We start from the raw sequence: 115343 nt of genomic DNA on the forward strand, positions 1-115343 counted from the left end.
GTCATGCCAAGAACAAAAAAGAACTTCTGATGATATGGTTGTGAGTGTGAATTCTCTTTCAGGAAGTGCACAGGAGCTTGCCATCAGTTCCGAAGACTTAAATCGAGTGAGTCTTACAATAAGTGATGTCGCAAAAACAATTTCTAACATCGCCAATTCGTTTCAGACATCTGAACATTAAATTCCCTAAATTTCTTTCTTGCCCTTCCAGAAATAAATTGCAAAAATGAAATCACATAGAAATGAATTCCACTACAAAAAAAGATTATTGGGTGATCGGCTCATTATTGTTTTTAAGCTTAGTTCCAAGCATCGCTGGAGCTGTTCGAATTTTCCAAATTGCAACTGGTTCTGGTTATACGGTTGAGAACCAACGATTTTTTAATGATCCCATACCTGTTTTCGTTCATATCATATCAGTTCTCGTTTACAGTATCTTAGGTGCCTTTCAATTTGCCCCTGGATTTCGGAGTCGGCATCTTATGTGGCATCGAGTTTCGGGAAGATTCTTGGTTCTGTTTGGGTTAACTTCTGCTATTTCAGGAGTTTGGTTGACCTTGGTTTACCCAAAGGTCCCAACCGATGGAGACTGGTTATTTGGGATCCGAATGATTGTAGGTGTTTGGATGTTTCTATGCGTTAGTCTGGGTTTTTTCTTTGTTTGGAAACGGAAATTCCAAACTCATAGCAATTGGATGTTACGAGGGTATGCCATTGGGCTTGGTGCTGGTACACAAGTTTTCACACATCTGCCTTGGTTTGTGATTGTCGGTGGAGATCCGTCGGGTGTTCCTAGGGATTTGATGATGGGGGCAGGTTGGCTCATCAATTTAATTTTTGCTGAGTGGCTCATCCGCAGAAAAAAATAATTTCCGTCCAAAGATTTTTATTACAAGGTTGCCAAAAATTCTCCTCATGTTATGCCTTTGTCAGTTTCGACTAACAATGCGATAAATTGGTGAGAAGTACTTAGTGTTACCAGATCAAAAACAATATCGAAACTTTCTTTTTACCTTTCTGTTTTTGATTTCTTTCCAACCGATCGTAAGCAAAGACCACATTGACTTACATTTAAAATGGTACCATCAATTTCAATTTGCTGGTTATTATACCGCACTTGCAAAAGGTTATTACCAAGACGCAGGACTAGATGTATCCATCCATGAGAGTAAAAATGGATTGGAGGGCTTACACAAATTGGTTTCTGAAAAGGAAGCTCGTTATGGTGTTGGTACAAACGAAGTTTTATTACAATGGCATTCTGGCACACCTATTGTTGTGATTGCTGTGATTTTCCAACATTCACCAACAGTATTATTCACTAAAAAAACGCATTCGGAACAGAGTCTGCAAAATTTAGTTGGGAAAAAGATCATGTTATCCCCGCATGTGTATGAAATACTTGCGTATCTAAAGAAGGAAAAATTAGATCCAACTAACTTTATCGCGTTAGATCATAGTTTTCGATTTTTGGATTTAGTTGAGGGAAAAGTAGATGCCTTAGACGGATATTCTACAACTCAAATATATGAAATTCAAAAAACTGGATTTCCGCTCATGGTTTTTTCTCCAAGGACATCAGGGATTGATTTTTATGGAGATAATTTATTCACAAGTCAAATCGAAATTCAAAATCATCCAAAACGTGTAAAACTCTTTCGGGAAGCAAGCCTTCGTGGTTGGGAATATGCCATGGAAAACCAAGAAGAGATTGTAGAATTAATTTCCAAACAATATTCAAATCAAATTTCGAGGGAACAACTTTTATTCGAAGCAAAACAAATGGAACCTCTGATCCAACCATCGTTAGTCGAATTGGGTATTTCAAAGGTATCGTTGGAACAAACGATATTCCGAAAATTTAAAAATAGAAGTTCTAGAGCGAACGGAAGAAATTAGGTTAAGTAATGAAACATTAAACAAAATGAATCAACTCCTGGAGTTTAAACTCAATGAACTTACTGATGCCCAAGAAAAAATTTTAATATCAGAAAAATTAGCAACCATCGGAAATTTAACAGCGGGTATGGCTCATGAGCTAAATACTCCTTTAACCGCCATAATTTCATCCAATGCCACGATTGAGGAATTTCTGAAAATTAATTTCCAGAAAATTGTAAATAAGGTATTTGCATTTTCTGAAGAAGATAGGGAAAGATTCCATACATTACAAAAAGTTTATACCCAAATAAAAAATGAATATTTAAATGAGAATCAGGAAAACGATTTAAAAAAAGAAATTCAAGTTAAATATGCTAAATCTCTGCAATCGATAGATCCGAATGAAACTGAAGAAATTGTTAGCTTAATCATAGATTCATTTGCATATTTATTGGGAGAAAATCTTAATTCAATACTTGGAACAAAAAAACAAAAGGAAATTTTGTCCCTCAGTGTAAACGTTGCCAATTTATTTGAATCAAGTTATGTGATTTCAATCGCTTCTGAAAGATTTACGAATGTAGTAAAGTCACTCAAGAAATATTTAATATCAGATGATGGGCCCATGGATCAAAGTGACCTTTTTGGACGAAGGTAGTGGTATACCAGAAGAAATCCAATCTTCAATCTTCGAACCATTCTTTACGACGAAGGAAGAAGGAGAGGGAGTTGGATTAGGCCTAAATATTTGTCAAAAAATAGTAAACAAAATGAACGATCGAATCGAGTTTGAAACCCAACCAGGCAAAACAAAATTTATGATTTTTTTGTTAGCTGCTTACGATTCCGTTCCTTAGATTCAAGTATCGATTTCCATTTTAAGAATGGAAACTCAATCATTATATATAAAACTGTGCTCACCAAAAATGTAAGAAGAAAAAAATGTAATGTTGCGATCCCAAATTGACCCGGAGTGATATAACCATTTTTTTGAAAAGGTTTTACCAAAGTTTGGAAAGCAAAAGGTGCCAGTAAAAGATTCCAAAGATACATCGTGTAACTTAATCTTGCTATGGGACGAAATAAAAAGAAACTGAGAAATGATTGAAAATGATTGTTTCCTAAAATTGCGACTAACAAAAAAAGAGCAAAAGATATATTATAAAAATTGTATGAAAAAATTGTTGTATAGGTTCCAATTTGATTCGTGATAAAATAGAAGTTTGTGGCATAAATTACAAAGGCAATGAGTAGAATATACTGCCAATACTTTTGCAATTTTTTCATTAAATCTAGATGAGATGAGATTTCCATTATGAGGATGCCAGCCATAAGGTCATCAAAACGGATATGGAACGCATGAAAAGCTTCCGTATAGGAACCATATTGATTATAATAAATGATTCTGAAAAGCATTGGAATGGAATATAAGATACTTAATAAAACAAACCTCTGTTTGAAATTGAAACGAAATAAAAAAATCCCTGCAACAAATGGAAAGAGTAAATAAAATTTTTCTTCAATGGATAAAGACCACGTATGGATGTTGTAACTTGGAAAATAATCTGATAAATAAAGTAAGTCAAATTTGAAGTTTTTATATGATTCGATTAATGATAGCGCGGAACTTTGTGCGGTAGGGTTTAATGAAAGGTTGGAACCACCTTTTTTTAAGATCGCTGTAACAAGTAAATATGTAATGATTAGATAAAAATAATAAGCTGGAAAAATACGGAGACTTCTTTTGATAAAGAAAAGTTTAAAATTGATTTCTGAATTTTGGTTCCATTCTTTTTTGAGGCCTCCGGAAATCAAATATCCACTGAGAACAAAAAATAAAGCAACTCCAGAATCTAGTGTATCGAAGAATTTTGTAATTCCTAGTTCTCCCCAGCCTATCATTTGTAAGCTTGGAACAGTGTGAAATAATAATACACTAATGATTGCCAATGCTCTCAGTCCATTTAGAGATTCGTTTTCTCCAGTTTTTTGAACCCAAATGGATTGAACTATTTTCCAAATTCTCATAACAGATTGTAACCTTTATCAATGAAGAAATAAAAGATACCACTTCACGTCGAGTTTATTTTCGTTGGAAATACATAGGGTTAGATTTAAAAAAATATCTTTTTTACTTTACTTTTTCGAAACAAATCATCTTATTTTGCCTGATTCAAGAATAGAAAAAGATAAGGTAGGTAAATTTATATGGCTTTCCAAGATGCGATCAAAGTTTGTTTTCAAAAGTATATTGAGTTTAATGGCAAAGCGAAACGACCCGAGTTTTGGTATTGGGTAGCGTTTACATTTGTTGTCAGTTTTTTATTCAGTATGTTCCTTCCCATCATTGGAATGGTCTTCTCTCTGGCCGTTTTCCTTCCAAGTATCAGCGTAGCAGTGAGAAGATTACACGATGTAGGAATGAGTGGCTGGTGGCTACTCATTGGACTTACGGGAATTGGTTTACTTGTTCTCATTTTCTTTTGGGCTCAAAAAGGAAAATAATTTCGATTTAAAGTTCTGTTTGGTATTTTCAATGTACAAATGTTTGTGCGTTAGGGACAAGTAGGGCTTGGTCACCTGCCATTGTTAAATGGTGGGTGACGGGAGCGAAAGCGCACCCCGGATTGGCCCGACCCGTATCCAAATCATTTATAATTTGAATCGAATTGGGAACGCCCCGATATTACTTTTTTGGTTTATATATGGTTAGATCAATTTCGATCGCATTTTGTAGGAAGGGGATCAAAATGAATTCGTTAACATCATCTACTGAATGATAAGTGATGCAATATACTTGTTTTCTGTTTTCACGTTCTAAAATTTGTTTTGGATCGTTTAACAAATAACCATTACAAAAACCAAATTGTACACCTGATTTTGGACCTGGTTTGATGGATGCCGGCCATATGAAACACACCCTACTGTTTTGAAAATAATAGAGTACCGAATAGGAGATTTTTTCTTCTAAACTTGTATACGGTTTCAGAATTTCCTTTAATTTGGTTACGATCTCTAGTTCAGTTTTTGTGATACTCGAGTAAAAAACTTCGATACCATTTTTTGGGTTTGAAGTTGAAGATTTCATTTTATTTTTCTTTTTCCAAGATACTTTGGTAGATGTTCTTTTGATTTTTGGTATGTTTTACTTGGTTGGAGGCGAACGTAAATAAATAAGATTTTTCTTCTTCAGATGCCAATCGACTGATTTCAGATCCAGTTGGATAACCTCCACAACCATCGTGTGACCATTCGAAGTAAATATCAGTTTCGGTTTCTTTGATGATGTGGAAGTATAAATCATTACAATCTTTTGAAAGTTCTGTTTTGACAGCCTTCATGAATTCGTGTCTGTTAGAAGTTCCAATCTGTTTTAAGAGTGTGAATCGGTAAAGTTCAGACCAAACAGGATTGTTTGTGCCTTCTGGAAACAATTCTAACATCGTTATGATCTCATCGTCTTCGGAATGTCCAATGATCCATTTCCTACCATCAAAATTTCGATGGAAAGGTATTTTGACCAAATCTTTTTTGATGCCAAAGTTTTTTTCCATAAACAATCGTAGGCTTACCTTGGTATCTTCAGAAAAATTAATGGGAATGTTTAGAAATTTTGTTTCACCTTTATGATTGGTGACTTCGATTGTAAAAAATTTACTAGTGTTACCAGATTCAAAAATCCAATTGTATTCTTCTTCGATTAATGCCTTACTTTCAATTGAGAAATTCCCTTTTTTGAGATTTTGAATCTCGGAAAAATATTCCTTTTTTTCCTTCCCATTCAATTCGAAGCCACGAATTGATTTCAGTTGATCTATCTTTATTTCTGCAGAAAAATTCCAACGAATCGATGTTCCATCAATGATGGGTCCTAAACTTTTGGATACGATCCATTCATTTTCCAGTTGTGGTTTGACTTGTGCATAAAGGTAAAAATGGAAAAAAACAATGGTGAAAAATGAGACAAATAGAATGCGTTTCATTGGTAACCTATAAAAGAAGTTTGATGCGAATTAAAATTTAGGAACATTAATTGGAATCGTCAATCAAATCATAAGAATGACTTGGAAATTCAGTGGGATGTGTAGTGAAAATGGTGATATTGGGATCGAAAGTGAATGTGCTTAGGGAAGGTTTTGAAAAAAATTTGTTCGAATGGAAATGAATTAGGTTTTAGATTGAGGTTCTGTTTTTGTCATTTGGTCAAGTGGACTTTTGATATTTTCCAATCGGCTTCTTGCCACCTTAGTATAAATTTGAGTTGTTCGGACACTTGAGTGTCCGAGAAGGGTTTGAATCATTCTTAAATCAGTTCCAAGTTCTAACAAATGTGTGGCGAACGCATGCCTTAGGCTATGGAATGTTACTTTTTTTGTGATTTTTGCTTTCGCGGCTGCTTGGTTAAATATTGTTTCTGCTGTTCTGATATGAAGAGGTTTTGTTCCAGCTCCGGGAAATAACCAAGGGATGTTTTTCACTTCGTTATAACTATATTTCAACAATAAATTATATTCTCTGATTTTTAAATATTCTTGGAGTTCAAAGACTAATGAATTGGCAAGTATTGTGTAACGATCTTTTTTTCCTTTGCCTTGTGTGATTCGGATCATATTTCTCTCGAGATCTATGTCTTTGGTTTTTAAGTGAATGACTTCGCTGACTCGTAAACCAGCTGAATAACTGATCAGTAACAACATTTTGTGTTTTATGTTTGGCAAGGAATTAAAAATTGCCCGTGTTTCTTCCGCAGAAAGAACCTCTGGTAACTTGACATCAGACTTGATTTTTGGAAATTTGAGATGTTTCATTTGTTGTCTGACATCTCTAAAATAAAATATAAATGCTTGTCTTGCTCCCCTTATGGTTGCTGACTTAACTGTCTTTTCTTTCACTTGAAAATCTAAATAATTTTCAAGATCCCTTGAGTTGATATTGATCGGTAATTTTTCCGTAAATAGTAACAAACGATAAAGGTGAGAGTAATAGGTTTTGGTTGTACAAAAGGAAAAATTTCGCTCTCGGGCTGCTCGAAAAAAATCTTCCAATATTCCACATTGTTTTGGAATTTCATTCAATAAGTATCTGATATCATAGTGCGAAAAGTCAGCTAATACACGTTTAATGGAGGATAGATCACTTGGGAAAGACCAAGTTTTATCTTCTGGATGGTACATCGCTTTGGGAATGGATTTTACAATTTTGATATACAATTCCGAATAAGGAAACTGTAAATGGAAACGTTTATCATTCATAACATATCTGAGTTTGATCATAAAACACCTAACCTCTATTGATTCATAGAGATAGGTGGTCTGTGCCTTCTTTGGTTCTGGATATGGTGTGATTTTTTGCGAAATCGCGGGAAAATGTTGGTGAATGGAGATTTGGTGATCGGTTTGAGGTGCGAATCTAGTCTCCCCGCCCTGAATTGGGTGGGGTTCTAGACCCGCCACCCAATACGCTCCCTCTATCACAGTATTTCCCAACTTCCAAACCAAAACCGAGCTCAAAGGTTTTTTTTCTTGGAAAGTTCATCCTTTTGCACAGTATGAAATCTAGAAGGAGTTTTATGAATTTAGTCACAGTCGGATTAGGCATTTTTTTTATCATTTATGGAATCACAACCTATGTTTTGCGTCTTTATAAACCCAGTTTTTTTTGGAAACTAGAACCAATGAAACAAAAATGGGGAGAAAAAAGAGGATACTTCATTCACGTTTTTAGTTATTCCATTTTGCCCGTGATTTTGGGAATTGTGTACACAATTTTAGGAATTCGTGGTTAATCAATAATTCATATAAGATTTGTTATGTGGGCGCCTCCAATTTTTACTTGAAAAAATAATTTTTACAATAGGGACCGGGCCCTTCGCTACAATCTTTCTCATAACGAGAAAGGATTTCCGCTTCGGTCCCTGGCGCAGGACTTTTTATAATTTATGAGATAGGATTGTATCTTGTCTGGATGGGGTGCGATCTTCTGGGTAATCCGTGCTAAAATGAAGCCCTCGGCTTTCCTTCCGTAAAAGTGCCGATCTCACAATCAACTCAGCAACCTTTACTAAATTACGAAGTTCTAATAAACCTAGTGAAACAGTGGTTCGATTGTAGTAGTCTTTCACTTCTTCTGAGATCAGTTTCAAGCGGCGAAGTGCCCGTTCCAATCGCATGTCTGAACGAACGATTCCAACATAATTACTCATGATGGTTTTGATTTCGATTAGGTCATGTGAGATGAGAACCCATTCTTCCGTATTGGTAGTTCCTTCTTTATTCCAATCTGGAATCAAATCAGTTTCCGAAGAATAGTTTAGTTTCCCTTGGGACCGAATGTCTTCTGCAATTCGATGGGAAAAAACCAAACACTCCAATAAACTATTCGAAGCCAATCGGTTCCCACCATGCACTCCCGTACATGTAGTTTCACCACAAGCATACAAATCGGCTATGTTAGTTCGTCCAAGAAGGTCGGTGGCAACACCACCGCACATATAATGCGCTGCAGGAACCACAGGAATAGGATCCGTTGTGATATCAATACCTAACTTTTTACATCGTTCGTAAATCGAAGGGAAATGGCTGATGATGTCGTTTGCGGGTCTGTGTGTGATATCAAGCAGAACATGAGGTTCTCCTCTTTTTTTCATCGTGTCGTCGATGGCTCGTGCCACGATATCTCTTGGTGCCAATTCTCCCAAAGTATGATAATCTTTCATAAATGGCCGACCACCTATTTCGCGTAAGATGCCACCATGGCCACGAACGGCTTCTGAGATTAAAAAACTATTCCCTTGTTCGTGGAATAAGGATGTGGGATGGAACTGGTAAAATTCCATGTTTTTGACAATGGCTCCAGCTCGATAGGCACTTGCAACTCCGTCACCAGTTGCGATATTCGGATTGGTTGTATGAAGATAGACTTGGCCTGCTCCACCGGTTGCTAAAATAGTTTTTTTAGCAAGGACTGGAAAAACTTCCCCAGTTTCAGTATCAACAATATAGGCACCATAACATCGTAATGGTAGGTTGTCTTTGTCTTTTAAATGATGTTTGGTGATTAAATCTACACAGGCATGGTTTTCTAAAATTCGGATATTTGGATTTGAATGGACGTTGTCGAGTAATGATTGTTCAACAGCACTTCCTGTTCGGTCAAGTGAATGGATGATCCTATTTTTACTATGACCACCTTCACGAGCCAAATCCAATTCACCAGTTTGGTTTCTGGTAAATGGTACCCCTAATTCTAAAAGTTCTTTGACTCGAGTGGGTCCTTCTTCTACCAAAACACGAACTGCTTCGAGATCACATAATCCAGCACCTGATTCCAAGGTGTCCTTGATGTGTTCTTCAAATTTGTCCTGATCGTCAAAAACAGAAGCAATACCACCTTGTGCATAGTTGGTATTGGATTCATAGTCAGCTTTTTTGGTGACAACAACGACCGAACCAAGCGGAGCCAATTTTAATGCGGTAAAGAGTCCACTCACTCCGCTTCCAATGATCAGGAAATCTGATTTAATTCGTGTCACATTCTATCCAATTGTATTCAAAATACTTTCAATAAAATCCCAATTAGGAATCTATGATTTTGTATTGATCATCCCTTCGATATAATCCAAACTTCGAATCAACATATAATCCGGTTTGATGGCATCATTGGAATGTTCTTTCAAATACGTATCTGCCTTTCCATTCTTTTTGGCATAGTCTTTGATCGCATTGATATTGAATCGAGACTTAACAACTCCTTCGTGAGGGATGAGTGGTAAGTGGTTCCACATATCTTCTTCACGGTATCGGAAAGGGAAGGTTCCATCTGCTTCTTCTGAAACTTCGATGTCTGGTGAGACTCCTACCACTTGGATGGTTTTTCCAGATGGAGAATAGTATCTCGCATTGGTAATTTTTAAGAGATAATTTGGATTATTATCTAATTTTTTGAGTGTTTGAACTGTTGCTTTTCCAAAGGTTCTTTCCCCAAGTAAAATTCCTCTTCCATGGTGTTGGATGGCACTGGCAACAATTTCAGATGCGGAGGCAGATTTAGAATTCATAAGAATTGCTAACGGTAGTTTTGTGATATCTTTGATTTTTGCAGGTTTTTCTTCATCACTTCTTCCAGGAGTTCTTGTAGAAACAATGATTCCTTTTTCGATAAACATATCTGCGATATCGACTGCTAAATCTAAATACCCACCAGAGTTACCACGTAAATCCAAAATAACGGCCTTAAGTGGTTTTCCATTCTCTTTTGCCGTTCTTTCCATTTCAGCAAGTGCATCTGCAATTTGAGTATCAATTGGTGGTTCCCCATTTCCAGGTTTTACAAATCCTGTCAGTTTGATATAAGCCACTTGTGGATTTTCTTTTACGAGATGGTAGGTAACATTTTTGATTGTGATTTTATCACGAATCACTTCGATATCAATTTTTCCTGTATTCCCTTTTCGAGAGATGGTTAACACAACTTTGGTGGCTTTAGGTCCTTTGATTTTTTTAACCACTTTATCAAGGGATAAATTTTTGATGAGTTTACCATCTACAGCCACAATGTTATCTCCACTGCGGATTCCGGCTTTGAGGGCCGGGCTACCTTCTAATGGATTTTCAACGATGACTTCTCGGCTTCCTCCACCAGAAAGGATAGCTCCGATTCCTTCAAAGGAACCATCGCTGATTTTGGACATGGATTCTTCCCAAACTTCCTCTAAAAATACATTGGAGTGTGGATCGAGAGAATTGAGATAACCATTTGCCGCCGCAACAAACACTTGTTCCATGCGGAACTCTTTTTTGTCTTCTTCCTCGTCATCGGGAAGTTCCCCATCAAGTTCTACTAATCCTTTTAAAACTGGAGTTTTGTATTTTTCTAAATTGTCTTGGATGTATGTAACGACTCGGTCAAAATCTTTTCTGGAAAAATTGATTTCTTCCCAACGTGCAGAGATGACTGATTTTTTTAATTTTTCTTTTTCGATCAGTTTTTTGAGCTCTGCATCTGATAACTTACGGTTTTCATTTTTTTTCCGTTTTTCTTTTTGGATTTTTTCCACCTGGGCATAATCAGGATCAAAAACTACAAATTTATCAGAAGGAGAGATTTTGAACGTAGTTCCTGGCCAAAGGTCCTCTTTATCGTCGTATTTTTCTCTCTCTTTAAAATAACTTTCCGGATAAATATAAAGCGGATGGGGTAAACTTAAAAAAGCAAAACTGGCTGCATCCGTGTAAGCTCGGTTGACATTGATGTGTTTGTCAATATACAGTTTGTCCACTGTTCGAATGACTGTTTCGAAGTCTACGTATGTGAAATTGGTCTCGCGGTTTTGCGCTTTTTTCGCTTCTGGTTCGCAGGAAATAAACCCAACTGGGAGGGCAAAACTTAGAAGGGTGAAAAAGGAAAGTAGATAAACAAATCGTTTCAATGGATCTCTCGTTTCGTGAATAGATTATCCTAAGAATTTCCGAATTTCCAGCGTAGGCAACACAAAAAAAATCGGGACAAATCTAGGACTCATGTATAACATAGACGGTGACATGCGCGCATTCGTTGTCCTGATTTTTGCCCTTTCCCTTGGGTTTTGTACCTCAGAGCCGGAAAAGAACCCAAACCGTGATCCTTACAGTTTGGAGACTCTTCTTTTTTTGGAGGAGGTTTTGCTTGATGTTTGGGAAAATCCTTCCGCAAAAGACGAAGCTATGTCCCGACTAAGATACGTTTGCCGAACAAAAGATACAGACGATGGGTATTTGTGTTATATGTGGGGTCTTCTCGAATACCATCGTGGCAACTACGCGGATAGTTATACTGGATTTCGGAAAGCATTGGAAAAAAATCCAAACGACACCCTCTATAAAAATATGTTGCGTATTTCCGCAGAAAAGTCCGGAAATTTGGGTGATTTAAAGGCACATTCTTACGATGGTGAGGTCCTTGCCACCATTTCGGAATTGCAAAAACAGTGTAGGGAAAACCAATCTCCATCGCTTCCAACCTTTCAGTTTTTAATCGAACGAGGAGTATTTACCAAAGACTCGTTACGACACGGGAGTTTTGCCATTTGTTTTCAAAAATTAGCCCCTGACGAACAAATCGTACTCCAAAAACTGATCAAAAATCCGAATCTATCTTACAAAGAAAGATTGTTTGCGGACCAAATGAAATCAGATCCCTTTACCAAAATTTGGGATACTTCCAGTTACTATCGAGGTGAGTTGGGGAAAGAAATGGTGGGGGCTACCCCTGGGGCCGTTACGGCAACTGTCTCCTCAAATGCAGAGACAAATCCCAAAAATACGGGCAGTCACAATCGTTCCGAGACCCAAATCACACAAGCTTGGAGAAAAGTCAAACTGGCAATCCTCTCGGGGAATGAAGCCCAAGCCAAAGAAGCCCTGAGACAATTTTTAGCGGAAGTGCAGATTGTGAAACGGAAAGGCAAAACAGAAGCATTCATGGCAACGGCTCTAGAACGAGCCGCCAAATTACTCATCGAACAAGACCCTCAGTTCACTCAGTTTCGTTCCCTAGCGAAAGAACTTTGAGATAGGATTTGACTGTCGTTTCTAAACCATCCACTAAACTTTGGGCCATCAAACGATGCCCAATGGAAACTTCTTTTAAGTAAGGAAGTTTTGCAAACACTCGTAGATTATTGGTATCCAAATCGTGTCCCGCATTCACAGCTAACCCTAGTTTGTTTGCCTCAATGGCGGCTCTTTGGTAATCAGTGAAAATTTCTTTTCCTTTTTCTTCCGAAAGATCGAAAGCATGTGCAAAAGGACCTGTATAGAGTTCAATTCGTTCGGCACCAAGGGCAACCACTTGGTCATAAAACGTAAAATCGGTTTCCATAAACAAAGAAACACGGATCCCTTCCTTTCGAATTGCCTCTACAATGGGTTTTAAGGTCGAAAACGTTTTTTGATCGGCAAATTGAAATCCATGATCCGAGGTGATTTCGCCTGGTTTCACGGGAACGAGAGTGGCTTGGTCTGGTTTTGCTTTGAGTACTAGGTCTAAAAAACGTTCACTTGGTTCGCCTTCTATATTGTACTCTTTTTTAGAAATTCCTAATTTAGTAATTTTTTCGTTGTAAGTTCGTAAAAACTCCTGTAATTCGAATACATCTTGTTTGGTGATATGCCTTTCGTCCGAACGAGGGTGAACAGTGATCCCATGAGCACCTGAATCCAAGATGAGTTCTGACAGTTTCAGGACACTAGGAAGGGATCCTCCACGAGAATTGCGGAGAGTGGCGATCTTATTGACATTGACACTTAATTGGGTCATAGGAAAAAAAAAACTTTTCATTAATTTTCATCCAGGAGAAAACCGTCCAATTTCAAAAAGGTTGTCCCGTAACGGGGATTTCCAAAACTGTCAAAAGTACGTTTATGGTCGCAAAAAAAGCAGCAAAGAAGCAGGCTCCTCCCAAAAAAAAGGTCGTAGCCAAGGAAAAACCGAGTAAGGACGCCAAGTCCTCTTCCCCGAAGGAAGATAAAAAAAAGACCGTAGTTGGGTCGAAAGTCCCTGCTACCAAGGGGAAGGCTGTACCAGCTCCAAAAACTGCTACAGCTACCAAGGAGAAACCGACCCCACAAACCAAAGCGCCTGCTGTAAAAATTGATCCGAACAATCCATTAGGAAAGAAGTTCAATTGTTACTCTTGCGGAACGAAGTTTTATGATTTGAATAAACCAGAAAAAAAATGCCCTAAATGTGGATCAGACCAGTTGGCAAAACCAGCAATCAAATCCCGCATGGCAGCCATCCGTAGTTCGGAATACGAAGTGGAAGAAGAGGAAGAACCAGTCATTGAAGATGATGAACTCTTAGAAGAAACGGAAGAATTGGAAGAGGCCGAAGAAGAGGAGGTCGTTGCCGAGGAAGAGGAGTGATCCTTCCCATCCTTGGTGGACCCACCGGTTCTGGAAAAACTTCCCTCACACAAGTCCTAGACCCAAAACGTTTCGAAATTGTTTCTTTTGACTCACGCCAAGTCTACCGGGACCTTCCGGTAGGCACAACGGCACCCACTCCCGAAGAGTGTTCTACGATTCGACATTGGCTCATTGGTTTTTTAAATGCCAACGAGTCCATCAATGCCAACCAGTTTTCCCTTTTAGCCCGCAATGCCATTGCTGACATCCAAAGTCGTGGAAAAATTCCTTTTCTCTTAGGAGGGACTGGTTTTTACCTACGAGCTTTTTTACTCGGAATGTATCCCGTACCAACTGTACCCAAAGAAACAAAAGACTATGTATTCACACTTCCTTTGGAAGAGGCAAGGTCTCAACTCCTGGCCAAAGATCCAAAGGCCATGGAATCTCTTTCCGACCAAGATGGATACCGCATCAAACGTGCTTTGGAAGTTGTACTCACAGGAGTTTTGTGGTCAGATGTTTCCAAAGAAACTGTGGGAGGGTTTTGGAAAGACAATCCAGAAGTGAAAATCGTTGGTCATTGGTTGGATTGGCCCAGGGAAATTCTGTACCAACGCATCAACACTCGAGTGGAAACGATCATCAGAGGTATGTTAGAGGAAACGAAAGAAGTTTTATCCAAGTATGGTCCTGACTGTCCAGGGTTACGAACCTTAGGTTACAATTTTGCGCTTGCATTCCTAAATGGAATGATAGACAGTAATACATTCATTGAACAGCTGGCGCAAAGTCACAGAAATTATGCAAAAAGGCAAATCACTTGGTTCAAAAAAGAATCATTCCTTTCGCCCATTTCTTATGATGCCGCTGTCCAATTGTATACAAATATAGAACAAAGATAGAGAGAACACTCGGGATTTCCAATGTCGGCAAAAAATAACATCCAAGACCAACTTTTAAATACAGCAAGAAAAGAGAAAATTGATCTCACCATCTACCTGTTAAATGGAGTGCCCTTAAAAGGAAAGGTTGTCAGTTTTGACAATTTCACCATCATTTTAGAAAACGAAAACAAACAGAATTTGGTCTATAAACATGCCATTTCGACTATCATCCCAGCAAAACCAATCAAACTTCATAGCGAGGAAACTCCAAAGGAAGCGGGTGGAGTATAATTCTTTTCTAGTTTTCCTCTTTTTCCCTTTCTAAATTCTGGTTCCAAACCCTATGGCGAAATTACCAAAAGAAACCCCTGTGGTTCTGATTATGGCGGGAGGAAAGGGGGAGAGGTTCTGGCCTCGTTCCCGCACCAACTCCCCAAAACAGCTCCAAAAAGTATATTCCAACAAAACTCTCTTACGTGAGACCATTGACCGGGCCCTTACTATCACGTCACTTGATCGCATTTACATTGGGACCAATGCCACACTTAAGGCTGAGATTCTAAAAAAAGACCCTAAGTTTCCCTCGGGAAATTTTATCATCGAACCAGAAGGGAAAAACACAGCTCCCATCATTGCCCTCTCTGCTCTTTATTTCCAAAAAAAATATGGGAACCCCAATCTTATTGTCCTTTCTGCGGATGCCTTCATTGATCCCGTCAAAGAATTTACAAAAACCATCGAACAAGCATTGTATGAAACTGAAAATGGGATGGTTTTACTTGGCGTCAAACCTAACCGGCCAGAAGTAGGGTATGGTTATATCAGTACTGGCAAACCAACTGATGTTGGTTATACGGTAAAAGCATTCTTTGAAAAACCAGATTTCAAAACGGCACTCAAATACATCAAAAAAAAGAATTTTTATTGGAACCCTGGGATCTTTCTTTTCCGAACCGAAACGATTTTATCCGAACTGGAACGACATGCGCCACATATTTTGGGACCCCTCAAAAATGGATTTCCATTTAAGAGTTTTGGAGACTTGAAGTCGGCCTTCCAAATGTTACCTTCGGAAGCCATCGACACTGCCATTATGGAAAAATCGAATCGCATTCGGATGGTGGAAGCCACATTCAATTGGGATGATGTGGGATCTTGGATGTCCCTTGAACGTATTTTACCTGGTGACAAAGAAAAAAACCACCACCAAGGAAAAGAAGTTCTCTACCATAAAGCTTCGGGCAATATTTCTTCCGTGCAAAAAGAGCTCATTGCTTTCCTTGGTGTGAAAGATCTCATCGTAGTAGAAGAACCTGATGTCCTCCTTGTGACTTCAAGAGAGGGTGTGAGTGAGATCAAAGCGATGTTATCCAATATGCGGAAAAATAAAGTTTTACAAAAGTACCTCGACTAGAAATTTGACAGAACAGGCTTGATATAAGGAGGAAGGAATGCCTTCCGGAAAAAAGAGAAAGCGTAGAAAAATCGCAACACACAAACGTAAGAAAAAACGCAGAGCCAACAGACACAAAAAGAAGAAATAATCTTTCTTCAGTGACTTACTGTTTCCTCCGATAGATTTGTTATGAAACAAGTCTGGAGGAAACAGAAACCCCGCACCCCCGGTTTCATCCGAGCATTTACCATGGAAACACCTCTCGGGGATGTCCTGGAGGCTGAGTTTAATTTTCACGAACGACTCGTTCGTTTATCTGTCGAGATCAAAGAAGAGAAAGGACGTATGTACGGAGCCACCGTGAAAAACGGAACTGTACAATCCGAGAAGGATATCACTTCTGGACGTGCCTACCCAGTCTTTCGAAAGATTTGGCCATTCCGCGAATACTTCAGTTCCCTCCCTGACAAAGACATGTTGGTTAGTATTGGCGGAGCGTATGAAATTTACCCTCCGTTCCAACCAGAAGTATCCGAAAAAAAACGAAACGCACGTGGACCAATGGAGTCAGCACTCTTTCCCTCCACGCGGTATGATTCCATCTTTGGGATTGTCCGTGAGACAAGGTTCCAACGTTGGAGAAGGGAACGAAGAGAGGCTAGAGAAGCGCGAGGATCGCTCTGGACACGTTTCAAACGTAGGGTCTGGGGAGATTTGCAAGATATCTGTCTCGGCGTCGGATTTGGATGTTTGGTCTATTATGTATATTATGATTATGTCGTATTAGGTCTCAGTCTGGGAATCTTAGGGATGGTCGCAGGACTTCTGGATTTTCTTGTGAGAAAACGATCTGTCTTAATGACAAAAGTGTTGTCATTTCTCAGTTTCGGTTCATATTTTTTCTACAACGGCTACGTCTATTTCTAGACGTAGTAGTAGAAATTGATATGGCAAAAGAAACATCCCAAGCAAACCAATTCATTCATGAACAATACATCATTTTCAATTTGGGCGATGAAGAATATGCCATCCCCATCACAATTGTAGAAGAAATTGTCAAAATCACAAACCTAATCCGTGTTCCACAATCAAAGAGTTACTTTGCAGGGATCATGGACATCCGAGGCAAAGTGGTTCGGATGATAGACCTTGCCAAACGTTTGAATATCAAAAATGTAAACGAAGCGGCAGACCGTGCGATTGTGATCAATGTCTCTGGCAAATCGATTGGAGTGATCGTGGACAAAGTGTCCCATGTCGTTCATTTCCCTGCCAACCAAGTCGACCCACCACCACCTTCGGTGAAAGGGATTTCTTCTCGTTACATCACAGGAGTCGGGAAAAAAGACAACCGCTTCATTATCCTCATTGATATTGAAAAAATCCTGACAGTAGAAGAAATTACGGAACTGGCCACCGTTTAACTTTGGCAGATGAAATTTGTTTGAAGAAATACAATGATCATCTCTAAATTTTATTACCTACGAAAAAACTTATACTCGATGGCAGAACTTGTTTTGGAACAAGTGATCCTCCTCAGTGAAGCATTAGAAGCAGATGATTATGAACAAGCTCTCAATATTGTGGAACGTGATGACCTCATTGATGATTTGGAAAAGGAAAATGATAACCTATCCCAAAATGCCATTTTAGAAGCCGTGAGTAACCGCAACATCTTAGGGATGGGGGATGTGGACAATGGCATCGTATTAAAAAAAGACCCCCTTCGTTTTGCCCTCTCGGCGATCCGGATCACAAGGAATATGGAACGTATGGGTGACCAGGTGGTGAACTGTGCGGATGTGTTCCGGCATCAAACCATTCGCAAAGGCCTATTCAAAAACGAAGAACCAATGACTTTAATTTTATCTCGAGTCACCACTCTTGCGGGTATGGCGATAGAATCCCTCGTCGAAGAAAAAGAACGTTTCATGGGAAGTGTGAATTCTTTAGAAGATGAGTTGAACGAACTTTGTGACCAAGCATTCAAAAAGTATCGGTCGGTTCCCGATATGGAGAAACAAGAATTTGCAGACGTATACCGAATCATTCTCGCATTAGAAAGGTTAGGTGACTATGCCGTGAATGTTGCGGAAGAACTTGTTCGTCTGAATACCGGAAAAGACATCCGCCATTTGGAAAACGTAAAGTCGAAACCTACTTTATATCCATAAACTAGATTCTAAAAAATTGTTTAAATCGTTCCAAGGATGGTTTGATATCCCCCATCGATTACCGATTAGATGAAAAATTGATCTTTTTTAAAAACAATTTCAGCCTAAAATAGAAATCAAATACAGTCCTTGAAATTTTTGCTTAGCAAGCCGGTTGAGAAACAAATGTCCGATGTTTGAAAAGATTGTATTTAAGTTTGGATGTATTGGTCTTATGGTATCTACTCATATCATAAGATCAAGGAATTCGAATCAAAAGATTAAATTCATTTGACAGAGGAATTAGAATCCTTTTAAAATTCCTCTGTCAATGAAACCAAAAGAAATTATTTCCAAACCAAAATCAAAAAGTTTTTTCCTAGTTTATACACTCTTTACCAATTTGGATCCATTTTTATTCTTTGTAGGGATATTTCTTATTTTTGGTTGGGCAAATTTTGCATCCTTTATTAAAATTTTACTCTACTTAGCACCCCCCATTATAGGATTTCACTCGCTTCTGTTTTTTCTGAAACATAAAGAGTTTAAAAAACTATTATATCGTCCAGAAGAGATCCCCTATACTGAAAAAGAACTCAATATCATTCGCAAACTTTCCAAAAATGGAGCACTCAATATTCTTTCTACGAATGTGGGGGGACCTATTCTCACAATGGTCCTTGCTTACCATTTTGGTATGGTAAGATCTTATGGTGAAGTCGTGTTTCTTTCTTTGTTAGGTGTATTACTTGCGATGGCAATTTCTTCTTTTTTCTACGTTTATGTTGAGCAAAGAATGTATGATGTTTACAATCAATTGAAACTCAAACCTCTCAGTTTGTTTGCTAATTTATTTTTCCCTATTTTTTCTACATTTGTGATCGAATACTTTTTGTTTTCATTTTACATCTATTCACAATTTCGAAGTCATGTTGATGTCAACCAATTACAATTGATCTGTATTGGATTGAGTTTTTTCATAATATTGATCATTTCTTTATTGTTTTTTGTTCTATGGAAATTGACAGGTAATACATCAGCAACCATCCGAGATGTATCCGATATCTTGAAATCTTTCGCCGAAGGTGATTTACGTTCTGATGTTCGAATCAATGAAACTCGAAATGAAATTGGTGTAATCTCTCTCTATTTAGAAGAAGCAAAAACAAAACTCAATCGCCTATTGACTTCAATTATAAACCATTCTTCCAAAATCCAATTAGAAGCAAAAACGTTAGAAGGTTTATCAAGTGAGTCAGCAGAACATTCACAAGTTCAAGCTGCTTCTTTAGAAGAGGTTGCTGCAGCATTAGAAGAAAATGGGTCATCCATCAATGGAATTTATTCGGATGCTTTAGAACAAAAAAAATTAACGGCCGCTACAAATGAATCCATTGAACATTTATTTACAATATCATCCAGTGTGAAAGATATTTCGCTTCATGCCAAAGAGAAGGCAGACTCGGTAGAATCTGAAGTAATCAAAAGTGGAAAATCAATTACAAGTGCAATCCAATCCATAGAAGAAGTAGACAAAAATGCAGTTGAAATTGGAAAAATTTTGGAGATCATAAAAGATATTTCGGAACAAGTCAACTTACTTGCGTTAAATGCTTCAATTGAGGCAGCTCGTGCTGGTGATATGGGAAGAGGATTTGCTGTGGTTGCTTCCGAAGTGGGAAAACTCGCCGAAAGAACCGCATCTTCTACAAAAACCATATCAGATCTTATCAAACGAGTTTCCATTTCAACTCATATGTCGGTTGATTCTGTAAAATCTGCGAGCGAGACATTCCGTTATCTATCAGAAAGTGTCATCGAGATCATCAATAATATAGATAAGGTAAACCAAGCCAATTTAGAACAAATCACAGAAGTGGAAGAAATTAGAAAACAATCGGAAAATATAGTCAATAGGTCCTCTTCTGTTTCGTTTGCAACGGAAGAACAAAAAAAAGTAAATGAAGAGATGGGAACGTCCGTCCATCATTTGGCAAATGATACAGCAAAATTATCGATGATGTCTGAAAAAACAGCTAAATCATCGGCTGAATTAAATTCTCTCATTGTCGAATTGAACAAAGAATTATCTTTGTTTAAATTATGATCTCTGCAACATTTCTATTCAAACAATTTGCTTCTGATCCAGTATTTGAGTCCTTAGACCAATCTATCGAGAATTTTGTAACCAACCATCCTGAATATTTAGGAAGAGACCAATGGTCTAACCAGGAAAAAGGAATTTTAGCCGTTGTGTACTACTTCAAATCCGAAAAAGGATTGGAAGCCTTAAAAGATTTTTCTGATCATAAGACTGCCAAATTGAATCATGCTCAGTGGTATGAGGGTTACCAAGTGATTATCTCACAAGTTATAAAATCATATGGGAATGGTAAGTTAGAACATGTAACCAATCGCAAATTGTAAAAAAATCCGTCGATATCATTTCGAAATTGTATGAATAACTTATTGGTTTCGTTTGTATAAAATTTCTCGATACGTTTGTAACAAGTTTTCAATGTAAAATGGTTTGCTTACGAATCCATCCATACCCACTTCCAAACATCTTTCTTTGTGTTCATTTAAGACATGGGCTGTCACTGCAATGATGATGGAAGGAGTTTGATTCGGATTGGATCTTTTGTTTTTTGAGTAACCCACCAATCACTTTTTGGTTTAATACATTGTCTTCTACGACTAAAACTCGTTTCCCATCAAATGGAACCACATTTGGTTTTTTGTTCATTTCCAATGAATCTGAAATTGGAATTTGTTTGGATACAGGCGACGAAATTTCAATTTGGTAGGAATTGGTTTCTTCCTCTATGCTAAGTGGAAACGAACACCAAAATGTACTTCCTACTCCTTTCACACTTTCCACACCAATTTTTCCCTCTAAAAGACCAACCAATCTTTCGGAAATGGCAAGGCCGAGCCCAGTTCCACCATACTTACGTGAGGTGGAAGTATCAACTTGCGAAAATTTTTGGAATAAAGAAGTGAGTTTTTCATAGGAAATTCCAATTCCTGAATCTTTGATTTGAAATAAGATCGAATGTTCTTCTTTTTTGATCGAAAGAATCACGAATCCAGTTTCCGTAAATTTAATCGCATTTCCAATTAAGTTGAATAAAATTTGTCGAATTCGACTTGGATCTGAAACAATCACCTCAGGCACATCGGGATTAATTTCGAATTTAAATTCTAATTGTTTGGTATTTGCTTCGATGGCAAATAAATCAAAAATTTCCCTGACTAAATTTGCTAAGTGAAATGGAGTTTTTTGAATTGTTAATTTTCCCGCATCGATTTTTGAGAAATCTAGAATATCGTTTAGAATATTTAAGAGTGCTTTTCCTGCATCAGCGATCGTTTTTAAATAGGACTTTTGTTCTGCATCTAAATCTGTTTCGAATAAAATCTGTGTGATTCCAATCACTCCGTTCAGAGGAGTTCGTATCTCATGACTCATCGATGCTAAAAATTCAGATTTGGCACGACTTGCCATTTCTGTCTTTTCGTATAACTCCTGTAACCTTTTTTGTGTCGTATTTAAACTATTTAAGATTGTTTTGTTATCATTTAAGATTTGGATATCACCTGTAAATTTTCCTTCACCAAGTAAAGAAATGAGTCGAAAGACTTCGTCGACACTCCCTCCCATAATGGACACCAACGATCGATGTGTGAAATACAAACTAATTCCAAAAACAATTCCAGATAAGATAAGAACTGTTCGTAGGAAAAAAACTTTTTCTTTTGCATCCAATATTGCCTGAGTTGTCCGGTCATCCAATTGGTGGTATAAATCATTGATTGGTTTCATAATCTCTGCTTTGAATTTCAGATACTGATCATCAAATAAAATTGCTACTGCTTTGGGATTGGATTTTCCAGTTTTTAATTCCCTGTCGATCATCGACATGGATTCAAATTCGATTTTGGTGAGTTGGTCTGATTTTTCTTTAGATAAGGATAGTAATAAAAAATCTGACTCTAAAAAACCAGCTTGTTTCATGGCATCCAAAATGCTGATCTTTTCCCCCTCTTCGGAAGGTGGAGGTAATTGATCGGCAATGACCAAATCCCAATAAGCATAGTCATACTCATTAGGTCGTGGCCTAACACCATTTCGGATCTCTAAAATGCGTTGGAAGTAAGCTTTGAATTTTGGTTCTTTTTGAATTGCATACAAACGGACAAGGTTTGTTAGTTGGTCTGATGACTGGCGGAGTTCATTGGCAATTTGTAACGACCGATGCCGGCTTTCCTCCGCCGCATCAATGTTTCGTTCACTAGCAGTGTAAAAAGCAAAGGCTATGGATACAAAAATAAATAAAATGAAATTGGTGAGTAGATAGGGAAACAATCTTCCTTTTGGTTTCCAAGTTCTATCCAACATGGCGATACTTTACAGGAAATGAAAAAGGAGTAAAGGATTATATTCGTTTGGAGAGTTGATCTGGGAATGAATTACGAGATAGGGTGGACTTTCAAAAAGAAACAATGTCCTTAGAAACAAATTTCTGGACTGAATTTTATCAGTTCATTGATAAATCCATAGATCAATCATTTTTGAAACACAATTTTGATTGTTTTCAAAATCTAAGGCTGTTACCACGAAGACTTCTTTTTCATTATGACTTTCCTTCCATGTATGCTTGTAATTCTTGTTGTAATCCTTCAGGTAAACTTAAACCCCGCGCTCGGATCCTTTCATTGTATTTATTAAATGACATCCGATGTTGGTTGGTGTTTAAGTATCCTTCTAATGCTTCGGATGCCCAAGGAATGATTTCTTTTACGAAATCATGATTTTCTTCTAACTGATCACAAAACGGAATGAAAAGTGGACGGTTGACTGGTCTACCTATATTACGATAGAATAATAAACAAAAAAGTGTTTCATCACCTAAAACGGATTCGGTTCGAATTTTTTCTTCAACATATTTTAGATTGATACAATCTAAATAATCTATGTTAAACGATTCTGGTGCTAATCGTTTTGTAACAAATTTAGAGATTTCGGTTTTTACGAATGTTAGATTGTTACAATGATGAGGGCAATTGCCTTGGTCTTTGTGAAGATCACATTCTAATAACAAAATACAGTCTACATCCGATGTTGGGTCTACGATTCCAAAATTGATGGAACCGAGTAGTTCTAACGCTACTTCGTACCCTTTTCGGGAAAGTTCTTGTGTTGCCAGTCGGAACGCTTGCATTCGTTTGAGGGCATACTTCGTATCATAATTCCTATATTTATTTTTGAGAACGAGATACCTTTCTACTATATTTTTGGACATATGTTTTTATATAATGGCGTTTGGATTTGAATTGTAGTGAACGCCATTTGCCCAAAGAATACAACACCTTTTGTATTGGGAAAATTGAAATTTCGCCGATAATTGAGAATAGGTAGGAATGGAATTTGGAGTCACTGAACTTAGGCAATCTGGTTTCAAAACGTAAGTTCCATTTGGCCATTGGATCTCTACTCATCCTGATCCAAACCTCCGTTTGGGGAGGAGAGGAAGACCGTAGGAATCCACTTTCTGGTTTGTATCTCTCTCCCTTGCAGGTGATTTCCATCGAGGAAATCAAATCTCTCGATACAGAAAAACGCATCACAATCGATGAAGATTCAGGGATTGCGCTTCGTGACGAACCCAAACCTACAGACCCCAATGCTCCCGATGTACCGGTCGCGCCTGGTGCTGACCTCCCTGTTGATCCTGGCCAAGAAACGGGACCAAAAAACATAGAAACTAAGATCCGTGAGGCGGAAGGACTCCTCAAACGATATTATAGCCAATTCATCGAAGAAAAGCGGATTTGGGAAGATCGCGAAAAGGGAAATGTTTATAATTCTCGTACCGAGATGAATGACATTCGATTATTACTTTGGCAAAGTACCCATAAACATTCGGAAACGTTTATTGTCCGAGATTCTCCTCTTCTCTATTACCTTCATACCAAACTTGCGAAACTATATGTGGAAGCAGAAAAATTTGCTCCAGCACTCAGACATTACCTCGCTGCGTTTCGGTATCATCCTTTGGAGATGACAGAAGAAGGGTATCGTAATGGAGAGTGGCAAAAAGAAGATGTTCTTGGATATGATGAAAGTGCAGCAAAAGAACATGATAGATTGTACAAGGAATGGATCCAAGCGGAACAAAAATGGAAAAAAGCTAAAGATGATATCCATCTCAAAGAAAGTGCTTGGGTCCGTGATGGGAAAAAACTCTCGGAATTGGCACCTCAATCAAAACTTTGGAATGACGAAGTGCGTATGTTAGATGAATCAAGAAAAAAAGCTAAATCAAATTATGATGAATCATATAATAAAAGATATTTGGCTTATTTAAATAAACGAAAACAAATTGAATCGAATGAACTTTATGCTTTTGCCAATGTTGTCAAAAAACTGGAAGATGATAACAAAGAACGTTTAAAAATTGTCAATAAACTCGGAACAGCAGGAAAAGGGATTTATGTTTTGTTCGATTATAAAAGAAATACTGATTTTTTTGCATATGAATTGATCCTTGAACGAGCCTATCGGATTTGGAATGAAAACCCAAATGTTCTGAGTGATATTGCCGAACAATTCCGTCAAGATGGGAAAAAAGAAAAGGCCGCAGATTTTTACGAAAAGGCACTTACTGAATACTTAAAAAATCAAAATCCATCAGATGATGAAAAAGAAAAAATCATCAAAGCTAATTTGCGTTTAGCAACGATTAATGCTGACTTAAAACGAAATATCCTAGCGGGAAATTATTACGAAACCTTCTTTCGATTGAGTCCAGATACTCCTGAAAAAACAAGGGTTTCTTATGAAATTGGAGTCTTTTTCAATCATAAGATTGGTGATCCTGAAAGGGGTTCCAACTTTTTAGAGTATTGGTTGGATAAAAATAGTAAGGATTGGAATCCATCGCTTGCGGAGGACACAGGGGTTCCGGAAATGGAATCGATTGCATATTATTATCTCAGCAAAAAAGATAAAAAACAAAAAAAATATGAGTTAGAACAAAACAAACTGAATATCTCCCTCATGCAGTGGAAAAAAATTGATGAAAAACTCATCCTTGCAGAAAAAGAAAGACTAGATTTGATAGAAAAAAAACAATCTCTCAAAAAAGACTTAATGGTCACAACGCTTGATGATATTTTATCTCAATACCGATTGATGGATTTAAAAATTGAAGACCAAGAAGCTGTGATTCGTGTTTTGGAAACTAAACGGAATAAAATCCCTCTCATTAAAATTTTATTCCGACTTGGAGTACTATCCGAAGAAAATAGGGATTTTAAAAAAGCACAAGAATATTATGAAACGGTCATCAAAGAAGGTGGCGAAACCGAAGTGCGAGTGGCATTAAAAGAATTAGAAAGGATTAAAAGGATTTTAGAAACAGGAAATATTCAACCTCCCATCAACGAGAGTATTTAATGATTTCGTCTGTTTGATCTCCAGCTAACTCCTGCTCAAGGTTTTCTCTCGTATAACCTTCATCAGGTAAAACACGAAACTTTACCTCATCCACTGTATCACCTTCGTAAACGATTTTAATCAAATACTCGCCAGTTCGTAATAGAGAAAATTCATCCCGAATCGCAAGGGTATCTGGCTCCGCACGTTTCTTTTTGATATCAATTTCCACAAAGTCCAATTCATACCGATTGAGAGAAATATGGAAATCAGTTTCGAGACCAGGATTTCTTGAGAATTGGTAAACATAATGGATTGTATCTGTTGGTGAAAATATTAGATCATCACGCATCATTTTATAATCAGTGATGGTTTGGATGTGTTGTTCCAGGATGTCCATCTCTTCCATTTTGGTTGTTGTCCAACCAAACTCACCTTTTGGTACACCACATTGAATCAAAAGAAAGAAAGGTAAAATGTATGAAATTTGTTTCAGCGAAATCTGAGAAAATTTAAGAAGTTTGAATGGAAAGAGTTTGGACGAATTCTGTCTCATCTTACTTAGAGTTTCGTCCAAACTTGCGAAATTCCTCTTGCGAAATTGGGGATTATTCGATTATTTTTCCTCGGTCAGAGATGTCTTTTTCTTTGGATTTGGTTTGGTATCTTAGGTTTGTGAATTCGTCTCTTTGTTTTTTGCCTAACTCTTCTGCAATTTTTGCGGGTAAAATCAGAATGCGACTCACCCAGCGGAGTAACAAAAAAAGTAAGATGGATAAAACGATGATTTTGGCCATTGTAGTTTACCTAGAACGTAAGGTCTTTGGGAGATAACGATCTTCTTCGTTTTCACCCCAACCGAGTCTCGTGACACCATACAATCCAATGAGCAAAAATAGGAAAACAGAAACATAAAGGTAAGGGTTGTATTCTTCTGAATAAAATACCTTTCCTTCGCCAGGTTTTGGAATTTTTTTGGGAGCCTGAGGGAGACCAAACTTTCTTGCCAATGATTCAATTTGGATGAAGTTGATGACTGGTGTTTCTCGTTCCAAAAACGATTTGATCACGGAATTTGGGATGTGCACTTCTTCTGGCAAATCGGTGATGAGTCCATTTTTGAATACTTGTTTGCCTAAACTGGTTCCAAGTATGGTGGTTCCACCTCCGACATTGATGAAAAGTTTGATTGGTTTTCCTTGAGACAGTTCATCATAGTATTTCAATCGTTTTTCTATGGAGTCTTCAAAGTGGATTGGATCTAAGAGTTTTACTTGGTTCCGTTGTAAGGCACGTACCAAAAGTTCTTTCCCTTCTTTGGATGTTCCGGCGGCTTTGTCTTGGATGCCTCCTAAAGATGCGTAACTCGATCGAAAGGAAAAAATGCCAGAGGATTCCAAATCTTTCTCCATATCGAGCCATAACATTTGTGGATGGTTTGCTCCAAATTGTGAAGCAGAGGCACTTGAGATGATGATAGGTTTTAGTTTGAGTGTATCTAACGCTGCAAACAAACAAATGTTTAATGCTGGAAACGAACCAGAAATGGCAACAGCAACAGTATCTCCTTCTTCTACTTTTGCTTTTTTTAAAAATTGTACCATCACTGCCGCAAAATTTGGATTGATGGAAGTTTGTTTAGCAGGTAATGAACCACTATTGCTTGTAACAGGTGTTAAGAATTCTCCGATGAGACCTGAGTTGGTAGGATCAAACTCTTTATAATCAGGTTTTTTATGTTTTAAAAGTTCTGGTTTTAAGATTTGGAACGCACGTTCTGCAAGTTTTGCAGCATGTAATTTTTTTTTGAAGTAGGGTTGTTCTTTTTTTACCTTACAAGATTCGATGAGAAGTAAACCCAAAATACCAAGGATTGCAAGTAAAAACAATGCAATTCGAGAGTGTTTCCAAGGTGACCAATAAATTTTTGTCATCATAGGCTTTCTAACTCATTACCTAAAAGAAAAATCAAAAGGATTTTCACAAAAATCGCGGCTAAGATAAGTACCGAAGTTGTTTCTAAAACACCTTGTCTTTCATACCAAACTGCTATGAGACCTGGAATGATAAATCCAATCCCTCTCACTTCCGATAAGTAAGCCAAATCTATTTCAGGTAAAATTTGATAGTTGAGTAAGTATCCGAAAAAATAACCGAATAACAGAATAAAGACGATTTTTCTCTTTCCAAAGATCAATAGAAATTTTGAAAGAATCTCAACACAAATAAAGGATAAAAAAGCAATGAAAAATGTTAGTGCCATGTTTTTGGGATGATTGAGTGATAAAGCAAGATAACCTGGCACAACGAGACCTGTACCTAAAATACCAAACAATTCAGAAAATACCAAACTGATGACTAAACTCAGTCCAATCGACAACGGGAGAATTTCATTCATACGTTTGTTCTGACCTATTTTTTAGATATAAAGACAATTCCATTCCAAGTCCAACAATATTCCCTATACCAAATACCAAAGATTGTTTCGGAAGGATAGAAAGTAAAGATTCAAAGATTCCGTCTAAACTTAAGTGTTCCCAAAGATAAATTGGAACATCTGCTTGCGAGAAGGATTTTAAATATTGGAAAGCTAATGATGTAGAGGTACCAATTAAAATCACGGCATCATAATCACCCCAATTGGCAATTTCTTTCGTCAATTGTTTGGTTCGTTCTGGTCGATCCTCGCGAGTATGGAATAAAATGAATCGTTTTTGAATCTGAGGGTATCGATTGAGTGTGGATGTCCAAATGAATTTTGTACTACTTGGGTCATTTGCCGCCATTGCATTCACGTATATGAAATCCTTACCAAAAAAATGAATGGGTAAAACCGAAAGAGCTCCCGGATCCGGTGTGACTTTCCACATTGCCTCTAATGCTTTGTTTCGTTCGACTCCGAGTAAGGAACAAACTTTGAGAGCAAGATATACATTTTCTTTGTGTTCCCAATACGGGAACTTTAAAATTTCCTCATCAGTGATGGATTCAATCTCAGCTTCTTTGATAAGGATTGATTTTGTTTTACGATCCAAACATACATTTTCGATTTTATCCTCAAATTCACTTGGTCCAACAACCAAAGTCCCATTGACGGGACATGCAGATAACAATGTTTTGGCGACATCAATTAGATTTGGTCCCATCACTTCCAGATGGTCTTCCCTTATGTTTGTGATGACTCCGATATCAGATTGTAGAATTTGGCCCTCACTTGCCCATTGGTAACGCGGTTCCAAGGCCATACATTCCAAAATCACAATGCTTGCCCCAGATTCATTTGCCTTTTTTAGGATTTTGATTTGTTCTAAGATAGTTGGTTTTCCAAATCGAGAGATTGATTTTTCAGATCCATCAGGAAAAATCATGCGAGCCAAAGTTCCAGTTGTTTTTGCAAAAACCAAACTTCCAGAAGAGGCAAGTCCTGCTCGTATTAACCTTGTTACACTCGATTTTCCTCTTGTCCCATTGACATGGATTCTATGTTTGAATTTTTTTAACGTGCGTTTGTGTAAAATCACTTCGATGGTGTAATAAAGGATCAAAACCAAAATGATGAGAAAAAATAAAGTGGCATTTGGTTTCATTTGAAAATTTCCAGATGATACATTTCCTTCAAAGGAATGTCATTTGATTGTAACGTAAATTTGAGAAGATTCACGTAGTTTTCTATGAGCATACGTTACAAATTCTTATTAATATTGAGTGTGAGTCAAATTCTTCTTGTAATTGCTCTCACGACTAGTTTTGCCTATTTACTGCAATCGGTAAAAAACATCCCACAAACCCAAAGGGCAGAAGACTTATCTCGGAATTTTCAAAGAGAACTAGAGTTTAAAGAGGAAAAACTCAGATTATTATTAGAAGAAATTACGTTCAATGCGAGAACTAGAGAAATTTTAGAAAGAGGACTGAGCGATCGTTCCGTATTACAAAGAGAACTACCTTATTTACAACAGATTTTAAGACGTTATGGTCTTTCCATTTTTGAACTGGGAGACAACCAAGGAAAGGTGGTCTTTCGGGTCCACAGGCCAAAAGATTTTGGGGATGATAAAAAAAACCAACCCATCATTCAAAATGCATTAAACGGCCAAGCAACAGCAGCATTGGAAGATGGACATAGTGGACTTGGGTTTCGTTTGGCAGCACCACTTTTTGGCCGAGGGACACTTCTCATTGGACAAGTTGTGGATGATAGTTTCACCAAAACCATCTCCAAAGACAATCGGATCCACTTAGCTATTTTCCAAGAAGGGAAAGTGAAAACAATTGGATCGGATATGATTCGGATGGTGATGAATGAAAATCCAAACTTACTGACCGAGGAACAAAGGTTTCATTTCCAAGATAAACCTTATTACTTAGTGAAAATTCCTTATTCAGGCAGTTCACAAACAGTCAAACAACTTGTATTTCATGTGATGATTGATGAAAACGAAGTAGAATCAAAAACATGGAAAATTTGGTCCTTTTTTGTTGTCGCATCACTCGTATTATGTGGTATTATATTTTTAATTTCCTTTTTGTTTTCAAGAGACATGGTGGAAGCAATCAAACTTTTAACGACGGCAATGGTAGATTTAGACCAATGGAAACCTGAAACCTTACCCACTCATCGAAGTGATGAGATCGGACAAATGGGTAGAGTTTTTGTCGAAATGAAAGAAGAGTTGGCGGAACACCAAAATCATTTGGAAGAGATGGTACATCAAAGGACAAGAGAGTTAAATGAAACTCTCTCTGAAATGCAAAAATTGAAAGAAAAACAAGATGGTGATTATTTTCTCACATCTTTACTCATCAAACCCTTAAAAGGTTCTTTTGCAAAATCCGAAACAGTTTCCATTCAAATCTTTGAAAGACAAATGAAGCAGTTCCAGTTTCGAAATAAACAATCGGAGATTGGCGGAGATTTATCTGTCTCAGATTCCATTTATCTTATGGGTAAAAAATATACTGTATTTCTAAATGCAGATGCTATGGGTAAATCCATCCAAGGAGCAGGTGGTGCCTTGGTGATGGGGACAGTTTTTAAATCTATCATCACTCGTACACAAAAACTGAGGTACATGCAAGACAGACACCCTGAACGATGGTTAAAGGAATGTTTCCAAGAAGTACATAATGTATTTATCAGTTTCGATGGGCACATGTTATTATCAGCTATTTTAGGTTTGGTGGATGAGGAAACAGGTACTTTATATTACATCAATGCAGAACACCCTTGGATTGTTTTGTACCGCGATGGAGTAGCCAGTTTCTTAGAAAACGAACATTCTTTACGTAAGATTGGATTTACGGAAATGAGTGGTGATGAAGTGGTCATTCAAATTTATCCACTGCGGCCTGGGGATGTGTTGGTTTTAGGATCAGATGGTCGGGACGATTTATTTGTTGGTCAATCTGGTGGAAATCGGATGATCAATGACGATGAAACTGTATTTTTAAAGCATGTATCGGAAGGGAATGGAGATTTAACAGAGATTTGTCGTGTGATGATGCTTTTTGGTGAACTGACGGATGATTTGAGTTTGATGCGTATTTCTTTCTTAGAAGAAGTAGCGCATGCTGCCAAGGAATCTACAAAAAATAATACATATTATAAAATGTTGGGTGAAGGAATTCAATCATATCGTGATGGAGAATGGAATCATGCGATTTATGCATTAGAAATTGCTTTGGAATCTGAACCTGATGATTTGTATTGTTTAAGAGAATTGTCGAAACTTTATATGAAATCGAAAGATTATGAGAAGGCAATAGGCCTTGCCAATCGTTATTTACAACTAAATCCAGGTGATACAGATTTTTTATTTTACATTGCGTATGCTCATAAACAAAAACGAGATTTTGTACTCGCAACGGATTATGCAGAAAGACTGAGATATAGAGATCCTAAAAATTTTAACAACTTACTTTTACTTGCAGAAATTTTAATGCATAGAAGGGATATCGAACGCTCCAAAGAAGTATTACTTGCACTGCAAGAAATGTCACCAGAAAATCCCAAATTATTGAAACTAAAAAACTTTTGGAAAAAAATGGTCACAACATCGGTCACCTAATGCAAATGAGATGATTGTTGGTTAAGGACCTTTTTAAGATTTAAGGTAAAAAGGACTGGATGGCTTCTTCCGTTGATTCAAAAATTTGAATGACGGAAGAAATTTTAGAGATGCGGAAGATCTGGCGGATGGTTTTGGATACATTCACAATCCTGAGTCCACCACCTAATTCTGTTAGTTTGTCGTTGAGGGACATGATGAGCCCAAATCCAGAAGAGTCGATGAAACTGACTCCTTCTAAGTCAAAAATAAATCGATGTTCGGATTGGGACGCAGATTCTTTGATCCTTTCTTTCAAAATGCCGGCATTTAACATATCTAAGTTGCCAAACAATTTAAGGACTACAATTCCGTTAGATTTAGATTCTGTATATTCCATCGAATCGCTTAGAGAATAGCCAATTTAAAAATTTGGTCAATAGATTAATTCACAAACTTATCCCATTTTTCATCTACAGAAATGGTCCGGAGGATCCTCCAAATCAGTTTCGACCCATTCTCTGAATTGGTCATAATGACCACTCCGTACCCTTTTTCCGCATTGAAGATGGCAAGAGACTTATGTCCCTTTGTATGGCCTCCATGGAAGAAATATTCTGTTTTTCCGGTTCGATTCAAAAAGAATCCGTGAGCGACTAAGGCATGGACGGTCAAACTGGCAGCACTCATTTTGGGAGACAGAAGGTATTCGGCAGATTCCTTACTGAGAAATTGGGAACGACCTTGTTTTGCCTTTGCCACTTCGCTAAAAACGGTTCCAATCTCCTCTGGAGTAGTCCAAAGACCTCCTGAAGACAATTCAGGTGTTACGAATTTTTTTTCAGGTAAAAGTTTTCCTGTTTCATCAAAACCATCACAACGATCATCTGCTTCCGTTAGGTTCTGTTTGAAGGTACTACGTTTCATATGTAAAGGTTGGAATACAATTTCTTCCATAAGTGTGGGGAAAGGTTTTCCCGTACGATCCGTCAAGATCTCTTGGACGATGCTAAATCCTCCTCCCGAGTATCTAGATTTGGTGCCTGGTTTGTAATACAATTTTAAACCATTCCCTTTGGTGGCATTGGTATCTTTTAGGTCTTTTAAGTGTTTTTTATCTGAATTGATAGGGTCGTCCCAATTTCCTTTTTCTGTTAATCCACTGGTATGAGATAAAAGTAAGTCTAAGTTCACCAAACTTCTTTTTTTTCCTTTTGGAACGGACACTTTGTACTGTTTTAGTTTTCCAATCCAGTTAGAATATAAATCCAATTGTCCCGTTTCAACCAAACGTAATGTTGCCGTTGCTGTCATCGTTTTAGATAAGGAACCCGCTCGAAAAAGAGTCTGTTGTATTTTTGTACCATACATTTTTTTCCAATGTAAGTTATAATTTTTATAAATGGCGATTCCAAGAGATGGCACATGTTCTTGTTTCATTAGGTCTTCAATATATACTTCGTTTGGTGACCCAGTTCTTTTTTTGAAATTTAATTTTTTTGCTTCAAAGATGATTTCGGTTAAAGTGGATTTGATAGAGGATAAATCTCCTTTGCTTCCACCATAAGGACTTACGATGGTTATCAAAATTCTACTTTTAAGGTCATGGTAGATAAAGTTTGAGATTCCTTTCTTTTTCCCGTATGTCCAATAAAAATAATCACCAACATATACCCCTTCTCCAAAAGAGATTGGATCTTCTGCTATCGCATCAGCTAACACTGTTTTTTTGATGATTGAATCTTTTCCTTCCTTTGAAATATATTTTGTTTTTGAAATTGTTTCTGCAAAGAGTAGTAAATCTTCTGGTGTGCTGAGAATCCCACTATTTCCTAATAAAATGTCGTTTGAGTCTACTTGAGAATGTTTCATTCCTAAAGGTTCGAAAATTTCCTGTTTCACAACAGTGGGAAATGATTTTGACGTGATGGATTCGATGAGATAAGCCAAAAAAAAATAATCCAACCGGCTGTACTTCCAGTATTCTCCCGGACTAAAGTTTGGTTTTAAATTTGATTCTAAGTATGATTTTTTAATATCTTCGCGGTTGAACTTGGATCCTTCCGTATCCAAATTTGGTAAAAATTCAATGATTTTTGGTAATCCTGATGTATGTCTTAACAGATGTTCAATGGTGATTTTAGAATGGGGAAACCATTTTAAATGTTTTTGAACAGGATCTTTGAGGGATAATTTTTGATCTTTCTCCAATCGATGGATTAAAAAAGTTGTGAATAGTTTGCTAGATTCTCCCAACGGAAAATTATTTTTTTTAAAGAGTTGCGATCGTTTTCTACGTTTCCCTGTTGAAATCGTTTCGCGAAACAAAACGGTATCATCTTGGGAGATCAGGACAACTCCTTGGAATCCTTCTTGTTTGATTTTTTTACGTATTTTTTCTTTGGTTTCTTCTGAGAAAGATCCAATTCCATCTTCTGAACAGTTGAGAAAAGTAAAACTGAACAGAAGAAAGGTGAATATCCATTTGGTCATAGGACTGGAGAAATTTAATTTCTATTGATTAGACTCGGGTGGTACCCATCTGGAGCAATAAAACCCAACAAATCCATCATCGTCGCCGCCACGTTCGCAAGACCTTTTTCGGTGATTGTTGAATTGAGTTGGATCTTCCCTTGTGGGTCATAAAGTACAAATTGTACGGGATTGAGTGTGTGACTTGTTTTGGGAACGGGTTTACCGTCTTTGGCAGTTTGTGCATTTCCCTTTTTATCCAGTTGGTACATTTCATCCGCATTCCCATGATCGGCTGTGATACACAAAACAGTATTGGTTTCATCACAGATTTTTTTGATTCGATCCAAACAAAGGTCTAAGTATTCTAAACCTTTGACTGTGGCATCCATGTTTCCAGTATGGCCCACCATATCTCCGTTAGCATAGTTGACACGAAGGAAAGGGAATTTATGAGACGTGAGAGCAAGTACTAAGTTATCGGTAATTTCTTTTGCCTTCATTTCTGGTTTTTGATCAAAAGGAATGATATCAGACTTAATTTCTTCGTAAGTTTCAAGGTTTTGATTGAAGTAACCTGATTTGTTTCCATTCCAAAAAAAAGTAACATGGCCAAATTTTTGAGTTTCTGAAAGGGCATATTGAGCAATCCCTTCGTTGGCAAAATATTCTCCCATGGTTCGGTCGATAGCTGGAGGAGCAACTAAGTATTGTTTGGGGATAAAAAGATCTCCATCATATTGCATCATACCAGCAAATTCAACTTTTGGAAAACGTTTGCGGTTCAATTGAGTTAAGTTTTCTTCTGTAAAGGCTCTTGAGATTTCAATTGACCTGTCCCCTCTAAAGTTAAAAAACACGACAGAGTCATTGTCTAAAATTTTTCCAATTGGATCTCCAATTGAATCACCAATCACAAAACCGGGAAGGTATTGGTCAATGACAGATGGGTTTTCTGTACGAAAGGTTTCGATGGCTTCTTTTGCAGAGGCAAATATTCTTCCTTCTCCTTCCACATGGTGGTTCCAACCACGTTCAACCATAGACCAATCCGCATCATAACGGTCCATGGTTAACTCCATACGACCACCGCCAGAAGCGATGCATATATCGATGCCAGCTTTTCTGTATGTTTCCAAATATGTTTCGAATGGAATGAGATAGTCTAACGCTGATTTTTCGGGGACATCTCTTCCATCTAAGAGAATGTGAAGCCTGATTTTTTTGATATTTTCTTTAATTGCTTGGTCGATGAGTGCTTTTAGGTGGTGAATGTGGCTATGCACATTCCCATCTGAAAATAAACCAAGGAAGTGAAAATTGGACTCGTTTTGGATACAATTGGAAACCATTTTTTTCCAAATGGGGCCTTGGAACAAACTGCCGTTCTCTATGGATTGTGATACAAGTTTTGCACCTTGGTCAAAGATACGTCCTGAGCCCAAAACATTATGGCCCACTTCTGAGTTTCCCATGTCTTCGTCACTTGGCATACCCACGGCAGTTCCATGTGCTTTTAATAAAACAGTAGGATGGTTTTCCCATAACCCCTTTAAAACAGGCATATTGGCTTTTGCCACTGCATTCCCATTTTGATATCCTTGTTCTGTATAACCCACACCATCTAAAACGATGAGTAAAACTTGTTTGGTAAGCGGACCGTTTGGATGTTTTTTAAGAGTTAACATAAATTAGATTCCCCTGTCTTTTTCCATTTTGAAATTTACGGAAGATTTTGCAACTGGAAGATGTCAAAAGGTGTCAACTCCACAGAACTGGGAATGGGGTTGAGTAAAACGTTTCCGATGTTCGTATCATAGACATAAATTCCAGGCCTTGTGAAATCTGTTGAACCAACGAGTAATTTCCCTTCACTTGTGAGTAACATTCCTGATAAACTGATTCCAATATTGCCTGGGATTTGCAAAAGTGTAGCTAGTTTTTCGCCTGTCCTTGGGCGAAAGACTTGGATGGTTTTATTAAAACCTGCATCCAAAACGGAGGCGTATCCAAAATCTTCATTTTTGATTTGAAAGGAGAGTATATCCCCACCAGCGACACTTTCTTCATACAAACGGTTGGGATGAAACTGCCTTGTACTCAAACGAAATGCAATGATCCCTGCATCAATTTGAGAGATAAACCCAACCCGACCGACACATGAAAAAACCAAATGTGGTTCTCCAAATAAAAATACTTTTTGGATTTTGGAGCTTGGGTTTCTATAGGGCAGTGTATAAATGTTTCGGATTTGATTCAGATCCATATCCACTTCCACCAAATAAGAATCAGAATTAGGTGGTAAATACCCTGAGGCATCATTACGGTCTAACCTTTGCAGTAAAACAAACAAACTCGATCCGTCTTGTATCATATAGGATGATTCCACTGACGAGTCAGGAATTCCAGAAGTTGAAAAGGTTTCCCGAAGAGAAGAAAAGGAGACAGCACCAATTTTGATACCAGAACTCCTGCTATAAATCACTAACTCATCTGCATTGTACAAACTAATAAAGTATTTATCATTCCAAACGGCAATGTCTTGCGGATTTTTTCCTTGACCAACACTAAACTCTTGTTCGGTGAGAAATCCGAACTGAGGGTTCAATACTTGGATAGAATCACGATTCAATCGGTTTACGATAAAAACTCGATCATTCGAATACCTTCCCACTGCATCGGAATGGATGGGGATGGAGGTGGGAAATGCTGTAAAGGAATTGGGTTCGAAGGTTTTAAATCTTCCTCCGCTTGCAAAATCAGATGTGACAACGCCAACAGACGTGGGTGATGCTGATAAAAATAAAAATTGGAATAAACTTGGTTTTTTTATTTCCAATTGGCTACATTGGAAAACAAGAAACATAGAAAGAAGGAGTATCCAATGGGGGCCTTTGTTTGTAGGAATTGTATCCATTAGAATCGATAACTCCCAGTCAGATAATAACTACGGCCCGGTAACGGGTAACCCACCAAATCTTCTACACGTTTGTCTGTTACGTTTCGCACTTCAAATCCAAAAATCAATTCATTTCCTGTTTCTTTGTTTTTATATGCAGAATATTGGATGTACAAATTCCAAAATTGTCTGGCTGGTAAAAATCCCAAATACTCATTGGTTCGATCTCTAAAATTGGCTCCAATGTATTGGTATTCAATTCCAATTTCGGATGTTTCATTAAAAAAGGCAAGTAAGGCGCTTCCTTGGCTTTTGGAACGAAGTGGTAAGTATTTTCCATTTAACGCAGGTGAGTCGGAGTAATTTCTGGCATCTTGGTAGGTATAATTGAAGTTAAACTTAAGTCCTTTGTTCCAAATGATATTGTGACTAGTTTCGGCACCCCGGATGAATGCTTGGTCTACGTTTTCTGGCCTCAGAGTAAACTGAGAATTTGGCAAAAACAAAATCATATCATATATTCGTTTTTGAAAGTAGGAAACATCCGATTGGATTTTCCATCCCGATCCAATTTTGGTATGGAGATAAAAACCAAAATCCCCGTTTCTACTTTGTTCTGGCCTTAATTTTGTATTCCCGACGATACTTCCTCTTTCACCGAATAATTCAATAAAGCTGGGAATTCGAAAATCTTTACTGATGTTGGCTAATGTTCCCCATTCCCAATTTTCTTTTTTGATCCAGATGATTTTTAAGCCAAAACTAGGATTGGTGAAATTTTGCCTTACAGTAAAAACATCGGTGAGTGGATCTAAGAGTTGGTTACGAATGCTTGTTTCATCTTTCCCGAATCGATCCGTATACCGTTCAAAACGTACTTGTGGGACAAGAAAGAGACGATTGGAAAATAATCGTATTTCATCTTGGAAGGTAAAACTCTGAGTATCCCTTCTTTTTTTTGGTTCTTTTCTTTCCGTTTCATGATTGGCACGTTTTTCATACCGTGTGAAAAATTCTTGTTCCGTTAAGACGGAGGCACGTAAAACCTGATAATAGTCTAACAAGTACAAAGTGGGAGATAATTGAAACCCGTATTGGTTTGTTTTGGTATACGCATTGGGTGTTCCAAAACTAAATTCTGATTTTGGATCAAACAAATCATCTTTTGAAAAGTTCCCATAGGTTTTTGTTTCCAATGTCAAATTGGTGAATATAAACTCATTGGTTTCTGTTGTGATCGCCGATGAAAGTTTACTAAACACTCGCCCCACCGAAGTGGTTTGCCGATTCCCTGGACCTGGTAGACCTTGTTTTCTATGTATATAATCATTTAATAAATTGATTTTGGTTTTGCCTATGTCAAAGGATAGATTCCCAGTAAACCCAGTTTTACGAAACTGTGCATTCTTTCTTTCATCAATCGTATCATCATATGTATTGAATAATACTGTCCCTTTATTATTGAGATAGGTAAAATTTTGGTCGGAAGTTTCGTGGAGAGCCTGCACAAAATAAGAACCATTGGTGAATTGGTCCATATGAGTTACCGTTGTTTTTGCTGTTTTGAAACTTCCACCCATCAAATTGACTCGTGTGATTGGTTTTTCAAATTTTGTTTTGGAAACCAAGTTGATCGAACCTCCAATGGCCGATCCAGAAAAACCAGCAGGAGTCCCAGATTTGTAAATTTCAATCTTTTCTAAATTATCAAACGGTAAATCTGCTAAGTTAATTTCACCACCAAACGAATTATTGATGGGAACTCCATTCCAATAAATTTTGGATTGGTTGGGATTGGTTCCTCGAAGGGAAAGTGTGGAATAGGATCCAAGACCTCCATATTGGCGAATCCTGACTCCCGCTTCTCGGTTGAGGATATCGGGAAGACTCGTATATCTCGTGTTAGCTGAATCTAAATGAATTTCCTTTTGAAAACCAGTTGGGTTTTTGCTAAAGTTACTATTTTGAGAAGAGGATTGCACATTGGCTTTGATTTCGATGGTTTCTGGTTCTTTTTTTGGAGTCTCTTGCCCATATAGAAGAATTGGTCCGAGTAAGAATCCCATGCATAAAAATAAATTGAATTTGGAAACCATGAAGTCCTTTTTTTCTCGGTACCTTGCCAAACTGGAATAGGAAAATTGAGTGTCAATTCCCTAAAGGAAAAAAGCATTGTCCCATGAGACATTACGACGTATTCGGCGTAGGGAACGCCCTGGTAGATATCATTGCCTTCATAGATCCAAAATTTTTAGAAAAACAAAATATCACCAAAGGTGTGATGACCTTAGTTGATGAATCCAGGCAAGGTCAAATTCTTGCAGATCTTCATGATGAGAAGAAGGAACTTAGGTCAGGTGGAAGTGCCGCAAACACGATGATTGCCATTGCCAATTCTGGTGGTACTTGCTGTTATACGGGAAAAGTCACTCATGATACATATGGTGAATTTTATAAAAAAGATATGGAAGATGCGGGAGTTTTATTTGAGACCACTCCTGACAAATTAGGACATACGGGAACTTGTGTAGTTCTCACAACACCTGACGCCGAAAGGACAATGCTTACCAATCTTGCGATTTCTACTTCACTTGGCCCTGACGATATCGATATTGAAAACTTAAAAAAAAGTAAGTATGTCTATGTGGAAGGGTATTTATGGGATGGTGATTCCACAAAAAAAGCAAGTGAACTTACGATGAAAATTGCAAAAGAAAACAAGGTAAAGGTATCCTTTACATACAGCGATCCTTTTTGTGTGAATCGTTCTAGAGATGAGTTCATCCATTTAACAAAAGAATACGTTGATGTCGTTTTTTGTAATACAGAAGAAGGGCTTGCCTTAAGTGGTGCCAAAACAGCTGAAGAAGCAGTACAATTTATATCTAAACTTTGTTCTTTGGTATTTATGACTGCAGGAAAAGAGGGAGCTTATGTTGCTGAAAACGGCAAAATCACTTTGGTTCCTGGATTTCCTGTGAAGCCGATTGATACGACAGGAGCAGGAGATGCTTTTGCGGCTGGGGTATTGTATGGCCTCACCCAAGGTTATTCTGCACAAAAGTCGGCAAGATGGGGCAATTATGTTGCTTCGCGTATCGTTTGTGAGGTGGGACCAAGGTTATCTGTAAAACTTATGGGCCGCCAAGAAGAAATTTTAACCGGTTTCCAAGATCAGTAATTTAAAAAAGAAATTACTGATGATGAAAATCCTCCCATAGGGTTTGGATTTTTTCTGAGATTTCAAGAGGGGCAAAGGGTTTTTCAATCACACCAATGCCCCCTCTTTTTTGGTATTCCAGAATTTCATTCTTTAACACGCGTGACGTGATAAATGCAACAGGGATGTTTTTTGTCTCTGGGAAAATTTTTAATTCTTCAATGAGTTCCATCCCATTCATACCTGGCATAAGTACATCCAAGAGGATCAAATCAGGTTGCAGGATGATGGCTTTTTGTAATCCTTCCGGACCAGTTTTTGCAAAACTCACTTCATAACTTGAGTTAAATGCAAGTGCGATCCTAAGGATTTCGACAATGTCTTCTTCATCTTCCACGATTAACACGTGTTTTAAGGCCTGTATGCTCATTGGTTCATCCCAACAGGAATTTGTCCTGGTATTACAATTGGTAGTTCAATGGTAAAAACAGTTCCCGAATCATCAGAAAAAAAGTAAATTTTCCCATTCATGGCTTCGACAAATCCTTTCGTGATGGAAAGTCCAAGCCCAGATCCACCTACCAATTTGTCCTTCGGTGGTGCCCCTTGGGCAAATCTGTGGAAAAGTCTTGGAGCAAAGTTCGGATCAATGCCAGGTCCATTATCCCTGATTTGGATTTTTGCCTTTGTTGCATCTGTTTGGACAGAGATGGTCACTTCCGAAAACTTGGGGGTGTATTTCACCGCATTGGAAATCAAATTGGTGATACAATGGTTCAATCGGTCTTCATCTACATAAACACTTGTTTGTGGGAAATTAGAATCAAAATTCAAAAGCACATGATATTGTTCTGCAAACGTGCGCATTCCATCCACTGAAGTTTGTAGAATTTCTTTCAGTTGGTAGGTTCTAAATTTAAAATTGATATTACCAGAATCCAATGCTTCGATATCGAGAAGGTCAGTCACAAACCGAACGAGTCTTTGTGTATTTTTACGACAAATATTGAGTAAGGATTTTGTTTGGTTGGATACTTCTCCCGCCACTCCCGCAAGCAGTAAATCAATGGAACCTTTAATCGATGTGAGTGGGGTTCGCAATTCATGACTCACCAAACTGATGAATTCGTTTTTTAAAGCCTCTGCTTTTTTTCGTTCTGTGATATTCCGAATGATGGCAAGTGCATCCACTTCCCCCGTTTTGGTGAATCTTGCTTCGAAACATTTTTCACCGTCTGCGTCGTGGATCGAATATTCAACTGCTTTGCTAACACCCAAATCAATCACTTGCCGAAGTATGGTTTGGATTTCTTCTAATTTATTTTCCGGAAAAATTTCTTTTATGTCAGAATAACAAAGATTTGTTTCTTTGTTTTTACAATCCCATCCTGTGAAATGAGGGAATTCTTTGTGATTGATGGCCTGACCATTCCTATGGATTCCATAGAGTAAATCAGGTAAAGCATTCAGAATGGTTTTGTTTTTGGTGATGATTTGGCTATATTCATCTTTTGCATTTTTTGTGTGTGTGACTTCTGTTGCAATGATGATGGTAAAATTTTCCTGAGGGAAAACTTGCATATCGTACCAACCCAAAGTTTCAAAGTAGGTTTCTTCTGATCGAAATGTTTTTTTCTCTTTGATGGCTTCCGATAGTTGGTTTCCAAATTCAATTGTTTGTAAAACAGGAAATAAATTCCAAATATTTTGCCCTAACAATTCTTCTGCGGATTTTCCCGCCATTTCGACGGCTTTTGCGTTGACATAGGTGTAGTTTCCATCCTTGTCTAATACATACACTGCATTCGTACGAGTTTCTAGGATTTTGTCAAAGTATTGTGGGACAAAATTGTGCCAATTTTGGCCAAGAAGTTGCTTTGCATCAAAAAAGCTCGCTTCATCCTTGAAAAAGCTTTTGATTTTTTCCAGAAATTCATTCATAGGTGCAGGTATACGAAAACTAAACCAAAGTTATGATACAAGTCAGCAATTTATCCAAATTTTACGGCGAAAAACGAGCCATTTCAGGGCTCAATTTTAAATTAGAGAAAGGTGAGATCGTGGGTCTTCTGGGACTCAATGGCGCGGGAAAAACCACCACCATTCGGATCCTCACAGGGTATTTGATTCCGAGCGCAGGGGATGCCTCCATCGATGGAAAGTCCATCTTTGATTATCCCTTAGAAGCAAAACAGAAAATCGGGTATTTACCAGAAACACCACCTCTTTATGAAGATATGACAATATCCGAATACCTTCAATTTGTGGGTAGGATCAAAAAAATTGAAGAACCAAAACTCACATCAGAAATGGAGAAGGTGATTGAAAAAACAAACCTCGGTCATGTAAAGGATAAACTCATTGGCACCTTGTCACTCGGGTATCGCAAACGAGTGGGAATTGCACAAGCCATTCTAGGTGATCCGGAAATTGTGATCATGGACGAACCTATCTCTGGTCTTGATCCAAAACAAATTGTTGAGATCAGAAGTCTGATCCGCAGTTTGGCTGGCAATCATACCGTGCTCATTTCAAGCCATATCCTCACAGAGATTTATAAAACATGTGATAAATTTTTATTCATTCACAAAGGAAGTTTGAAACAGGAACTTTCACTTTCTCGATTGGAAGAGGAGATGAATCGACTTGCTGGTTGGGAAGTGGGTTTGTCTGGTAAACCAAAAGAAGACTTAAGTCAATTTATGAAAACAGTCATTTCTGAAAATGATACTGTTTCCGATATGGGTTCTGGTAAAGAAGAAGAAATGTTTTTAGTGAGAACAACAAATCCAAAACAATTCAAAGAATCTTTGTTTTCCAAAGCATTGTCTTCTGGAATTCAAATTGAATCATTAAAAAAACAAGAAGTGTCACTCGAACAAATTTTTATGGAGAAAATATGAACTGGCAAACGGCTGTTTGGATCTATAAAAAAGAATTACGATTATTTTTTGGAACCTATATGGGACCTCTTGTATTAGGTGGAACTGCGTTTTTAAATGCTCTCTTCGTAATGATCCTCAATTTTAATGGGACTGCCAATTACGAAATAGCAACTTACATCACCTTCATCTCGTTTATGACAACCATCCTCATTGCGATGGTCATCATATCCATGGGTTCGATTGTGGAAGAACGTAATAAAGGTACTTTGGAACTTCTATTCACCTCTCCCATCACCGATTTGGAAATTGTCTTCGGCAAATTTATGTTTGGTGTGACAGTTTGTGCCATCATCACTGTATTTATCAACGGACTTTTCCCACTTCTATTGTATGCATTTTGGAAAGCTCCGTTTTATATGGTGGCATCGGGAAGTGTTGGTGTATTTTTACTTGGAATTTTTACCTTCACCATTGGCATGTTTGGTTCCAGTCTTGGGAAAAATCAAATGATATCACTTTTAATTTCTGTGCTTATCATTTTGACACTTTGGGTGGTTGGATATTTTTCTCATTTATTCCAAGCAACTACAAGAAAGGTATTATTCCACTTACATATCTTTTCCCACTTTGCAGCCTTTGCCAAAGGTGTATTACCATTAACAGGCATTGTATTTTTCCTAAGTGGAACTTTCCTATTTTTGTACTTAACCGTGAAGGTCTTGGAATCCAGGAGATGGAGAGGGTAAATCATGTTATTATCAGCTGATCGAGTTTTACCGTTTGTTAGTTTAGTTTCACTTTTCGCCTATTTCTTGTTTGATGGAATGGTCGTAGATCCGAAACGAAAAATCCTTTTTTTAGGTGTTGTGTTTTTGTTTTTGGCATCGGATACGATTGTCCGAGCGTTTTCGAAAGGAATTCGAAAAGAGGACCAAAATCGTTACATTGCGGCTGTTTTTGGGATCGCAGCATTTTTACTCTCCGTCTTACGAGATTTTTTGGATTTAAAACCAGTGGCAGGTTTTAATGAAGAGGTAAGTTCTATCCCCAAAATCAGAGAATTCCTGCTTTTATGTGTGGTTCTTTTTTCTTTGGTATTCCTTTTACAAATCATTCTGTTAGAAATTGGAAAGTCCTCTCTCGAAGCACAAAGTAATTTAGCAAAATCCAAAAGTTCCTTATTACAAAATGCGGTGCTTGGGTTTTTGTTTGTATTACCCATACTTGTGGCTGTAAATTACTTTGCGATCAAACGAAACTATAACTTCGATTTGAGTAGCCAAGGTAAGTTCTCTTTATCACAAATTTCTCGTAACCTTATTAAACCCATCACAGAAGATGTGACCATCACAGCGTTTTACCCACGCCCACTGGAAGCTGACGGGCCTGCTAATGGTGACAAACTTGCTGCATTTGCCTTAACACGCGTAAGGCCTGATATTGAAATTTTACTCGACCAAATCAAATCAGAAAATGCACATATTACTGTTCAATTCATCAATGCCGATGTCGAAATGGATTTGTTAAGAGATTTTGGACAAGTTTCCAATGGAACCATTTTTGTTCGTTCTAAAAAACAATCTTCTCTCACGTCTACAACACCATTTGCAGAAGAACGTGTCATCGCAAAAGAACCAAAAGATTTGGAGGACTTAGAACGTAAGTTAGTTGGTGCACTTTTAAATGTGACAACCGTGCAGAAAAAAGTTTACTTTACGGTTGCCAATGGAGAACGGTATGGAGCTTCCTTTCGAGCGCTTCCCAATGAACAAGTGAACCGTTTTGTATCTTCTTTGCAGTTTTTAAACTTTAAAGTGGCAGAACTTGGATTTGCGCAAGGTTGGCCTTCTAAATTACCAGAAGATGCCGATATGCTTGTGATCCTTGGTCCCACTGTTCCCTTTTCCAAAGAAGCCAAAGAAGAACTCACCAAATTTGTGTTAGAGAAAAATGGGAAAGTTCTCATCACTATGGAACCAAAAGGGAGTGAAGACTTTACTTGGTTATTACAATCGGCTGGATTAAAATTTAAATCCACTCCTCTCGTCGAACGAGAAGAAAAACCAGGTTTTGTTGTTGCCAAACGATTTCCAGACAACCGTCTCACCGATCTTTTACAAAAAAAGGATATGGGAATTTTATTTCCTTACAGTGGATTTTTAGAATCAGAACCCAATGCACCCACTCCTTATGTTTGGAAATCGGAAACCTTACTTGAGTCTGGTTTTGACGCATACCAAGATGAAAACAAAAATGGAAAACTGGATCCAAACGAAAAAAAAGAGAGTAAAATCCTTTCAGTCGTTTTATCTCCAATGTCACTCACTGGAGATAAGTTAGGAAAAATCATATTACACACAGGAACCACTTGGATCACAGACCAATTCATTCCGTATGTGATGAACTCTCAATTTTCCACTGTTTCGATCACGGGATTATTCCAAGACAATATCGTTGCAGAAATTCCATTAAAAAAAGAAGAAGTGGATACCATTTCATTGTCCGACAATCAAAAGTTAGTTGCTTGGGTCATCGGAGTCTTTTTATTCCCAGGATTTATTTTGGCAGTTGGTTCTTACTTTGTATATACCCGACGCAAACATTCCATGTTAGAAGTATGAAACAAAAAATCAGTTTAGTTCTTGTTGCCTTTTTGGGATTGTTTCTTCTATTTTATTTAATGGAGGATCATCCAGAAAATATTTCCGAAACTAATTTTTGGAAAGAAGATTGGAAATCCATTCGTTACCAACCTCCAAAATCGGATTGGTGTGGGAATATGAATCCAAGTTTTGCAGAATATCCTATGGTGTTTCGAAAGATCCCTCGCGGATGGAATGAACCTGCTTTGTATACCGTCACCACGATCAGTGAAAAAGGTTCTGTTTCCTATGAAGGAAATTACAATGTCAAAAATAGTTTTTCAGAACTAAGTGTTCTCAAAACAAAACTCATCGAAACTTCGACAGATGAAATTCAAAAAAACTATTGTTTGGGTGAAAATTCGCCTTCTTTAACTCTATCAGAGGAGAATGGGGAGGAAATAGTTTTTGACACAAGCAAGCAGTTGTTATTTGGCAAAAAAATTGGATCAGATGAAGGGCGTATCTCTGTCCTCATAAACAATCAGATCATTGCACCTTACCAGTATATCATTGAAAAATTCAGAACACCCGTGTCGAATTTCAGAGAAAAGATGTATGTAACAGTGAGTGAAGGTTTCATCAAGGAAATCAAATTTATGGGACAAGGCATCACAGTTCAGGCCGAAAACAGAGCCAAAAAAAACCAATACAATGTATTTGTGAACGATTGGAGTCGGACAACGGGGGAAAGGATTGTTTTGCCACCTGATGTAGGGAACCAATGGGAAACAATCGTCAAAGGTTTAAAGGTAGAATTTTATCCTGATGAAGTTGGGGCTCCCCAGTTTCCAACACTCACAGAAAAGGTGAGTCCAGAAGCCATCCTTGATGCCAACCTTTCGAATGGAAACAAAGTCCGATTATCATTCTATCCGATTTGGGAATCTGAATCGGGAAAATGGCGTCCTGTTTTAAGGCAATTCCCACCTCAATTTGAGGAGTCAGTCACTTGGATGAAAGAAGAATCCTTCCAAAATTTAGTGAATGCCGTCATGAAAGTGAAAAATGCTTCCCGATACGAGCGCCCCAACCAGAAAATCCAATAAGGTGCAAAAAGTTTCAACCATCGTTCAACGGACAGAGCTCATCCGTGACTTGTTTTATTCTCCCATGTCTGCCTTTGAATCCTACTTTCATAAAGCAGATTTGGGTGGTCGTGATTTGTGGCTTTCTCATTTACAACTGGCCTTATTGGCTCCACTCGCCAAACTCATTGGCAATTGCATTCAGATTTTGATTTTCAAAGTTTCCTTTGTCGAAGAAGAAACAAAACTCACATACACGCAAGGTGTAGGTACTGTTTTTGTATTTTATGTGGGTTTCTATTTTGTGGTTCGGCTTGTGGATAGTTTTCGAATGTACCACCAAATGCGAGACCGTACGAAAGATTGGGAAGGACCAGAGCCCCATGTTTTTATCATTTCCTTTTTGGCTTTCACGGCAACTTCTGTATTTTGGATTTTTCCTGCACCAATCCCCTTATTCATGTTAGCTGTTGGTTTTTTGTATTCTTTACATTTATCTTATTTTTATTTATCAGTTCGCAGGGAATGGAGTTCGTTCGATTTTTTATTCTTTTTGATGAAAGTTGTCTTGTTCTTTTTGGTTCTGCTGTCGATTCCATTATTCCTTTATAACCTCGTTAGGACGGTACTCTTTTGAAGATCTTTTTGGTAGGAATTGGTGGGATTGCCATGGGCAATTTAGCCTATATGTTGAAACAACAAGGTCATGAAGTATCTGGTTCAGACCAAAACCTATACCCACCGATGTCTGATAAATTGTTAGAGTGGGGTCTTTCACCTAAGTCTGGTTATCGTAAAGAAAATGTGAAAGGTGCAGACCTTGTCATCATTGGAAATGCGATCTCACGTGGGAATCCTGAAGTCGAAGAAGTTTTGAATACGGGAATTGAATACATGAGTATGGCAGAAGCGATTGGACATTTTTTCCTCAAAGGGAAAAAACCAATCGTGATCTCAGGAACCCATGGCAAAACCACCACTACCTTTCTGACTCATTGGATTTTGGAATCGATTGGACTGAGACCAGGTCTTTTTGTAGGTGGAATCCGTAAGGATGGATTTCCTGGATTTGCTCTAGGTGAAGGGGATTATTTTGTGATTGAAGGGGATGAATATGATTCTGCTTTCTTTGATAAAAGTTCCAAGTTTTTACATTACAGACCCTATTACCTGGTGATGAATGCACTTGACTTTGACCATGCTGACATCTTTGCCAATTTGGATGCGATTAAAGTCATGTTCAAACGGCTGTTAAATTTAGTTCCGAGTCGTGGAAAGGTATTTTATTGGAAAGGCTCCAAAAATTTAAACGATATCACAAAAGACTACCAGCACGCTCCCTTGGAAACCTTTGAACTAGGTGATAAAAATTCCATTTTTAAATATGAAAAAGGAATTTTAACGGAGATCCGCACAAAGGCGAAACTCAAACCATCTCTCATCGGGTCACATAACTATCGTAATGTGGAAGTCGCCGTGCGAGTGTGCCTAGAAATTGCTCCCCAAAAACGAAAAGAAATTTTGGAAGCCGTGGAATCCTTTCCTGGTGTGAAACGGAGACAAGAAAACCTTTATGTTTCCGAAACCAGTTTACTTGTGGAAGACTTTGCCCACCACCCAGTAGCCATCCAAGAAACGATCAAAGCCCACAAAGAAGCTTACCCTGGTTACAAAATCATCGCTTTATTCGAACCGAGGAGTGCCACCTCACATAGAAATGTCTTCCAAGATGATTTTGCAAAGTGTTTCAAAGGAAGTGATGTCAGCATCGTCACCGAAGTGTACCAGGTGGATAAAGTGAGTAAGTCACTTCGTCTCAATGTCAAAAAATTGGTAAAAGACATCAAAACCAATACCAAAAAAGAATCGATCTATGCTTCCACACCAAAAGAGATTCCTTCCCTTTTAAAAAAGATATTACCCAAATACAAAAAAGAAAAGCTCATCATCCTTGCCATGTCCAATGGTGCCTTTGGTGGGATTTATTCTGAATTAAAATCCTTAATGGAAACACGAGAATCACTATGAGCCTATCCCAAGAAATTGTATCTTTAGTCAAAGAGGCAGAAACTGTATTAAGTTCTGCAACCACTGAACAAGAATTAGATGCTCTAAAAAACCAGTTCCTTGGTAAAAAAGGAAAACTTACCTCTGTCCTGAAGGGCCTTGCTTCCCTCACAGTCGAAGAAAAAAAGACGGTTGGGAAAGAGGCAAATGAAGCCCAAACAAAACTGGAACAATTTGTCGAAGCCAAACGGACGATTCTCAAAGAAAGTTTTTATGAAAACCAATTGGGAAAAGAATCCTTCGATACCCTTCGTCCACTTCCCAAAAAAGAAAGAGGAAGTTTGCATCCCATTTCCCAAATCCAATACGAGATTGAAGATATTTTTACCTCTATGGGTTTTTCTGTGATGGATGGCCCGGAAGTGGAAACCGATGAAAACAATTTTGGTGCCTTAAACTTTACCGAAGACCATCCCGCACGGGACATGCAAGATACGTTTTATACGGTGGATGGCAATTTACTTAGGACTCACACATCCGCCATCCAAGTGCGCGCTTTACGAAAACTAAAACCACCGTTTCGTATCATTGCTCCAGGCCGTGTGTTCCGGTATGAAGAAGTGGACGCCTCGCATGAAAATACTTTCTACCAAGTGGAAGGCATGGTTGTGGGCGAAAACATTTCTGTTGCCCATTTGATATACACAATGGAGACACTTTTATCACGAGTGTTCCGAAAAGAAATCAAAACAAGACTGCGTCCAGGATACTTTCCGTTTGTGGAACCAGGCTTTGAGCTGGATATCAATTGTCTTGTTTGCAGTGGAGACGGGTGTAGTGTTTGCAAACAATCAGGATGGCTCGAACTCCTTCCTTGTGGACTCGTCCATCCCAATGTCTTAGAAGCCGCTGGCCTCGACTCCAAAAAGTGGACAGGTTTTGCCTTTGGACTTGGCCTTGACCGTTTGGTGATGATGCGTTACGGCATCCACGACATCCGTTATTTCCAATCTGGGAATTTACGTTTTTTGAAACAGTTTTAATTGAGAAGCCAAACAAGGAACCCTTGTTTGGCTGGCTTGTATCTTAACCCAATACAACTGCTTGGATTTTTCCATCGATGATTTGGAATTCGACTTTGGTTTTTCCCAGTTCCAAACCATCCTTCGTTACAATTTCCTTTCCTTCTTTGTCGTAGAGGTTCGTGAGAGCCATCTCGCCATTCTCTTTCGTGGAACAAATGATGAGGTAAGGTGGTTTTTTTTCACCCCCAGGATTGAAATAAATCGTCGTTGCGGAAAGAATCGTGGCATGTTCCTTCTCTTTTGGACTGGGAACATTCACTTCCAATGGTTTTAATTCCATTGTTTCTTTCGAGTCCCTTTCTGTTTTGTCTTTGGCAAACAGGATCACGGAATTGATGCTATCAATCCCACCATTACCTCCAAGCAAACTCACCTTAGGTGGTTCACTCAATACTTTGGGAATGGGATGGACCGAAAGTCCATATTGGCTCGCGATGTCCACAAGGCCAGTTGCCCCAGAGATGGCCATGGCCGCTTGGTAATTCAAAATCCCACCACCTAAATTGATGGGGATCTCTTTCGTTCCATTGGAGATCTTTCCTTTGCGAAGTGCATTCGCTGTTTCTTTTGGTGACACCCCAAAATAAAGTGAGGCTTCATGGATGACCATCCCTGTAAAACAATCGTAAATCCAAGCATAGTCAATTTCTGACCGATTGATCCCACTCGAAGCGACGGCCCTTTCACAAGCAAGACCTGCAGGACTTTTTAAATCCTTTTTTTGGATGAGGTATTCGGCATGGGCACTGTGACCCGAACCAATTACATAGATGTGTTTGGCATCAGCCTTAATCACTTTTTTATCGATTAACTTCTGTTTCATGAACTCTGATGTGATGAGGGTGGCAAAGCCATGGTCAGTGACAATGGCAATCATGGGAGTGCTATACACACCAGATAAAGGTTTTTGTAATTGTTTCTCCACCATTGGTTTTTGGTATTGGAAGGCACGCGGATTGGTTTCGGCAAGGGTTCGGAAGTGTTTTGTAATCACTTCTAAGTCATCACTTGTCACACCTGTATCAAACATCATTCGTTCACATAACAAGGAGTAGAGGCCAATGAGGGTTGCCCCATACGGCATCTCCCAGTCTTTATGGCAAACAGTGGCAGTGAGTCGTTTTAGATCTGAGACTTGTCTGAATACGGATTTGGGAATGTCAGCCGCGGCCACAAGCACGACCGCATAGGGATTGGCTTTTACAATGGTATAGGCTTGTTGAATGGCACCACCGACACTGGCTCCACCCAAATCTACGGTATGGCAGGCAAGACCACCAAATCCCATATCATTTGCATCTTTAATGGTAAACCCATAGCCTTCTCTGCCAAGTGACTGTGCTTCCACGGATACAAAATCAGTGAGGTAAGGTTTGATCTTTTCCCGATCGGTTCCGAGGAATCCAAATAGTTTGTCTACGGATGAAAAAAGTAAGGAATGGTATTTCTCAAGAGGGGAGAGGTTTTTGTAAACTTCCGCATCAAATTCTGATTCAATGGTGTCGCAAACACCAAGTAAAATAGGGTCCATGATGCCACATTTGAATCAACCTTCGATATTCATCAACGCATTCATTCGAAAATCTTGTATGATTTGTTTGCAGCGTTCAGTGATCCGATTCAAACTTTCACCAAACTTTTTCCCGTTGTAAGCATTAAACGAATTGGGATATTCTTTTTCGTTTACTTGGACAATCATATCTGGGTTAATTCTATTTTTAGCTGTAAGATCTTGGACTGCCACAATGATGTTTTTTAAAGCAATACAACCATCTTTTAATAGATTTTGTGAAGCCTTTTCAATCACGATGGCATTACCATTGGCGTCTAACAAGGTTTTCATGAACTCTTGCATTTTCATAGACGGAAGGCCACGCCGAGTGAGTCCAATTCGTTCCACTTGTAAAACAGCATCTTGAAGATAGGAATATTCTGGAGTTCCCTTAAAAACATAAATGAGAACGGGAAGTTCCATTTCCGTAAAATCCAACATGGCACCGTAAAAGTAACGAGTTTCTAGTTTTGCCAATGGGTGGAAATCAACCTTTTTGTAATTGGCCAATCTTTCAATCGACTCATCCATAATTCGGTTAAGGGTTTGGGCTTTTGCTGCTTCTTTTTTCGCAGCAAGTTCTTGGAACTTCGATTTGAGTTGTTCTAAAAATGTCACTTCTTCTGTGAGAAACTTTGTGATGTTCCCACGAAGTTTTAAAACTTGGATGTAACGTTGTTCGAACCCAGTTTGGTCAAATGCCTTTGGATTGAGTTTCCCGTGTTCTTTGTATTCCGATCGTATTTTTTCTAAGATTGCTTTTGTTTCTGCTTCCGACAGTTCTTTCATTTCGATTGTTTCCAGTGTTCAATTTCCAAAATGGTTTTATCTAAGTCCTGTGCAAAATAGAGTGAGGCATTTTTCGCATCCACAAACATCAGTTGGTTTGCATATTGTAATTGTTTGACTTGAATTTCATTTTTGAGATTCAAAATATTCAATAGTTGCAAACTCAATTTTTTTAGATCTTTGATGATCACATCTGTATGTCTTTGCATCTCAAACAAATGTAAATGATTCAACTTTTCTTTGTCTGATTCAATTAGCTTCATCTCTTCGCGTTTTTCCACAGGCGATTTGGAAATGTAATAAGTGATTGGACGAGGATATGACGTCATTTCTTTATGAAGATCGATCATTTTATCGATGGCTTCAAAAACTGTTGCATCAATTTCTCTCGAAAAATTCCCCACTATGTTTTTGTTTTCAGAAGGGTCCCCTGTGAGTTCAAAAATCCGTGAGGATTGTAGATTACGAATGATGGCCGTGATCCTTTCTCTATATGTGGCAATGATCTTTAAAAAATCATCGATCCTTTGTTGGGCCGTTTTTTCGCCTGTCCCTTCTTCGAGTCGTGTATTGGCTGTGATTTGAGACGGGTCTTCTTCTTCCTCAGGTTTTGTTGGTTCTGGAGTGTTCAAAAGACCATCATGGGAAATACGTACTTCTGCTTTAGGAGGAGTTTCCCCGTCAAAAATATCTAGATCCACATCTTCTCGCATGAGATTTTCTTCCTCAACGGAAGAATGAGTTTCATTGAGAATCTCCAATGGAGTTGCCGATTTTTCAGGCGAGGTCGTTAGCTTCGGATCTGGGGCAGAAATTAATTTCCCGAGTATGGGATTGGACCTAAGGTCTTCTGAGATGATGGGTGGAGGGAGAGGAGTCTCTCTGGTACTAGAATCCTTGGAATTCAATTCTTCCTTGGAAATGATTGTTTGGTGGTGAGGGACAAGTTCAAAATGATTGCCCACTAGTTTTAAAATTTCAATTCTACGGATTTCTTTATTGAATCTTAGGGCATAACGGTTGTTATCCTTGTCGATATACCGTTGTTGGATTTGCGAGATGGATAATTTGATGGGGTCAATCTCTTCGATCGAATCAATTTTGATATAATGATATTTTGATTTATCCGGGGTCACAGTCGCAAAATTTCCAACAAAGCTTCTGTGAAAGCATATGAGAGTAATACGTTCGGGTCAACTTCCTTCTCCCTTGAAATCAAACTTAATGTAAAAAAATCATAACGAGAGAGTTCTAACCTTTCATAATGGCCAGACTCTCCTTTTGGATAGGTTCCAGGGTCCATTCCCTCTAGTTTTAGCGATAAGATAGCCATTTTTATGACAAGACCCAGGTCTAGGTGTCGCTCCTTCAAAATTTCATAGAGCTCGGAATCAATCCAAATGAGTGCAGAAAACATAAAACCCTCTCACAGAAGGGGTCAAAGACTCAGGTTTTGGTTCTCATTTTTTTCTCTTTCGCCTTGACCGGCAGAGTGGTACTCAAAAGATAAGTAAAAATTCCTCATAGGGGACATTCCTTGGCTAATTTAAAATCATCTAAAAAAGACATCCGTAGAACCGCTCGTAGAAAAGAGCGAAATGGGGAAGACCGTACTGAATTACGCACATACGCACGTCTTCTCATCAAAGCCATCAAATCTGGCGACAAAACGGAAGCATTGACTGTTTTTTCTAAACTATCTTCTAAATTGGACAGAGCTGCGAAAACAAAACTCATCCACAAAAAAAATGCAGATCGTAAAAAATCCCGCATGGCACTTCGCATCAACTCAATTGAGGCAAAAGCCGCCTAACATTTGCTTTTAGCACCTTGGAATGAGGCCACCATCGTGTGGCCTTTTTTATTTCTAATTCTCATTTACAGATTTCAGAGCTCCCCTACATTGGTCATAACAACGGGCGATTAGCTCAGCTGGGAGAGCAGCTGCCTTACAAGCAGCGGGTCGGCAGTTCAATCCTGTCATCGCCCAAACCGTTTTACTTCAAATCTATTTTTTATTTCCTCCTCTCTGATACTTCACATAAAGTAAAAAGATAGACTTACAGTGCGAATCCAAGAACCTTGATCGTATTGTATGCATTTCACTAAAGAGTATGATTTATCCTCTCTCATGATTTCCATCTCCGGGGTACGGGGAAAAATAGGACAAGGATTTGGATTAGAAGAGGCGCTCAGCTTTTCTAAATCTTTTGCCACCATGATGAATGGTGGAACTGTAGTGATTGGTCGCGACTCAAGACCAAGTGGCCCATATTTAGAATCGCTTCTCACCTCAGCTTTGTTAGCTTCTGGAAGTTCTGTTTTAACTTTGGGACTTGTTCCCACTCCCACAACAAAAGCAGTGGTTAACTTAGCCAAAGCAAATGGTGGGATTATGATTTCTGCATCTCATAATCCTATGGAATGGAATGCATTTAAATTTATTTCCAAAAAAGGGTTTTTCTTTTCTGCAAATGAAAACCAAACTTTACTTTCTATACTTCAGTCAGGAAAATTTTTTAAAGAACAAATTTCTCCAAAAGGGTACATTGACTCTGGAGAAGATTATATCGACTTACATTTATCCTCAGTTCTCAAACGTGTGAATGTAACAAAAATCAAAAAGAAAAAATTTACAGTATTTGTGGACGCAGTCGGTGGTGCAGGTTCTTATGTTGTACCAAAATTTTTACAGATGTTAGGTTGTAAGGTAATCTCACATAACTGTAATCCCGATGGAACATTCCCTCGTCCTCCAGAACCAACTGCAAAGGCTTTAAAAACGGTAGAACCTTATTTCAAAAAATCCAAAGCGAATATTGGATTTGCTCTAGATCCGGATGCGGATCGATTGGTTTTGTTCACTCCAAAACGTGGTGCCATTTCAGAAGAATATACATTGCCACTTGCGCTGATGAATGTACTTTCGGAATCCAAAAAAAAATCCAAAGTCGTGGTGAATCTCTCAACGAGTTTTCTAAATGAAGAAGTGGCTTCTCGATTTGGTGGTGAAGTAATTCGAAGTAAAGTCGGTGAAGCAAACGTCGTAGAAGAAATGATCAGAACCAAATCCGTATTTGGTGGCGAAGGGAACGGTGGTGTGATTGATCCAAATATTCCATCTTTTGGCCGAGACACTTTATCAGGGATTGCTCATATTCTCAATCTAATGGCAGAAACAGGAAACACCATCGATGAATTGATGGATGGTTTGCCGAATTTATTTATGGACAAACAGTCCTTTCCTTTGGCAAAAGGAATCTCCTTAGAAAGTTTATACAACAAATTTCAAACAGAGTTTTCGCCAAAACTCATTTCAGAAAAAGATGGGTTGTGGATGTATATGTCTGATTCATGGATCCACATCAGACCTTCCAATACGGAACCTATATTTCGTGTCATTACAGAAACAAAATCCCAATCGGATTTGGAATCTACCTTAAAGAGAGTAAAACAATGTGTGGAATCGTAGGTTATTTAGGTAAAAGACAGGCACTCCCTGTTATCATTAAAGGTTTAAAAAGATTAGAATACCGAGGGTATGACAGTGCCGGTGTGGCTCTGTTAAACGGTGGTTTGGAGATTGTCAAAAAAAAAGGGAAGGTCGCTGATTTAGAATCTGAAATTGGAAACCGGAAATTGGAAGCAAGTCTCGGAATTGGTCACACACGTTGGGCCACACACGGTGAACCTAATGATCGTAATGCGCACCCTCACACAAGTTCGGATGGAAAACTTGCCATCATCCATAACGGTATCATTGAAAACTATAGTTCTATCAAAAAGGAACTTGAGAGTAATGGACATGTATTCAAATCTGATACAGATTCTGAAGTACTCATCCATCTGATCGAAGAGATCAAAAAACAAAATAATTGTACGATCGAAGAAGCTGTTCGTCTTGCATTGAATGAAGTGGTAGGAGCTTACGCCATCGTTGTACTTTCGAAAGACAATGAACGCAGTATGATTGCCGCAAGGAAAGGTTCTCCACTCGTGATTGGAATTGGTGAGGATGAATACTTTGTGGCATCAGATGCAACTCCGATCATCGAATATACAAATAATGTAACCTATCTCAATGACCAAGAAATGGCGATCATCAAAGACGGAAGCCTCGTTGTCAAAAATTTAGAGAACGTAACCAAAACTCCATTCATTCAAAAATTAGAATTGGATTTGGAAGACATAGAGAAAGGTGGATACCCACACTTTATGTTGAAGGAAATTTTTGAACAGCCAAAGTCCATTCGGGATGCGATGCGTGGTCGTTTGGTTTCGCGCGAACACCATTTGTTCTTAAGTGGGATAGACCAATATTTAAATCGATTTTTAAATGCTGATCGACTGATATTGGTTGGGTGCGGAACCTCTTGGCATGCAGGGCTCATTGGTGAATATTTATTTGAAGATATTGCTCGTATCCCAACAGAAGTTGAATATGCATCCGAATTTCGTTATCGTAATCCGATTGTTACGGAAAGAGATGTGGTGATCGCCGTTTCGCAGTCAGGTGAAACAGCTGATACGCTGGCTGCCATCGAACTTGCGAAGTCTAAAGGTGCTTTGATTTTTGGTGTATGTAATGTCGTGGGTTCATCAATTGCGCGTGCCTCTCACGCAGGTGCTTATTTGCATGCTGGTCCTGAGATTGGTGTGGCTTCCACAAAAGCGTTTACATCACAAGTCACCATCTTAACCATGATGGCTCTTTATTTAGGATTAAAAAAAGGAACGATCTCGTTATCGGATTACCAAACTTTACTCTTAGAGCTTGACTCCATTCCTGATAAAGTCGCAAAAATTTTAACCAAAGACGAAGAGATTCGAAATATATCTGAAAATTTTTATAGAGCATCTAACTTCCTTTATTTGGGACGAGGTTTTAATTTCCCTGTTGCATTGGAAGGAGCCTTAAAGTTAAAGGAAATCTCTTATATCCATGCGGAAGGATACCCTGCTGCTGAAATGAAACATGGACCAATTGCTCTCATTGATGAAGATATGCCGGTTGTTTTCATTGCGACTAAAGATAGCTCGTATGAAAAGGTGATTTCAAATATCCAAGAAGTGAAAGCAAGAAAAGGTAAGGTAATTGCCATTGTGACGGACGGAGATACTGAAATCCAAAGTATGGCAGATTTTACATTCCAGATTCCAAAAACTGCGGACGCCCTCGTTCCTTTACTTGCAGTCATTCCTTTACAGTTGTTATCGTATCACATAGCAATCCTTAGAGGGTGCAATGTGGACCAACCTAGGAACTTAGCAAAATCTGTTACAGTGGAGTGATTTGTGAATCTCTTATTCGACGATTCTAAACGTAATCCCTCTCTTGAACCACTTTCGAGGTTCCATTCATTTTTTGAATGGAACTTAGGAGGAATGAATCTACTCGAAAAATTAGATAGAAAATACCCAGGTTCAAAATTTTTTTATAAAGGACCAAATCCGGATTTTGAAACATTAATCTTCAATCGTTACCCACATGTTTTTCCAGCAACTTTAGAAAACTATGATTCTATTTATAGTTCTAATTCCTTTTTACCTTGGGAGTTACTTGGAACTGTAACATCGATTATAGAAGACACTTTGAACATTGATAAAGAATGGAAACGGTTTCGCCAAAAGTACAAATCAAAACAATCAGGTTTTCATATTGTTGGCAAAGACAAACACCTTTACATCCATTCAGGGGCAACCATTTATCCTGGAGTTGTTTTTGATACTACTCATGGTCCCATTCTCATTGAAGATGGAGTCAAAATTTCATCTTTTAGTTTTTTGGAAGGACCTTTATTTATAGGTAAAAATTGCCAGATCGACAATGCAAGGATCACTGGTGGAACGTTGATTGGAAACCAATGTCGGATAGGTGGTGAAGTTGAAAATTCCATCATTTTGGATTATACCAACAAACACCATGAAGGTTTTTTGGGTCATAGTTTTGTTTCTAGTTGGGTCAATTTAGGTGCTCTGTCCACAACAAGTGATCTAAAAAATAATTATGGAATCGTGAAACTCAAAGTAGGTGATGCCATCGTCAATACAGGCACCATTAAATTTGGGTCCATCATTGGTCCATTTACAAAACTTGCGATTGGTGTGATGTCAAACACAGGAACCGTATTTGATATTGCAAGTAACATAGTGGAATCAAGGATCCAAGGGTATGTGCCTGCATTTACTTGGATCAAACCTGGAGAACGTTACCGACTGGAAGAATTTTTATTTGATACCAAAAAGATCATGGCACGTAGAGGGATGAATTTGTTTGAATTTGAGGATCTTTATTTGAGAAAACTGTATGGAAAGTGTACGGAGTAAAACATGACACCTAGTTTACAGGCACATATTAATTCCGGTAAAACTGTTGAAATCGATGGTTTGAGTTTTTTTTATATTGAAGAAGGAAAGGGTGACGAAATCATTTTTTTGTTACCAGGTTTTTTAACAACATCATATAACTATCGTAAATTAGTGGAGTTGTTATCAACTCACTACCGTGTGATTGCTCTCGATTTTTTAGGAACTGGTTTTAGTGGAAGACCTGATGGGCCATTGTCGCATCGATTGCAGGCACATTATTTATCACCTTTTTTGGAAAAAGTAGTCGGCGACAAAAAAGTGCATGTAGTGGCATTTGATTACGCTTTGCCTATTTTATGTTTTGCATTCAAAGAACATTCAAATCAATACAAATCCCTTTCGATTTTAGGTGGGTTCATGAACTTGCCCAAATTTCGATACTATTTCCCATTACATTTTTTACGTCTTCCGATCATCGGTGAAATTTTTAGTTTTTTATTCCGTCCACCACTACTTCGTTTTTTTTATAAATGGTTTCTTGTGAAAAAAACCCATCACTTTACAAGCGAGTGGGAAAAGACCATGTATCATTTGTTATTCGAGGGAAAGAATAAAAAAAACACATTGGAATTCATTCGAAATGTAGATCGCTCCACACATGCACTTCGTGAAATTGAAGAAGGAGCAAAACATTTTGTAGGCCTTAGGCAAATTTATTTAGGAGAAGAGGATTTTCGAATTTCTCCGAAACAAACTGAATACATGAAAGAAACGTTAAGGACAAGTAGTCTCGTGTTTTTGCCATGTAAACATTTAGCGATGGAAGAGTGCCCAACCGTTGTTTATGAAAAACTACATTATTTTGTAGATAGTTTTTCTCACAAAAAAACCAAAACATTCCACTTTAACAAACAAAATAAGGACTAGTATGGAAAGGCTGATCTCAAAAATAAACCCGTTATCATCTGATTTTATTTCAAATCGAACTACATACTTAGAAACTCTTGTTCCCATACGAAAAACCATCGAAAAAGTTAAGTTAGGTGGTGGCAAAAAGGCCTTGGAAAAACATAAGTCGCGAGGCAAACTCACTGCAAGGGAACGAATTGCAGAACTCATCGATTCCAATACAGAATTTATGGAAATCTGTGGACTTGCCGCAGAAGGTGTGTACAACGATCCAGTGCCATCCGCCGGTATCATCACAGGAATTGGAAAAGTGGAAGGTGTTGACTGTATGATTGTTGCCAATGATGCAACAGTCAAAGGTGGAACGTATTATCCATTGACCGTCAAAAAACATGTTCGTGCTCAAGAGATCGCCGAAAACAATTCACTCCCTTGTGTTTATTTAGTGGATTCTGGTGGAGCATTTTTGCCCATGCAAGACGAAGTTTTTCCTGACAAAGATCATTTTGGTAGGATCTTTTTTAACCAAGCTCGGATGAGTGCAAAAGGAATTTCTCAAATAGCGGTTGTTATGGGTTCTTGCACTGCGGGTGGTGCTTATATCCCTGCTATGTCTGACGAATCCGTGATTGTAAAGGGGAATGGGACAATTTTTCTTGGAGGACCACCTCTAGTCAAAGCGGCTACAGGAGAAGTTGTCACTGGTGAAGAGTTAGGTGGCGCAGATGTTCATTGCCGTATTTCGGGTGTCACTGATCATTATGCAGAAGACGATTACCATGCTTTGGAAATTACAAGATCCATTATCAAAAATTTAAATGTAAAAAATTTCACAACTCCAAAAGAAACTGAAGATCCTTTATATCCAACAGAAGAAATTTATGGAATCATCGAAAGAGATTCTCGTAAATCCTATGATCCAAGAGAGATCATCGCAAGGTTAGTGGATGGTTCTAGGTTTCATGAATTTAAAAAACTATATGCCACGACGATCGTAACGGGGTTTGCCGAAATTTATGGTCACCCCGTCGGCATTATCGCCAATCATGGGGTTTTGTTTTCAGAGTCGGCTCTGAAAGCTTCACACTTTATAGAACTCTGTGACCAAAGGCGAATCCCTTTGCTTTTCCTCCAAAACATCACTGGTTTTATGGTTGGGAAAAAATATGAAAACAATGGGATTGCCCGTGATGGTGCCAAAATGGTCAATGCGGTCTCAACAACGACTGTCCCCAAACTAACCATTGTTACGGGAGGATCTTATGGGGCTGGTAATTATGGAATGTGTGGTCGTGCCTTTGCTCCCGAATTTTTATGGATGTGGCCAAATGCTCGGATCTCTGTTATGGGTGGAGAACAAGCTGCCAATGTTTTATGGACGGTAAAAAAAGACCAAAAAGAAGCCCAAGGGGAAACCATTTTACCTGATGAAGAAACAACTTTCAAAAAACCAATTTTAGATGATTATGAAAAAAAATCCTCTGCTGTGTATAGCTCCGCTCGGCTTTGGGATGATGGAATCATAGACCCGGCAGACACTCGCAATATTTTAGGAAGGGCATTGTCCATCCTCAGTAGAAGGAAAGAAGAAAGAAAACCGTTCGGTGTCTTTCGAATGTAATTTTTTTCCTTTTCATTTCTTTTTATGGTGCAAACTTAAATCAAATGGTCATTCGCGAAACGTCTTCGAATCAGGTAGTTGTCATCACCATTGAAGGTGAAGTTGATTTGTACAATGCAAAAGAATTGAAAGACATTTTGGATGACAAAATGCGCAAACACCAATACGAGATCGTTGTGAATTTAGAAAAGGTTCCCTTTATGGATAGTTCTGGAATTGGAACTCTTGTGACCGCCATGTACAAACTTAAAAAATACCATGGCAATCTAAAGGTATGTAGTGTACATGGTTCCGTCGCCAAAGTGTTTAAAATGACTGGGATGGAAAGTCACTTAGAAGTGTTTGATACCGAAGAGATGGCAGTCCAGTCTCTCATCAGCGAACGAAATTCTCACTCCGATTGAGGCAGTTGGAGTCCTTGTTTGACTCTCTCCATCACTTCCTTCCCTTCGAACAATTCCAACAAATACAAAGCAAATGCAAATGCTGATCCAGGTCCAACACTCGTATGGATATGGTGAAAGGACTCAATCCGATTTCCCGTATACCTTCCCCCTTTTCCTTTCGCCAAATCGTCTGTGGAGGGAAAGGCCGTGTATGGGTCATTCCCAGAGATGATATCCCATTTTCGTAAGACGGCAGGCGCGGCACAGATAGCACCAATGTGTTTTTTGGAGGAATGGAAGATAGAGAGGATCTTTTGGATTTCTGTATCGGCCATCAAATTTTTTGTTCCATTCATCCCACCGGGCAAAACAATCGCATCAAATTCATCAACATTGATCTCTGAAAAGGTTGTGTCACTGATATGGATTGTATTCCGAGAAGCCACGACTGGTTCTTTTGTTTTGCTGGCTGAAACCACTTCCACATTCCCGCGACGAAGGACATCAATGAGAATGATGGCTTCCATTTCTTCAAAACCAGGACAGAGGGGAATCAAAACCTTTTTGGCCATACTAAGACTTGGTTGACGTGTTACAAATTGTTCAAGTTTTTTTGTAAAAAAACGATCCCAAGAAATGGGAACTTTCCCGCCCTTCTTTGGGTCTGATACTATAGGAGAGAGTATTCATTGTCTATGACTGAGAAAAAAACGAATCCTTTACGATACATTGCCGTCGCGTTTAGCTTTTTATTACTCGGGACATTTTTGTCTCCCATCTTAACATGCGGAAATTCTTCTGAAAACCCATTGCAACTCAAGGCAGATGGTGGCGAAAAATTATCACCAGCCCAAACCCAAGCCGTTGCCTTAGAAGATGCCTTCCAAGAAGTTTTTGATAAAGTTTCCCCAAGTGTTGTTTCGATTGCCACGGAAGGAACGGTGAATGTGCCCTTACACCCGTTTGAGTATTTTTTTGGGAATCCCCAAAACCAAAGAAAAGGGTCTCGCCAACAAAAACTTTCAGGGCTTGGTTCAGGCATCGTCCTCAATGAAGATGGTTACGTTATGACAAACCACCATGTTGTCCAAAACATGGATAAGTTTACGGTGAAGTTAAAAAACAAAAGTGAATACGAAGCAAAACTCATTGGTTCGGATCCCACTGCCGACATTGCCTTATTAAAAATCAGCGCTCCCAAAGGAACACTTGTGCCCAGTTTGATTGGCGACTCGAGTAAAGTCAGAGTGGGGAATTGGGCGATCGCCATTGGTGCGCCCCTTGGCCTCGAACAATCGTTTACTGTAGGAGTGGTATCGGCCATCCAAAGGGGGGGGCTTGATAAATCAGGTCTTGCCTACATCCAAACGGATGCTGCCATCAACCAAGGGAATAGTGGAGGGCCACTCCTCAATATCCGAGGCGAAGTGATTGGGATCAACCGAATGATTGTGAGCCAATCTGGTGGGTCTGATGGAATTGGTTTTGCCATTCCGATCAATGAAGCTCGTCGTGTTGTGGAAGAATTGAAGTTGAATGGAGTTGTCGCACGTGCATGGATTGGAGCTGGGGTAGATTATATTACGGAACGTGACATCGCACAATTTGGTTTGAAAAACAACCAAGGGGCCATTGTCCACCAAATCTACAAGGGATCGCCTGCCAACAAAGCGGGATTACAACTGATGGATGTGATCATTGAATTTGATGGCAAACCAGTGCGCACTCCAGATGAGCTCGTGGGAATGATTGTGAATTCCAAAATTGGCAAACGAGTCGAACTAAAAATCATCCGAAATAAAAATGAAATCTTGACGTCCATCACTCCAGAGAAGAAACCCAATTGAGGTGAGTTTACGAGAAGATTGGATGCAAGCGGGCGAAGAAGAACCAAACCTTCGCCCCACAAAACTGTCTGAGTTCATTGGACAAAAAGAGGTCTTAGCCAATCTATCGGTGTATGTCGAGGCGGCTCGGAAACGAAAGAGCCCTCTTGACCACGTGCTCATTTCAGGCCCACCGGGCCTTGGAAAAACCACTCTCGCCAATATCATCGCCAACGAACTGGCCGTTGCCTTCACTCCTACATCAGCTCCCGCCATTTCCAAGGGAGCCGATTTGGTACGGTTTCTCACTCTACTCAAAACCAACGAAGTCCTCTTCATCGATGAAATCCATGGTTTCATCAAAAAACAGGAAGAACTGTTATACCCAGCCATGGAGAATTTTTTTGTGGATCTCGTTGTGGGAGAAGGTGTCACCGCAAACGCATTACAAATCCAACTCCAACCCTTCACCTTAGTCGGTGCCACCACAAGGTCAGGTCTTGTGAGTGATCCACTCAAATCTCGATTTGGCATCCATCTCAAGTTGGATTTTTATACGGATGAAGAGATGCAAATCATCGTGGACCGATCGGCAAAACTTCTGGGAGTGGAACTCGGGCAAGGTGTGGCTATGGAAGTTGGCAAACGAAGTCGCAAAACGCCAAGGATTGCCAACCACTTACTCAAACGGGTGCGTGATTTTGCGGAGGTAAATAACGAAACCTCTGTGAGTTTAAAGACTTGTCGTTATGCCTTTGACCGCATGGGAGTCGACCATCTGGGCCTTGATGCCGTGGACCGCCAAATTTTAGATATCCTCATCTCTCGATATGGTGGAGGGCCTGTGGGGATCAAACCGATTGCCGTTGTACTTGGTGAGGAAGAACGCACCATTGAAGACACCTACGAACCTTTCCTTGTTCGGGTAGGGCTCATTGACCGCACTCCGCAAGGCCGAGTGGCTACGAAAAAGGCTTACGAACATTTAGGACTTCCGTACATTGGAAATACGGGAGAAAATCGTGAAAATGGCCCCACTCTCTTTTGATTTCCGATTGCCTGAAAAAGAAGAAGGGGAAAAACGCCTCTTCTTTGCCTTCACATTTGTGATCCTTCTTTCTTCCTTTTTTTTGGCTCACCTCATCACGCGGAATATGTTATGGAAGATGTGGGCGGAAGAACAAACGACTGAAACTCTGGGACCCAAAGAACAAGAAAAAATTTATGAAGTCCTTGTGGAACAACAGTTCATCAATCCCGACAAAAAGGATGAATACAAAGCATTATCTAACAAGGATTCGGCGGGCGGAGGTGGGATCACTGAAAAACAAGGATTCCATACCCTAACACAGTTTCGCGAATTCATTATGGGAAGTGCCGCTTCTACTCCAAGTAAAGTACAACCCAAATCAGAACAAACCAAAGACGATGATATCTTTGAATTTGGAATTTTTAAAGCAGATCCAAAAACCAATTCCAATGCACAGGAAAGTCCAAACCAATCCGCTAGTGCGGGCCAGATGACAAAAATTCCATTCAATTTTCGATTCCAACAGGATTTTTTGTTTCGTTGGGACGGAGCGAAGGCTTTGACAATTCCCACCAAACAACTAGCAGGTTATTATTATTTTAAGAGTATGTTGAAACGAATTGAGGAATCCTTTGCACCACCAGGTGGTGGAAACTATGCCTACCGTGATATGGCAGGAATCGTGGCAAGGGAAGGGATCAAAGAAGGCGAAACCAAAGTCCTTTTTATGCTGAGTGAACAAGGCCAAGTATTGGATGTTCGTTTGGTTTCTTCCCAAGGACAAGTGGTTGTCGACCAGGCTTGTCTTGATTCCATACGTGGCCAAAACTTTGGCCCTGTACCAGAAGAGGTAAAAGCCAAAGGGTTAATCTTTGGCATCAACTTTATCTTTCCTGGTATGCGATACTATCGCTAATTGAATTCAATCATTTAACAGAGTACATCCATATTCTTTAGATTGGAATTGGGCGGTATTGGATCGACCTAATCCTTTTACAGTCACGGACTTATTTTCTTTGTCTAGTTTGAACTCACTGATGGGAACCCATTGCCTTGCAAAATCATGGCACTGATCCTCAGACAACTCCACGACAAAATAACAACTGCAATATTCTTTCGAATAAAAACTAGAAATGATGGAGGGAAAACTGGATAAATGTTTCCAATTCCACTGTGCCCAAAACAAAAGAAATAAAAATAACAATGCGAGTATAACCGAGATTTTACGTTTCATATGATTACCGAATCACCGATTCCTTAATTAGTTTTAAAAAATCATTTTTGATAAATGCTTTTTCACGATCATCACCAAACCGAACTACTACGAGATCTAAACTGGGGATGACATACAACATCTGACCCCAATGGCCAATGGCGGCGAATGTATCATTTGGTGCATCAGGCCAAGGTTCATGGATCCCTCGATTCGGAATTCCTGTGTTCGCATACCAATGGGCCGTGTAATTGTCTTGGGACAAATCATCTGAATAGGGAGTGGTTTTGTAACCAGGAGCAGGAGTCCGAGTGAATGTCACCCAACCTTCAGGTAATAATCTCTCTCCATTCCAAACACCATCATTTAAATACAAATACCCAATTTTAGCAAGGTCCCTTGCGGTCATATAAAGATAAGAAGAACCCACATACGTCCCGGAACCATCTCGTTCAAATGTAACATTTGTGATTCCTAAAGGTTTGAAGATTTTTTCAAAAGGTAGTTTGTCATATTCTTCCGCACCATACACTTTTTTCAAAATCGCAGATAAGATATTGGTATCACAACTTGAATAGTATACTTGTGTTCCTGGTTCTGCGCGCAGGGGAAGACTTGCACAAAAACTTCCCATATCTTTTCTCCCACGTGTGTATAACATCGCAATCACGGAAGATTTTAGAGGTCCACTTTCATACCCTTCTTCCGCAGCAAGTCCAGATGACATGTTTAACAAATGGCGAATGGTGATTTTTTTATGTGCCTCATCTCGGCTAAGTGGTTCGTAATGGTAATAACCTGGGTCATCTAATTTGATGAGTCCTTGTTTGACGGCGATCCCATACATGGTTTGTAAAACACTTTTGGAAACAGACCAAGTTAAGTGGACTTTATCTTCTGTAAAATTACGAGCATATTTTTCGTAAATGAGTTTTCCATTGCGAAGGATGACAACTGCATCGGTCCTTCTACCTTTCCGATCCGTCTCATCTCCAGTACGAGTGAAAGCATACTCTTCAACTAATTTGAGTTTTGCTGAGGTTACTCCAACAGATTCGGGTTTTACGATTTTCCAATCAGGACTTGGCCACTCTGGTTTTAAACGTTTTGGTAAAGCGGAGACATTTGGTTCTCCACCAAAGGGAGATAGATCCTTTCCACATTGTAGTGTAAAAAGAACAATAAGTAAGATTAGAATTTTTTTCATAGAATTCCTAACAGTGATTCGAATGAGAATTCTATGCTGATTCAATCGCTTTGCAAAGGAAAAAAGTGGATTGTTATACTTTTTCTGCGTAACCCTTTAGTTTTTGTACCATAGAAAAGAGTCCGTTTCGTCTGGAGATGGATAAAAACTTTGCGAGCCCAACTTCTTCGATGAAACCGAGTGAGGCATTCGCTATATCTTCTGGACTTTGTCCTGAAAATACTCGTATGAGAATTGCAATTAATCCTTTTGTGAGAGCAGTATCACTATCGGCATCAAATTCTAATCTGCCTTCCGTTAACTTAGGAGCAACCCAAACTCGAGATTGGCAACCTGGTACCAAATACTCTTCTGTTCTTTTTTCATCTGGAAACTTCGGTAATTCCTCACCTAACTCAATTAAGTATTGGAATTTTTCTTCCCAATCAGTAAGTTCCGAAAATTCAGAAACAATTTCTTTTTGGATTTCTTCAATGTTTTGTTTCATCGTTAGAATTTCCTTTCTGTATCTCGGTGAACTTCTCTTTTTTTCTCATATAAAACTGGTTGAAGTTAGACTGAGATAAATTTTTGATTTCCACTCGATTCACAGTTGAAACTGTTAATTCGTATAAATCTTCGTTTTTATGAAAAAAATAATCCATTCGAAGTCTTTCGTCTAAGGAATATTCAACACTTTCCCAAACTAATTTTTTTGATTCGAAATCAACATACAAACATTCGGGAGGTTTTGCTAGCACATAACAAAACTCACCTGGTTTGGGAACACCCTTATAAAAAAGACCACAACCAAAATTCAATAGGAAACAAATTCCAAGACTTATGATGGATTTCATTCTTTTGGATCCAAACTTAAATCCAATTTGGTTTTCAGACCTGGTTTTTCTTTGATGAAACTTGCGATTAGAATTGGGATCGCCGTATTTTTTTTCCCATTGGATACATAAAAATCTTCTAACAAATCAATCCCTTTCTGTGATAAATTTTGTAAGTGAAATATAGTCGCTTCTGTGATGATGGAAGTTTCCGTGATACGATCAGGATTATTGGTTTTGGCTTGCCTGAGTAATGATAAAGCACCCACATAATCTTTTTTATAATATTTACCCAAACCACGAAGGAAGTTTTCTTCTCGCGGAGAAAAATGAATTCCAATTTTGTAATTTGGATCTTTTGTGATGGTGATCAAATGATCGAGTCCCGCCGCATCCCCCGCAAGCATGGTATTAAACGTAAGTAGCCACACATAAACGGATTGGAGTTCTGATGATAATTTAGAACGATCTAAATTCCCATACTCTCCCACGAGCACCTGTGGCCTTTTGACACCTCGGTGTGTTTCTCCTAAGAATAATAGGACACGATTATTTTCCCAATCAGAAAAGGGAGAAGAGGAGAAGGCCTCTGCAGTCCTAGCATTCCAAAAGATGGAATCTAAGGTGGACGCAGCAAGAACAGAACTTCCGATGAATTCACGAAAGGAGGAACCTAAATGCAAAATCAGACTATCATGTTCAAATTGAATCCCCAATCGATTTAAATTCCAAAACAAACTACGTGCAATCAAGTGGAAGGCAACTGGATCTGTTGGGTCTTTTTCCGAATAGGTTGTCGCAATGGATTGGAAATCTTCGATGTCTTTTTCTTTTAGGTTCCCAGATTTCCAGAGTTCGATCGTTTTTTCTTTGGTTTTTTCGGCCCTGACACTTTGGTCTTTGGCAAAAAGAAAATAAATTTCTTTTCTATAGGTAAACCCTAAAGCGGAAAGGCCTAGCGCTAAAACCAATAAAAATAGCGGTGCCTTTGATTTCTTCTTTCTATGTGGTTCGTACCGGGAGTAAATCGCCATCGTTTGTTCCCATTTTTTTTTGCCCTCCCCACTTGACACGGCTTTTTCTTTGTGATTTAGTGAGAAGGGTATGGAAGATGACTTTTTAGAAGATGACGAATTCGATGCCGAGAGCCTAAACGAAGACGTTGTAACGTATGCATGTGAGGACTGTGACCATCGGTGGGAAGCGGAAGGTGAGGACGAATACCTCGACTCATGGGAATTGATCTGCCCAATGTGCGGATCTGCCAATATAACCGAACTATAATTTGACTTTAACCCATTCTCTTTTTTGTCTTTTGTTCGTTCCAAGCCTACTGTGGAGCGAAGCTTCAGGATTTACTAGTTTGTATGCAGAATTCAAAAAAGGAAATTATTCTCTAGTTTCTAAACAATCGCTCCAATACTTAAATGGAGCGGAACCTGAAAAGGATCCTCGGATTTTTTTTCTTTATGTTTCAACGGAAGAAAACTGGTCAAATCTCAAATCCAAAGTTGGGAAAGAAAAATCACCTAACTTTAGATTGTCGCCCCATTATTGGAATGGCATATATTTGTTTATGGAAAGAGCTCTCGTTTTTGGAGAGTCAGATCTGCTAGTGGAATGGGGAAAAGATTTCCAAAAAAATGGAAAACAAAGTCCTAAATACAATGATGCCCTATTATTGTATGGGTTAGGTCTTTTGGATTTAAAAAATGAATCCGAGGCAAAAAAGATTTTTTCTGAAATTGAATCCAATTCACCTTCTAAACATATATTGTCTCAATTGGAAGAGATCAAATCGGTGGGAAAATAAATGAAAGGCCTTCGCGTTTCTTTTGGAAAGTGGAAAGGAAAAGAAATTCCATCCCCTCCCGATGTATCAGGTCATCTAAACTTTACCAATAGCCTGGTGAAAAAAGCCATCTTCTCACTGATGGATTCTCGTTTATTGTCGTGGGGACTTAGCTTTGATTCTGTTTTGTTTTGCGATTATTTTGCAGGCAGTGGTCAAATTTCTGCCGAAGCATACAGTTTGTCCGCAAAGCGCCTACTGACTTATGAATTGGACCAAACGAGATTTCGAAATTTACATACTTTGTTTCGCGGTTTACCCAATGTTCAGTTGTTTCGAAAAGATGCCACCAAACATGCATTAAAATGGGAATTGGGTGATGAATCTGCGTTTATATTTTATTTAGATCCGCCTTACACATATTGGTCGGAAACACCAACTCGAATGAAAGAAATGTTGGAAGTTTTATACCAATTTTGTCTCTCTACCGAAAAACCGTTTTTGATTCTCTGCCAAATCCCTGAACACCAAAGTACAAAACATATTTGGGTGAATGTACCCTATAAAATAAGAGAGTATGGAAGCCATTTGATTATCGAAACAGGTTATGAGTCAAAAGAAATTTTGCCAGAATGAGACCATTCATTCTTCCCTACACATAGAATTTGTTTCGTTCGTATTGATTCCAATCCAAAATCGATTTTCTATCGTTTTCGATTGGAAACGTTTACTTTGTTTATTTTACGTATTTCTTTTTCCAACAATCCTTTTTGCTTTTCCCACTTACAAGGAAGTGAAATCAAACTACTTACCTTCCGATATTCGTTTTTATGATCGAGAGGGGGAACTCATCCAAAGGCTTCGGGTACGAAAAGAGTATCGGTCGGAAGAATGGGTTGAGTACAAAGAGTTTCCCAAATTTCTAATTGATGCTGTTGTGCATGCGGAAGACAAACGGTTCTTTGAACACAACGGTGTGGATGGCAATGCCATCGTCGCCTCTTTTTGGAACAGTTTGAAAGGTTCTGCTCTTCGTGGTGGATCGACGATCACCATGCAACTGGTCACAATCCTTGATCCCGAGTTACAACCAAAACCAAAGGAGCGAAAGTCAATCTTCCAGAAGATCAAACAAATACATCGGGCCACTGAGTTAGAATCGTCATGGTCGAAGGAAGAAATTTTTACAGCTTATCTGAACTTAATTTATTTTCGAGGGGAACTGAGAGGGATCGCTTCCGCCACAAAAGGATTATTCCATAAATCCGTGAGTTCCATCACACCCAATGAAGCCTATTTACTTGCCGCCCTCATTCGTTCTCCCCAGAGCTCCATTCAAAAAATATCGAAACGCGTGTGTTTACTCAAATTCGACAAGGATGGCGATTCGTTTGATTGTGAAGACATCTCTCGTTTTGTGCGAGAGGTTTTGTTACGGAATTTGAATTACCCACAGCAACCGTCAATCGTGCCTTTATTTGCAAAATCAATTTTAGAATTAGGTGAGTATGGTCCTAACTATCATTTAACAATTGATACATCTATTTCCATTTCATATCAAAAAAAAGTAGAGGAAATATTAAAACGAAATATCAAAACGTTAGAAAATCGAAACGTGAAAGACGGAGCCGTTGTGGTATTGGAAAACAAAACCGGACATGTACTCGTTTATGTTTCCAATATCGGAAAAGAGAGTTCCGTTTCACAATTAGATCTGATTCGAACCAAACGACAAGTAGGGTCCACTCTCAAACCATTCGTGTATGCGATGAATTTCCAACAAAAGAAACTCACACCGAGTTCGATCCTTTCCGATTCACCAATTGGTATTTCTGTTTACCAAGGCATCTATCGACCCTTAAATTATGATAAATCTTACAAGGGTAATGTCACCGTTCGGGAAAGTTTAGCATCCTCACTCAATATCCCTGCTATCAGGGCTTTATCATTTTTAGATGTGAACGAATTTGTATCCTTATTAGAAGATCTAGGAATCCAAGGTCTGTTGTATCCCGAATATTATGGACCTTCATTGGCACTTGGGGCCGCGGACATTAGTTTATTAGAACTTACCAATGCATATCGCATGTTTGCCAATGGTGGAATCTACTCAAAAATCCAATGGAGGAAAGACAAAGGAAACCAGATCCAGACTGTCATTTTTTCTCCCGAGGTCAGTTATATGATTTCAGATATACTATCAGACCGCGAAGCAAGGTCATTGGGATTTGGTTGGGATAATTTTTTATCCACTTCGTATTATACAGCAGTCAAAACAGGGACAAGCCAAGACATGAGAGACAATTGGTGTATTGGTTATTCCGAACATTATACAGTGGGAGTGTGGGTAGGCAATCCGACTGGAAGTCCTATGTTAGATGTCTCAGGGATCACTGGTGCTGCGCCTGTTTGGCGAGAAACCATGGATTTGTTGCATGAATCGCTTGGTTCCAAGTTGAAACCTTTGGAGAAGGGGGCTTTCAAGGATGAGGAAGTACCAAATCTTGAAGTGGAAACTTCGAATCAAAACAGTTTCGAAAAAACCAAATCGTTTCGAATTTTGACTCCCGTGAGTGGAAGTATTTTCGCATTGGATCCAGATATTCCGAATGGTAGACAAAAAATCCTCTTTACAATCAGTTCCTACGATGTTTCGTATTCTTATCATTTAAACGATTTATTTTTAGCGAGAGCAAGTGAACCGTATCTCTGGGAACCAAAAAAAGGGGAATATCGTTTGGAAATCAAAGACAAAGACAACAAAGTAGTTTCTTTCTCTTTATTCGAAGTTCGATAATACAAATGTCAAAACCATCTAAATACAAACACAAATTCATCCAACAAGTTGTCTGGGGAGAGATGGATGCTTTTGGTCATGTCAATAATGTAACATATGTTCGTTATTTTGAATCCGCCAGGGCTGATTATTTTACAAAAGAAGGACTTTGGGACTCACCTTTAAAACCTGTCAAAGCCGGTCCCGTTTTGACCCACTTGGATATGGACTACCGTAAACAAGTTGTATTCCCCGCAACTTTAGAGATCACTCTGGAAGTCGACACCATCTCATCCAGAGCGTTTTCTGTGATTTGTTCTATGTGGAATGAAGAAAATGAATGTGTACTGACAGGCAATGCATCGTTTGTTTGGTTTGATTTTGAGATACAAAAACCCTCTGCTTTACCTGGACTTTTTAAAACTAAATTCGGAAACACAAATTTGGTATGAAGTTACAATCATTACAAGATCGATTCAAACTAGATGATGAGGTTTTAAAAATCTCAAGGATTTGTCTTGTAGTGTTTTCCAGTTTCATTGGTTTCGGAATTTTTGCACCGGTAGATGAACTTGGTCTTTACGATCCGAGATGGATTCGGATCATCCATGCTTCCATCACGATTAGTTTTTTTATCGCTACCTATTTTGTTGATTGGGTTCGAAAAAACATCCAATCCATCATGCTGGTGTTCTTTTACACGATGAGTGCGCATTCATTGATTTTGTTGTATTGGAATTCATTATACATTGGTTATCTGGTAGGGATGATTTTGGTGCTTTCTTGTATCGGAGTCAGTTTTGTTGATAGACGATCCATGGTATCTTATTTAGCAAGTGTGACTTCTGCTGGAATATTAGTGGGAATTTATACAAAAGAACACCAAGTGGATTTGTCTCTTTATCTTTCTGCCATCATCACACCTTCTTTGGTTTCCTACCTAACGCTCAATATACGACTAAGTTCGGTTGAAAAACTTCGTATCTCGGAATCACAACTGAAAAAATTCCAAGATCGAATGTTAAATGAATTGGAATTGGCAAATGAAACCCAATCAAACTTGGTCACTACAGATTGGCCCAAAACAAAAGGGATCAAGTTTTATTCATTTTTTCAGTCCTTTGACCAAGTTGGTGGAGATGCCATCAGTTATTTACAAAGAGAAGATGGCAAAATGGCATTGTTTTTCGCCGATGTCTCAGGTCATGGAATTGCATCTGCAATGGTTTCTGCTATGGCAGTCCTTGCATTTAAAATCCATGGAAATACAAACGAGCCCTCTGAATGTTTAAAAGCCATTCATGATGAATTACAATCTCTTGTTCCCAATAATCATATAAGCGCCTGTGTTTTATTTGTGGATTTAGAAACAAAAGAAATCAAATATTCCATCGCCGGTCATCCTCCCATCATTCTCATTCAAAAAGAATCTGGACCTAAATTTTTAGAGGGACTTGGGACGCTGATTGTATCGTTTTTGAAGCCGAGTTTAAAAAACTATCAGATCACACCCGAATCAGGGGATCGTATTTTATTGTATTCGGATGGAATTTTAGAAGTTTTCGACGAATCTGGTGAAATTTATGGAGAGGAACATTTGTTTTCTTCGATCAAAAATCATTCTGACAAAAAAGGTGATGATTTTTTAAATGTTATTTATGAAGACTCAATGTCCTTTTCTGCCAAACGGATTTCGGATGATATGAGTATGCTGTTATTGGAAATACAATGAACCTTATTTTAGCTCCTTTTCTCTGGTTCAAAAAAGAGTTTATCCCATTTAGAACTCTGGATCGATATTTATTTTTTGATTTTTTTAAAACATTTATTGGCACACTCATCATGTTAACCTCGATGATTGTGATTTATAAATTCACAGATGTGATGAAATACTTAGTTTCCTCAAAGGTAAATCAATCACATGTGTATTTGCACGTATTGTATTCTTTGCCTTCGATGGTCGACCAGGTAGTAGCACCTGCATTGATGTTTTCTGTTTGTTTTGTAATCGGACAGTTTAGCGTTAACAAGGAACTTGTGGCAATGATGGTGGCTGGTGTTTCCTTTATGCGGATCATCACACCCATTTTGTTTTTTGGAATTGTTATCTGGCTCGTTATGACCTTGTTTGGCCAAATCGTTGTGATCCCTGCGAACAAAAATGCACAAATACAATTTAGCATCATGGCTAAGGGTTCCAATCGACTCATCGATTTTGTTTACCAATTGCATATCAAAGGTAAAAAGGGATTTTATTACGTTTATTGGATTGATGAAAAAGAAAATACGATTAAGGGTGGGTTCAATTATTTTGAAATCACTCCTGACGGTTATCCAACTTATACCGTTTCATCCCAAAAAGCAAAATTCATTCCAAGTCCACATAGTTGGGTCTTATATGATGCAGAGGAAGTTCGATTCAATGAAAATTTGGAACTGGTATCGAGGACAAAATATGCTGAAAAAACATATGACTTCCCTGAAGATTTAGCTTATTTCTCAAAACCAATTCGAAATCCAGAAGAGATGAATTTTTTTGAACTAGCAGATGAAATCCAATCGCGTATCACGAAAGGCATTCCGTTTCGTAATGTAATTGTACAACAACACATGGCTTTTTCCATGCCTCTTATGTCATTTGTGGTGGTTACTCTGGGAGCATTGGCAGGAGCCATCACCAAACGATCGGCAGGTGTGGCAAGTCTTGGATTGACCATTGCAGTCGTTTTATTGTATTATATTTTAAATTCCACCGCTAAAACCTTAGCCGAAAATGGTGCCTTACCAATATGGATTGGAATGTGGATCACACCTGTGATTTTCACAACAGCCGCATACTACCTATATAGAAAGATGAATATCTAATCTTTCCAATGTTTTGTTTTTAATAGTAGAAATTTGATCTAAGTGGATTGGAACCTCCCCATCTTAAAAAAGATAGGAAGGTTAGATTGTGATTTAAAGTTTAAAAAGTTTCATCAGACTGACTGTAAAAATACGCGTTTATACAAATCGGTTTGTAAAATTCCTTTCGGATCGTATTTTTTCTTTAAAGTATAAAACTTCTTTAAGTTATCCTTTGGAAAATAAGATTCCATTACACGTTTACGAAGAGTTGAATCCTTTGCAAAATAAAACCTTCCTTTGTGTTTTAAAACAATTTCATCCAACTCATAACAGAGTGACCAAAGTTTTTCTCGATTCCTTTTTGTGACAGGGAAGTCCATAGCCATCGAAAATCCATCTACCGCATGAGTGAGTAAAAAAGGATCAGGTTTGTGTTTTTTAAAGACAGATAAATAATTCACGATCCCACGATCTTGGCATTTTGTAAAAATTTCGCGAAACGCTTGTTTTGCGTTCTCTTTTGGAATAAACACTTGGTATTGGATCATCGCACCAGGTTTATAAACAAATTTCCAATTTGGAACATAGTCTAATAAAAAAGCATACTCGGCATGTCCTTGGTAATAAGTCTTATTGTTGACCAAGATACTTGCGATACATTTTGCCAAATTGATCATTCGCATTCCAAAATTGAAACTGAATGGTCGCATCAGGATCCACATCCATTTTTTAGGGATCAGATAAAACAAACGTGTCGGTAGATGTTGTCTTTCTAATAAACAATTCCCAGGAAAATCTGGATCTTCCCCTTTTTTCAGGTTCGTCGCTTTGTGGATTTGGCCCCGGCCAAGAGCCTTACCTGAAGCAAATGCATCAATCCAACCTACTAAATAATCAGCTGTTTTGTAATGTTCTTCAAAATATTCGAATAATTCGTCAAAGTTACGAACATATACTGGATCAATTTTCATTTTTCCAGAATAGATTGGTTTCATCTTGATCTGAACCGTTAAAAAACAACCTAACATACCAAAGCCGGATATTGCGGAATAAAATAGATCAGAATTTTTTTTCGGAGAACAAACTAGAATATCACCTTTTGCTGTTAAAAATGTAAATTCTTTGATGTGTTCCCCGATGGTTCCCACTTTGAAGTTATTTTTTCCATGAATGTTCATGGAAAGGGCTCCTCCTAGAGTAGGCATCATTGTGCCTGAAACCACTGGAGGCCAAAATCCATTTTCAATACCTGTTTCCCAAAGGTCTTTGATCCTAGCACCTGATTGAACCGTCATCACACCTGTTTTAAGATTAAAATCCAAAACCTTGTTGAAACGAGTTAGATCTAAAACAATTCCATCATTATTCGAAGATGCATCACCATAACTACATCCACCACCACGTAACGCAACTTTGGTGCCAGTTTGGTTTGCCCAAATAAAAAGTTCTTTGATCTCTTCTTCCGTTTCAGGACGAAACACTGGTGACATGGAAAAAGAACTCATTCCCCATGCTTCTACCTTTTCTTTATGAGGAACTTTGATACTAGGAATGGATTTTGTTTTTTTTGTTACCATATTATATACTCAGTTTTTTGAAGATAAAATTGGGAATGTTGCGGATGATGAGTGCTACTAATGCCCAAATTCCTGGAACAAAAGCCTCATCCTTACCATTCGCCACAATGACGCGAATTTTTTCTGCGGCTTCTTCTGCCGTGATTGCTTTTAACAATCCTTTCTCTGGTAATGTGAGTCCTTTGGTCATATCAGTTTTTACGAAACCAGGTTTAATCGTTGTTACTTGTACATTCGATTCTGATAAACGATTCCGTAGAGCCTCTAAATAGGTATTGAGTCCTGCTTTCGAAGTGTTATATACAGGATTCCCTTTTCTCCCTCTTTCTCCTGCAATGGAAGAAATTCCAATAATCTTACCCGATTTTTGTTTGGTAAAAAAACTAGCAACAGGATTGAGGAAGGCAACAGCTCCTAAAAGATTAACGTTTAACATTTCTAAATCTTTGCCTGTGTTGTATTCTTCTTTGGAAATCTCAGGCATCACTCCAGAGGCAAAATACACTTCGTCCACTCCACCGAGTATTGAAACCGCTTTTTGAAATGTTTTCTCTGCTGTCGCAAATTTGGTCACATCAAAGACAAGCGGGAAGGCTCGTTTTTCTTTGGAAGTATTTCCTTTTTTTGCGATGGATTCGAGGGATTTTTCCCTTCTTGCTAAAAGGACCACAGAGGACCCAGCGTTCAATTCTTGTTCAGCAATGGCTTTTCCGATCCCACTCGAGGCACCGACGACGATTATTTTTTTCCCCATGTTTACGTTTTTTTGGTTTAATCGAATCTGGCAAGTGGTTTCATTAGAGTTGTGCCCGTAAATGAAAGAATCCTGATCGACGGGATGAATTTGATGTATAAATTTCCAGATCTGGCATTTTGTTTGGGGGAATTTCGCCTCCAAGATGCGAGAATGGGGTTACTTGCACATTTGAAGCGCCACTTCGGCGAGCTCAAACAACGCAAAATTCTGGTATTTTTTGATGGGAAGAAGGATTTGTTTTCTGACTGTTATTCGGAGGAATGGGAAGGTTTTTCCATTCATTATAGCCATGAAAAAAAAGCGGACGAACTGATCATCGGTTACTTAAATTATTGTGAAATACCTTCGCAGTGTTTGGTGGTAACTTCCGATAAAGAGATTTTGGGATTTGCAAGAAGGCTTCGAGCGAAACGTAAATCCTCAGAAGAATTTTATGCAGAATGGGTCAAACGGGAAACAGAAGTGGATGAAACAGAATTTAACCACCTGAAAGAAGGATTGACACCAAGTAAAGAAAGCGATTACTGGGAGAGACAATTCCTTCCTTGATATGTTGTTCAACTCAATACCCTTTTTAATCTTTTTTTCGCTTGTTTACCTTTTTTATTGGGCACTCCCAAAAGAATTTCGTAAATACTTTCTACTTGCTTCTGGGATTAGTTTTTATGCCTATTTCTCTTTGGCACTAACGGTTCATTTTTTAATCGTCATCTCGATCAATTACATTCTTTATCGAAAAATTCAAAGGACTCCGACTCGGTTTTGGGTGGGTCTTACCGTTTCCCTGAACTTAATCAATCTTGGTTTTTTTAAATATATATATTTTTTTAGTAAGGTTCTTGCTGACTTAACCAGTTATCCTTTTTTCGAACAAGTTCCTAATTTCATTCACATTGCCCTTCCTCTTGCGATTAGTTTTTATACCTTCCAAGTAATTGCGGCCGCTGTTGATACTTTTAGAAATCCGAAGGTACCATTAGTAAAGGTAGAAGACTATTTTCTATTTGTTGCATTTTTCCCTGTACTCATTGCAGGGCCCATCATGCGAATGTCCGATTTTTTTCCAAACTTGGACAAACTCACACCCAGTAAAGAAAAGATGTATCGTGCATCTTATTTAATGATGTCCGGACTCGTAAAAAAAGTGTTAGTGGCAGATCCAATGTCATTAACAATATCTCCAGTTTTTAATGCACCTTCCGAATATGATTCCTTTTCGCTATTCATTGCTGGCATTTGTTATGCGATCCAGGTATTCAGTGACTTTTCAGGACTCACGGATATGGCAAGGTCTGTTGCTTTGTATTTGGGATTTGAAACTCCTGAAAACTTTAAGGCACCATTTTTTTCCACATCAGGAAGAGAATTGTGGAAAAGATGGCATATCACACTTTCGTTTTGGTTACGAGATTACATCTACTTTCCATTAGGTGGTTCCAAAAAAGGGGAACTGAGAACTTATTTAAATTTAATCATCATCATGACACTTGGTGGATTTTGGCACGGTGCAGATTATACGTTTATATGTTGGGGATTTTATTGGGGAGTCATCCTTGCCTCCGAAAGGTATTTGGAAGATAGGTTGGGATTAAAATTAACACCACAAAAAAATAAATTCCTAATCGTATTGAAAGCATTCATTGTTTTTGTTTTGTTTTCTATCTCAGGACTCATGTTTCGCTCCAATAATGCAACAAATATGGTGGATCATTTTTATGGAATCTTCACACATTTTTCTCTTAGTCTAGAGCGGATGTTATATGGAAGTTCAAATGATTGGCTTGTATCGGCAACATCGTTATTTGGTGAAGGATCTTCCTTTCGATACTTACATATCGAAAATTTAGAACGTATTTTTTACACTTCGTTTGCTGTTTTGTTTTTTCATCATATACAATATGTTCCTGAATTTTGGGAAAGGATTCGAAAACATGATGTTTGGTTGGTCCCTGTTCTTGGAATCATCACCATCTTCTTACTTGCCACTCTTTCGCAAGATGGTGGTGAGTTTATCTATTATCGTTTTTAGGAGGAATTTGTGGATTTAATTAGAAATCGTTATTTGTTCGTCCCATTCCTAGTCGTTTTTTTGACCTTCTGTTTGGATAAATTACTGATCTTGGAAAACATCCACACATACTTTTCAAAATCTTTATCTGATATCAATTACATCCAAAAGAATGAATTGTATGAAGATTTAAAAGAATACCTGAGTTTAAAAGATCGCGACAAAGTGCTTGTGTATTTTGGTAATTCCAGAGGGCTTTTGTTTGACAATGAATACATTCATAAAAAATATCCAGGCTGGGTAATGTTCAATTTTTCAGTTCCAGGTGGAAAACCTGATTATGTTTTGCAATGGATGGAAGAGTTTGAAAAGGATGGTGTAAAACCTGACTTCTTTTTGTTTGATCATTCTGTCGAGATGTTTAACTCGGCAGCAAGTTTAAAAGTTGATGAAACTCTCACGAATGGACTCAATGTTTCCTTTGTCTTAAAACATTTTTCTTTATTTTCCACAGAGGATATTTCTACACTCATCGCCAAACGAATGTTTCGTGCATATCAATACCGACCAAAATTGGAAGTTATTATAGCAAGGGCCAAAAATAAAGACAGTTTTTTATATCCTTATCGTGATTTACGTAACAATTTAATGGCCAATTTAAAATCGGGAAAAGGATCTGCTATGACTCCCGGAACACACCAAGCAGTGCTTCCACCTGAGTTATTAAAAAAATCAGCGTATGGTGATTTCCATTCCTATTTAGTTCCTTTTCGATTTTCTGAAAATATTTTGAGTTTTACTGATCAATCTTTGGACTTAGCAAAAAAATTAAATGTTCCTTCTGCTGTGATTTGGGTGAGACTTTCTTTACCTTATATGGATCACATTCGTCATTTAAAAGTGTCAGTTGGTGAAAATAAAGAAGGGACAGTTTATGATGATTGGTACCCGCGTATGGTTGGGTATCACAAAGAAAACGGAATTCCTTTTTGGAACATGAACGATGATCCAACATATACCTGCAACGAGTTTAGTGATGCAGGTCATATGTCACCATCGTGTTACGATGAGTATACGGATTATATTTTTAAAAACTTAAATCAATCTTTAGTTATGGGTGTTCGGTAGAACTCAGTTCGATTTTGCACATCATTGGGGGAAAGTTTTTCTGGATCCGTTGGATTCGGTTTTGTTGGACTTGGTTGTTGTGGTTTGGTTTGGTTTTCTTTGTCCACAGAGTAACCATAATAGTATCCATGTACAATTTCCACCACTGACAGCGGAGTCTCTGAATTGGTATTTTGAATTTCGATGGTGATTTCATCAGGTGGGGCTAGAAGTTCAAAAACCCACTGTGATTCCCCATCTATCTTTTCTTTGCGAAGGATGGTTGGATTTTCATTTTGTCCATTCCCCGCATACACCGTTAAGACCCATTCTTTTAACTTTCCATCGGTGGCAACGCCAATCCCAATCGATTGAGGTGATGATTCACTTGCTTTTAAATCAAATCGAATGGCCCCACCTTTCGTAACCGCTCCATAAAGTCTTTTTTTAGAAAGAGTCGGGTAAAGGGCTAAGTCTTGGATACGTGTGGTCACTTCCTTCACATTTTGGCTCAGGACAGATGGTTCGGAATGTAAAACCTGCACATAAAAAAATGTGATTCCGAGAAGTAGGTAGAACGGATGTCTCATTCTCTTTATTGGACTAAAAAAACGAATTCCTTACAAGCAAAAGATATCAAATTTATCTCGTACATGCACGAAATTTTGGCAATTCTTCTGCCAAAGATTGACGTTCTTCCGGATCTAAATTGGTTCTATTTTTCCATTGGAGTTCCATTCTTTCCATCGCAGGTCTAAATTTTGGATCACAGTGATTTGAAAAATATCGATAAGCACTAATCCGATTCGTTTCGTTTTCACTTACTAATTTATAAAACTCAAAGACCGATTGATTATCTTCACTAGAGAAATTGAGTATAACGTAAGTTTTGTGACACTCACTTAGTGTCAAAGCGGGAATTTTTGTATTCTTACAATTGACTGCAACATCTGTTTCCAAAAATACCAACATCTCTTCGTAAGAGTAATCTCTAAATGGTTTGCCCTTTGGTAGCGTAATTTTCTGTTTATTCGTTGCGACATTGGTGGATTGTTTGGTCGGAATGTTGGAAGGATCTTGGGATTTGGGAATTGAATTTTGTTTTGCCGTATTCATTGATTTGGAAGATTGATCGGTGTGATCCAAATTCGATTTTACACGTTCATTCTTTTTGATTTCTTCTAAATTGTCCTTTGTACTTAATTTTGGGTCCATATTAGAATCTGTCTTCTGTTCCTCGACTTGGACAAAATTTTTCACGACCTTTGGTTTTTGATATGGATTCGTTACTGTCAAATCATAAGGCCCCGATATTGCATCGGTCGTATCCACTTTTAATTCAATTCGTTCGGAAGACTTTACTTCCTTACTAACGATTGGTAGTTGGACATCCTTTTTGCTTAAATCAACTTTCGTAGCATCTAAAAAATGTTCTCCTTGGATTGTGACAGGTGAGATTATTTTTTCTTGATTTGATTCGGTTTTGGGAAGTATAATCGGTTTTTCTACTTCCTTTACGATTTGTGGAGGTTCTGAAATGATGATTTCCAAATCTTTCCAATTGGACCAAACCGCAGGTTTTTTAAACAAATTGAGTGGAGCCGTTCGAACCACATAAATACCAGATGGTAATTCTTCGATGGAATGATAAGGAGTATTAATTTTTTTATCTAATACCAATTTTCCAGATTTTTCTTTGATTTGGATTTGGTATCCGTTGGCATCTGGGATGGGTTTCCATGCGATGAGTTTGGTTCCTTCTTCTGCAAACAAAGATGTCACCACTAGCAATATAAAAATGGATGTTTTGTAAATGGATCGATTCATTTTTTTTCTTTATACAAACGTTTCGGTGATATAAATTCGATGTCTGTTGGTTTTAATGATTTTAACTGATCCAAGGCCAAAATGAAATTTCCCTTTCGAGACAGAAGAAAATTGGAATCCTTATATACACTCAAATCCCATGAAAAACTTCCCTCATCGAGGATACTTAAATCTTTTAATTGGTATGATGTGTCTTTGGTGCTCACTTTATAAATCGCAACTTTTTTATCTGGGAAATGTTGGTATAACACTAAATCGAATCTGTCTGCGGTAGAACCACTCATCTTCCAATGGAAGTCCAAACTTGATTTGCCTTTCATTTGAATCACAGTTCCGTTAGGTGAAAGTATTTCTAGTTTTGGTTCTTGGATTGGTTGAGATTTGTTATCCTCAAGCACCGAAGCCACTTCAGTTTTTTTCTTTTGTTCTACGATTGAAAAACTAAGTGAATTTGATGGTTCGGTTTCCTTTCCATCTTTTGTTTTTCCAGTAATCGTAGCAAAAAAATGTCCGTGCCCCAAAAGATTCCAATCTGGTACTAAAAAATTCGAAGTAGTTTCGATTTTTGCAATAGGATTTGTAAGTTTTGCATCTTTTGAAATTTTTACGGTATAAGATTGGATCTCTGAATTTCCTTCCCAAATCAGAATGGCTTGGTTGTGTTTGATTTCTTCTACACTAATTTCTGATTCCGGATTTGGTCTTTGCCATTTGGGAGAAGGTATTGAATTTTGTTTTTTGATTGTAAAAGAATATACTTTCGTTTCCCGATCTTTTGTGTCTGGGAAAGATGATTTAGCGATGACTTTCCAATAATAAGTTCCTTCTTTTAAGTCATCGAAAGAAATTTGGTTTGCTACCGTCTCAATCCGTTTGAGAGGTTTCTGAAATTGATTCGAGTCTGATAGGTAAAATTGGTATAAATTAGTTGTATTGAGTTTACTCCAAGAGACAGTCACTAAAGGTAAAATCTGAACAAATGAAATCACTGCACCATTGTTTGGTGACTCGCCTAAAAACGGCTCCAGTTTTGAGACAAAAAATTTATTTGTCTCACTGGATGCGACATCTTTGGTTTTTTGATTTTTGACTTTGACTCGCCAATAAAATGTGCCCTCTTTTAGGCTGACTGTTGTTTGGTTGCCTTGGATTGTTTGCGAAAAATAAATTAACTGAAAATTGGGAGATCGAGAAATTTCGAGTAGAGGAGATTCAAATCCCGATTCGATTTTCCACTGAAAAGTAACATTTACTTCGTTGGGTTCAGCATAAAATAATTTCTGAGATTGGGGAGAACTGAGTACAATGGGTATCTTAGTGATTTCAATTCCGCTCTTTTTGAATTCTGCTTTTTTCCCTTGTTCTACCGCCAAGGATTTACCATTTTGTTTGACCGTTGTTTTTCCTTTTTCAACAAAAAGATTCAGTTCTTGGTCCTTTGCTTTTTCAATTTTAACATTTCCTGAATTTACATTGATTTCACTACCAGAACTTGTGATTTTGATTTGATTGGTGTTGGAATCGTTCTTTTTGACTTGTAAGGATCCTTCTGAAAATTCTAAGTTTGGTTCTTCACCGGTTAAATCTAAGTTAAACATTGAATTTTCATCAATATTGATTTCAGTTCCATCCTTAAGACGAATGATTGCATCGGAATAGGCTTCTGATCGGATTGTGTCTTTATTGATGAGAGGGCTATTGTTTTCTAATTTTTCCCAGATCACCTCATCTTCAAATTTTCTTTGAACTATATTGTTTTTAAAAAAAATTGTTCCAACAACTTCACGATTTCCAATGTCTATTTTACGATTTAAATCTAAATAAAAAAGAATACTAAAGAAGATTGCAATGCTTGTCAGGCCAATGAGAACAAATCGATCTCGTTTATCTAAATTCATCTTTTTGCCTTTTTAGCTGCTATTTCTATTCCAACTAACTTTTGTAACTCGGATAGATTTTTCGGAGCATTCGGGTCTGATTTTTTGCCAAGAACGGCATATACTTTTTGGGCTTTGGATTTTCCCTTAAATTCAATTTCGCCCATACTCACAACATGAAATTCTGATTTCACTTCTTGGTATGTCGTTTCAGTAATCAAAATGTCTGTATGCGTTTCTTTGTTAAACGACTCGACTCTTGATGCGAGATTCACTGAATCTCCGATGACAGTGTATTCCATTTTATCTGAGCTTCCAATTTGACCTGCAATCACATAACCAGTATTAATTCCGCATCCGATTTTAATGATTGGTTTTTTGACTGTTCCTCTAGTTTTATTGAACTCGATCAATTTTTCTCTCATACTGAGGGCTGTTTCAACAGATGCTTTTGCATGTTCTTTGTGGTCACGTAAGGCTCCCCAAGTGGCCATGATGGCATCTCCAATGAATTTATCCACAGTTCCACCTGTTTCTTGCACACATTTTACCATTTCCGTCATGTACAAGTTTAGAAACTCAACCACTTCTTCCGGTTGTAGTTTTTCTGAAATGGCTGTAAAACTTCGGATGTCGGAAAAGAAGATCGTACAATATTTACGTTTCCCACCGATCGATAACTTACCCTTCGCGGCAAGTTCCGCGATCTCTTGGTTTACAAATTTCCCAAAAGAATCTTTTAGTTTTTCGCGTTCCTCGAGGCCTCGCCCCATGCTCACAAACGATTTGGTTAGAGTTCCAATTTCATCATGAGTTGTCGCATGTAGATTGATATGGAAATTACCTCTTCTGATTTCTTCTGAAGCGTCCACCAATTTGAGAATAGGTGTAGAAAGTGATTTGGCAAAGATATAAACTACAATAAAAGAAAGTGATAAAGAAATGATGAGTAGGTATACATTTCTTTTTTGGATATTATTGACCTCTTCGAAAATTTTAACTTCTCGGACTTGTGAGATCACACCGACACCTCCAAATCCTAATTTTTTGAAGGCAGCCAGGTAAAATTCCCCATCTTTGTTTTCATACCGAAATTGGCCATTATCAACCGTTGATTTTTTCATGCGGTCAACGATCGCTAAATCATTTAAATTGATACCTGAAAGGACTACCTTAGCGTCGGGGTGAGCAAGGACGCTCCCATCTTCACTCACCAAAAATGTTTCAACAGGACCAGATGTTTGGAATGCATCTAACAAAGTATCAAGTTTGACAAGTGTCACAAGAATTGTATGAGTATCTTTTGTTTCCGATAATGGAAAACTAATGCATAGGATGGGGTTACGAAAATGTGGGCTGATGTTCCAGATAACGGTCGTTCCGCTAAATGATTTTTTAAGTTTAGGTTGGATGTTTTTTAAAATACTTTTGACTTCTGATTTTTGATAATCATATTTTTGTAAAAAGTCTTCATTGACTGCTTCAAACTTTGCATTAAATCCGGAGTCATAGGCACCAATAAAAACAAAGTTTTGATCTTCTTCAAACAATTCCTTTGCTATTTGATTTGCCGATTGGTTATTCCTAAAAATAGCAGAAGCAGTGATGTGAACATCTTGTCTAATGGAATGTAAATCGGATTTTACCTTTAAAGATAAAATTTCATTAATTTTGATATTATTTTCTTTGACTCGCACTTCACTATCTTTTCGAAAAAAATAGGAAGCAAGAAAGATCACTCCTGACATGGAGAAAAGTAAAACGATTGAGGTGATTAACAGCAGTTTGTATCTAATAGGAAATTGAAAGTCACTAGTGACTTCTCTGTTTCTGCTGAGAAAGTTTTTTAATTTGAACAAAATCGTTTTCATATGATTGGTACTTTTACCAATTCAAACCAAAACTCTATGAAAAAAAAGTAAAAATGAAGTATGAAACTATTTTTTTCCTAAGGGCATGCCAAATCAACGTTATATGTCTGTCGGAATGGATAATCAGGTATTGTAAAAGCGGTTTCTCTGACAACTGTATCAGGATATCCGTCTCTTTTGGACAAATCGCCTAAACAAACAACTTTATACGTACCAGGGTTTAGGTATTTGATTTTTGCACTTTGTTTTGCAGGCGTTGCAGCAAGTGGCAGAACATTGATGAATTCTGTTTCTTGGAATCGAAAAATTCCATAATAGTGTAAAAGAGAATTCCCCCCACCTGAAATGGTCAAACTAGAGGCAACCTCAGGATAAATCACTCTCGCACGAGTGAGCAGATTCCCTCCTGCATCACCTTCACCTTTGTGATCAAAAAAGATATCACTCACTCCCGCATAAGTAACTGTTGTTGAACGGCTAGATGTATACGAATGTAACATCAAGTTCTCTTTTAGATTGATACGAACTTCTAAAATGTATGGATCAAATCCATCCCGAATCCTCATATCAGATTGAACCGATTGAGTTGGTAATTGAGTGAACAAAGCAGGGAATAATTTGGGAACAATGCTACTTTTTTCAGCAGTTGATGTTCCCGCCACATAATTGTTACGCGGAACAATATTGAGTCCATTCACGATAGGTCTGTTATCAAAACGGCCCCTGACCGGAATACCAGCATCCAAAGCATATCCTGTAACAAGCGACCTAAAATAAATACCAGCATAGTAATACTCTCTACCCAACCAAGGTTGGCCTGCGGCTAAGGCTTCCTCCCAACTTCTGGTTTCAGAAGAAGGGTCATTGGATGGAAATTGTGCTCCAATTCCGTTAAAAAAATCATATGCTTTGAGTACACCATTACTTTCTGTACATGTGTTATTATCAAACGAGTAGGTGACTGTGCAAAATACTTGCCTGTTCGGAGCGATATAATCCCAAAACTTATTGGAGTCTACCGTATCCCTAATCTGTGTTAGTTCATTCAAACCTTTCAAATATTTACTGGAAATTCGAACTTCCCCGATGTCCAAAAAGATGGGTAAGTTGCCCGCTTTTGGTAGGTTTGTCAAGGTCATGGTTGGGTCTAACCCTTCCCCTTGTGTGTCAATGTATAAGTCCCCAGTGCCATTATTCAACTCACTCCAGTCAAGAGGATTGTCTGTTGCATAAGTCCCTTTGAGGAGGAGTAACATTCGGTTATTAAAAAGTGTGGAGATGACGGGAAGAGTGGACTCTTCACCTAAGTCTAGTTTGGTCTTGCAGTTAGCAAACAAAACAATACTAAACAAAAGGAAACTGAATTGTAGGCGAAATGATTTCATTAGAACAATACTCCTACTGTTAGACCAAAATAGAAAAAATCCACGTTTTGTAAGGTATAATTCGCTGGGTTTTGTAAACGTGGGTCATCATATGGACTGGCTAATGGAAAACGATATTGGTTGGGAACGTCCATTTGGGTTTCAAAAATCTTATAATAATCCAACCGTACCCCAATTCGAATTCTACGACCAGCAATAAAACTAGCTTCTAACCCACCAAAGGCGGTCGGATTCCAGCGGGCAGTATCGGCAGGTCTTGCCACTACATAGGATGAACCACCACCCCCTTTGATGAAAAACTGGATGGGTAGTTCAATTGGGATTTTGTAAGCAAGGGCAGCATACAGTGGCATTGCGGTGAGGGCTCGTTCGGATCTTGATAAAAAGACCGCGTAAGAACCACCGATTTCTGTATAAAAAATCCAAGGCCATGGCATACGGGCATAAAACCCACCACCTAGCGTGGTTTCCAAGACACGAACTGTGGGTGTCCCAGGCATCGGGTTTGCAGCACCGACCCAACCTCCAATTTCATAGCGACGTTTGTTGTACTCCTCCAAGGTTTGCGAAGCGAGCGAGCCAGAAAAAATGGTGAAAATGAGAAGGATGCTAAGGAAGAGGGATTTTGTACAATTCATGAATTTCCGGATGATCTTCGTAATACGCGCGGACAAAATAGAGCCCATCAGGTGGGAGAGTGACTCCCGCCTGCGTACGGTTCTTTTCTTCCAAAATGGAGTCTATGGATCTAGATTCCCAACGTCCCTTCCCTATGTCCAGTAAAGTTCCTACTGTGATTCGCACCATATTGTGCATAAATCCATTGGCTCGGATCCGAATCTGGTACCATTCGGGGGACAAATTCTCTAACTGGATGGCTAAAATTTCTCTGACCGCTCGTTTCCCTGCCATTGACTTTGCTTTTGTGAAGGAACGAAAATCCTTTTCGCCGACTAGGACCTGGAGTTGTTTTTTGACTCTTTCCCAGTCAATATGGCCTTTGACCCAAAAAGCACGTCCTTCCACAAAACTACTTTCATATTTGCTATAGTACAATTTATAAATGTATTCCCTACCCGTACAACTGAAGCGCGCATGGAAATCAGAAGGTACTTCGACTACATTTTTGACAGAAACACCAGTCGGAGTGAGCGCATTCAGTGAAACGAGTAGTTTATGAAAATTGGGAATGGGATGTTCCGTTTTGAAATTACATACCATTCCGAGGGCATGAACACCTGTATCGGTCCTTCCAGCCACTGACAGACGTGAGGCGGGATTTCTTCTGAGGATGATGCCAAGTGCCGATTCGATCGAAGATTGGACAGTCGGAAGGTTCTTTTGTTTTTGCCACCCATTAAAATGAGTGCCATCATATTCGACAAGAAGTGCGTAATTGGGCAAACCCTTACTTCTCGCCTCCCATTGCTTCTAAAATGGCATTGTATTCGTCGTATAACTCACGTGTCATTTCCACAATAGGGCCTGGTTTCCCTTTACTTGCCTTTCCTGAACCATACAATCTAGCAAGTGTTCGTTTCGCACGAGATAAAAGTAAAACTTGGTCCTCTGGTTTGGGAGCCATTTGGTCTTTGAATTTTTTTGTTAGGAAAGCATTCAAATAAATGACACCATCAAATCCCCAGTTATTATCTGTGTCTGGTCCAAGCATCCCTGCGGCTTGGTCCACAGGTTCGTTTCCATTTTGCATGAGTTCTAATGTATAACCATAAATGACAGCGGCTTTTTGGTAGAGTAGGTCTCGGATTTTATCATACCCGATATGTGGGAACTCTTCATGTAAGTCAGAGAAATACCAAGCGGCTCGTATCGCACAAACTGCTTTTTTCGGAGTTGGGGCAACACTGACACCACGCAATTGGTAACAATCCATTCCAAGTAGATACGAGGCTGCACCTAACACAATTTGGCGGTCCTGAGTGAAATCGAGTGGACCAAGGATTTTTTCAATATAACTTCTACGAGCATCTGTTGCCATACGAATGGCTTCGTTGTCAGCGGGGTTCAGTGCATTCCAGTCTTTAGGAAAGGAAGAATACAAACACCTCGGACAGACTGTCATGACATAATCCAGGGGGCTCACACGCCCAAATTTTCTATTTTTTTCGTACAAACGACGTAAATCTTGGGCTAATTTCCCAGCGATGAGACGACCGCCACCTTGGAACATCTGCTCCTTTTGGTGATTTTCATCACAAATTGGGCAAGCTGTAGACTCTTTGGCACGAAAAGATACTTTTTTTGACTGGGCGGCGGCTTGGGACATAGGAAAAATCTAGGAAAAGGCTCAATTTTAAAATACAATCTGTCAATCCAATATCATAAATCTCCGATAATACTCACAGGGGACACCCTGAAATTACTTGTAAGATTCTTCTAACGAAGGAAAGTACGGAAACGGAATGAATGGCAGAGCAATGAAACAATCCCTTCTTATTCTCATGATGAGTCTCGTGATGCAGGCACCTATGTTTGCGGAATCAGTCTCTAGTAAATCCTATCAAAAACGAATCGAGCTTTTGACTTACCTACGTGAGCTTGAACCAATCGTTAAAAACTTCCGTGGGGAAGATCCAGAAGGAAAACCTTCTGAACTGAATGCACCCGAAGGGAAAGAAGGCTTCCGTATGAAAAAATACTTAGAAGCCAAACGAATCTACCAAGAAGGTCTACAATACCATTTTGAAGGAAATTTTTCCTCTGCTTTCCAACGGTTTCTCGAATGCCAACTTGCCATCGAAAAAATGACCGAAGAACTTTCCCAGTTGTACATCCTCCGTGCTGAAGAGATGATGAAAACAGCGATGGAACGTAAAAATCCAAATAATCCAATGGACAAGGCTTTACTTGATATCTCCATTGAATATGGAAAAGGATCTTACTTCCGCCAAGATGTGATGGACCTTCCAAGAGAAGCGCCATACCAAAGACGTATGTATGACCCAAAAGAGGCTCATTACAGCTATAACAAATACGATATTGAAAAGAATATGGAACTTGGTTACAAACACTTAGGTCTTGCAAAAGAAGCAAGAGCCAATGCATTGAAAGTGGAACGTAATTTGGAAAAACACCAAAAACTCCAACCATCTCACAGAAAGTATCGTATCGAGTTGTACTTTGGAGCGATCAACCTTGCTCGTGATTCAAAGGCCAATGCAGTGAATATTTATAAATTAAAATATCCTTATGATAACTACTATCTAAACAATTCACAAGCCAAAACGGAAGCATCGAAAGATGAAACTGGTGCCAGTGTAGAAGGCCAGCCGGTGAAAATTGATGGTGTGACATACGACTTTACTAAAAACCCATACATCAAATATGACAATCGCCTCCAAGCAATGTTTGATGTGCGAGTGCCAGAAGAATACCGTGTGGACCATGCTGATGTGAGAGGTAGAGTGTATGAATTGGATTCCAATAATATGGTGTTCATGAAATACGACCAAGAACGTAAAAAAGCTCTGAACGTTCCGCCAAAACCAGCGCAAGGAAGCACAACCACTCCGCAACAATAAGAAACACTATCTAACACTGTTTCCGATTTAATAGCCCAAGAAATTTCTTGGGCTTTTTTATATCCACAAAAACCACTCTTTGGTCTAATTGTTGCTATGGCGAAAATTCCAGTTGTCGACAACCTAATTGAAAAAAACTTACACGGGCTTAGTGTTCACTACGGACGTTTGGTGATGAAAGCGTATTTACGAATCACCCTATTGGTATTTGGAAAGGCCAGTCCGTTTTTGGTTCGAGGATTGTTTCATGCAATCGCAGGGAATAAAGAAAAACGAATCAAAGAATTTTTAGAAGGCACCAAAATTTGGGCCGAAGACGTTAAAGAAATTACAAAAACAACTGTGATTGTCTTCAATCAATTCACTGTTCCTGAAAAAGGACATATGATTTTTTTGAATCACGTGAACGAAATGGATTTCCCTTACGATTGTTATGTGATACGAAAACCTTTTTTAGCCAACCAAGTCATTAAAAAAGCATGGTTTGCCTACTGGTGGATGACCGCAATGGGTTCACAAGTATTTGATAATTCAAAAGCAATGTCAATTGCCGTATCTGTCAAAAATCTAATCGAAGGGCTCAAAACTAATTCATACATTGTTTATCCTGAAGGAAAAAATACCTATAGTGAAGAAATCCACCACCTAAAGAAAGGTATGGTGAAAATTGCGTTCGACCAAAAAATTCCTGTTTTTGTGGCAGTGAAGTCAGGTGTCACCACTTACCAAGAATACCAAAAAGGTAATGTTGTGGGTTATCTTGGACTTGGGGTCCATAATCCAACAGATTTTTCCACTTGGGAAGCATTCCAAGACCACATTTATAATTTAATGCACTCCAAAAAACAAGAGTTAGATGGTATGTTGGAAGCGGAACGTATCAAACTACGTTCCAATTAATTTTGAACTGTTTTTTCCCATAATTCCAAGAATCGAATTTGTTCGTGCGATTCCACCGCTCGTTCACTTCTCGATTCCCTTACTTTTTGGATGGCAGACTTAGCATCCAGTTTTGCCTTCCAAATCAAATAGGCACAGGCAACTGTTCCTGACCGACCAAGACCACCGACACAATGGATGAGGAGTTTTTGGTTTTTGGAAAGGATCAAATCCATCCACTCCACAATCTCTTTCATTTGAGTGAAACTCGGAACTCTTTGGTCAAGGATAGAGACTTGTTTTTGTTCCAATCCGAACTGCGGAATTTCTGTTTTTAAATCAAGAACACCATATTGGGTATACTCTTGTTCGGTGATGAGACTTAGGATATGGGAGATCCCTTCCTTTTTGATGGTTTTTAAATCATCAAAAAGAACTCTTCCACGATCTTTTCTTCCAGGTAAAATGGTGAGTCCAATGTTTGTGAAAGGAAAATCCATTCCGTCTTGGATTGGTTTCAGATAATCAATTCGTAATACCTTGGATTTTTGGATATAGGTTTTGATTTTATCGATGAGTTTAGAACCAGCATACAATGCCCACTTCTTTTGCCAGTCATTACATTCATCAAAAGATAGAGAATGCATCGCATATCGCAAAGCTCCCACATGCATCTGATACGGATCCCGATCCAGTTTCACAAGGCGTGGGTAGTAGGATCTCAGTTTGGCAATGACTCGGTATGCTTTTTTCAGTTTGTCATTTTGGAGTGCTTGGGGTGGATCAAATGGAATCGGGATTCCTAAATCTTCTTGGTTGTGTAATATTTCTGTGAGGACAATTGCTTCTTTCCATTCTGCTTCGGATTCGATCTTACAAAAGATGTATAACACATCGTTTTCCAACTTTAATAAATCTCGGATGATATGACCACGGTGTGTATGGAAAAAGTCGATCATCCAGACATTGTCTTGGGCATCAATGATGATATTGGCTCCATTTAAGTCACCATGCACAAAGGAAGTATTGTGTGTGATTGTATTCTTTCAGTTGGATCAGGTCTTTTTCATAAAAAATACAAGGATTATTGGTTTCAAAACCTGGATATATGGAGATGGTTTCTTTTGGTTGTGGTCCACCTAATATCGATTCCACTCTTGACCGAACCGATTTTGCATATTTTGATTGGAAGTCGTAATATTCTAACAAATTGAGTTTTTCTGTTGAGGCTGCTTCAAATAATCGACCCAACTGTTCACCAAACACAACATCAATGATACGATCAAGGCCTGATCCATCTGCCATAACACCATATACTTTTTGAAAGGTTTTTACATTCCCATCTAACATTGCCGCATAACGGTATTTAATGGCACCTCTGTCATTTAATTCACAAAAATCCACAATCGAAGGTGCATTATTCCCTAACACTTCTTGGATCCTTTCAAAGGATGTCCTTTCTTTTGCAATGAGATCACGATTTCCAATTTTCACAACACATGGAACTTGTGAATGCCCTAGATTGTCTATGGATTTGGATTTTAAGACTACGTTTCCAGAAAATCCACCATCTAATGTTTTAAATTCTACTTCTTTGCAATCTCTGAATAAATAGAGTAAAATTTGTTTGTCAATTTCAGAGATTGGATACTTAGGATCTAATTTCAGCTTATCACTTGCAATCCTTGCATTGGTGGAAATCCGTTTCACCAAATTTGGTTGGTCCCCGGTTAAATATTCCGTGAAGGCACCGATCGAAGAGAATACTTTGACACCTAAAATTTGTTTCAATTGGTCCAAGGCGATGAAATGCATGGAAAGCGAAGAACTGGCAGTCAGGGCAGAACAGACAGCCAATTCAAATTCAGGGTATCTCGTTTTTAGATCATAACACAAAAACGTAACTTTTGCTTCCGTCCATACACCAGTGATCCCCACTTTCAATGGTTTGCCTTGATAGGGCTTTAAAATTGATTCTAAATTTGTTTCTACAAAGTCATTCAAACCAGAAGCATTTATGATCTCGGCTCGTTTCGGATCTCTTTCGATCCAATTTTGAAACACAAACTCTGCCCCTTTTGTATCTTGGATACAATGAGGACCAAACTGAATCAAATGGTCTTCTTGTGATTTTGAATTGAGATCATGCCAATCACGAATGTGAATTAATTTTAAACGGCTGGGATCAGACTCATAAGCCCAATCCATCAGTGAAAATACAGGTCCATCTTCTACCATTTCACCGAGCAAACGATTTGCTTCTGCATACCCAATGTGTAAGGAATTGGGAAGGGGATCATATTGATCTAAAAGGGATGCAAAATCATTTTGTAAACATTGAGTAAATAATATGGCCGTCTCAGAATTCATGTACAAAAGAATTGACACCTTTCCAAATAAATCGAGAATTTATTTCTTAAATTTTGGAGGGACGATGAAACAATTGATTCCGATTTTATTGACGATGGTTTTGACGGTTGGACTTTCTGCGGGTGAAGTAGGTTCCGACTGCACCTTCAAAGGAAAGAAGTTGGCAGGCAAAGTGCAGTTTGTGACTAGTTTTCCCGATTTTAAGGTGCAGATTGTGGATAGTTTTCCTGATCTCAAAGTGAAAAAAGTCACAAGTTTCCCATCTGATTGTGGGCAGTGGCAGGAAGTCACATCCTTTCCCGATTTTAAAGTCCAAATTGTCACCAGTTTCCCAGACTTCAAAGTGAAGTATGTGGACTCATTTCCTGGTGTACCGTAAACTTCCTTCCAACGGGTAAAGAGTATTACGATTCATTAGCTCTAAACTCAAATTAAAAAAAGCTTTTGCATTTTGGGTTTGTTTCGTACAATTTGTACGGTTTGGGTTACATACTGGATCTTCCGCATAAGGAGGCACCATTTGGAAAATAAATTGGGTGTCTCCATCCACACTTTGGTAGAGGATTTTTTCCTCATCAATCCAACCACAAGCACTTCCATAAGCAAAGTAAGTACTTCCTGATTTGACATTGGGTGCCAAAAGGTTTTTCCCAAAACCGGCAAAATACGTTTCTTTACCAATTACACCTAAAATTGTCGGCAAAACATCGAGTTGGGAAGCGATTCTCTCATCTAACTTAGGTTTAATGTATTTTGGTGCAAACAACATAAAGGGAACCATTCTATCTTCATAGTAGGATAGATATCGATGATGAGTATGATCCCCTACAAATACAAAAAGTGTATTTTCAAAGTAATCTCTCTTTTGTATTTCTTTCATAAAAACTTCTAAGGCTGCATCTGAGTAGTGATAAGTGTTTAGATAATCATAATCAGTGACACTAGAATCGAAAATTTCATATTTTTTATCTGGAACCTTATAGGGATAATGCGTGGTCATAGTGAGAATGGTCATCAAAAATGGTTTTTTCTTTTTTTGGTAAGCATCCATTTCTTCTATCGCTTTGGAATAAAGATGTTCATCATCATAACCCCAAGCACCAATTTGGTACAATCCAGACTTTCTAAAGTCCTCTTTGCCAATGAGTGTTTTGTATCCAAAATGAGGTAAAATTGTTGCCAAACTATCAAACTTTAAATCATCTCCTGTGATAAAACTCGTTTCATAACCTAACTCGGAAAAGATGTTCCCGATGGCAGAAAAGTGGCTGAGGATTTGTGGCGTTCGGATAGCAGTAAGCCCAGGTCGATCGGGGATACTTGTTAGAACAGAAAGTAAAGCGTTACTTGTTCTTCCTCCATTTGCATAAAATTTGGAAAAACTATGTCCACGTTTCGCCAATTGATTGTAATACGGAGTAATTTCTTTTCCTAACCAAATTCCATCGGAGATTGGCCATACAAATTTTCCAGTCCAGGATTCTTGGATCACAAGGACAATATTCGTTGGTTTTTTACCAGTTGTTTCGTTGAACTTCCGAACCAAAGGAAAGTTTGGGTCATCTAAAAATTCGGCCCCTTCAAATTGGATCTCTTCTTTTACAATCGACAACATTTCTGAATCACTCATCTTTAAGTGTTTGGGAATGGATTGGCTTTTGAAATCGTTGATGGTTGTATAAATTCCATTCAAGGCAATTTGGTTGATCAATGCATCATCTGAAATGATGGCTTCACTTGCCCTCAGAGGTGATTCCTGTGGGCCACCCCGAAGTCCTATAAAAAAAAACAAAATCCAAAGAATGATTTTTGGGATGGTATACCGCTTTGGTTGTGTTTCATTCACTTGGTATCCAATCTTATTTTTTCGAAACCAAAAACGTATCCCCAAAACATAAAGAAGGATCACAAAAAAAAAGCTTAAAATTTTAAATGGAGCTTCCGACCAAGCAGAAACAACCAAAACATCCAAATCTCCTAGAAATACAATCGCTTCGTAACCAATGTGTTTATTGGCATTTTCAAAATATAATAAATCTGCAAATAGATGTAACACACAAAAGGGATATATTATCAAAGGAGTGACAAGCCAAAGATTTCGATACAATTGATTCCTAGATAAGAATTCCGAAATGGAAAGTATGTAAAATCCAACTAACGCGATAGATACGGTGACTAAATCAAATCGAAATCCTATCAAAAAAGCTTTGAGAATTAACAGATGGTTTATTTCTTCTAATCGATAGGAATAAACAAAGAAGAACAAAACTCGATGGAGGAATAAAGTTAAAAATCCAAAACAGAGATATGTCAAAAAAATGCGGTCTGAAAATCTTGGTTTGAAAAACAAGTTCACCATAAAAAAAAGAATTGGTTAGTCTTTGGGATGGTCAATTCACTTACGATCTTTCAGTTGATTTATTTTCGCTATTCTCCAATTTTGAACCTACTCACATGAAGCCGATCCAAAAAATACTCATCGCCAATCGTGGTGAAATTGCTGTTCGAGTCATTCGCACTGCCAAAAAAATGGGGATCAGAACAGTCGCTGTTTATTCTGATCCCGATTCTCAAAGTTTGTTCGTTTTAAGTGCTGATGAAGCGTATCCACTCGGTGGAACCGATGCTCGTTCCTCGTATTTAAATGTAGATAAGGTGATTGAAGCCTGTTTGGCAACGGGTGCCGATGCAGTGCACCCAGGTTATGGATTTTTATCAGAAAATACTGACTTCGCAAAAAAATTAGAACAACATGGAATTTCTTTTATCGGTCCAAAACCTCATTCAATTGAGGCGATGGGTGACAAGATCGGCTCACGCATATTAGTTGCCAAAAGTGGTGTACCAGTTGTCCCAGGTTACGAAGGGGAATCCCAAGAGATGTCTGTTTTCAAAAAAGAAGCGGATAAAATTGGATACCCGGTGATGGCAAAAGCAAGTGCTGGTGGTGGTGGCAAAGGGATGCGACGTATCAATTCCTCTGACGAACTGGAAGCTGGCATTTTATCGGCAAAACGAGAAGCTATGTCAGCTTTTGGAGATGATCGAATTCTATTAGAAAAGTACATTGTGAACCCAAGGCATGTGGAATTTCAAATCTTTGGTGACACACAAGGAAACATCATCCATTTGCATGAACGCGATTGTTCCTTACAAAGACGCCACCAAAAGGTAGTGGAAGAAACACCCGCTCCCAATTTTCCATCTTCTTTGAAATCTAAGATGGCAGAAGCTGCTGTGATGGCAGGTAAAGCCGTTCAATATGAAGGAGCTGGTACCGTAGAATTTATATTAGGTGAGAATGGTGAATTTTACTTTTTGGAGATGAACACTCGATTACAAGTAGAACATCCTGTCACTGAAATGACAACGGGACTAGATTTGGTCGAATGGCAAATCCGAGTTTGCCAAGGGGAACCTCTTCCGAACTTACAAACACCCAAACAAAATGGTCATGCCATCGAAGTGCGAATTTATGCCGAAGATCCAAAAGAAGGATTTTTACCTTCCATCGGAAAAATCCATCATTTATCTTTTCCAACAAGAGAAGACCTACGAATTGATTCCGGTGTGGTTACAGGTTCTGAAATTACAATGTATTACGATCCGATGATAGCAAAACTCATTGTATGGGGTGAAGATCGACAAACTGCAATTCAGCGACTCATCGAATGTTTATCAGAGACAATTGTGTTTGGTCCCAAAACCAATTTGCAGTTCTTACAAAAATTAGTATCCACTGACCAATTTGCAAAAGGAACTGTTTCGACTCACTTCATCGCAGATCATGAAGATTTACTATTAAAAGAGAATACGAAGGAAGAACTTAAATATGCCTTCGCAGGACTCTTTTTTTCCTCGAAACAAACCCTGGATCCTTGGAGCCCAATTAGGTAATCAGATATGGATTTTTTATTCGAAACAAAATCAAAACCTGCCTCGGTCCACGTGAATGGAAATACCATTCGCGTACGATTGGACAATGAATCCTTTTCTTTTCAAACGGACCAACTTGTTGAGGGATTCAAAACCCAGGACAATCAATTGCCAACCGTACAAATGAAAGACGGGTCCCTCCTAAAATTTTTGAAAATGAAGAACCAGATCTTCTTCCATTGGAAAGGAGAAACATGGAGTGCAAAACTAACGGAAAGATCTTATGAAGTCGCAGGGCAAACCTCGCCCGAAATCAAAAGTCCCATGCCAGGAAAAGTAGTGCAAATCTCTACTGCGGCGGGAAGCGAACATAGAATAGGGGAAACATTGTTAATTTTGGAAGCAATGAAAATGGAAAATGCCATCAAAGCCCCTTATCCCTGCCGCGTGGAAGAGATCCGAAAGGTACAAGGTGAGCTTGTCCAACAAGATGAGGTTCTCCTCATTTTACACAGAATCGAATTGGAAAAAACATAAATTCTCGAATCTATTTGACATATTTTGCAAATTTCCCAGAGTAAGGCAGTTTCTTTGGCGAATAGGTAGAGAATGTACAATTCTATTTTGAGAAGTTTTATACTTCTGTTATTTTTTTCCCTGGTACCGAGTGTTTTTGCGCAGGAGCGAGCACCCAGAACCGACCTTCCGTTCGACATCTCTGAAAAAAAGAGATTGAGTGAACGTGATTTTAAGAATAAAAAAGAGGGCGGTTACTTCACAGGGCTCCCTCTGATCAACTCAGATCCCAACGTCGGGATCGGTTATGGTGCCCGGGTGTTGTATTTTTACAACGGGAACCGAACTTCTCCGATGTTTGAATACACTCCGTATCGTGTCAGGATCTTTGCTCAGTATTTTAATACGACCAAACGGGCACCCTACCACCAATTGAGTTTGGATGCACCTTATATTTTTGACACCAAATGGCGGTTACGTGCAGATTTAGTTTACGAACGAAATCCGAATTCCTTATATTTTGGACTAGGGGAAGGAACTCTCCAACCTCTTTCTTATTTGGAACGGAACGATCCGAACGGCCGAATTCGTCGAAATGCCCCGTTTTCAGACTATGAAGATAATTTAAGTTTCAGAAGGCCAGGGGATGCGGGTGTTGGTGAAGCTCCCATAGTCAGTGATAATAAATACAATCGTTATGACATTGAAAACCCTAACTTCAGTACATCGGGTGAGTATTCCTTCTTTGGGGGTACACTTCGTACGGTCACTGGTGTTCGGTTATCAAAACAAATCATTCGTAGATTTGATGGTGTGAACAATAATGCTTACCTTGGGCCAGCCGATGGAATTTTAGGTCTACTAGATGTAGATCGTACGTTTGCCACACCACAAGGGGAAACCAAGTTGACTCGTGATGATAAAGATGGTAAAGTCCGTGGGGTTAACGGTGGTTATACAAACACAATCCGTGCTGGTATCGTGTTTGACACTCGTGATTTTGAGCCAGACCCAAACCGAGGATTGTTTTTAGAATACACTCACGAACGTTCCACAAAAGCAATTGGATCTACTTCTGAATTCAATAAGAACTTAGTATCTGGGCGTATTTTCTTAAGTCCTGTCACTTGGTTTACAAACAAACCTCCAGAAATTTTGGAAAAATTCGTGATCGCCGCTCGTGGAACCATGGTCCAAACGAATGGAGATGCACCCTTTTACGAATACCGTAACATGTGGGGAACAGAAGTAAACCAATCTGGTCTTGGTGGTAGAACTACCATTCGTGGTTACAAACAAGATCGATTTGTGGGCCAAACGATGGCTTATGCAAACTTCGAAGTTCGATGGAAATTTGCGGAAGCAGAATTTGGTGGACAACACTTTGATTTCCAACTCGTTCCTTTTTATGATGTAGGACGAGTTTGGGATCGCACCGAAGATGCAAATTTAAAAAACTACAAACACTCAAGGGGTATTGGACTTAGAATTCCTTGGAACCAAGCAACTGTTATCTATTTCGATCATGCGATTTCGAACGAAGATAGACAAACGTTTATCAACTTTAACCACATATTCTAGGGGAGCGCTTTAAGATTATGAAAATACTTCATTCCTGTTTTGCTCTTTTGGCTTTTTCTTTTTTCATCAACTGTGAGATGAAACCTGTAGACGATGTCTATGGATTAAGCCCAGAAGAAACCAACCAACTTTTCGCTGGACTCATCGCAAACCAAAGTTTGCGTGATAACGGCAACGGAACGATTACTGATGTGATCACCAATTTGATTTGGCAAAAGTGTACACATGGACAAGTGTATCGTGCTGGATTTAACGATTGTTTGGGGGCACCGCAAGGGTCCATTTACAATCCGTATGATTCCAATCGCGCAGGTGCGATCCAAGTTGCCTTTTGTGATTCCAAAACACATGCTTGTAATTCAATTTCCTTTCCTCAGGTCCTCCAAGGTTTTTCCTCGATTGGAATCTTGGGAACAAGTGAGTTATATGCGGCTTGTCAAAATAGCAACTTCTTAGGAGCAACTTGGCGAGTGCCAACTCCGATTGAATTCCAAAGGTTGGTCATTCCAGGTCGTGCCGCGACTTTACAATTTTTCCCTTCCATCCAGGAAGAGGACTATTGGACCGCATGGTCTAACCAAGATGATTTACCAGGGGAGACTGCATTTGCAATTTCCTTTGATCGTCAGTCCTATGGGGTCCAGCGGTCTGTCGTCAAAACCCAACGGAATTATGTCCGTTGTGTGAGACAAGGTCCGTAAATTCGCTCCATTTTCTTCACTCTCCCAAATCCATTGGGAGAGATTTTACTTTCCAAAATTCCAATTTCATACTAATCTTTTCCTAATACAAACCGAAGTACCCAATAGGTGGTTAGGTTTCCATGAGAATAGAAGAATCCTCATTCAGTCGTATGAATGTAGATCTCCTGAGAGATCGACGGGTGAGCTATGTCGGCCATGGACAGTTGGAAAGTGCGCCTGAATCGTTCTCCGCATTACACGTTATCTCTCACGAGTTAGGCCACGCACAAGAATTCAAAAACGAAGCTTTCCGTGAAGGTAGGGAAGTCCAATCTGTCCAAGTCAAAATCAATTATGAGTTACGAGATGGACGGATGGTTGCCGTGAGTGGTGAAACACAGGCTGTCACAAAACCAGTCTCTAAAGCGGAAGAAGATCCAAGCCTAACACCATATTCGGATGGAAAGTCAATCAAAGATTTGTTCCAACAAAAACTCGAAGAAGAGAAAGAATCGAAAGAGAAATCAGCTGTGAAAACGGATCGAAACAACCCTAAAGAAATCCAAAAACGTAGTTACGAAAAAAACTTAGAATCAAAAATCAAAGAAATAGAAACAACATTAGAGTCGGAAAAGAGTAAAAAATCATCTGATATCACTTCAACAGAACGCCAAAAAGAATTGGAATCGGAAAAAAAACGTTTAGAAGAAGAAGTCCGTCTCCTACGTATCAAAGAACAACTGAAAGAAACATTTGCACTGCTTACCGATTTCCGCAAGATGATGGCTTCCAATGTCTTTGGAATGTTAAATTACCAAACGGATTCACATTACGGTTCTACATTGGATACTTTTGTTTGAATTCCAAGTGTTTCTAAAATAAATTCCCTCAATTCACCAATCCCTCTACCTGTTGATGCAGAAATATAAAACACCCGGAAAGGAATTCCAATTTCATTCATTGCGGCTTCCATTTCTGTGCGTACTTTATGTTGTCCACTTTGGTTTAGTTTATCAATTTTTGTGCGAATCACAACAGGTTTGATTTTTTTTTCCATAGCAACTTCGATTGTTGATAATTCCTCTTCAGGGAAATCTCTTTGAGAATCACAGAGAATAAATAATATTTTGAGTTGTTTCCAAGAGTTTAAAAAACCTTCTAAAAGATTCATCATGTCTTTGTGTTCTTTATGAGAAGCTTTTGAATAACCAAACCCCGGCAAGTCGACCAAATTAAATCCAACTTTGGTTCTAAAAATATTGATGAGTTTTGTTTTTCCAGGTGTTCTTGATACTTTTGCTAGTCCTCGATGATTAGATAACGCATTGAGTAGGCTTGATTTGCCAGAATTAGACCTTCCCATAAATGCAATGGATTGTACTGAATCCAAATCTTCTTTTTCATCTAATTTGGCGATAGAAGTGAAGAATTTAGTTTCAGGAAAGGGTATTTCTTTGGAATATTTATGCATCTAGATCACCTTTCTAAATAGATTCGTTTCGGATAATTCTTTTCGTTTTTTGAAAAGAGTGAAAATAAAATTTGGATCGGTTCATTCTCAAAATAGAGGATAGGGATATAGGATCGTAAAAAAAACGGAACACCATTTTCCCGCATACATTCGGAAATTTCCTTATTTCCAGAACGAATTTGGATTTTTTGCCCATGGTGCCAGGATCCTAAACTGTATTTCATATCAGGATCATTGATTTTGAATCGATTTTGGTTCCACTCAATGACCAAAATTTGGCCCTCTCGATTGGAAATCGCTTTTTTAAATGCTGGAGATTTTTTGTCAATGATGAAGAGATCACCAAACTTTGATTTGTATAGGTAACAATTTTTATTTTCTAAAAATGCTCTTTCCCCTTCTGATTGCAGGTGAAAGTTCTCAAAGCCAGATTTATATAAGGGATACATACCCATCAGTTTCAAATGGAAATCGATTAATTCTTTTTTAGCAGATAAATTCAAACTCACCCATGTATCATGAGGAATTCGAAATAGGTGTGGTGCATAACTTTGGGATTGGTTTGAAAAACCATCAAATTGTAAATTGAGTTGCGATCGATCGTGGAAATTCCAATAGGTTTTAAAAAAGTTCCATTTTTCTCTTTCTAAAATTGGAATCAATTCCATCCGAATTCTATTTCTTTTATAAATAGGATCACCATTTGATTCATCTTCAAAGATACGCATATTTGCTGATACAAACTGGTATAATTCGTTCAATTCATGGTCTTCCAAAAAAACAAGAGGCAAAAACCTTTCTCCATCAAATGGAGGGAGAGTATAAAAAGATTTTTTACCACCACCTCTCGTTAGATGCAAAAAAATGGATTCTGTATAATCTTTGCAGTGATGGCCAGTGAGAATGATGGAAGGAATTTTTTTGCTTATTTTTTTTAATTCATGGTAACGAACAAGCCGTCCCGTTTCTTCTAATCCTTTCTTAAGTTTGAAGGATAAATTTGGAATTTTTTTTTTACAAAGAAGAGATTGAATCCATATTGTTCTAGATAAGTTTCCATTTCTTTTTCTTCGTTTTGGATCTCTCTGATCCCGTGCGATAGATAAAAGAGGTGAGGGGGTTGGATTTGGTATTTGTCTTGTAAATATTTTAAGAATAATAATAGGAGACTAGAATCTTTTCCTCCCGAATAGGAGAGTAAAAATTTTGTTTTGTTTTTGATCCATTCGTTTGGCAGTTGGTTTCCCATTCTTTTGAGCATAGATTCAAAATGGATGGAAACAGAATCAGGGATTTTTGGAATCATATTTTCCTCACGGCCACCATTGTGATATCATCGTGTTGTTCCTGTTCCTTGACAAATTCTTTTAGATCCAAATAAATATTCTCTAAAATCTTTTTTGGTTCCAAAAGGATGTGATTTCGGAAACTCTCCTCTAAACTAAGTTCGCCGTATTGTTTTTCGTAAGCATTGAGAGCTTCTGTTACACCGTCTGTATAGAGTAGGATTGTATCCCCAGCCTTGAAATACAATTTAGTTTCATTTTTAAATTTGGATATGTCGGGACTGATTCCCAAGATGACACCACCAGTTTCAATGGATCTAACTGTGTTGGAGTATAATTGGTAATGGTAAAAATTTCCATGCCCAGCTCCCGATACTTCCACTTCATCGGAAATCAAATTCCAACGAATCAAGATCATACTCATAAATCGTGGAGTGATCGCATCTCGATAACTGGAATATAAGTAATTGTTGATATCGTTTAAAATTTCCCAGGGGGAATCTTTTACTCGAACGAGAGAATGGAGGATGGTTCTAACGGTAGCCATTACAAGACCTGCTGCGACTCCTTTTCCACTGACATCACCAATGCAGACAAATAACTCATTTCGATTCGGTGATAATATAAAATCATAATAATCACCTCCGATCCCTCGAGCAGGTACCATGAGTCCACCAAAGGAAAATCCATCCGCTTCTGGTGCGTTACGAGGTAAAAGATTACTTTGAATTTCTTTAGCAATTTCAATTTCTTTCTCCAATCTTTCTTTGTTTGAAAGATTTTGGTATAAATTGGAATTTTCCATGGTGATTCTTGCGAGTGAAACGAAAGCATTCAGAGCTTCAATTTCTTCATGCGGGAATCGAGTTTCTTCTTTGGCCAAAATAAAAATACAAATAGTTTCGTTTTCTAATTTTACGGGTACGATGAGTGTTTCTTTTCCAGTGATTCCAAGTGTTTGAAAGATAACATCTATAGAAGGATCAACTGCCAAAATTTCTTTTGTTTGGAGTATAAAATTTAGATCATTGATATCCACTGAGTCAGTCAATGTTTTAAGTTCATAATTTTCCAGATCTCGGTATACTTTGAATACTTTTGCTTTGGTAACGTTTGGAGGAATTTCTACCAAACAAGAAATGGATGAGTCTACAATTCCTGATAATGTGAGTAGAATCATTCGAATCATCTCATTGTGATTGTTTAGATAGAGTTGGCTTAATGTTAATGCAGCCGTATGTAAACTTCTAAAGTGTTTCGATTGATTTTTTGATTTGGAAAACAGAAGCGAATTTCTAAGTGAAACGGCAAATTGTCCGACAACAATTTTGAGAATTTCTTCATCTTCAATATAATCCAATGTGTCTTCGTCTTCATAATCGATTGTGATCATTCCAACAGCGATGTTTGCATACAATATAGGTAAGACCAATTGAGATTTGGTGCCAGTAAGTTTTGAATAAAAGGAATAAAACGGATGGGTTTGGTCACTGAATTTATAAAAACAAGGCTCTCTCTTCGCCATCGCTTCTATTAAAATTCCGTAACTCAAATCATAATCGAGAGTGATTCGTTTGATGACTCTTTGCAAATGTTTTTGTTTGGTGTAATAATGAGCTAATTTTATTTCACCTAACTCTAGGTTTGTTATAAAAATTGCAATTTTATCTTTTTTTAAGCGATCAGAGATGAGTTCGCTAAAACGAAACATCAAATCATCTAAACCAAGTGAGGAGTTAAATAGGGATAAGTTCTCTAATAGGAATTCTGTTTTTTCATCTGAATTGAGGACATGTTTGCCCACTCGAGGGATTTTTCGTTTTTCTAAGATCCATTCCCTCTGGCAGGTTTGGCAGAAAAATCGACCTGCTTTCGTGATGCCACTGGGAACACGAGGTTCAGTACAAAGAAGGCAGATTCGTTCAAATTCCGATTCCTCGTTCATCCAGGGACCAGGATACACGATTTCTTTTTTCACAAGCTACAAGAATTTCCTTCCGAGGGAAGAAACCTGGTACGATTCATGCTTAATCTATAAGCAAATGTTGTTTTTTCTGCTGAAATCGAAAGGAAGGCAAGTGAAATGATTAAAAAACCATTTAATTGTTTGCTTGTCGTACATAATGATGAAAAAATAAGCATAGTGAAACTGTCTTCCTTTCCAGCAATCCGTAATTCCAAAGAGCAAAACCTATGAGCGCGAAAAAATTCAATCCCATCCAATCCATCCATGAAGTCGCTACGGCCATGAATTCCACACAGGACCCAGATGGCCTCCTCGAATTGATTCTCGATCGATGCATCCAAATTTGTGCCGTGGAGTCAGGTTCCCTCATGCTCATCGACGAGAAACAAAGTGTCCTGGATGCCGTGACCTCACGTGGGATGAACCAACAATTACTTCGTGAAACCAAACTGAAAATTGGACAGGGGATCACGGGTATGGCAGCTTCCACGGGAAAAGCGAAGTTGGTCAATGATGTTTCGAAAGATCCAGATTACATCCAAGTAAAAGAAGAGATCAAATCAGAGTTAGTTGCTCCAATGATAGTAGAGGATGATATCATTGGGGTGATCTCACTTGACTCGAATCGATTGAATGCATTTACACCTGAGATGTTGGAGATTGTAAGTGTACTTGCAAACCAAGCGGGTCAGATTTTTAAAAATTTACAAACCATTCGTTCATTAGAACAACGAACGAAAATCCAAGCAACTCTCATCGAAATTTCAAAAGTAGTTAGCTCAACTTTGGATCAAAATGAAGTTTTTGATTCCATTATGGTAACAATGGAAAAGTCACTTCGTTTAGAAAAAGGAAGTATTGTCTTATTTAATAAAGAAGAAGCCTTATTAAGGATTGTTGCCGCTTCGGGATTATCACCAGAAGAAATTGAAAAAGGAACATACCAACCTGGAGAAGGAATCACTGGAAAAGTATATGAGTCAGGAGAGCCAATTATCATTGAATCTGTTGCATCACATCCTGATTTTTTAAACAGAGTTGGATACTTGTCTCATTTTAAACATGATCCACATAACGTAAGTTTATTATGTGCTCCAATTTTGAGTGAACAAACAACCTTGGGTGTAGTAAATGCATTTATCGTTCAAAATAAACACACTGACTTAAAATCTTTTTTAGATTTTTTACAAGTGGTTGCATCTATCATTTCACAATCGATCAAAATTCAAAACTTAGTCGAAGAAGCAAAAAAAGAAATTTCACGAGAAAATATCCAATTAAAAAGAGAATTAAAAAATAAATATAAATTTGGTTCACTGATAGGTAAAGCCGCGAGTATGGAAAAGATGTTTGAAAAAATTCAGTTAGTTGCTGATTCAAGAGCATCTGTTCTCATCACTGGAGAATCAGGAACTGGAAAGGAAATGATTGCAAATGCAATTCATTACAATAGTTCCCGTTCTGAAAATCCATTTGTCAAAATCAATTGCGCTGCAATTCCAGAAAACTTACTTGAAAGTGAACTCTTTGGTCATAAAAAAGGTTCCTTTACGGGAGCTGTCACAGACAAAAAAGGAAAGTTTGAATTGGCCGACACAGGCACTATCTTTTTGGATGAAATTGGAGAAATGGATTTAAACTTACAATCAAAGTTACTTCGGGTCTTACAAGAGCGTGAAATTGAAGCCATTGGATCAACAAAAGCAAAAAAAGTGGATGTACGGATCATTGCCGCAACCAATGCCGAATTAGAACAGTTAGTTGCCGAAAAGAAATTTAGAGCAGACTTGTTTTACCGGTTGAATGTAGTCAAAATCAATACTCCACCGCTACGTGATCGAGTTGAAGACATTCCACTCCTCATGAATCACTTCTTGGAAAAGTATACAAAAGATAATAATAAATCTATCAAAGGAATCTCTCGCGAAGCATCTAGACTGCTTTTGAAATATAGATGGCCAGGAAACGTTCGCGAATTGGAAAACGTCATCGAACGAGCAGTAGTCCTTGCCCAAGATGAAATTTTAAATGAAGAAGATTTTTCAGATATTTTATCCAATATGGAAGAAATGCCAGATAACACTGTGGAAGTATCACATTCAAATCATGTGGAATCAGTATCTGGTGCTGAACCTTTGGATTTGGGATCTGGTCGTTTGACTTCTGGACAGTTGGATGGTTTGGATGGGCGTGCGATGGAAATTGTTGTCAGTGAAGTTGAATCTAGACTCATCCAATATGCGATGAAAAAATTTCGGTATACCAAAACAAGAGTCGCTAAGTTTTTGGGAATCAATCGTAACACATTGGATAAAAAAATCAAAGAACTCAATATTGAATATTGAGTTCTTCTTTGTTTGATCGGTTTTGTGAACTAGTTCTTTGATTAATGAGTTGGATCTGGGAAGTGGTTTAGGTGTTGTGTTGGTCCCGTGAGAATATCATCTTCCAAACTTAAGTGTAAGTATTCTTTGGCTGATCCGACTGCTTCTGCAAGATTTTTCCCATGAGCTAAAAAGGCAGTAATTGCTGCCGAATACGTACAACCTGTTCCATGAGTATGTTTTTCTTTCAGATATGGTTTTGAGTATTCGAATATTGATATACCATCAAACAAAACATCGGTCGCTACTGATGCATTGGGTAGGTGTCCCCCTTTCAATAAAATGGGGACATTGTATTTTTCGAATAGTTTTTTTGCCATTGGAACCAACTGGTCATATTGGTGGATATTTTCTCCTAAAAGAAGCGACGCCTCATCTAAGTTAGGTGTGATTATTTTTGCAAGTGGAATGAGATCTTCAATTAAGGATTGGATCGCATCATCTTTGAGGAGTTTGGCACCACTTGTTGCAACCATCACTGGATCGAGAACCAACTGTATGTCAGGATTATCATAAAAAAATGAAGCGACCGATTTGATGATGTCCTTCGAATATAACATTCCTGTTTTTGCAGATTTGATCGGGAAATAACTGGAAACTGCTTGGAGTTGTGAGGAAACAAAGTCAGGAGAGATTTCATAAATACCTGTGACTCCATCAGGATTTTGAGCTGTGAGACATGTAAACACTGTGGTTCCAAATGTCGCAAGAGACGAAAACGTTTTGAGATCGGCTTGGACACCAGCTCCACCACCAGAATCAGAACCTGCGATTGTCAGAGTGATTGGAAAATCTTTTTTCATATAATGGAAACCATCCGTACTTGTCAAAATCCAATTGATCACTGCCTAAATCAAAGAAACACCTTCTGTTTGTAAGATTTTTTTTTGTAAATCGGCTCGAAAGCTATCACCTTTGAACGATATCCTTCCTTCTCGATTGATTACCCTTTGCCACGGGATTTTTGATTCTCTATCTTTTTTTAAGGAATTGAGCGCATACCCAACAGCACGTGCTGCTCTTGGATTCCCTAATAACAAGGCAATATGACCATAGGTCGTAACTTTTCCTTTGGGAATTTTTTTTACCACAGCATAGACGGATTCATAAAAATTCGGACTTTTCGAATTAGAAGCGTTCATTGAATTTGGAATTATCTACAGATGATTTCGGATTTTTGTAAATCCATTTTCGGAATGTTAATAAACTATGAAAATAACAGAATACGCAAAACATTTGTTACTTGCTCCGAATTTGGAAGATAAATTGCTTCCTCCACCGAAACAATGGATAGACGATAGTGACCAAAAATCCATTCGTATTGAAACTCCAGGAAGAAATCACAAACTTCAATTCTCTGATAAAAAAATTAAAATTCCAAGACTGGAACATTTGAATTTAGAATCGAATCGCGGACTCACTCTCCATCATTTTGCCAATCATGAACTCATGGCGATTGAACTTTTTGCCTGGGCCATATTAGCCTTTCCCGATGCTCAAAAATCTGTTCGGAATGGTTGGGTCAAAACCATTGAAGAAGAACAAACTCATTTTAAGATGTATTTGAATCGAATGAGCGAATTTGGAATACAATTTGGAGATATCCCACTCAATTATATATTTTGGAAACAATTGGACCAGTTTCAGAGCGTGGAGTCGTTTTCAGCAGTCATGTCTCTTTCCTTTGAAGGAGCGAATTTGGATTATTCGCAAGTATATGCAAAAGTATTTTCTTATTTCGGAGATGAAAAAACATCAGAAATCATGATTTATATTTTTGAAGATGAGATCAAACATGTCAAACGGGGCGTACGTGCGTTTGAAAAATCGATTCCTTCCGAAAAAAATTCCTGGGAACATTATCTTTCGCTGATCCAATTCCCTTTCACACCAAGAAGAGCAAAAGGATATTTGTTTTTTCCTGAAACAAGATATTTAGCCGGTTTGGATGCAAACTTTGTGAAACAATTGGCCGAATATGAAGATGAGTACACTGGACGTGTGAATTTGGAATCGGTCAAAAAATTTGGTTTAGGATCGGAACTAATGCGAAAAAAACAGGCTTGATTCCCAATCCATCCAATCATAGGATTTTGAAAGAAGGTAGATATGAGATTAAAGATGCTTTTGAGTTTAGGATTGTTATTCGTTTCTTTCGGTTTTGTACTTAACGCCGAAAAAAAAGCCAAGTCGGTCACAGAAATGAATCTCCATGATTTTATGGAAGATTATACAAAACCTGCGACCAAATTGTATGATAAAAAAGACAACGCTGATTATCTGAATAAAATTTTAGAAAAAGTTCCTGATATGGCGCCTGAAGACCAAAAAGCAGAATGGAAAGAGATCATCGATGCAAAACTTGCCGTGGGCAAACCAGATGAAACTTGTAAATCATGTCATACTAAATTCAAAAAAGAATACAAAAAGAACTATCGCAAAAAATTAATCCAAGTCCCAGACGAACTCCTTGGATTTCCAAAAGAAATCAAAGAACTACTTAAAAAATAAAGTAAACTCCGCTCAAAGGCATTGGGCGGAATTTCATGAAACATCGAATCCAAATTCCTTTTTTGATTTTGATCCTATCTTTTAGTGTTCCATTTACAGGAAAATTGAAAGCGGAAAACAGTTCCGAATCCAAACAACCAACCCAACAGAATGGATCCAATCAAACCAATTTGAACGAACCAACTAATTTGGATGAGGCGAAAGATAAAACTATCGTTTTGCCGAAAAGTTTGAAGTTTGGCGCTTTTGTCGATACGTATTATTCTCATAATGGCAATCATCCCAATTCCAAAGAGAGACAGTATACAACACAAGCAGTTCGAAATGACGAGTTTAATATTAATTTGGGCTTTATCGAAACGAAATGGCAGGAAGATAAAATTCGAGGGCGTTTGGCATTTCAATTTGGAACCTCTGTCAATACAAATTATGCTGGGGAGATCAGTAAGGATACTAGTTCCAATCAAAATGCAGTGAAACACATCCAGGAGGCTTATGTTGGATTTAAATTGAGTAAGGACACTTGGGTGGATGCAGGTATTTATTTAGGCCATATTGGATATGAATCATGGATATCATCAGATAATTGGAATTATACGAGAGCAATGGCTCTTGACTATGTACCGTATTATTCTTCAGGAGTCAGGGTCACAACAAAGTTCACTGATAAGTTTCAATTTCAGTTTCATGTGATGAATGGCTGGCAAAATATAACGGATCAAAATAAAGACAAATCACTTGGTACTCAGTTCAAATACCAATTCACACCTAAATTTTCCATCACTGCCAATCAATTTGCCGGCAATGAGGCTCCCGATTTTGAACGAAAACAAACACGTTTCTATAATAATACAATTCTGGAATGGAAAGTTTTGGATTGGTTATCTTTTGCACTTTCTGGAGATGTTGGTGCACAAAAAACAAAAGAATCTTTGTCTTATGAACCATGGTGGAAAGAAATCAATCCAATTTTACCAATGTACATCAGTCGCGAATCGAGAGCGTTTCACCAATGGTATCATGGAACCTTTTGGACTAGTTTTCGATATGAAGATTTGTTTCGGCTAAGTTTTCGGATCGAACGGTTTTATGATCCTAAACAGGTGTTAGTACAAACTTACACTAGAAATGGATTTTTAACAAACGGTTATACGGTTACATTTGATTTACTACAATGGTCACCTGGACTTTTAAGATTCGAAGCCATCCAAAGAGAATCGATGGATTCTGTTTTTGAGACAGATCAAAACAAAAGGACAAGGGTGGAGCGGTTGTTTGTTGTGGCCGCTACTGTTCGAATCTAATTGAATCAATAAGAGTTTAATCACAAAAAAACCTCTGGTTGGTTTCCAGAGGCGAAATTACACTTCATTTTCTTATTTCTAATTCGATTCAGTCAGTGAAAAAGATTTATGTTTTTTTCCTTTTTTTGGCAGGTTTTTTCTTTTTCTTGGAAACAGGCTCATCATCTTCGTCTTCTTCTTCCAGAGGTTCTTCACTCAATTCATTTACAAAATCAAGGAAAGGGATGTGTTTTTTATGACTCATTTCCTCTAATTCTTCTGCGCTTGGTTTTCTTTCCCCAACCACAACTAAATAAAGAGAAGGTAAGATTGTTAATACAAGGCACATGGCTGAAAAGAGTCCACCCACAATGACGGTAGCAAGAGGTCTTTGAACATCGGATCCAACCCCTGTTCCCAAAGTGGCTGGGATTAAACCAAGTAACGCAAGTAACATGGTCATTAACATTGGGCGTAATTGGATTACGGCGGCTTTTTTTACGGCAGCTTTTGTTGAAATATCAGGTTCTTCGACAAGCAGATGGTTGGTTCTTGATACGAATAGAACACCCGCCATTGTAGCAATTCCAAAAAGTGAAATAAATCCAACACCCCCAGATACGTTAAAATAGTACCCTCGAAGTAGTAATGCATATATTCCACCTAATAAAGAAAGTGGAATACATGCTAGAGCTACATACACATACTTTAAGTTGCGATACAATAAGTACAAGACTCCGAAAATAATGAGAACCGTGATTGGGATCACAATACCAAGTTTTTTCCCAACACGAGATAGGTTTTCGTATTGCCCGCCAAAACGAATTTCATATCCGTCTGGGAGTTTGATTTTTTTCTTCACACGTTTTTGAAGTTCAGAAACAAATCCACCTTGGTCACGTCCTCGTATATTGGTTCGAACTGTGACAACCCTTCTTCCTTCCTGTCTGAAAATCATAGTAGGTCCATCAATAACTTCGATATCAGCTAACTGAGATAAAGGGATTCTTTCTCCTTTTGGCGATATGATAGGCATATTTTCAATTGCTTGTTTAGATGCGCGGTAATCTTTTGAAAATCGAACTACGATTCCGAAACGAGCCGGAGTTTTTGGTGGAATGTCAGATGGACCTTCATATAAGGTACTAATCCTTTGCATTCCGATCGCTGCTTCAATCATCTGTTGGATATCAATCACATTGATACCAAACCGAGCGGCAGCTTCTCTGTTGATGCTAATCGTAAGTTGAGGACTTTCTGCTTCTTGTTCAATGCCGTATTCACTGGCACCTTTCATCTCTTTGATTTCTTTTAAGACTTCATTTCCGATTCCACGCATGATTTTGAGGTCATTTCCAGAAACAAAAACGGCAAGGTCAGCAATGGTCCCCATAATGGCTTCGGATAAGTTGTCCATGATTGGCTGAGAGAAACTGATCCTTGCTCCAGGTAAAGTTGCTTCCAAATCATTTTTCATTCGGAGTAGAAGCTCTTGTTTAGTGATTTTTTCTTTCCATTTACTATAATCTTTTAAACCAATTAGAACCTCTAATCGGTTAGGTGGAAGTGGATCAGTCCCATCATCATTCCTTCCTAATTGAGAAATCACAACACTGACTTGTTCATTTTTATATACAGTCTGCCTTATTTTAGGCATAAATTTTCTTGCTTCGGGTAAGGAAATTCCAACAGGAAAAAAGATTCGAATGTTAAATCCACCTTCATCCATCTCAGGGAGAAATTCAGTTCCTAAAGAAAACATTCCTATTGCAAGAAAGATGGTCACTACACTGAAGGTATATCGAACTGCTTTTTTTGACCTGTCGACAATGAACTCGATGAGTCGTTTGTATCTTGCTTCAATCCAATCATAAAAAGGATTGTGCCACTCGATGGGACCTGGGTTTTTTGATTCAAAATAATGTTTGTAAATAATCGACATGATCACTGGGATCACTGCCATTGCAAATACAAGTGCACCTAATATGGCAAAGGAGATTGTGAATGCCATAGGTTTGAACAATCTTCCTTCAATCCTTTCAAATGAAAATATTGGTAAATATGCCAAGATGATGATGAGAATTGAAAATAAAATTTCGGTTCCCACTTCCGATGCGGCATCTCTTGTGAATGCCAGGATTCCATGTGATTTTTCTTCTGGAGTTGCATCTCGATATCGCCGCATGATGTTTTCCACCATGATCACAGCACCATCAACGATGATACCAAAGTCAATTGCACCGAGTGAAAGTAAACTGGCAGGGATTCCTGTCATGTTCATGAGTAAAAAGGCAAATAACATGGCAAAAGGAATGGTTGCAACAACGACAAGGGAGGCTCGCACGCTTCCGATAAAGAATATCAAAACCAAACTTACGACGACAACACCTTCCACCAAAGTTTTACCAATGGTTCTAAGTGTATAATTAACTAAATCTGTTCGATCATAAGTATTTCTGAGTTGAACACCTTTGGGAAGATAGTTTTCATTAATCTCTTTTACTTTCTCTCGAATTCGTTCTCCCATTTCATTCGGATCACCCCAACGTCTCATCGCCACCAAACCTTGGACAGACGAGTCAACATCAATTAATCCTTCTTCATCGTTTTGAACGGTATAACCTAAAACACCACTTGGGATTGGATGAGATATCTCGACGGAACCTAAGTCACGGATGAAGACTGGAACTCCATTAACTGTTTTTACAACAATATTTTCGATGTGTTTTGGATCTCTAATGGCACCGAGTGATCGAATAGGAAAACCTTGTTCCCCTTGAAGGAGTAAATTTCCACCTGTGTTTAAATTGTTTTCTTGGATGGCTCTAATGACATCACCAATTGTCAATTTATACCGAATGAGTTTGTCAGGTGAAGTGACAACATGGTATTGTTTTGGCAAACCTCCAAAGGTGACAACATCGGCGATCCCTGGGATTTGTAACATCTTTGGCATCACGATCCAATCTTGGATGGTACGTAATTCCATAGGGGTATGATTTTCAGATGACTCTAAAACATATCGATAAATTTCACCCACTGGTGAACTCATTGGTCCCAGTGCTGGATGGACATCTTCTGGTATGTCTGCATCAGCAACTCGTTCCATAAGTCGCATACGTGCAAAATAATCATCAGTTCCATCTTCAAATACGAATTGAAACACAACTAATCCGTTGATCGTTCTGGACCGTCTAACTGCAACTTTTGGAATTGCATTTAATACGCGTTCAATGGGGAGAGTGACTCTTTCTTCCACTTCTACGGCAGCTTTTCCTGGAAATTTCGCAATCAAACGAACTTGTGTATCCGCTATGTCAGAATAGGCTTCTTTTCGGATGTCAATCCAAGCCCAAATTCCAAATAATACGGCAACAATTGCCGTTATGATTGTAGTAATACGATTTCTGAGAGCTGTTTCAATAAAATCTTTAATCATGATATTCCCTCGTATTGAAGAGGTAACCCATCTGTAATAATAGTTGTGGGTTTCTATAGTCCCCTTGGCCAACTCCTCCGCCTAACTGCAGAAAAAAGTTGCCCAGTAAAAAGTCATAAGTGATTCCAATGTATCTTTGAGTAAGATGGACCTTTTGCCTCTCTCTACTTTCATATTCTAAATATGTGGCAACATTAGAATCGATCG

111 protein-coding genes, 1 tRNA gene and 1 pseudogene (2 of these 113 only partly in view) are annotated in these 115343 nt (G+C 38.4%); 60 read left to right on the plus strand and 53 right to left on the minus strand.

What is annotated here, in order from left to right; translation table 11 throughout:
• From LEPBI_RS02260 to LEPBI_RS19420, 5 genes are all read left to right on the plus strand, one after another.
• Positions 1–181, plus strand: the 3' portion of a protein-coding gene (locus LEPBI_RS02260) for a methyl-accepting chemotaxis protein (protein WP_012387488.1). It extends 1868 nt beyond the left edge of the window; the window shows 181 of its 2049 coding nt (coding positions 1869–2049); its start codon lies off the left edge, out of view; the stop codon is at positions 179–181.
• 61 nt (positions 182–242) lie between these two features.
• Positions 243–869, plus strand: coding sequence for a DUF2306 domain-containing protein (locus LEPBI_RS02265; RefSeq protein WP_012387489.1), 627 nt, complete (start codon positions 243–245; stop codon positions 867–869).
• Between the two features lie 103 nt (positions 870–972).
• Positions 973–1899: an ABC transporter substrate-binding protein gene (locus LEPBI_RS02270; RefSeq protein ID WP_012387490.1), complete on the plus strand. Its 927-nt coding sequence runs from the start codon at positions 973–975 to the stop codon at positions 1897–1899.
• A 25-nt stretch (positions 1900–1924) separates the two neighbouring features.
• Complete coding sequence (locus LEPBI_RS02275) at positions 1925–2539, plus strand: nitrogen regulation protein NR(II) (protein WP_012387491.1); 615 nt, start codon at positions 1925–1927, stop codon at positions 2537–2539.
• Complete coding sequence (locus tag LEPBI_RS19420) at positions 2499–2738, plus strand: ATP-binding protein (protein WP_041769592.1); 240 nt, start codon at positions 2499–2501, stop codon at positions 2736–2738. The genes LEPBI_RS02275 and LEPBI_RS19420 overlap by 41 nt, the downstream gene beginning before the upstream one ends.
• Here LEPBI_RS19420 and LEPBI_RS02285 read toward each other — a convergent pair.
• Positions 2698–3909, minus strand: a complete 1212-nt coding sequence (locus tag LEPBI_RS02285; RefSeq protein ID WP_012387492.1) for an acyltransferase family protein — start codon at positions 3907–3909, stop codon at positions 2698–2700. The two genes, LEPBI_RS19420 and LEPBI_RS02285, sit on opposite strands and share 41 nt — an antisense overlap.
• A 180-nt stretch (positions 3910–4089) precedes the next feature.
• Between LEPBI_RS02285 and LEPBI_RS02290 the strand changes: the two genes are divergently transcribed.
• Positions 4090–4386 (plus strand): DUF805 domain-containing protein, encoded by a 297-nt coding sequence (locus LEPBI_RS02290; RefSeq protein ID WP_012387493.1) that lies wholly within the window; start codon positions 4090–4092, stop codon positions 4384–4386.
• Positions 4387–4567: 181 nt separating this feature from the next.
• On the opposite strand, the gene LEPBI_RS02295 is transcribed toward LEPBI_RS02290, so the two are convergent.
• The 3 genes from LEPBI_RS02295 to LEPBI_RS02305 form a co-directional block, all read right to left on the minus strand.
• Positions 4568–4969 (minus strand): DUF1801 domain-containing protein, encoded by a 402-nt coding sequence (locus tag LEPBI_RS02295; protein ID WP_012387494.1) that lies wholly within the window; start codon positions 4967–4969, stop codon positions 4568–4570.
• Position 4970: 1 nt separating this feature from the next.
• Entirely contained in the window at positions 4971–5864 is an 894-nt protein-coding gene (locus LEPBI_RS02300) for a hypothetical protein (RefSeq protein ID WP_012387495.1), read from the minus strand.
• A gap of 183 nt (positions 5865–6047) precedes the next feature.
• On the minus strand, positions 6048–7154 hold the full coding sequence (locus LEPBI_RS02305; RefSeq protein ID WP_187148068.1) for a tyrosine-type recombinase/integrase: 1107 nt from the start codon (positions 7152–7154) through the stop codon (positions 6048–6050).
• Positions 7155–7450: 296 nt separating this feature from the next.
• On the opposite strand from LEPBI_RS02305, the gene LEPBI_RS02310 reads away from it, so the two are divergent.
• Positions 7451–7666, plus strand: coding sequence for a hypothetical protein (locus tag LEPBI_RS02310; protein WP_012387497.1), 216 nt, complete (start codon positions 7451–7453; stop codon positions 7664–7666).
• Between the two features lie 144 nt (positions 7667–7810).
• On the opposite strand, the gene nadB is transcribed toward LEPBI_RS02310, so the two are convergent.
• The gene (gene nadB / locus LEPBI_RS02315; protein ID WP_012387498.1) at positions 7811–9412 is read right to left on the minus strand and encodes an L-aspartate oxidase; all 1602 of its coding nucleotides are present in this window, start codon (positions 9410–9412) and stop codon (positions 7811–7813) included.
• Between the two features lie 51 nt (positions 9413–9463).
• The gene (locus LEPBI_RS02320; protein ID WP_012387499.1) at positions 9464–11308 is read right to left on the minus strand and encodes a S41 family peptidase; all 1845 of its coding nucleotides are present in this window, start codon (positions 11306–11308) and stop codon (positions 9464–9466) included.
• A gap of 91 nt (positions 11309–11399) precedes the next feature.
• On the opposite strand from LEPBI_RS02320, the gene LEPBI_RS02325 reads away from it, so the two are divergent.
• A complete protein-coding gene (locus LEPBI_RS02325; protein ID WP_012387500.1) occupies positions 11400–12428 on the plus strand; it encodes a hypothetical protein in 1029 nt (342 codons plus the stop codon).
• Here the strand turns inward: LEPBI_RS02325 and LEPBI_RS02330 are convergent.
• On the minus strand, positions 12394–13176 hold the full coding sequence (locus tag LEPBI_RS02330) for a pyridoxine 5'-phosphate synthase (RefSeq protein ID WP_012387501.1): 783 nt from the start codon (positions 13174–13176) through the stop codon (positions 12394–12396). The genes LEPBI_RS02325 and LEPBI_RS02330 overlap by 35 nt on opposite strands.
• 104 nt (positions 13177–13280) lie before the next feature.
• On the opposite strand from LEPBI_RS02330, the gene LEPBI_RS02335 reads away from it, so the two are divergent.
• From LEPBI_RS02335 to LEPBI_RS02375, 9 genes are all read left to right on the plus strand, one after another.
• Positions 13281–13784 carry an FYDLN acid domain-containing protein gene (locus tag LEPBI_RS02335; protein WP_012387502.1) on the plus strand — a complete coding sequence of 168 codons (504 nt, stop codon included), beginning with the start codon at positions 13281–13283 and terminating at the stop codon, positions 13782–13784.
• Positions 13781–14671 (plus strand): tRNA (adenosine(37)-N6)-dimethylallyltransferase MiaA, encoded by an 891-nt coding sequence (gene miaA / locus LEPBI_RS02340; RefSeq protein WP_012387503.1) that lies wholly within the window; start codon positions 13781–13783, stop codon positions 14669–14671. Before LEPBI_RS02335 ends, miaA begins: the two co-directional genes overlap by 4 nt.
• Positions 14672–14692: 21 nt before the next feature.
• Positions 14693–14944 (plus strand): RNA chaperone Hfq, encoded by a 252-nt coding sequence (gene hfq / locus LEPBI_RS02345; RefSeq protein ID WP_012387504.1) that lies wholly within the window; start codon positions 14693–14695, stop codon positions 14942–14944.
• 52 nt (positions 14945–14996) lie between these two features.
• A complete protein-coding gene (locus LEPBI_RS02350) occupies positions 14997–16067 on the plus strand; it encodes a mannose-1-phosphate guanylyltransferase (protein WP_012387505.1) in 1071 nt (356 codons plus the stop codon).
• A gap of 231 nt (positions 16068–16298) precedes the next feature.
• Entirely contained in the window at positions 16299–16976 is a 678-nt protein-coding gene (locus LEPBI_RS02355; RefSeq protein WP_226992860.1) for a hypothetical protein, read from the plus strand.
• Positions 16977–16996: 20 nt separating this feature from the next.
• On the plus strand, positions 16997–17473 hold the full coding sequence (locus LEPBI_RS02360) for a chemotaxis protein CheW (RefSeq protein WP_012387507.1): 477 nt from the start codon (positions 16997–16999) through the stop codon (positions 17471–17473).
• A 33-nt stretch (positions 17474–17506) separates the two neighbouring features.
• On the plus strand, positions 17507–18223 hold the full coding sequence (locus LEPBI_RS02365; RefSeq protein WP_012387508.1) for a phosphate signaling complex PhoU family protein: 717 nt from the start codon (positions 17507–17509) through the stop codon (positions 18221–18223).
• 310 nt (positions 18224–18533) lie between these two features.
• Positions 18534–20309, plus strand: a complete 1776-nt coding sequence (locus tag LEPBI_RS02370; protein ID WP_012387509.1) for a methyl-accepting chemotaxis protein — start codon at positions 18534–18536, stop codon at positions 20307–20309.
• The gene (locus tag LEPBI_RS02375; RefSeq protein WP_012387510.1) at positions 20306–20629 is read left to right on the plus strand and encodes a hypothetical protein; all 324 of its coding nucleotides are present in this window, start codon (positions 20306–20308) and stop codon (positions 20627–20629) included. The genes LEPBI_RS02370 and LEPBI_RS02375 overlap by 4 nt, the downstream gene beginning before the upstream one ends.
• 39 nt (positions 20630–20668) lie before the next feature.
• Here LEPBI_RS02375 and LEPBI_RS19425 read toward each other — a convergent pair whose 3' ends face one another.
• The 3 genes from LEPBI_RS19425 to LEPBI_RS02385 form a co-directional block, all read right to left on the minus strand.
• Positions 20669–20863, minus strand: a complete 195-nt coding sequence (locus LEPBI_RS19425) for a response regulator (RefSeq protein ID WP_226992861.1) — start codon at positions 20861–20863, stop codon at positions 20669–20671.
• On the minus strand, positions 20781–22604 hold the full coding sequence (locus LEPBI_RS02380; RefSeq protein ID WP_012476123.1) for a hybrid sensor histidine kinase/response regulator: 1824 nt from the start codon (positions 22602–22604) through the stop codon (positions 20781–20783). The genes LEPBI_RS19425 and LEPBI_RS02380 overlap by 83 nt, the downstream gene beginning before the upstream one ends.
• 235 nt (positions 22605–22839) lie before the next feature.
• The gene (locus tag LEPBI_RS02385) at positions 22840–23508 is read right to left on the minus strand and encodes a hypothetical protein (RefSeq protein ID WP_012387513.1); all 669 of its coding nucleotides are present in this window, start codon (positions 23506–23508) and stop codon (positions 22840–22842) included.
• A gap of 125 nt (positions 23509–23633) precedes the next feature.
• Between LEPBI_RS02385 and LEPBI_RS02390 the strand changes: the two genes are divergently transcribed.
• A complete protein-coding gene (locus LEPBI_RS02390; protein WP_012387514.1) occupies positions 23634–25664 on the plus strand; it encodes a tetratricopeptide repeat protein in 2031 nt (676 codons plus the stop codon).
• Here the strand turns inward: LEPBI_RS02390 and LEPBI_RS02395 are convergent.
• From LEPBI_RS02395 to pgsB, 5 genes are read right to left on the minus strand one after another with little or no spacing between them, the layout of a single operon-like run.
• Positions 25648–26199, minus strand: a complete 552-nt coding sequence (locus LEPBI_RS02395) for an LIC_12238 family plasminogen-binding lipoprotein (protein ID WP_012476125.1) — start codon at positions 26197–26199, stop codon at positions 25648–25650. The genes LEPBI_RS02390 and LEPBI_RS02395 overlap by 17 nt on opposite strands.
• Before the next feature lie 52 nt (positions 26200–26251).
• Positions 26252–26440, minus strand: a complete 189-nt coding sequence (locus LEPBI_RS02400; RefSeq protein WP_012387516.1) for a hypothetical protein — start codon at positions 26438–26440, stop codon at positions 26252–26254.
• 6 nt (positions 26441–26446) lie between these two features.
• Positions 26447–27577 carry a poly-gamma-glutamate system protein gene (gene pgsW / locus LEPBI_RS02405; protein WP_041769598.1) on the minus strand — a complete coding sequence of 377 codons (1131 nt, stop codon included), beginning with the start codon at positions 27575–27577 and terminating at the stop codon, positions 26447–26449.
• Positions 27577–28041 carry a poly-gamma-glutamate biosynthesis protein PgsC gene (pgsC, locus tag LEPBI_RS02410; protein ID WP_012387518.1) on the minus strand — a complete coding sequence of 155 codons (465 nt, stop codon included), beginning with the start codon at positions 28039–28041 and terminating at the stop codon, positions 27577–27579. Before pgsC ends, pgsW begins: the two co-directional genes overlap by 1 nt.
• Positions 28034–29230, minus strand: coding sequence for a poly-gamma-glutamate synthase PgsB (gene pgsB, locus LEPBI_RS02415; RefSeq protein WP_012387519.1), 1197 nt, complete (start codon positions 29228–29230; stop codon positions 28034–28036). The genes pgsC and pgsB overlap by 8 nt, the downstream gene beginning before the upstream one ends.
• An 84-nt stretch (positions 29231–29314) precedes the next feature.
• Between pgsB and LEPBI_RS02420 the strand changes: the two genes are divergently transcribed.
• The gene (locus tag LEPBI_RS02420) at positions 29315–31711 is read left to right on the plus strand and encodes a SpoIIE family protein phosphatase (protein WP_012387520.1); all 2397 of its coding nucleotides are present in this window, start codon (positions 29315–29317) and stop codon (positions 31709–31711) included.
• 40 nt (positions 31712–31751) lie between these two features.
• Here the strand turns inward: LEPBI_RS02420 and LEPBI_RS02425 are convergent, their stop codons facing one another.
• The 5 genes from LEPBI_RS02425 to LEPBI_RS02445 are packed head-to-tail and all read right to left on the minus strand — an operon-like array spanning position 31752 to position 39157.
• Positions 31752–32090: an STAS domain-containing protein gene (locus LEPBI_RS02425; RefSeq protein ID WP_012387521.1), complete on the minus strand. Its 339-nt coding sequence runs from the start codon at positions 32088–32090 to the stop codon at positions 31752–31754.
• 44 nt (positions 32091–32134) lie between these two features.
• Positions 32135–34183, minus strand: a complete 2049-nt coding sequence (locus tag LEPBI_RS02430; protein WP_012387522.1) for a serine hydrolase domain-containing protein — start codon at positions 34181–34183, stop codon at positions 32135–32137.
• A 14-nt stretch (positions 34184–34197) separates the two neighbouring features.
• Positions 34198–35850 (minus strand): 2,3-bisphosphoglycerate-independent phosphoglycerate mutase, encoded by a 1653-nt coding sequence (gene gpmI / locus LEPBI_RS02435; protein WP_012387523.1) that lies wholly within the window; start codon positions 35848–35850, stop codon positions 34198–34200.
• Positions 35851–35885: 35 nt separating this feature from the next.
• Positions 35886–37079 (minus strand): hypothetical protein, encoded by a 1194-nt coding sequence (locus tag LEPBI_RS02440; RefSeq protein WP_012387524.1) that lies wholly within the window; start codon positions 37077–37079, stop codon positions 35886–35888.
• On the minus strand, positions 37079–39157 hold the full coding sequence (locus LEPBI_RS02445; RefSeq protein WP_012387525.1) for a TonB-dependent receptor: 2079 nt from the start codon (positions 39155–39157) through the stop codon (positions 37079–37081). Before LEPBI_RS02445 ends, LEPBI_RS02440 begins: the two co-directional genes overlap by 1 nt.
• Positions 39158–39240: 83 nt before the next feature.
• On the opposite strand from LEPBI_RS02445, the gene LEPBI_RS02450 reads away from it, so the two are divergent.
• A complete protein-coding gene (locus LEPBI_RS02450) occupies positions 39241–40242 on the plus strand; it encodes an adenosine kinase (RefSeq protein ID WP_012476126.1) in 1002 nt (333 codons plus the stop codon).
• A gap of 13 nt (positions 40243–40255) precedes the next feature.
• On the opposite strand, the gene LEPBI_RS02455 is transcribed toward LEPBI_RS02450, so the two are convergent.
• Positions 40256–40651, minus strand: coding sequence for a response regulator (locus LEPBI_RS02455; protein ID WP_012387527.1), 396 nt, complete (start codon positions 40649–40651; stop codon positions 40256–40258).
• A complete protein-coding gene (locus LEPBI_RS02460) occupies positions 40648–42162 on the minus strand; it encodes a PAS domain-containing sensor histidine kinase (protein WP_012387528.1) in 1515 nt (504 codons plus the stop codon). Before LEPBI_RS02460 ends, LEPBI_RS02455 begins: the two co-directional genes overlap by 4 nt.
• A gap of 32 nt (positions 42163–42194) precedes the next feature.
• Here LEPBI_RS02460 and LEPBI_RS02465 point away from each other — a divergent pair, with 32 nt between their 5' ends.
• Genes LEPBI_RS02465 through pheS form a run of 7 tightly spaced genes read left to right on the plus strand, consistent with a single transcriptional unit; the run spans position 42195 to position 49826 of the window.
• A complete protein-coding gene (locus LEPBI_RS02465; protein WP_012387529.1) occupies positions 42195–43124 on the plus strand; it encodes an ABC transporter ATP-binding protein in 930 nt (309 codons plus the stop codon).
• Entirely contained in the window at positions 43121–43852 is a 732-nt protein-coding gene (locus tag LEPBI_RS02470) for an ABC transporter permease (protein WP_012387530.1), read from the plus strand. Before LEPBI_RS02465 ends, LEPBI_RS02470 begins: the two co-directional genes overlap by 4 nt.
• A gap of 3 nt (positions 43853–43855) precedes the next feature.
• The gene (locus LEPBI_RS02475) at positions 43856–45727 is read left to right on the plus strand and encodes a motility-associated ABC transporter substrate-binding family protein (RefSeq protein ID WP_012387531.1); all 1872 of its coding nucleotides are present in this window, start codon (positions 43856–43858) and stop codon (positions 45725–45727) included.
• The gene (locus LEPBI_RS02480) at positions 45724–46797 is read left to right on the plus strand and encodes a hypothetical protein (protein WP_012387532.1); all 1074 of its coding nucleotides are present in this window, start codon (positions 45724–45726) and stop codon (positions 46795–46797) included. Before LEPBI_RS02475 ends, LEPBI_RS02480 begins: the two co-directional genes overlap by 4 nt.
• 1 nt (position 46798) lies before the next feature.
• Positions 46799–47413: a hypothetical protein gene (locus LEPBI_RS02485; RefSeq protein ID WP_012387533.1), complete on the plus strand. Its 615-nt coding sequence runs from the start codon at positions 46799–46801 to the stop codon at positions 47411–47413.
• Positions 47410–48804, plus strand: coding sequence for a UDP-N-acetylmuramate--L-alanine ligase (locus LEPBI_RS02490; protein ID WP_012387534.1), 1395 nt, complete (start codon positions 47410–47412; stop codon positions 48802–48804). The genes LEPBI_RS02485 and LEPBI_RS02490 overlap by 4 nt, the downstream gene beginning before the upstream one ends.
• Complete coding sequence (gene pheS, locus LEPBI_RS02495; protein WP_012387535.1) at positions 48801–49826, plus strand: phenylalanine--tRNA ligase subunit alpha; 1026 nt, start codon at positions 48801–48803, stop codon at positions 49824–49826. Before LEPBI_RS02490 ends, pheS begins: the two co-directional genes overlap by 4 nt.
• 43 nt (positions 49827–49869) lie before the next feature.
• On the opposite strand, the gene LEPBI_RS02500 is transcribed toward pheS, so the two are convergent.
• From LEPBI_RS02500 to LEPBI_RS02515, 4 genes are read right to left on the minus strand one after another with little or no spacing between them, the layout of a single operon-like run.
• Complete coding sequence (locus tag LEPBI_RS02500; protein ID WP_012387536.1) at positions 49870–51399, minus strand: thiolase C-terminal domain-containing protein; 1530 nt, start codon at positions 51397–51399, stop codon at positions 49870–49872.
• A gap of 15 nt (positions 51400–51414) precedes the next feature.
• Positions 51415–52209 (minus strand): hypothetical protein, encoded by a 795-nt coding sequence (locus tag LEPBI_RS02505; protein ID WP_012387537.1) that lies wholly within the window; start codon positions 52207–52209, stop codon positions 51415–51417.
• On the minus strand, positions 52206–53345 hold the full coding sequence (locus tag LEPBI_RS02510) for an LIC_10450 family protein (RefSeq protein ID WP_012387538.1): 1140 nt from the start codon (positions 53343–53345) through the stop codon (positions 52206–52208). Before LEPBI_RS02510 ends, LEPBI_RS02505 begins: the two co-directional genes overlap by 4 nt.
• Positions 53342–53626 (minus strand): hypothetical protein, encoded by a 285-nt coding sequence (locus LEPBI_RS02515; RefSeq protein ID WP_012387539.1) that lies wholly within the window; start codon positions 53624–53626, stop codon positions 53342–53344. Before LEPBI_RS02515 ends, LEPBI_RS02510 begins: the two co-directional genes overlap by 4 nt.
• Before the next feature lie 120 nt (positions 53627–53746).
• Here LEPBI_RS02515 and rpsT point away from each other — a divergent pair, with 120 nt between their 5' ends.
• The 8 genes from rpsT (at position 53747) to LEPBI_RS02555 (ending at position 61452) form a co-directional block, all read left to right on the plus strand.
• Positions 53747–54022 carry a 30S ribosomal protein S20 gene (gene rpsT / locus LEPBI_RS02520; protein WP_012387540.1) on the plus strand — a complete coding sequence of 92 codons (276 nt, stop codon included), beginning with the start codon at positions 53747–53749 and terminating at the stop codon, positions 54020–54022.
• A gap of 104 nt (positions 54023–54126) precedes the next feature.
• Positions 54127–54199 (plus strand) — tRNA-Val (locus tag LEPBI_RS02525).
• 105 nt (positions 54200–54304) lie between these two features.
• Positions 54305–55681, plus strand: a complete 1377-nt coding sequence (gene glmM, locus LEPBI_RS02530; protein WP_012387541.1) for a phosphoglucosamine mutase — start codon at positions 54305–54307, stop codon at positions 55679–55681.
• Positions 55666–57501: a glutamine--fructose-6-phosphate transaminase (isomerizing) gene (gene glmS / locus LEPBI_RS02535; RefSeq protein ID WP_012387542.1), complete on the plus strand. Its 1836-nt coding sequence runs from the start codon at positions 55666–55668 to the stop codon at positions 57499–57501. Before glmM ends, glmS begins: the two co-directional genes overlap by 16 nt.
• 3 nt (positions 57502–57504) lie before the next feature.
• Positions 57505–58536 carry a GlmU family protein gene (locus tag LEPBI_RS02540; RefSeq protein ID WP_012387543.1) on the plus strand — a complete coding sequence of 344 codons (1032 nt, stop codon included), beginning with the start codon at positions 57505–57507 and terminating at the stop codon, positions 58534–58536.
• Between the two features lie 3 nt (positions 58537–58539).
• Positions 58540–59445: an alpha/beta fold hydrolase gene (locus LEPBI_RS02545; RefSeq protein ID WP_012387544.1), complete on the plus strand. Its 906-nt coding sequence runs from the start codon at positions 58540–58542 to the stop codon at positions 59443–59445.
• A 1-nt stretch (position 59446) separates the two neighbouring features.
• Positions 59447–61048, plus strand: a complete 1602-nt coding sequence (locus LEPBI_RS02550; protein WP_012387545.1) for a carboxyl transferase domain-containing protein — start codon at positions 59447–59449, stop codon at positions 61046–61048.
• A gap of 44 nt (positions 61049–61092) precedes the next feature.
• Complete coding sequence (locus LEPBI_RS02555; protein WP_012387546.1) at positions 61093–61452, plus strand: STAS domain-containing protein; 360 nt, start codon at positions 61093–61095, stop codon at positions 61450–61452.
• Here LEPBI_RS02555 and LEPBI_RS02560 read toward each other — a convergent pair.
• Entirely contained in the window at positions 61440–62006 is a 567-nt protein-coding gene (locus LEPBI_RS02560; RefSeq protein ID WP_012387547.1) for a DJ-1 family glyoxalase III, read from the minus strand. The two genes, LEPBI_RS02555 and LEPBI_RS02560, sit on opposite strands and share 13 nt — an antisense overlap.
• Before the next feature lie 123 nt (positions 62007–62129).
• Here LEPBI_RS02560 and LEPBI_RS02565 point away from each other — a divergent pair, with 123 nt between their 5' ends.
• Genes LEPBI_RS02565 through LEPBI_RS02575 form a run of 3 tightly spaced genes read left to right on the plus strand, consistent with a single transcriptional unit; the run spans position 62130 to position 65206 of the window.
• Positions 62130–63281 (plus strand): S1C family serine protease, encoded by a 1152-nt coding sequence (locus tag LEPBI_RS02565; protein ID WP_041769601.1) that lies wholly within the window; start codon positions 62130–62132, stop codon positions 63279–63281.
• Positions 63282–63303: 22 nt separating this feature from the next.
• Positions 63304–64308 (plus strand): Holliday junction branch migration DNA helicase RuvB, encoded by a 1005-nt coding sequence (gene ruvB / locus LEPBI_RS02570; protein ID WP_041769942.1) that lies wholly within the window; start codon positions 63304–63306, stop codon positions 64306–64308.
• The gene (locus LEPBI_RS02575) at positions 64289–65206 is read left to right on the plus strand and encodes a TonB family protein (protein ID WP_012476128.1); all 918 of its coding nucleotides are present in this window, start codon (positions 64289–64291) and stop codon (positions 65204–65206) included. Before ruvB ends, LEPBI_RS02575 begins: the two co-directional genes overlap by 20 nt.
• Positions 65207–65212: 6 nt before the next feature.
• Here the strand turns inward: LEPBI_RS02575 and LEPBI_RS02580 are convergent, their stop codons facing one another.
• From LEPBI_RS02580 to LEPBI_RS02600, 5 genes are all read right to left on the minus strand, one after another.
• The gene (locus LEPBI_RS02580) at positions 65213–65524 is read right to left on the minus strand and encodes a hypothetical protein (protein ID WP_012387551.1); all 312 of its coding nucleotides are present in this window, start codon (positions 65522–65524) and stop codon (positions 65213–65215) included.
• Between the two features lie 4 nt (positions 65525–65528).
• On the minus strand, positions 65529–66710 hold the full coding sequence (locus LEPBI_RS02585; RefSeq protein WP_012387552.1) for a serine hydrolase domain-containing protein: 1182 nt from the start codon (positions 66708–66710) through the stop codon (positions 65529–65531).
• Between the two features lie 73 nt (positions 66711–66783).
• A complete protein-coding gene (locus LEPBI_RS02590) occupies positions 66784–67197 on the minus strand; it encodes a SufE family protein (RefSeq protein WP_012387553.1) in 414 nt (137 codons plus the stop codon).
• A complete protein-coding gene (locus tag LEPBI_RS02595; protein ID WP_012387554.1) occupies positions 67181–67546 on the minus strand; it encodes an LIC12806 family lipoprotein in 366 nt (121 codons plus the stop codon). Before LEPBI_RS02595 ends, LEPBI_RS02590 begins: the two co-directional genes overlap by 17 nt.
• Positions 67543–68559: a hypothetical protein gene (locus LEPBI_RS02600; RefSeq protein ID WP_012387555.1), complete on the minus strand. Its 1017-nt coding sequence runs from the start codon at positions 68557–68559 to the stop codon at positions 67543–67545. The genes LEPBI_RS02595 and LEPBI_RS02600 overlap by 4 nt, the downstream gene beginning before the upstream one ends.
• A gap of 70 nt (positions 68560–68629) precedes the next feature.
• Here LEPBI_RS02600 and LEPBI_RS02605 point away from each other — a divergent pair, with 70 nt between their 5' ends.
• Genes LEPBI_RS02605 through LEPBI_RS02635 form a run of 7 tightly spaced genes read left to right on the plus strand, consistent with a single transcriptional unit; the run spans position 68630 to position 74958 of the window.
• Entirely contained in the window at positions 68630–68809 is a 180-nt protein-coding gene (locus LEPBI_RS02605; RefSeq protein WP_012387556.1) for a hypothetical protein, read from the plus strand.
• Position 68810: 1 nt separating this feature from the next.
• The gene (locus tag LEPBI_RS02610) at positions 68811–69338 is read left to right on the plus strand and encodes a hypothetical protein (RefSeq protein ID WP_012387557.1); all 528 of its coding nucleotides are present in this window, start codon (positions 68811–68813) and stop codon (positions 69336–69338) included.
• Positions 69339–69953, plus strand: coding sequence for an RsmD family RNA methyltransferase (locus tag LEPBI_RS02615; protein WP_012387558.1), 615 nt, complete (start codon positions 69339–69341; stop codon positions 69951–69953).
• 43 nt (positions 69954–69996) lie between these two features.
• Positions 69997–72114 (plus strand): penicillin-binding protein 1C, encoded by a 2118-nt coding sequence (pbpC, locus tag LEPBI_RS02620; protein WP_012387559.1) that lies wholly within the window; start codon positions 69997–69999, stop codon positions 72112–72114.
• Between the two features lie 5 nt (positions 72115–72119).
• Entirely contained in the window at positions 72120–72545 is a 426-nt protein-coding gene (locus LEPBI_RS02625; RefSeq protein ID WP_012387560.1) for an acyl-CoA thioesterase, read from the plus strand.
• Positions 72542–73825 carry a PP2C family protein-serine/threonine phosphatase gene (locus tag LEPBI_RS02630; RefSeq protein WP_012387561.1) on the plus strand — a complete coding sequence of 428 codons (1284 nt, stop codon included), beginning with the start codon at positions 72542–72544 and terminating at the stop codon, positions 73823–73825. The genes LEPBI_RS02625 and LEPBI_RS02630 overlap by 4 nt, the downstream gene beginning before the upstream one ends.
• Complete coding sequence (locus LEPBI_RS02635) at positions 73822–74958, plus strand: LptF/LptG family permease (RefSeq protein WP_012387562.1); 1137 nt, start codon at positions 73822–73824, stop codon at positions 74956–74958. The genes LEPBI_RS02630 and LEPBI_RS02635 overlap by 4 nt, the downstream gene beginning before the upstream one ends.
• A 113-nt stretch (positions 74959–75071) precedes the next feature.
• Here the strand turns inward: LEPBI_RS02635 and LEPBI_RS02640 are convergent, their stop codons facing one another.
• Positions 75072–76517 (minus strand): FAD-binding oxidoreductase, encoded by a 1446-nt coding sequence (locus LEPBI_RS02640; RefSeq protein WP_012387563.1) that lies wholly within the window; start codon positions 76515–76517, stop codon positions 75072–75074.
• A gap of 1 nt (position 76518) precedes the next feature.
• Positions 76519–77271 carry an SDR family NAD(P)-dependent oxidoreductase gene (locus LEPBI_RS02645; RefSeq protein WP_012387564.1) on the minus strand — a complete coding sequence of 251 codons (753 nt, stop codon included), beginning with the start codon at positions 77269–77271 and terminating at the stop codon, positions 76519–76521.
• Positions 77272–77322: 51 nt separating this feature from the next.
• On the opposite strand from LEPBI_RS02645, the gene LEPBI_RS02650 reads away from it, so the two are divergent.
• From LEPBI_RS02650 to LEPBI_RS02660, 3 genes are read left to right on the plus strand one after another with little or no spacing between them, the layout of a single operon-like run.
• The gene (locus LEPBI_RS02650) at positions 77323–77823 is read left to right on the plus strand and encodes an NYN domain-containing protein (protein ID WP_012387565.1); all 501 of its coding nucleotides are present in this window, start codon (positions 77323–77325) and stop codon (positions 77821–77823) included.
• A 1-nt stretch (position 77824) separates the two neighbouring features.
• Positions 77825–79303, plus strand: a complete 1479-nt coding sequence (locus tag LEPBI_RS02655) for an MBOAT family O-acyltransferase (protein ID WP_012387566.1) — start codon at positions 77825–77827, stop codon at positions 79301–79303.
• 9 nt (positions 79304–79312) lie between these two features.
• Positions 79313–80410 carry a DUF1574 domain-containing protein gene (locus LEPBI_RS02660; protein WP_012387567.1) on the plus strand — a complete coding sequence of 366 codons (1098 nt, stop codon included), beginning with the start codon at positions 79313–79315 and terminating at the stop codon, positions 80408–80410.
• Here the strand turns inward: LEPBI_RS02660 and LEPBI_RS02665 are convergent.
• From LEPBI_RS02665 to LEPBI_RS02700, 8 genes are all read right to left on the minus strand, one after another.
• A complete protein-coding gene (locus LEPBI_RS02665; protein WP_012387568.1) occupies positions 80383–80979 on the minus strand; it encodes a hypothetical protein in 597 nt (198 codons plus the stop codon). The two genes, LEPBI_RS02660 and LEPBI_RS02665, sit on opposite strands and share 28 nt — an antisense overlap.
• A 52-nt stretch (positions 80980–81031) precedes the next feature.
• Positions 81032–82216 carry a hypothetical protein gene (locus LEPBI_RS02670; RefSeq protein WP_012387569.1) on the minus strand — a complete coding sequence of 395 codons (1185 nt, stop codon included), beginning with the start codon at positions 82214–82216 and terminating at the stop codon, positions 81032–81034.
• Complete coding sequence (locus tag LEPBI_RS02675) at positions 82213–84114, minus strand: FecR domain-containing protein (protein WP_012387570.1); 1902 nt, start codon at positions 84112–84114, stop codon at positions 82213–82215. Before LEPBI_RS02675 ends, LEPBI_RS02670 begins: the two co-directional genes overlap by 4 nt.
• Positions 84111–85964 carry an adenylate/guanylate cyclase domain-containing protein gene (locus LEPBI_RS02680; RefSeq protein ID WP_012387571.1) on the minus strand — a complete coding sequence of 618 codons (1854 nt, stop codon included), beginning with the start codon at positions 85962–85964 and terminating at the stop codon, positions 84111–84113. Before LEPBI_RS02680 ends, LEPBI_RS02675 begins: the two co-directional genes overlap by 4 nt.
• A 77-nt stretch (positions 85965–86041) precedes the next feature.
• A complete protein-coding gene (locus tag LEPBI_RS02685; RefSeq protein ID WP_012387572.1) occupies positions 86042–87349 on the minus strand; it encodes an LIC11270 family surface protein in 1308 nt (435 codons plus the stop codon).
• On the minus strand, positions 87349–87987 hold the full coding sequence (locus LEPBI_RS02690; RefSeq protein WP_012476129.1) for a hypothetical protein: 639 nt from the start codon (positions 87985–87987) through the stop codon (positions 87349–87351). The genes LEPBI_RS02685 and LEPBI_RS02690 overlap by 1 nt, the downstream gene beginning before the upstream one ends.
• A complete protein-coding gene (truA, locus tag LEPBI_RS02695; protein ID WP_012387574.1) occupies positions 87959–88753 on the minus strand; it encodes a tRNA pseudouridine(38-40) synthase TruA in 795 nt (264 codons plus the stop codon). The genes LEPBI_RS02690 and truA overlap by 29 nt, the downstream gene beginning before the upstream one ends.
• A 4-nt stretch (positions 88754–88757) precedes the next feature.
• Complete coding sequence (locus LEPBI_RS02700) at positions 88758–89636, minus strand: DUF2225 domain-containing protein (RefSeq protein ID WP_012387575.1); 879 nt, start codon at positions 89634–89636, stop codon at positions 88758–88760.
• A 136-nt stretch (positions 89637–89772) separates the two neighbouring features.
• Here LEPBI_RS02700 and LEPBI_RS02705 point away from each other — a divergent pair, with 136 nt between their 5' ends.
• On the plus strand, positions 89773–90891 hold the full coding sequence (locus LEPBI_RS02705) for an LIC11274 family protein (RefSeq protein WP_081431651.1): 1119 nt from the start codon (positions 89773–89775) through the stop codon (positions 90889–90891).
• Between the two features lie 96 nt (positions 90892–90987).
• Positions 90988–91791: a lysophospholipid acyltransferase family protein gene (locus LEPBI_RS02710; protein ID WP_012387577.1), complete on the plus strand. Its 804-nt coding sequence runs from the start codon at positions 90988–90990 to the stop codon at positions 91789–91791.
• Here LEPBI_RS02710 and LEPBI_RS02715 read toward each other — a convergent pair.
• The gene (locus LEPBI_RS02715; RefSeq protein ID WP_012387578.1) at positions 91788–92786 is read right to left on the minus strand and encodes a dual specificity protein phosphatase family protein; all 999 of its coding nucleotides are present in this window, start codon (positions 92784–92786) and stop codon (positions 91788–91790) included. The genes LEPBI_RS02710 and LEPBI_RS02715 overlap by 4 nt on opposite strands.
• Complete coding sequence (locus LEPBI_RS02720; protein WP_012476130.1) at positions 92776–94140, minus strand: isochorismatase family protein; 1365 nt, start codon at positions 94138–94140, stop codon at positions 92776–92778. Before LEPBI_RS02720 ends, LEPBI_RS02715 begins: the two co-directional genes overlap by 11 nt.
• Before the next feature lie 64 nt (positions 94141–94204).
• Between LEPBI_RS02720 and LEPBI_RS02725 the strand changes: the two genes are divergently transcribed.
• On the plus strand, positions 94205–94519 hold the full coding sequence (locus LEPBI_RS02725; RefSeq protein WP_012387580.1) for a 7(1) septoil knot domain-containing protein: 315 nt from the start codon (positions 94205–94207) through the stop codon (positions 94517–94519).
• Here LEPBI_RS02725 and LEPBI_RS02730 read toward each other — a convergent pair.
• Positions 94499–96499, minus strand: coding sequence for an LTA synthase family protein (locus LEPBI_RS02730; RefSeq protein ID WP_012387581.1), 2001 nt, complete (start codon positions 96497–96499; stop codon positions 94499–94501). The two genes, LEPBI_RS02725 and LEPBI_RS02730, sit on opposite strands and share 21 nt — an antisense overlap.
• A 95-nt stretch (positions 96500–96594) precedes the next feature.
• On the opposite strand from LEPBI_RS02730, the gene LEPBI_RS02735 reads away from it, so the two are divergent.
• The 5 genes from LEPBI_RS02735 to LEPBI_RS02755 all read left to right on the plus strand — a co-directional run bounded on the left by LEPBI_RS02735 (position 96595) and on the right by LEPBI_RS02755 (position 101656).
• Positions 96595–98037 (plus strand): acetyl-CoA carboxylase biotin carboxylase subunit, encoded by a 1443-nt coding sequence (locus tag LEPBI_RS02735; protein ID WP_012387582.1) that lies wholly within the window; start codon positions 96595–96597, stop codon positions 98035–98037.
• Between the two features lie 6 nt (positions 98038–98043).
• Entirely contained in the window at positions 98044–98553 is a 510-nt protein-coding gene (locus LEPBI_RS02740; protein WP_012387583.1) for an acyl-CoA carboxylase biotin carboxyl carrier protein subunit, read from the plus strand.
• A gap of 72 nt (positions 98554–98625) precedes the next feature.
• Entirely contained in the window at positions 98626–100113 is a 1488-nt protein-coding gene (gene omp85 / locus LEPBI_RS02745; RefSeq protein ID WP_012387584.1) for an Omp85 family outer membrane protein, read from the plus strand.
• A 17-nt stretch (positions 100114–100130) separates the two neighbouring features.
• Entirely contained in the window at positions 100131–100814 is a 684-nt protein-coding gene (gene lsa25 / locus LEPBI_RS02750) for a surface adhesin Lsa25 (RefSeq protein WP_012387585.1), read from the plus strand.
• Between the two features lie 122 nt (positions 100815–100936).
• Complete coding sequence (locus LEPBI_RS02755; RefSeq protein WP_012387586.1) at positions 100937–101656, plus strand: hypothetical protein; 720 nt, start codon at positions 100937–100939, stop codon at positions 101654–101656.
• Here LEPBI_RS02755 and yihA read toward each other — a convergent pair.
• The 4 genes from yihA to LEPBI_RS02775 are packed head-to-tail and all read right to left on the minus strand — an operon-like array spanning position 101626 to position 105531.
• Positions 101626–102267 carry a ribosome biogenesis GTP-binding protein YihA/YsxC gene (yihA, locus tag LEPBI_RS02760; RefSeq protein WP_012387587.1) on the minus strand — a complete coding sequence of 214 codons (642 nt, stop codon included), beginning with the start codon at positions 102265–102267 and terminating at the stop codon, positions 101626–101628. The two genes, LEPBI_RS02755 and yihA, sit on opposite strands and share 31 nt — an antisense overlap.
• A gap of 5 nt (positions 102268–102272) precedes the next feature.
• Positions 102273–103274, minus strand: coding sequence for a tRNA lysidine(34) synthetase (locus LEPBI_RS02765; protein ID WP_049755965.1), 1002 nt, complete (start codon positions 103272–103274; stop codon positions 102273–102275).
• Complete coding sequence (locus tag LEPBI_RS19315; RefSeq protein WP_012387589.1) at positions 103238–103573, minus strand: ATP-binding protein; 336 nt, start codon at positions 103571–103573, stop codon at positions 103238–103240. The genes LEPBI_RS02765 and LEPBI_RS19315 overlap by 37 nt, the downstream gene beginning before the upstream one ends.
• Positions 103570–105531, minus strand: a complete 1962-nt coding sequence (locus tag LEPBI_RS02775; RefSeq protein ID WP_012387590.1) for a SpoIIE family protein phosphatase — start codon at positions 105529–105531, stop codon at positions 103570–103572. The genes LEPBI_RS19315 and LEPBI_RS02775 overlap by 4 nt, the downstream gene beginning before the upstream one ends.
• A gap of 269 nt (positions 105532–105800) precedes the next feature.
• Here LEPBI_RS02775 and LEPBI_RS02780 point away from each other — a divergent pair, with 269 nt between their 5' ends.
• Positions 105801–107864, plus strand: a complete 2064-nt coding sequence (locus LEPBI_RS02780) for a sigma-54-dependent Fis family transcriptional regulator (RefSeq protein WP_041769948.1) — start codon at positions 105801–105803, stop codon at positions 107862–107864.
• Positions 107865–107905: 41 nt separating this feature from the next.
• Here the strand turns inward: LEPBI_RS02780 and thiD are convergent, their stop codons facing one another.
• A complete protein-coding gene (gene thiD, locus LEPBI_RS02785; RefSeq protein ID WP_012387592.1) occupies positions 107906–108706 on the minus strand; it encodes a bifunctional hydroxymethylpyrimidine kinase/phosphomethylpyrimidine kinase in 801 nt (266 codons plus the stop codon).
• Positions 108663–109045, minus strand: a pseudogene (locus LEPBI_RS02790) (MGMT family protein). The gene thiD and the pseudogene LEPBI_RS02790 overlap by 44 nt, the downstream one beginning before the upstream one ends.
• Before the next feature lie 67 nt (positions 109046–109112).
• Between LEPBI_RS02790 and LEPBI_RS02795 the strand changes: the two are divergent.
• From LEPBI_RS02795 to LEPBI_RS02805, 3 genes are read left to right on the plus strand one after another with little or no spacing between them, the layout of a single operon-like run.
• A complete protein-coding gene (locus LEPBI_RS02795; RefSeq protein ID WP_012387594.1) occupies positions 109113–109970 on the plus strand; it encodes a ferritin-like domain-containing protein in 858 nt (285 codons plus the stop codon).
• 42 nt (positions 109971–110012) lie between these two features.
• Positions 110013–110414 (plus strand): hypothetical protein, encoded by a 402-nt coding sequence (locus LEPBI_RS02800; RefSeq protein ID WP_012387595.1) that lies wholly within the window; start codon positions 110013–110015, stop codon positions 110412–110414.
• A gap of 35 nt (positions 110415–110449) precedes the next feature.
• Positions 110450–111718, plus strand: coding sequence for a porin (locus tag LEPBI_RS02805; protein WP_012387596.1), 1269 nt, complete (start codon positions 110450–110452; stop codon positions 111716–111718).
• A gap of 106 nt (positions 111719–111824) precedes the next feature.
• On the opposite strand, the gene LEPBI_RS02810 is transcribed toward LEPBI_RS02805, so the two are convergent.
• Together LEPBI_RS02810 and LEPBI_RS02815 are read right to left on the minus strand one after the other, a co-directional pair.
• Positions 111825–115136, minus strand: coding sequence for an efflux RND transporter permease subunit (locus LEPBI_RS02810; RefSeq protein WP_012387597.1), 3312 nt, complete (start codon positions 115134–115136; stop codon positions 111825–111827).
• Positions 115129–115343, minus strand: the 3' portion of a protein-coding gene (locus LEPBI_RS02815; protein ID WP_012387598.1) for a hypothetical protein. It continues 535 nt past the right edge of the window; only the last 215 of its 750 coding nucleotides appear in the window; its start codon lies off the right edge, out of view — the gene reads right to left on this strand; it ends in the stop codon at positions 115129–115131. Before LEPBI_RS02815 ends, LEPBI_RS02810 begins: the two co-directional genes overlap by 8 nt.

Source organism: Leptospira biflexa serovar Patoc strain 'Patoc 1 (Paris)' (genome assembly GCF_000017685.1).
GTDB lineage: Bacteria > Spirochaetota > Leptospiria > Leptospirales > Leptospiraceae > Leptospira_A > Leptospira_A biflexa.

Bases quoted from the DNA above. Each gene is read 5' to 3' on its own strand.
- LEPBI_RS02505 (WP_012387537.1), bottom strand. From the start codon at position 52,209: ATGAAAGAACTGTCGGAAGCAGAAACAAAAGCAATCTTAGAAAAAATA.
- LEPBI_RS02555 (WP_012387546.1), top strand. From the start codon at position 61,093: ATGGTCATTCGCGAAACGTCTTCGAATCAGGTAGTTGTCATCACCATT.
- LEPBI_RS02640 (WP_012387563.1), bottom strand. From the start codon at position 76,517: ATGGTAACAAAAAAAACAAAATCCATTCCTAGTATCAAAGTTCCTCAT.
- LEPBI_RS02635 (WP_012387562.1), top strand. From the start codon at position 73,822: ATGAACCTTATTTTAGCTCCTTTTCTCTGGTTCAAAAAAGAGTTTATC.
- LEPBI_RS02645 (WP_012387564.1), bottom strand. From the start codon at position 77,271: ATGGGGAAAAAAATAATCGTCGTCGGTGCCTCGAGTGGGATCGGAAAA.
- LEPBI_RS02475 (WP_012387531.1), top strand. From the start codon at position 43,856: ATGTTATTATCAGCTGATCGAGTTTTACCGTTTGTTAGTTTAGTTTCA.
- LEPBI_RS02665 (WP_012387568.1), bottom strand. From the start codon at position 80,979: ATGAGACATCCGTTCTACCTACTTCTCGGAATCACATTTTTTTATGTG.
- LEPBI_RS02605 (WP_012387556.1), top strand. From the start codon at position 68,630: ATGGAAGATGACTTTTTAGAAGATGACGAATTCGATGCCGAGAGCCTA.
- LEPBI_RS02325 (WP_012387500.1), top strand. From the start codon at position 11,400: ATGTATAACATAGACGGTGACATGCGCGCATTCGTTGTCCTGATTTTT.
- glmS (WP_012387542.1), top strand. From the start codon at position 55,666: ATGTGTGGAATCGTAGGTTATTTAGGTAAAAGACAGGCACTCCCTGTT.
- LEPBI_RS02710 (WP_012387577.1), top strand. From the start codon at position 90,988: ATGGCGAAAATTCCAGTTGTCGACAACCTAATTGAAAAAAACTTACAC.
- LEPBI_RS02780 (WP_041769948.1), top strand. From the start codon at position 105,801: ATGAATTCCACACAGGACCCAGATGGCCTCCTCGAATTGATTCTCGAT.
- LEPBI_RS02615 (WP_012387558.1), top strand. From the start codon at position 69,339: ATGAAAGGCCTTCGCGTTTCTTTTGGAAAGTGGAAAGGAAAAGAAATT.
- LEPBI_RS19420 (WP_041769592.1), top strand. From the start codon at position 2,499: ATGGGCCCATGGATCAAAGTGACCTTTTTGGACGAAGGTAGTGGTATA.
- LEPBI_RS02685 (WP_012387572.1), bottom strand. From the start codon at position 87,349: ATGAAATCATTTCGCCTACAATTCAGTTTCCTTTTGTTTAGTATTGTT.
- yihA (WP_012387587.1), bottom strand. From the start codon at position 102,267: ATGCATAAATATTCCAAAGAAATACCCTTTCCTGAAACTAAATTCTTC.
- LEPBI_RS02400 (WP_012387516.1), bottom strand. From the start codon at position 26,440: ATGGCCAAAATCATCGTTTTATCCATCTTACTTTTTTTGTTACTCCGC.
- LEPBI_RS02310 (WP_012387497.1), top strand. From the start codon at position 7,451: ATGAATTTAGTCACAGTCGGATTAGGCATTTTTTTTATCATTTATGGA.
- LEPBI_RS02450 (WP_012476126.1), top strand. From the start codon at position 39,241: ATGAGACATTACGACGTATTCGGCGTAGGGAACGCCCTGGTAGATATC.
- LEPBI_RS02705 (WP_081431651.1), top strand. From the start codon at position 89,773: ATGAATGGCAGAGCAATGAAACAATCCCTTCTTATTCTCATGATGAGT.
- LEPBI_RS02575 (WP_012476128.1), top strand. From the start codon at position 64,289: ATGGCCCCACTCTCTTTTGATTTCCGATTGCCTGAAAAAGAAGAAGGG.
- LEPBI_RS02675 (WP_012387570.1), bottom strand. From the start codon at position 84,114: ATGAATTTAGATAAACGAGATCGATTTGTTCTCATTGGCCTGACAAGC.
- LEPBI_RS02730 (WP_012387581.1), bottom strand. From the start codon at position 96,499: ATGGTGAACTTGTTTTTCAAACCAAGATTTTCAGACCGCATTTTTTTG.
- LEPBI_RS02455 (WP_012387527.1), bottom strand. From the start codon at position 40,651: ATGAGCATACAGGCCTTAAAACACGTGTTAATCGTGGAAGATGAAGAA.
- LEPBI_RS02365 (WP_012387508.1), top strand. From the start codon at position 17,507: ATGATCATCTCTAAATTTTATTACCTACGAAAAAACTTATACTCGATG.
- LEPBI_RS02420 (WP_012387520.1), top strand. From the start codon at position 29,315: ATGAGCATACGTTACAAATTCTTATTAATATTGAGTGTGAGTCAAATT.
- LEPBI_RS02395 (WP_012476125.1), bottom strand. From the start codon at position 26,199: ATGAGACAGAATTCGTCCAAACTCTTTCCATTCAAACTTCTTAAATTT.
- LEPBI_RS02385 (WP_012387513.1), bottom strand. From the start codon at position 23,508: ATGTCCAAAAATATAGTAGAAAGGTATCTCGTTCTCAAAAATAAATAT.
- LEPBI_RS02375 (WP_012387510.1), top strand. From the start codon at position 20,306: ATGATCTCTGCAACATTTCTATTCAAACAATTTGCTTCTGATCCAGTA.
- glmM (WP_012387541.1), top strand. From the start codon at position 54,305: ATGCATTTCACTAAAGAGTATGATTTATCCTCTCTCATGATTTCCATC.
- LEPBI_RS02625 (WP_012387560.1), top strand. From the start codon at position 72,120: ATGTCAAAACCATCTAAATACAAACACAAATTCATCCAACAAGTTGTC.
- LEPBI_RS02445 (WP_012387525.1), bottom strand. From the start codon at position 39,157: ATGGTTTCCAAATTCAATTTATTTTTATGCATGGGATTCTTACTCGGA.
- LEPBI_RS02740 (WP_012387583.1), top strand. From the start codon at position 98,044: ATGGATTTTTTATTCGAAACAAAATCAAAACCTGCCTCGGTCCACGTG.
- LEPBI_RS02515 (WP_012387539.1), bottom strand. From the start codon at position 53,626: ATGTTTTCTGCACTCATTTGGATTGATTCCGAGCTCTATGAAATTTTG.
- LEPBI_RS02470 (WP_012387530.1), top strand. From the start codon at position 43,121: ATGAACTGGCAAACGGCTGTTTGGATCTATAAAAAAGAATTACGATTA.
- LEPBI_RS02330 (WP_012387501.1), bottom strand. From the start codon at position 13,176: ATGACCCAATTAAGTGTCAATGTCAATAAGATCGCCACTCTCCGCAAT.
- LEPBI_RS02460 (WP_012387528.1), bottom strand. From the start codon at position 42,162: ATGAATGAATTTCTGGAAAAAATCAAAAGCTTTTTCAAGGATGAAGCG.
- LEPBI_RS19315 (WP_012387589.1), bottom strand. From the start codon at position 103,573: ATGATTCCAAAAATCCCTGATTCTGTTTCCATCCATTTTGAATCTATG.
- LEPBI_RS02285 (WP_012387492.1), bottom strand. From the start codon at position 3,909: ATGAGAATTTGGAAAATAGTTCAATCCATTTGGGTTCAAAAAACTGGA.
- LEPBI_RS02700 (WP_012387575.1), bottom strand. From the start codon at position 89,636: ATGTCCCAAGCCGCCGCCCAGTCAAAAAAAGTATCTTTTCGTGCCAAA.
- LEPBI_RS02590 (WP_012387553.1), bottom strand. From the start codon at position 67,197: ATGAAACAAAACATTGAAGAAATCCAAAAAGAAATTGTTTCTGAATTT.
- LEPBI_RS02480 (WP_012387532.1), top strand. From the start codon at position 45,724: ATGAAACAAAAAATCAGTTTAGTTCTTGTTGCCTTTTTGGGATTGTTT.
- pgsB (WP_012387519.1), bottom strand. From the start codon at position 29,230: ATGAAACCAAATGCCACTTTATTTTTTCTCATCATTTTGGTTTTGATC.
- LEPBI_RS02680 (WP_012387571.1), bottom strand. From the start codon at position 85,964: ATGAAAACGATTTTGTTCAAATTAAAAAACTTTCTCAGCAGAAACAGA.
- LEPBI_RS02735 (WP_012387582.1), top strand. From the start codon at position 96,595: ATGAAGCCGATCCAAAAAATACTCATCGCCAATCGTGGTGAAATTGCT.
- pheS (WP_012387535.1), top strand. From the start codon at position 48,801: ATGAGCCTATCCCAAGAAATTGTATCTTTAGTCAAAGAGGCAGAAACT.
- LEPBI_RS02380 (WP_012476123.1), bottom strand. From the start codon at position 22,604: ATGTTGGATAGAACTTGGAAACCAAAAGGAAGATTGTTTCCCTATCTA.
- LEPBI_RS02810 (WP_012387597.1), bottom strand. From the start codon at position 115,136: ATGATTAAAGATTTTATTGAAACAGCTCTCAGAAATCGTATTACTACA.
- LEPBI_RS02265 (WP_012387489.1), top strand. From the start codon at position 243: ATGAATTCCACTACAAAAAAAGATTATTGGGTGATCGGCTCATTATTG.
- LEPBI_RS02690 (WP_012476129.1), bottom strand. From the start codon at position 87,987: ATGAATTGTACAAAATCCCTCTTCCTTAGCATCCTTCTCATTTTCACC.
- LEPBI_RS02370 (WP_012387509.1), top strand. From the start codon at position 18,534: ATGAAACCAAAAGAAATTATTTCCAAACCAAAATCAAAAAGTTTTTTC.
- LEPBI_RS02795 (WP_012387594.1), top strand. From the start codon at position 109,113: ATGAAAATAACAGAATACGCAAAACATTTGTTACTTGCTCCGAATTTG.
- LEPBI_RS02430 (WP_012387522.1), bottom strand. From the start codon at position 34,183: ATGACCAAATGGATATTCACCTTTCTTCTGTTCAGTTTTACTTTTCTC.
- LEPBI_RS02465 (WP_012387529.1), top strand. From the start codon at position 42,195: ATGATACAAGTCAGCAATTTATCCAAATTTTACGGCGAAAAACGAGCC.
- LEPBI_RS02550 (WP_012387545.1), top strand. From the start codon at position 59,447: ATGGAAAGGCTGATCTCAAAAATAAACCCGTTATCATCTGATTTTATT.
- LEPBI_RS02565 (WP_041769601.1), top strand. From the start codon at position 62,130: ATGACTGAGAAAAAAACGAATCCTTTACGATACATTGCCGTCGCGTTT.
- pgsW (WP_041769598.1), bottom strand. From the start codon at position 27,577: ATGACAAAAATTTATTGGTCACCTTGGAAACACTCTCGAATTGCATTG.
- LEPBI_RS02805 (WP_012387596.1), top strand. From the start codon at position 110,450: ATGAAACATCGAATCCAAATTCCTTTTTTGATTTTGATCCTATCTTTT.
- thiD (WP_012387592.1), bottom strand. From the start codon at position 108,706: ATGAAAAAAGATTTTCCAATCACTCTGACAATCGCAGGTTCTGATTCT.
- LEPBI_RS02630 (WP_012387561.1), top strand. From the start codon at position 72,542: ATGAAGTTACAATCATTACAAGATCGATTCAAACTAGATGATGAGGTT.
- LEPBI_RS02295 (WP_012387494.1), bottom strand. From the start codon at position 4,969: ATGAAATCTTCAACTTCAAACCCAAAAAATGGTATCGAAGTTTTTTAC.
- lsa25 (WP_012387585.1), top strand. From the start codon at position 100,131: ATGAAAATACTTCATTCCTGTTTTGCTCTTTTGGCTTTTTCTTTTTTC.
- pgsC (WP_012387518.1), bottom strand. From the start codon at position 28,041: ATGAATGAAATTCTCCCGTTGTCGATTGGACTGAGTTTAGTCATCAGT.
- LEPBI_RS02655 (WP_012387566.1), top strand. From the start codon at position 77,825: ATGTTGTTCAACTCAATACCCTTTTTAATCTTTTTTTCGCTTGTTTAC.
- LEPBI_RS02595 (WP_012387554.1), bottom strand. From the start codon at position 67,546: ATGAAATCCATCATAAGTCTTGGAATTTGTTTCCTATTGAATTTTGGT.
- ruvB (WP_041769942.1), top strand. From the start codon at position 63,304: ATGCAAGCGGGCGAAGAAGAACCAAACCTTCGCCCCACAAAACTGTCT.
- LEPBI_RS02360 (WP_012387507.1), top strand. From the start codon at position 16,997: ATGGCAAAAGAAACATCCCAAGCAAACCAATTCATTCATGAACAATAC.
- LEPBI_RS02580 (WP_012387551.1), bottom strand. From the start codon at position 65,524: ATGAAACGTAAAATCTCGGTTATACTCGCATTGTTATTTTTATTTCTT.
- gpmI (WP_012387523.1), bottom strand. From the start codon at position 35,850: ATGTTAACTCTTAAAAAACATCCAAACGGTCCGCTTACCAAACAAGTT.
- LEPBI_RS02300 (WP_012387495.1), bottom strand. From the start codon at position 5,864: ATGAAACGCATTCTATTTGTCTCATTTTTCACCATTGTTTTTTTCCAT.
- LEPBI_RS02290 (WP_012387493.1), top strand. From the start codon at position 4,090: ATGGCTTTCCAAGATGCGATCAAAGTTTGTTTTCAAAAGTATATTGAG.
- LEPBI_RS02725 (WP_012387580.1), top strand. From the start codon at position 94,205: ATGAAACAATTGATTCCGATTTTATTGACGATGGTTTTGACGGTTGGA.
- LEPBI_RS02305 (WP_187148068.1), bottom strand. From the start codon at position 7,154: ATGATCAAACTCAGATATGTTATGAATGATAAACGTTTCCATTTACAG.
- hfq (WP_012387504.1), top strand. From the start codon at position 14,693: ATGTCGGCAAAAAATAACATCCAAGACCAACTTTTAAATACAGCAAGA.
- LEPBI_RS02425 (WP_012387521.1), bottom strand. From the start codon at position 32,090: ATGGAATATACAGAATCTAAATCTAACGGAATTGTAGTCCTTAAATTG.
- omp85 (WP_012387584.1), top strand. From the start codon at position 98,626: ATGTACAATTCTATTTTGAGAAGTTTTATACTTCTGTTATTTTTTTCC.
- LEPBI_RS02440 (WP_012387524.1), bottom strand. From the start codon at position 37,079: ATGGATACAATTCCTACAAACAAAGGCCCCCATTGGATACTCCTTCTT.
- LEPBI_RS02560 (WP_012387547.1), bottom strand. From the start codon at position 62,006: ATGGCCAAAAAGGTTTTGATTCCCCTCTGTCCTGGTTTTGAAGAAATG.
- LEPBI_RS02335 (WP_012387502.1), top strand. From the start codon at position 13,281: ATGGTCGCAAAAAAAGCAGCAAAGAAGCAGGCTCCTCCCAAAAAAAAG.
- LEPBI_RS02275 (WP_012387491.1), top strand. From the start codon at position 1,925: ATGAATCAACTCCTGGAGTTTAAACTCAATGAACTTACTGATGCCCAA.
- LEPBI_RS02585 (WP_012387552.1), bottom strand. From the start codon at position 66,710: ATGAAAAAAATTCTAATCTTACTTATTGTTCTTTTTACACTACAATGT.
- LEPBI_RS02755 (WP_012387586.1), top strand. From the start codon at position 100,937: ATGAGAATAGAAGAATCCTCATTCAGTCGTATGAATGTAGATCTCCTG.
- LEPBI_RS02355 (WP_226992860.1), top strand. From the start codon at position 16,299: ATGGAAACACCTCTCGGGGATGTCCTGGAGGCTGAGTTTAATTTTCAC.
- LEPBI_RS02500 (WP_012387536.1), bottom strand. From the start codon at position 51,399: ATGGACCCTATTTTACTTGGTGTTTGCGACACCATTGAATCAGAATTT.
- LEPBI_RS02350 (WP_012387505.1), top strand. From the start codon at position 14,997: ATGGCGAAATTACCAAAAGAAACCCCTGTGGTTCTGATTATGGCGGGA.
- LEPBI_RS02720 (WP_012476130.1), bottom strand. From the start codon at position 94,140: ATGAATTCTGAGACGGCCATATTATTTACTCAATGTTTACAAAATGAT.
- LEPBI_RS02600 (WP_012387555.1), bottom strand. From the start codon at position 68,559: ATGGCGATTTACTCCCGGTACGAACCACATAGAAAGAAGAAATCAAAG.
- LEPBI_RS02670 (WP_012387569.1), bottom strand. From the start codon at position 82,216: ATGAATCGATCCATTTACAAAACATCCATTTTTATATTGCTAGTGGTG.
- LEPBI_RS02545 (WP_012387544.1), top strand. From the start codon at position 58,540: ATGACACCTAGTTTACAGGCACATATTAATTCCGGTAAAACTGTTGAA.
- LEPBI_RS02800 (WP_012387595.1), top strand. From the start codon at position 110,013: ATGAGATTAAAGATGCTTTTGAGTTTAGGATTGTTATTCGTTTCTTTC.